Here is a 113,838-nt window from a genome sequence, read left to right as displayed (position 1 = left end):
TGGATCACCAGCGCTATGCTTTGCCTGGCAACGGTCAGGACATGCTGCCACCAGAGGCCTTGTGGCAAACGTTGGATACTGTGCTGTCGCCATTGGCAGGCGTGTACTGGCACGTGGTGGTGGTAGTGTCCAACCAGTATGCGCGTTGGCTGGTGCTGCCGTGGCAGGCGGAGCTCCGCTCACAGGCAGACAGGGAGGCTTATTATCTTCATGGCCTGCAGCAGGCCTTTGCCAGCGATATGCAGGACTGGCAGGTGCGCGCGCAGACAGGTGGTTATGGCCAGGCAACGCTGGTGAATGCTCTGCCAGCCGCCCTGAGCGAAAAGGTGCAGGCGGTACTGGCAGAACATCATTTATCGCCCGGCGTGATCGTCCCGGCCTGGGTGTTGTCGGTCAACCAGGCTTTGTATAGCCAACGCCAGCAGAGACGCTCGGCAGATGGCTGGATCGTTTGCCGGGAGTCTGGCCTGTTAACCATAGGCTGCCTGATGCAAGGGGCGTGGCAACAGGTTCGCCAGCTGCCTGTCGGGCAGCAGTGGCAGCAAAGTCTGGTGCAGTTACTGCAACGCGAACTGGTGGTACATCCTGAGCATGCAGGCTTGCCGGTGTACCTGCCCAAGCTCAATGGTTTGATGCAGGCTTCCCTGGCTCCTTTTGAGGTGCTGGATATCCTGCCTGCACACGGGCTCGGTGAAGCGTTCAATCAATCCATGCGCAGGAGAATGGCTGATGCAAGCCCTGCAGTTTAATTATGCACAGGGCCGCCTGCCAGGGCCTGTGCCCTTATTGCTGGGAGTCATGCTGGCAGTTGTACTGGCCTTGTTGGCTGCCACTTATCACCGCTTTGCGCTTGAGAATGCCGCCTTGCAGCAACAATGGCAGGCACGCCAGTCCACATTGGCTGCCAGGCAAACGGTCAAAAAACAGGTGGTGGATCCTGCACTGGCGGCTGAAATGGCTGAGGCGCAATTGCATATCCAAACGCCCTGGTTACCCTTGTTGCGCGATCTCGAACAGGCCCAGCAAAGCCAATTGTACTGGCTGCAACTGGCCCCGGATGCCAAACGCAAGCACCTGCGCATGACCGTGTTGGCACATCAGCGTCAACAGGGGTGGGCACTGGTGGAGCGCCTGAAAAAGCAGCCTGGTCTGGCTGATGTCAAGCTCAATGCCAGTGAAGCCAGCGAGGTGAACGGCTTGCACATGACGACCTTGCATCTGGAGGCCACATGGAAATATTAGCGTTAACCGCGTGGCAACGGCTGTGGTTTGCCAGCCAGCAACTTGTGTTGCGTCACCGCTGGCTGACAGGAATGGTATTGCTGGTGGTATTACTCACCGGCCTGGTGCTGCAAGCCTGGTGGCAACAGCAGTCATTGCAGCAGCGGTTGCAATCATTGCCTGCGCCAGTCTTGATGTCAGCCGATACAGCCAAGCCTGTGCAAACGTATCAGTCCAATTCAACCGTCATCTTGCCAGACTGGCCTGGCGAAGCCGAAGCTGAAAGCATCAGTGCCGACATCCTGAGCGAGGCAGATGCCATGGGCATGATCTTCGAACGGGCAGAGTTCCAGTCACTCCCGGTGGCGCATGCCCGTTTGCAGGTGCAACGCATTAAATTGCCGCTCAAGGGCGAGTATTTGCAGGTGCGGCAGTTTTTGCGCCAGGTGTTGCAACGCTATCCCAGCCTGGCACTCAGCCAGTTCAAATTGCAGCGCACAGATGTCATGCAGCCAGTCATAGAGGCGCACATAGAGTTCAGTTTGTATACCCGCAAGGGAGGCCAGCCATGACACAACGCTGGTGGATTTGGGCGGCGCTTGCAGGCACTTTGCTGGCCTGCTGGTGGGTGGAGCAGGCCGAGCAGCCTGAGCAGGTGGTGGCAACGGACAGTCCGGCGCATGCTGTGAAACGCCGTATGCCTTTGGCCCAGGTCATGCCTGCACTCAAGGTCGCAGAAGCCCCAGCGGTCAACCCTGACACGCGATTAGCGCTGGCAGAGGATCCTGGTGTGGATTTGTTTGCTGTGCTGGAGATGCCTCCGGACATCGCTGCGGAGTCAGTGGCGCCAGAAGCGGTGAATCCATACACCTATGCCGGCCGCTTGCAGGAAGAGGGGCGCTGGGTGGTTTTTTTGACCGATGGCCAACAACAATATGTCGTGCATGAGGGTGACCACTTTGCCGAAGGCTGGCGGGTGGCGGTGCTAGACCAACAGAAAGTCGTGCTGCAACATGCAGCCGAGCGCTTTGAAATCAGGCTGGATAATGGGGTGGTGTTTTGAATAAAAAAGTCAATCATAAACATTGGGTATGGGCCTGCGCACTGCCCTGGCTGGTCAGTTGCAGTAGCTTCAGCCCTGCCGGATTGGGGCCTGAAAACCCGGCTGGCGATGCCACCCTGGAACAGGCCAGGATTTATGCGGCACGCGGCCAGGATGAGGAAGCGATCAGGCTTTTGCAGCCTTTGGTAGAAGCCAACCCGCGGCAGCCGCAATATAAAAACTGGCTCAGCCTGTTGCAGGAGAAAAAACTGCAAAAGCAGCTGCAACAAGCCGATAGTTTGCTCGCCTCGCAACAATACGATGCGGCCAGCGCCATGTATCTGCAGGTGTTGCAAGAGGCGCCGAATAACCGTGCCGCCAGTGATGGCGTGCAAAAGGTGCAGTCAGCACGTCAGCATTCAGCACAGATTGAACAGGTGAAAATGGCGATTGCCGCTGAAGACTGGGCCGGTGCCGAGTTTGGCTTGCGCAGTATCCTGGCCGAGCAGTCTGCGCATGTCGAGGCGCGGCAATTGTTCGAGCAACTGGAACAAAAGAAGAACGAAAAAAGTAGCGTGGTACGGCCATTACAGTCTTCGCTCAAAAAGAAAGTGACGCTGGAACTGAAAAACACCCCGGTCAAACAGGCATTTGAATATATTGGTAAGGCGGGCAACCTGAATTTTTCGTTTGACCAGGAGCTCAATGAAGGCATACGCGTCAATGTATTGTTGCGCGATACACCGATAGAACAGGCGCTGGAGGTGATCCTGACCAGCCATCAACTCGGCAAGAAAATATTGAACAGCAACACGCTGCTGATTTACCCGCAAGCTCGTGCAGCCCAGTACGAGGAGTTGTTTGTGCGCAGTTTTTACCTGACGCATATGCATGCCAAGCGTGCGCTCAATATGATGAAAACCGTGTTGCGGGCTAGCGATGTCTATATTGATGAAAAGCTCAATACGCTGGTGATCCGTGACACCATGGACCGCATCAAAGTGGCGGAAAAGCTCATTGCCTCGCAGGACCTTAATGAACCTGAAGTCATGCTCGAAGTGGAGGTCATGGAGATTAACCGCCGTAACCTGGAAAACCTGGGCATCCAGTATCCAAGCCAGATCGGCGTAGGGGTACAGGGTAATGCGGCAGGTAGCAGTAACGGCACCCAACCTCAAGCCGGCAAGCTGACCCTGACCGAGTTACGTAACTTCAATGGCAACCTGGGCGTATTTACCATCAATGATCCCGCCCTGGTACTGAATTTGCTGCATCAGGATACCGATACCAACCTGCTGGCCAGCCCCAAAATCCGCGTCAAGAACCGTGACCGCGCCAAGATTCATGTCGGTGACAAAATTCCGGTCTTGACCAGTGTCGCCAGTGCGCAGGGCTTTGTCAGCCAGAACGTGAATTATATTGAGGTCGGCATCAAGCTGGATGTGGAACCGGTGATCCAGATGCAGGACCAGGTCAGCATCAAGGTGGGCATGGAGGTCAGCAATATCACTGACCAGGTCACCACCAGCTCGGGCGTGCTGGCTTACACCATAGGCAGTCGCAATGCCAATACCACCCTCCAGCTGCGCAATAATGAAACGCAGATACTGGCTGGCCTGTTCCGTGACGATGAGCAGAAAACCCGGCGTAAAGTGCCCGGTTTGGCCAACCTGCCCCTGATCGGCAGGTTGTTCAGCAACAACAACCAGGATAAGCGCAAGAACGAAATTGTGTTGCTGATCACGCCACGCATCATGCATAACCTGAGTCCGGCCAGTTCGGTCTACAGCCTGATTCCATCAGGGATTGCTGCCACGGCCAATCCGTTGGGTGCTGGTGGCGCACGGACGGTTCAGGCCAATGAACCTGTGCCTGCAGCGCCTGCAGTGACGCCGCAAACCACGCAAAGCAATAATTTGCGTAACGACAGCGGGTTTGCCGACCAGATGATGAATGGGACCGATCCCGGTGCGGTACAACCATAGCGTGGCAGGCAGGTATTGGTGATGGGGAAACGCTACACTCGAGGGTTCACTCTGGTCGAGTTATTGGTAACACTGGCCTTGCTCGCCTTGCTGGTGACCTCAGCCAGTCCAGTCGTGCAACTCAATACCAAGCGCGAAAAAGAGCGTGAGCTCAAGCGTGCCTTGTGGCAAATCCGCGATGCACTGGATGCCTATAAAGACGCGGCGGACCAGGGGTTGATCAAGAAAACAGCCGATGGCAGTGGTTATCCGCCTAGTCTGGTAATCCTGGTCAGCGGTGTTGAAAATGCCCAGGATCCCAAAAAGAAAAAACTGTTTTTTTTGCGGCGTATCCCGCGCGACCCGTTTGCGGCCGACGTGGGCCAAAGCAATGCCGAGACCTGGCGTATCCGTGCCTATGATGGTGCCATCGACGAGATGGCCAAAGATGTCTATGACGTGTCCTCGCGTTCGCCAGCCATCGGCATCAACCAGCAACCTTATAGTGAGTGGTAAGTTGATGAAACGCGGATTCACCCTGATTGAAATGCTGGTCGTACTAGCGATCCTGGCCATGCTGCTGACCATCGTCACGCCCAAGTTTATGCATATGCTGCAACGTTCCAAGGAAACCAGCCTGCGTCATGACCTGCTGACCATGCGCGATGCCATCGACAAGTTTTATAGCGATAAAAACCGTTACCCCGACACGCTGGATGAGCTGGTCGAACGGCAATACCTCAAAGCCATTCCGCCCGACCCCATCACCGAGCGCACAGACACCTGGGTGATTACACTGCCACCTAATATAGACGAGCAGGGCAGTGTGTTTGATGTGCACAGTGGCTCGGCATTACTGTCCGAGGACGGGACGCCGTATGCGTTGTGGTAAGCCTTTCTGCAGTGGCTTTGTATTGATCGGCATGTTTATGATGATCATGCTCAGTGGTCTGGTGATGGCGCAAGCCAGCATGCGCTGGCAAACCCAGGTGCTACGTGAACGTGAGCAAGAGCTGATTAAGGTTGGACTGGCTTATCGTGACGCTATTGGCCGCTACTACAACCAGACGCCTGGCGTAGTCAAAACCTACCCGCCTACGCTGGAAGCCCTGCACGAAGATACGCGCTTCCCCACGGCACGCCGTCATTTGCGCAAGATGTATCTGGACCCCATCACGCAACGCGAAGGTTGGGGCATTGTAGAAGCCCCCAGTGGCGGCATCATGGGCATTTACAGCTTGTCAGACAAGCCGCCTTTTAAAACCAAAGGCTATCGCGGCAACCTTGAGCATTTGAATAACAAGCGCTATTACGGCGAGTGGTATTTTGTCTATGTGCCACCACCCATCAGCAGTAACGCCGCAAGCATGTAGTTTCCTTTTTTATCGCTAATTCACTGCTTTTAGCTTCTTTTTTAGGCATATGTGTAAAGTTATGTTAATGACATCAGGCTTTTAGCTCTCCCAACGATTAAACAATTGAGAGGGAGTGAATAGGAAACTTTCCCTAATTTTTCGGGTTATTTTCCTTGTGTTTAAAAATGCCCGGGTTGAACGTGACTGACGGAGTGAATTGTGGATTTGGTACCGGATATTGTAGATGTTGTGTTGTATTTGCTGGGCGGGTTATCAGTCCTAGTATGGTCCATCATTCTGTTTAAGGGTTGGGCTTGGTACAGGTCAGGGGGCGAGTCTAATCAATTCCTCACCGAGTGGCAGCATGTTAAAACCATTTACGAGTTGCCCAAATTGATTGCGCACAGCAACAGCAGCTTTGCGCGGTTGTGTGATGCAGGTATGCGGGCCATGAACGAGGCGATGGCCAACTCTGTACTTCGCAGAAATGAGCGCCAGGAAGTGATTTTGCTCTCACTCAAGCAGCAAGCCTACCTGGAGCAAAAGCGCATGGATGGTGGCGTGGCCATCTTGGCCAGCATCGGTTCTACTGCGCCCTTTATCGGCTTGTTCGGTACTGTGTGGGGCATTATGAACGCGCTGCGTACCATTACAGCGACCGGTTCTGCTGGCCTGGATGTGGTGGCTGGGCCGATTGGGGAAGCTTTGATTGCTACAGCCATTGGCATTGCCACTGCAGTCCCCGCCGTGCTGGCGTACAACTACTTTATGCGCAAGCAGAAGGTGCTCAGGGCTGAGATGGAGCAGGTCGCCAGCCGTTTTCAATCGCTGCTGACACAATCTGGCGCGGAGGGTTAATACCATGGCCATGTTTAGTGAAAGTGAGAGTGAAGACTTAGTGAGCGAAATCAACGTGACGCCGCTGGTCGATGTGATGCTGGTATTGCTGACTGTGTTTATCGTCACAGCGCCGTTGCTGATGAATGCCGTCAAGGTCAAGCTGCCGCAGGCCAGTGCCGAGGTGGCGGTGACGGTGCCCAAAACCGCGCATATCAGTGTGACAGATACCGGGGATGTGTTCCTGGACCAGAAAAATATGCCGCTTGATAGCCTGACTACAGAGTTGGGGACGTTAAAGCAAAAGCATGATCCGGCGGTAGAAATTTATGCCGATGAACATGCGCAGTATGGCATGGTGGCAAAAGTGCTGGCAGCGATACAGCGAGCAGGCATCAGCAAGTTCAGTTTTGTCATGTCGCCAGAGTCCCGGAAATAAATTGGCATGACCACCCTGATTTATCCTCAAGCACACAATGACTCACTGCTTTGGCGAGCAGTGGCAGTGTCGCTGGGGTTGCATCTGCTGGTGGCGATGATTTATCCAAAATTGAGCCAGATTACATTGCCAGCTATCCCCGAGCGCATGGAAATCGAGTTTTTTTCGATCAAAGCCCCTGCGCCTGCAGTACAACAGGTTTCGCCGCCGGTGGAGACTCCCAAACCTGCGGAACCACCAAAAGCGGAACCCAAGTCCGTGGTAAAGCCAGTGACACCCGTGGAAACACCCAAGCCGGTGCTGGCGACGCCTAGTCACAATGACTCGGATTACCGTGTGCAGGAGCAGCCTGTGCAGCCGCCAGCCAAGGTTGAGCCTGCCCCGGCCCCTGCTACCAGCAATACAGCCGACACTGCGCCGCATACATCAGCGACAAGCAGTGAAAGCACTGCCAAAGAAGCCAAACCAACGGCGGCTCCGGTGGCCACTTCCACTGCAGAAACAGACGAACTCAGTGCGAGTGACAATGATGCCTGGGGTGACTATGGCGAGCAGTTGCGCTCGCTGGTGAATAAAAGCAAACAATATCCGCCGATCGCCATCCGCCGTCATCTCGAAGGTGAAGCGACTGTGGTCGCGCAGTTTGTAAAAGGTGAGTTGGTGAATGTGTCACTGGCAGATAGCAGCAAGCATGTGCCGCTGGATGAAGAAGCCATGCGCATGGTGAAAAAGGCGATTGCCCAACTTGGCGTGAAAGACAGTTTAAAAAAGAAAAGCTTCAAAATAACAATACCAGTCGCTTTCAAGCTGGAGTGATCCGTTCGCGGTTTCCCGAAGCCAGGCGTTATTTAGAAAGTATATCCCTCACTTTCGCTCAACGGTAACGTCTGTTCTCTACCCCCTGTGGTTTGCCATTCTTTCCTCCGGCAAAACATGGGGGATTTTTTTACATGCTGGATATGGTTGATATCAGCCATGTTGGTGGTTGATAAGCATCAATATCAGATGCAGGTTCGCGCATAGCAAGTAAAAGCGTGCATGATTTGGTGGCACACATTTTGCCAATAAGGAGCATGGATAAAACAATGGTTTGGTGTGGCATTAATCTGCAATGGGCGTATACCGATTTGCTCAGTTATATACGCTTTAAGGTTGCGTGTCCGCACCTGGCCAAAGATATCCTGCATGATGCCTTGATCCGCTATACCATTTCCGGCAGTGCCAACAAGGATGCCGAGCCGCATGCCTACATGCGTAGCATTGCCAAAAACCTGATTGTGGACAGCTATCATCACGCACAACGGTTTGTTTCCCTGGAAGCTGAAATAGGTCTTAACCGCGAATGGCTGGATACGCCAACCTTGTCCGTGGAGCAGCTCAGTGACATCAAGCAGCGGCTGGAGATGATCCAGCAGATTCTGGAACAACTACCACCACGTTGCCGCCAGGTGTTCTGGATGTACCGCGTAGAAGGGCATACTCAAACCGAGATTGCGGCGGCGCTGGGCATTAGCAAAAACATGGTCGAGCGTCACGTGATGCGTGCCATCATTGATTTAAGCAGTGCACGCGAGCTCATAGAGGCAAACGTGTGATGAGCCACAAGCACGAGGACATGATCAGGCAAGCGGCGGCGCGTTGGTATGTGCGTATGCGTGAAGTCGCGCCAGACTCCCCCGAGCGGACGACCTTTGAAGTCTGGTTGCTGTCAGACCGCAGGCATCAGGCGGCCTACCAGATGGTTGAAGCCACGATGGAAGACTTTAGCTCTACCGCCAGGCTCAAAGAGCTCTCTAATGCGCTCTCGCAAAAACTCTATTTTGAGCAAACAGCCCGCCGCAAAAAAATCTCCAAACTGGGCTCTGGCCTGGCCGTGATGCTTGTCTGTGCAGGCTTGGGCCTATTAGGCCGCACGCAATATATGCAGTGGCAGGCTGCGCCACTCTCCAGCGAGGTGCAAACCACCGCTGTCGCACAAATGCTTAAACGCACGCTTGATGATGGCTCGGTCGTCACGGCCAACGCCAATAGCGCCATGGAGATTGTGTTCTACCGCCATCAGCGCCTGGTGAAACTCAGCCGTGGTGAAGCCATTTTTGAGGTCACCAAAGACCCAGACCGCCCATTTGTGGTTGAAACTCCGCAAGCCAAAGTCACCGTATTGGGCACGCGTTTTGCCGTCAACCAGCTCAGTAAAAAAGTACGTATCAGTGTCGACCATGGCCGCGTACAGGTAGCCCGTGCAGATGGCAGCGAGCAAGCAGTCATCCTGCATAATGGTGAGGTGGCCGAGATTGAGCCAATGAGCGCACCGCACAAGGTCAACCGCAATGCGGCGGATAGCTTCAGCTTTACCAGTGGCCGCATCATTTTTGACCGTGCCGATATGTTTGAAGTCGCCGATACCTTGTCGCGTTACCGTAACCCAACCGTCAAGGCCATGTTCTTTGGCGATCAAACGCCTAAAGTCAATGCGGTCGTTAAAGTCGCTGAGGTTGAAAGCTTTATTCAAACCTTGCCGCAATCACTCCCGGTGAGCTTGAAGCGAAAAGACAATGCACTGCAGATCGAGCCTAAACGGTAGTACTTTACATTTCTTTTAAGTCACGTATATCAGGCATTTTGCCCGCCCGCCAGTTACATGTTTAACAAGACCTGTAATTGACGGACGACCCATGCAAAATAACACGCTTAAAACCACCGTACTGGCGGCACTCATTGGCCTGAATATGCCAGCAGTCCTGCATGCTGAACTCAATACTGCATTGCCCGGCGAGCAAGAAGAGAGCTTTGCCTTGCCTCTGAATATAGACCTGCCAGCACAGCCCTTAGCCGCTGCGCTTCGCCAGTTTGCTATCCAGAGCAATTTATCGCTCACGGTAGATAGCGCACTCATTGTCGACAAAAAATCCCCCGCTGTGAAAGGTCGTATGACTCGCAAAGAAGCCATTAAAAGGTTGCTCGATGGCACAGGCCTACAAGGGAAGGTTGAAGGCGAAAAAATATTGATCCAACGGGCTGTTAAATCCGGGATTGAAAACCGTGAAGCAAAGTCTAGCTTGGACCTCGACAAGGTTGAGGTGCGTGCCAAGAAGTTCTACGAGGTGGGCCCCATGCCTGGTTTGGCACTGACCAAAGAAGAAATCCCTGGCAACGTGCAATCTCTGACAGCCAAAGATATTAAAGAGGCGCATACCCTAACCATCACTGACTTGATGAACCAGAAGCTACAATCCGTCACGGTCAATGATTATCAAAGCAATCCATTCCAAATGGACTTGCAGTACCGTGGTTTCACAGCCTCACCGCAACTGGGCACGGCACAAGGTATCTCAGTATTTTTAGATGGCATTCGCGTCAACGAACCTTTTGGTGACGTGGTGAACTGGGACATGATTCCGATGAATGCCTTATCCAGTCTCGAAATTATTCCAGGTTCCAATCCAATTTATGGATTGGGCACACTGGGTGGTGCGCTCACCATGCGTACGAAGAGTGGTTTTGATGGCAAAACGCTGGATGCTGAAGTGCTGACAGGTTCATTTGGCCGTAAACAGCTGCAAATCTCCGCTGGTAACAACAATGGTGTGATCGCTGGTTTCTTATCTGGCAACTTTTTCCTTGAGGATGGTTGGCGAGAAAATTCGCCGAGTAAGGTCAACCAGATATTTGGTAAAGCTGAATGGCAAAACGAACGCGCCCGGCTTAGTTTTTCTGGCTTGTATGCTGGAAATAAATTGACTGGTAACGGTTTGTTACCACAGCAGATGGTCGATCAAAACCCGAAGCAAGTGTACACATCACCTGATGAGAGCAGAAACAACCTGTTCCAATTCCAGCTATCAGGTATATGGGATGTGACTGACACTTTCAACATCACGGCACAGGTCTATAACCGCAATAGCAAGCGCAAGTCGCATATGTCCGATGTCAATGAGAATTTCGGCGGTACGGCTGGACGTCCAAATAGCGCAACTGCTAATGATCCCAGTCGTCAATTGCTGTATGGTTTGCCTGACATTAATCGAGATGGGCTGCCAGATTATAACGATTATGCGTATAACGTAGCGGCAGATGCTTCTGGAAGAGCGCTAGACGTAAATGGGATTGCAGAAGGAGATCCTGGTTTTGATATCAATAACTTAGCTTATGGCACAAACTTTAATACGCAAGCTAACGCCAATCAGGCTCAAGTCCCTGCTGCTGACGGGTCGGGGAATACTGTATGGAATTGGACATTTGATCCAAGAAGGAATAATGACGATATCAATCAGCCATCAACAGTTCCCAATGCATTTAATGCCCCCGTCACCGCTGATTATGAACAGCGCGTAAGGTTTGCTTTTGCTAATTACGGCAAAATTTTGGCAGGCATAGGCAATAATTATGGTTTGGTAGCTAATACTCTGCACCCTGGCACTGGAAATAACAGCTTTTATTACGATATTGTTGGCACTCAAGGCACATCAGGGACTTTGGGTGGTTATACCGATAACAATGGGTTCTACCATGATTATTTTGAGTTATTAACCCCAATAAATGAAGCGAATGTGCCACCTTCTTTAGGTGGCGCAGGCGGTTTATCCCAAAATGCTACAAGAGCCCCGTTGGTATTGGATGCTAATGGCAATCCATTTTTCAGAGATGGCAAGTATGCAAGTGGGCCTTTGGCAACTACCGGCTACATTGAGGGTACGCCCACAGCATTATTCACCGATACTAAGGTAGATCAGTTAGGCAAAGGCGCGTCGTTACAATTGAACTGGAATTTAGAGAAGCATAAATTCATGATGGGTGCTTCTTTAGATAAGGCAGATACCACCTATGAGAGCAAACAGTATCTTGGATTGCTGGATGCTAATAGACGCGCATTTGTAGCCCCGGAATTATTGGGTTGGGAATATTATGCAAATGCGGCGGAAAGAGGTTACGGGTTAAATGACTTTAAGGGAAATAGCCTAACTAAAAGCTTTTATGCCAGTGAAACCTGGTCTCCTACAAAGACACTCAATTTTACTGTCTCAGCGCGCTATAACCGCAGTTATGTCGATAACCAACTCGCGGTGGCCCGGCTCTCATCATTCAGCGATGTCAACACGATATTAAATTACATAAACCTCCTCACACTATGTACTGATAATAATAACGACGGCACTATTGACGCTTCCGAATGCCCAACTGGATTGGGCTCTATCCTTCCATTCGACCCCAGCACTTTTCCACTCGACGCAAACGGGCAAAATATTGCAACTTTGCGACCTCCTGAAAAAGAAAAGTTCAAATACCGCTCCTTCAACCCCTCGATTGGTGTGACTTGGCAAGCTACAGAGGATTTGAATGTCTATGCCAATCTGGGACGCGGAGCCAGAACTCCCACCGTCATTGAGTTAGGTTGTGCCTATGATCCAACACCGGTTTTCCAAGGGAATGATGCCAACGGAAATCCATTGTATAGACCAAGATCTACAAGTGAGCAACGTGTATGTAATTTGCCTGGTGCACTATCGGGAGACCCTTACCTAAAACAAGTGCGCTCGACCAGCTATGAGGTTGGTGCACGTGGTCAACTCACAGACAATATTCAATGGAACGCGGCGCTGTACCAAACTGACCTCACAGACGACATTTACTTTGTAGCAATTAATGCTACCAGTAGCTATTTCCAGAACGTGGGAGACACTCGCAGACGGGGTCTTGAGATGGGTCTTAAAGGAACATGGGGTAAAGCGAGCTGGGGGATTAACTATGCACTTACAGATGCAACTTTTCAGTCCAAGTTTAAGCTTGCCAGTCCTAGTAACAGTACTGCCGGTAACGTCTACGATATTGTGACCCAAACGGGAGAAGGTAACTATCAACAAATCACAGTTAATCCTGGTGACCGTATACCAGGTGTTGCTTTGCATAATCTGAACGCAAATTTTACCTATGATATTACCAATTCTTGGCGTGTTGGCTTGAATGTAGTCGCACATTCTGACGCATTTATTCGAGGCAATGAAAACAACAAGCATCGAGCGGGCCCCGCTTCACCGATTACAGGTCCTTTTTGTAATGGAGGCACTACTACATGTACTGTGCAGCGAGCAGATTTTGGTGAAGGTAAAACAGATGGTTATGCCGTGGTTAACTTCAATACAACTTACAAACTTAACCCTGAGTGGACATTGGGTCTAAGGATTAACAACTTGTTTGATAAAGAATATGCCAGTGCAGGGCGTCTTGGTTTAAACGCATTTTCTCCATCTATTCGAGGCGTTATTGGCCAAAGCGGCTTTAACTATAACAGCGCCGATTGGCAAGGGAGCAGCTTCTTAGGAATCGGTGCGCCAAGGTCTGCTTTTGTAACTTTGAGCTATGAGTTTCAGCCTAAAAAGCTGGATGGGTTGGAGGAGTAAATAAGTTTTTTACAAATGTGATTGAATGATCTCGATCAGCCAATCCATAAAAATCCGCACACGCTTTGATAAGTTGCGACGGTTCGGAAACAAAAGTGAGACCGTCATGTTTGGGGCTGTAAATGTTGGCAGCACTTCAACTAATTGCCCACTAGTGAGCATCGCCATTGCCCCCAGCTTTGGCGCTTGCATAATCCCCAGTCCGGCAGCACAGGCGGCGCGATAAGTGTCGGTGTTATTGACGCAAATACGGCTGGGCATTTTAATGCTATGGAGTTTGCCCTCCTGCTGGTATTCAAACGCGTCAAAGCGGTTATTGCTGCTGGTTTGGTAGTGAATCAAATAATGTTGCTGCAAATCTGCAATGCTTTTAGGCGTGCCGTATTGGGCAAGATAGGCCGGGCTGACAAAGTTGCTTTGTTGCATTTCGCCTATCTTGCGCATGATCATGCCGGATTCTTCAACCTCACCGGTTCTGACCACACAGTCGTAACCCTCGCTGACCAGGTCCACTTTTCGGTCTTCGCTACTGATTTCAATATTGAGGCGCGGGTAGCGCTGCAAAAATGCGGGCAGGGCGGGAATCACCAAATGCCTGGCCATGGGTTGCGACATATTCACCCGGACCACACCGGAGATCTGGCTGTCATCGCTGATGAACAGGGTTTCCAGTTCTTCTATCTCACTTAACACGTCTTTGCTTTTTTCATAAAACAGTTGCCCGTCAGGTGTGAGTTGCACCTTGCGTGTAGTGCGATGAAACAGCTGCGTTTGTAGCCTGGTTTCCAGTTGCTGTATGGCTTGTGAAACGCTGGCTTTGGGCAGGTTTAAGCTATCCGCCGCTTTGGTAAAGCTGCCGAGTTCGGCCACGCGCATAAAGCGTTTCAGGCTTTCAGTGCTGTCTATCATGGTGAGTTAATTGTTCGTTGATAGTGAACAGTATAGTCACTATCGTCTAATTTATCTTTAATTTCAAGATCAATAAACTACGCACATCTTTCATCAACACAGGAGAACGAGCATGACTAGCAAAATTGCATTGATTACAGGTGGTAGCCGTGGTTTGGGTAAAAATACGGCATTGGCGATGGCCAAACAGGGGATAGACGTTGTATTGACCTATCAGAGCAAGCAGGCGGCTGCACAGGAAGTGGTAGAGGAAATTGCTGCGTTGGGACGCAAGGCGGTGGCCTTGCAACTGGATGTGGCGCAAGTGAGGACCTTTGATGCGTTTGCCAATAGCTTGAAACAAGCCTTGCAATCTCACTTTCAGGCAGAAAAATTTGATTTCTTGGTGAACAATGCAGGGACCGGCCTCACCGCCCCCTTTGTCGAAACGACTGAACAGATATTTGATGATATGGTGAATATTCACCTGAAATCCACCTTCTTCGTGACGCAGAAGTTGCTGCCACTCATCAATGATGGCGGCCGCATCATCAATATTTCCAGCGGCCTGGCACGGTTCACATTGCCAGGTTACAGCGCTTATGCGGCCATGAAGGGCGGCATTGAGGTATTGACGCGTTATATGGCCAAAGAGCTTGGCGCACGCCAGATTGCGGTGAACACGGTGGCCCCGGGGGCGATTGAAACTGACTTTGGTCAGGGTCTGGTGCGCGATAACAAAGAGGTGAATGCTTATATTGCTTCGCAAACAGCGCTTGGCCGTGTGGGTGTGCCGGATGATATTGGCCCCATGATTGCCAGCCTGTTGTCGGAGAATAACCGTTGGGTGAATGCGCAACGCATTGAAGCTTCTGGCGGTATGTTGATTTAATCCCCTGAGTGAAAACGAAACAGGCAGCTTGAAAGCTGCCTGTTTTTTTGACAGAGTTTGCTCGCCTGGAGTAGATGCTAGACTCAACTCTTAGCCATCATGACAGCTGTGTCAAACGCGTCAAGATCATTTGCTTTGCAACTGAGTGAATTGCGTTTTGTAATTCTCTACCCATCGTTGCGCATGCAAGCGTTGTTTGGTAGTAGTAGTGGCATGCAGGCTTGCGATGGTGTCACATGTGAGCTGAGTTACTTTATCGATATAAGCCTGGTAGGCCGAATTGGGGCTGGTTTGCATACGATCAAAACCTGCACGCACCAGTTGCCATTTTTGTTCATTTGACAAGCTAGGATCTCGTAATGCCTTGAGGATAGTTAGCGTATCTTCGTCGCGCCGCAAAATTTCAGAGTAGGTGATGGCCGGATCAATGTCACTCTTGGCAATGGCCTGTTTTAAAAGGTTTATTTGCTTTTCGTTTAAATCACCATAGACCTTTTCAGCAAAATCCGTGGATTTTTCCAACCTGACCTCCTGTTGCTCTTCGGCCGTTTCCTGCCACCATTCCTCTTTCCATTCCTGGTTGCGTTTTTCCAGCTTTTTCTGCAAATACTGCAGTTGCTTATCACTTAGTGTCTCGGCGACGTCAACAATAATAGGGATGATTTTTGTTTGAAGCGTTTGCACATTTAATTTGATGGATTCAATGCGCTGGCAGGCAGTTTGTGCGCTTATATCATGGTTGAGATCATCGTGTATTTCATCCAGCAACGACGCATAACGTGGTAACTCGTTTTTACGATGCCATGCATGCAAGTCCTGCAGTACGGGTTTCAGTTTGGCTTTTTGCGCTTCGCTGAAATTAAAATAATGATCCAACCGCCATGCGATCAGTGCAGGTGCGTTGTTGTAAGCGGTCTTAACCAGGCTACAACTCATGATTGAAAACGCGAGCAGGAGGATGAAAAAGGTTTTGATGGTTCGCATCTCTCTACGACCAGGATAGACATGTTAAGTTTGCGATAGCGACAATGTGCATTCACCGTTTTTAATGCCTATGCGGTCAAACTGATGACCCGCCTAACGCTGACTCGGACTGATGAATAGCTGGATAAATTCAGGCAGCACATGACTGCCTGATTGCTTGGCTAACGCTGATAGCCGGGTGGTGGCGGAGGCGGAGGATAATAGCTGGTGCCACCAGTCGGTGGTGCGGTGTTTGTCCCCTGCGAATAGGTTCTTGCCATGCTGGCGGGTACCGGGATTTTATGCCCGGCCGCATACATGCATTGATAGTAGGCATTGTCATATTTGTCCTGCGCGTTCATGCCGCTGACAGAGGCCGTATTGGCGCCGATGGCGCCGCCAGATAACGCCCCCACACCTGCGCCGATGGCTGCGCCTTCACCACCGCCTGCGGCGGCGCCGATGGCGGCACCGACGACGGTTCCGACGGCGGTGGTAGCCGCCAGGCTGGAATCATATTGCTGGTTGACGGTTTTGCCACCAATTTGCGTCAAGGCAAAATCGCGACAGGATAGGTCATCGTCTCGGAACACACTAAAGTCTTTGCCCGTGCCTGGTAGCGCCATATTGCTGGGGCCGGTCGGGTTTGTCGCGCAGGCAGATAGTATTAGCGGCACTGCTAAGATGCTCAACTTTGGGTAAATAGTCATGACGTTACCCTATTTGGCCGAGGTGGCGGGTGGGGGGGATGGCGTCACCTGTTTCCAGCCCGCCGGGCATTCTTTCACGTAGGGGTAATAACCATCAGACTGCTCGCAGTAATACCAGTAGCCTTGCCCATTACCGCTGCTGGCACTCGCTGGAGGATTGGTTTGTGCGGGTGCGGTACTACCGCTGCCTTGCTCAATATAGACCTGGGGTTGCGGTGGCTGCGTGATAATCACCGCCGGTGGGCTATACACATAGGGGTAAGGATAAGCCGCGTAAGGGTAAGGATAGAACGGGTAGGGTGAGCCGAAATACACGCCGACATTGCCACGCCAGCCACCATGGCCGGGCGGATGCGCATGAGAGACTTGGCTGACCAGTGCCAGGCTTGCGAGCAAGCTGGTAAGTAATAATTTTTTGTGTGAAATCATATCGCCTCCGTCGGAACTACTGCTGTTTTGTCAGACAAAAGCATACGCAAATTTATCCGGCAATAGCGTGGCGGTTTTGTATCGGAGTGTATCTTTGGCGGGCGTTATCGCGGATAGTATTAGGTAGCTGCTACCTGACTGCGGTATGCTATCCATGACCGTTTGCAAATCGTGTATCCCCATGCAACAGCAATCCATACAGCAGATCAATCTTTCTTATGACCGGCAGCAAGACCGCTTGCTGTTGAAAACCGCTGTCAGCCCGGAGCAGGAAGTCCAGTTATGGATTACCTACCGGGTGGCACGGGAAATCTTCAAGATGTTTAACCGCGAGGCACATTTACCAGTGGCTGCATCGGTGCCGGAAAGTGCGCAGTCCCTTGTTGACGCCACGCGCCAGTTTGAACAAGAAGCCGAAGCGGTCCAGCAACTGGATCATCTGGATTTTGAGACGGCTTACCAGCAAAGGCCCAGTATGGTCAGTGATCAGGTGCTGTTGGTGGTTGAGGCCCGGTTTGTTTCCATTAATGACCAGTTGAACAATATGCAATTGGTCTGTGCCAATGGCGTGAACGTGAACATGGACCTGAACCGGCAGTTGGTGCTGGCGATCAGCCGCATGCTCATGATTGCCAGTCAGGAGGCAGGCTGGACACTGCCTGCACAAAAGGAACCAGAAGCGGTTTCCAGCATCGTAATTCAAGTACCCACAGAAAAACAGGTGTTACATTGATTGATTTTACATATTTGGGTGACAGCGGCATTCATGTTTCAAAAGTGACGCTCGGCACCATGACCTTTGGTGACCAGAATACCCAGCAAGACGCTAACAGCCAGCTCGATTTTGCATTAGAGCAAGGTATTAATTTTATAGATACGGCTGAGATGTATCCGGTGCCGCCGCGGGCAGAGACGGTGACGCGGACTGAAACCATACTGGGTCACTGGATCAAGACTCAGCGCCGGGACCGTTTTGTGTTGGCCAGTAAAGTGGCTGGTCCACGGCGTGGCATGCACTGGATCCGTGGCGGCCCAACCGGCATGGATCGTGCCAATATCCGTCAGGCCGTGCATGACAGCCTGACGCGCTTGCAAACCGATTACCTGGATGTGCTTTACCTGCATTGGCCTGAACGCAATGTGCCCATGTTCGGCCAGTACCAGTTTGACCCCAGTGCAGAACTGGATGCCAATGGCCAGCAACAGGCCTGGGTGCCAATCCAGACCCAGCTTGAAGTCCTGGATGAATTGATTCGCGAAGGCAAGATACGGGCGATAGGCTTGAGTAATGAGCAGCCCTGGGGCGTAATGGAGTTTTTGCGCGTTGCCCGCGAGCAGGGCTTGCCGCGGATTGCAGTGCTGCAAAACTGCTACAACCTGATGAACCGTGGCATGGAGTTTGGCATGACCGAGGTGCTTTACCGTGAGCGCATCAGCCTGGCAGCCTATTCGCCGCTGGCTTTTGGTCACCTGACTGGCAAGTATGTGGTTGATCCTGCCACCCCTGGCCGGGTCACCTTGTTCCTGGGCTATGCCCAGCGATATAAAAAGCCGGGTGTGCCCGCCGCAGCTAAAGCCTATGCCGAGCTTGCGCGTGCCCATGGCCTGACACCGGCACAACTGGCGCTCAGTTTTGTGTATCACCGCTGGTTTGTCGGCACGACGATTATCGGCGCGACCAGTATGACCCAGCTGCAGGAAAACATTGCCGCTTACCAGGTACGCCTGAGCGATGATGTATTAAATGCGATCGAACAACAGCATCTGACCATGATGAATCCGGCGCCTTGATCAGGTCTGAAAAGAAGGGGAATCCTATGTTAAACCTTAGCAACCTGCGCATTGTTTTCCTGCGCAGCTTCATTTTTTTTGCCTGCTGCGTGGTATTGCAGGCTAAGGCTGCTACCACGAGCGAAATGCAAAACGCACTGCGCACCTGCCAAACAGAATTTAGTGATGATGCCAGTCGCCGTTTGGTATGTTTTGATGAAGTGGCACAACAATATGCATCGGGGCCCGCTGTGGCTGCCATTCACTCATCAAAACAGGCAGCGCTGGTGAAAACGGTAGATGCCAAAACAGGGTATCTCGCGCGCAAATGGCATCTGAATGCGCAGGATGAATTGCATTTTACTGACTTGGAGAGCCACCAGCTGAATTACATTGTGGCGGCTTATTCCAATAACCCGAATGATGTGCCGACCTCACCTTCCAGGCCGAATACGCAGGACCGGGATTTAAATAACAATGACCTGCACTTCCAGATCAGCCTGAAAACCCAGCTCCTGAATTTGTCAGACTGGCTACCTGAAAATCAATGGGTGCATAGCGCCCGTTTATGGGGTGCCTATACGCAGCAATCCTTTTGGCAGGTCTACAGCGCGAGCCAGTCACGCCCCATGCGTGATCACAATTACTCCCCGGAGCTTATCCTGTCATTAGGCTTAAACAAGCCTGGAGAACCTAAACAGTGGACCGTCATGCCGGATATGCTGAATCTGGGCGTGGTACATGAATCCAATGGCCGCTCAGAGCCGCTCTCCCGTAGCTGGAGCCGGGTCTACCTGCAGGGGGGCTGGCAATTGAATGACCGTTACAGCCTGTTGTTCAGGCCATGGTGGCGTATCCCGGAAAGCAAGTCCAATGACGATAACCCTGATATCAGCAAATACATGGGGTATGGTGACGCCGTTTTGCGTTGGGATAACGAGGCCAATACGACGGCTGCCAGCGTCACTTTACGCAATAACTTGCGCAGTGATAACAAGGGATATGTGAAGTTTGATGTGCAGTACAAACCGCTCAAAAGTGAAAGTGTGCGCTTTTATGCCATGCTGGCAAGTGGCTATGGCGTCTCCCTGCTCGATTACAACCAGGCACAAACTATGTTCGGGATTGGTTTCGCGATTGGCGAATAGGGGCGCCTGAAGCTAAGTAAAATCATGAGTGATTTTTAAGGAGGCTGCGCAAGCATTAAATTAGCACTATGCGTATAGTGATTCCTAACGAGATGCACTCTATTGATCAAAAACTTATTTAAGGAGAATGACCATGTGGACTAAACCAGCTGCGACAGAAATGCGTTTTGGCTTTGAAGTGACTATGTACGTCATGAACAAATAATCCAGGCGTTAACTTGCATTACAAACAACCCGGCACTTGCCGGGTTGTTGGTTTTGAACCCGGATTTTCAAGTAGATTGCAAGTCGCCTACTGGAGAATCCGGGTTTAAGCAGGTAAATGCATTTACAAATGATTCAGGCGGGCGTGCTCACCCAACCCAATCGGCTTTGATGCCGCCATCGAGGCCACCATAGCAAACAGCCTGACCACCTTGCTGTGAGGTGCATCCCAATATTCTGCCAAATGAGGGACAAATTTGAGCAGGCACAGCGACGGGGAATCAGGCCCTTCAGGAAACCAGGGCCTCACATAAGGTGACCACAAAGCCTGTTGGCGGGCAGGGTTGACCTCTATTTCACCATGACCGGACAATGAAACATACATGCCATCAGGCTCGCCGCTGAATGAGAGGTTAAGGGTTTCCAGATGATCCACCTTTTCTGACCTGCGGTCGGTGAAGAACCAGATCACACCGTCATCATCCATTTCAATCGGCCCCATCGGCTGGCTGATCAACAGGCCCTGGTGGTTCATGAAAGTGAGCATCGCGATATCAAAATCTGCAATCAGCTCACCCAGTTTGTGGCGTTCTTCTGTTAATTGTCTGTGAATTTTCATGGGATACTCCTCCAAAAGATTTAAACGCTGATGGATTTTTCCACACTGTCGCCATCGGCGACGATGGTGTAATCCTCCAACTTCAATTCGGGGTTTTCAACGCCAAAACGCGTTTTGCCTATCCTGTAGCCTTCTTCTACATCCGGCGCCAGCACATTGGCTTGCCAGACTGGACTGCCTTCATGGGGTTTTCCTTGCCAAACGGTGATGTTGAATATCGCCATGGAGTGCCTTTCAAAGCATGATCTTGAAGTATTTTTAATGTTAAGGGATGTCGCCGGGAAAACACCGTCAGGCGCAAACTGACTTGTTTGTCAGATAATCAAGACGGCGAAGTCTTCTCAGGATTCTTACAAGCAATTCAGTCAGAATGGTCTAGGCGTGAAAAAGCGGGCACGGCAAAGTAGAGGCTCATTAGTTTAAAAGGAATTTTTGTCATGATTGATGCCGCAGAAATTAAAGCTGATATGCCTGTCACCACCGCCCAGGCGGAACATGTGGCCGTGGTGGACCATTTGGTCAGCGATGATGTGATCAAACTGAAAAAAGATGACTCAGGTCAGCACCATTACATCCCGGTCAGCTGGGTGATCTCTACCGAAGGCGGGATAGTGAAAACCAATCGCACACTGGAACAGATCACCCATGACTGGGCAGATGTAGAGCCTTGATACAGGGTTAATCTGTAGGGAGATAGTTTAACAGGACGTCCTGGATAAAGCGGTTAGTCTTGTTCCGGGCTTGAACATGTTGTTCCCATAACTGCTCTACCATTTTTAGTTCTTCATCAGTAGGCAGGCATCCATTCCCTTTGAGGAAGGAATGCATTTTATCGTCTATGATGGCTTGCCGTACTTTTGCTTTTTTGAGGGAGTTTGCCCATTCGCTGGTCAATTGCTCCCATTTTTCTGTACTGTGGCTCACGTCATTCTCCTGAAAATATCACGGCCGGAATCTCAAGGATGTTTTAATCTTTTTGGCGTAAACGAAGCCCCGTCGTAGACGAGGCTTCGTTATATTTCAACCATGATCCATCCACTTGCTGTTAATGGGCAGCAGCTTCTGCTCGGGCAGCATCCCGCAAGCGTTTGACTTCATCATGGTTGCGTTTGGCGCCTTCAAGCTGTCGCACCACGACAAAGCGCACATGGGTAGGCAAGTCTTTTTCAGCTGCCCTGCGGTAAGTGGCCAGCGCCACATCTTCACCGCGCTCTGTTTCATTCAAGACTGCCAACGTGTCGTTACTGGTGAGTGCCGTTTTGATATCTATCCAGCGTCGGTGCAATGTGCCGCTCAAACTGGTAGATGAAGCGGGTTCACCGCCCAGTGAGCGCACGAGTTCCTGCAACTCCTGCACACTGGCAGCCACTTCCTGTGAGCGACGCAGGAAAAAGGCTTTTAATTGTGGATCATCGACATTTTCAGCCGAAGAACGGAAACCTTCTTCCCCATCTTTGGATACTTCGATCAAGTCATTGAGGGTGGAAATAATCTCTTCATTGTCCATCTTGCGTCTCCAAAAGTATTCATAGTGATGATGAAGTTTTAGTATGCCTACGGCGCTGCTAGGCATGCATCGGATGAATACGTAAATGGGTGTAGGAATTGCTTTATGCGCCTCACCGGTTTAGTGTTTGGCTGACTCGCTTTTCTGCCTTGATGGCGATGGTCGTGCTGGATTGTTTTCAGCACTGTCCCTGGTCAGCTCAGGCAGGTTGAGGGTCATGGTTGGGAAGGCAAAGTCAACCCCGTGTGCCTGGAATTCTTTCATCAGGTAAAGGTTAATGCTCTGCTGGACATCCATATACACATTAAAGTCTGTGGAGGTGATGAAGTAGACAATTTCAAAGTCTAGCGAGCTGGCGCCGAATGCCTTGAAGTGGGCCCGGTCAAAACGCGTATTGCTGGAAGCCTCTACCGCTTTACGGACGATGCCGGGGATGTCGGCAATCGTCTCCGGCGGCGTGGCGTAATTGATGCCAAAGGTAAATACAACGCGCCGTTCCTCCATGCGCTTATAGTTGTGGATGGTATTTTTCAAGAGCTCCGTATTGCCGCAGATGACCTGCTCACCACTGATGCTCCTGATGCGGGTTGTTTTCAGGCCCACGCGTTCAATCACCCCGGCAATATCCCCAAACACCACAAAGTCACCGACTTCAAAAGGTTTGTCCAGGCCAATTGATAAGGAAGCAAACAGGTCACTCAGGATATTTTGCACGGCGAGGGCAACCGCCACCCCGCCCACACCAAGGCTGGCAACAAATGCCGTGATATTGACGCCGACATTGTCTAGCACAGTTAACAATGCCACTGACCAGATGAAGACGCGTAGTATCCATGACAATACCGTCGTCATCACCGGATTAGCCCCTGGCGCGGGGCCGTCAATAGACGACAGGTGTTCACGCGCCCAGATGCCGACGCCTCTGTTGAGCCAGATGGCTGCCTGGATACCGATGGTGATGAATAGCACATGGTCCAGTCGCGCTGCCCATTTGTCTGGCAACTCCAGCACGTGCAGCCCCATCAATGTGGCCAGCAGTAATAATGTCAATTGCTGTGTGCCTTGCAGAACCTCTATGGCGATGTCATCCAGCCTGGTGGAGGTGCGTTGCGCCATTTTTGACAACCTGCTGATGGCTATTTTCCATCCCTGGTAGAAAACCAGGTAGAGCAGGGAAGAAATCAGTGCGGCATATAACCATTCATAAAGGGGGATGCCTAACCAGGCATGTGCGTGTAACCATTGTTCCATGAAATTTCCTTAGTTAAATCAATCGTCAAATCAGTTCATTGGACAGTCAATTCATCACATTTTAAGTAACGGGACGGTGGCAGGCCGTAGGAATAGGCTGATTTGGTTATCAGACCTTTCCTAGCTCACTGTTGCGCTTTCCTACAGCCAAATCAGTCATTGCCTTGTAGTGCCTGATGCTGGCCTCTCTGCATAATGGGATGTGTTGTGGCCGCTTGGTTCGCCACAATTGCATTGATGACCATATTTTTGAGTTGATGAGAAGGAGCACAACATGAATCCTATCCGCCTGTTTTACTTTGTTTCCCCCAAAAGCCATGACGCGAAGCTGCTGACTGCCAACAAACCGGATGTTTCGCAATTAATGCTGCTATATGTATTGCCGCTGTCATTAATTCCTTGCCTGATGATGTATTTGCGTCTTTACAATAGCTATCCGCAGTTGTTCTTTGACAACTTGCCGGGTAACCGCTTGATGGTGGTCAGCCTGGAATTATTGGTGTTGCAACTGGTGGTGGTGCTGACCATGGCTTGGATTACGCAAAACCTGGCCGAAATGGTCAATGTCAAGCCCAGTTTCCGCGATGCCTTGTTGGTCATGGCGCTAGCAACTACACCATTGTGGCTGACCTCCTTGTTTTTTTTGGTGCCCAGTTTAAGCTTTAACGTGGTGGTGCATGCGGTCGCCGTACTAATCTCTATCCTGCTAGTCTATCGCGGCGTACGGTATATCTTTGGTATCCGCGAGCGGGGTGCTCTTTTTAGCTTAAGCCTGGCTATTGTGTGTACTGCCGGCTTGGGGTTTGCAGTGATTCTGATCGGTTCCCTGATCTCCTGGGAAGCCATTGAGCAGCTACAGTTTGCTATCAAGAAGATGTAAAACCTGCCTCAGGCAGTCAGCATCATGGATTTGCTGACTGCCCCCATGGGCGGAATCAGCTGGTGAGCCAAGGCATAATGGATGAGTGCAGCATTATTGGGCACCTCCATTTTTTTGAGTATTTTCGAGCGGAAGACACTCACCGAGCCTGGGGCAATTGCCAATTCTAACGCAATAGCGTTGACGGCCTGGCCCTTAATCAGTTTGAAGAACACCTGCAGTTCGCGTAAAGACAACCGCTCATGCACCATGGGATGCCTGCTGCTTAAGGTTTCCTGCTCGGGTAACAGGTAAGGACGGCCATGGGCAATGGTTTTAATGGCTGCCTGGACTTGATGGCTGCTTGCCGTGTAGGGCAGGTAGCCCGCACAGCCCAGGCGGATAAAGTGTGCCATCCGATCCATGTGGTCACTGCCGTTGATGACCAGAATGGCAAGTTCGGGAGCACGTTGCTTGAGATCGCAAAACGTTTCCAGCCCATTTTTTTCCGGGGCTGACACATCCAGGATCACCAGGTCATAGCGTTGTTTGCGTATATTCGCAATGGCTTCACCGACGCTGCCCACTTCATGGGCTAGGTGCAGGCTGGGATCGGCATTCACCAGTTCCCGTAACGCACAATGGCTAAGTGCATGGCCGTAAACCAACAATATGTTTTTCATGGCATTCTCATTTTCCAGTGATGTACTTCATCAGAAATTATCTTTGTTGTAATAATCGCAGCATGCTTTGCTCTGCGGTACTCAATGCAGGCCAGCCATCCTCGGTGTGTTGTCCCGGCATATTCCATTCGCGGCCAGCCAGATAGCTGTCAATAATGTAAGGATGCACATAACTGTTGCGACAAATGGCCGGTGTGTTGCCCAGTTTGGAGGCTGCTAGCCGGATAGCCTCCACCACGTTCTTTTTGCCTTCGGTCTCATTGCTGCAAGGTGGGCATTCACTCAACGCCTGTAACACATGCAGACTGCCAAACCAGGTGCGGAAATCCTTGGCCGTGATGTCCTCGCCTGTCACCTGTCGCAAATACTCGTTCACATCTGTAGAGCCTATTGCATGCTGCTCACCATGCTCATCCACATATTGGAATAATGCCTGGCCGGGTAGCTCACGCAGGTGGCGAAGCATGCGTGCCAGGCGCCGGTCATGCAAGCGTATGCGATGCATCACCCCGCTCTTGCCACGGAAATGAAACCGTACCTCACTGGACTCGATCACCACGTGACGGTGACGCAAGGTGGTCAGGCCAAACGACTGGTTGCTCTTTGCATAGGCGTCATTGCCTACACGGATCAAGGTGTTTTCCAGCAAGTACACCATCATGGCCAGGACCTTTTGCCTGCCCAGGCCAGGGGCTTTCAAATCTTTATCCACCTGCTGGCGGATGAGGGGCAGTTGTGCGCCAAAAGCGAGCATGTGCTCGTATTTTCTGGCCTCGCGTAATACCCGCCATTCGGCATGGTAAAGATACTGTTTGCGGCCTTTGGCATCGCGACCGGTGGCCTGGATATGCCCATGCGGATGCGGGCATATCCAGACCGATTGCCAGGCCGGTGGTATCTTCAGGCCAGCAATCCTTGCCAGATGCTGTTCACACTGAATGCATTGGCCATCTTCGTCCAGGTACCTGAACTTGCCCCTCACCCGCTTGCGACTGAATCCGGGTGTGACGTTTTCCTGGATGTAGTGCAGCTTTTGCGGATGAATGGTAGCTACTCGCTCAGTTTTCTGTGATGTCGATGTCAGTGTGTTCGGCTTCGCTAAGGGTTTGCCGTTCAAGCGCTTTTTGCGCTGTCTTGCGGCTATTACTGTTGCCTTTGACATTCCAGATGACATTGCCCACATCATCTGCCACTAACAAATGGCCTTTTTTATCCACCAGTACGCCGACCGGACGTCCTTGTGCCTGACCATCCACATTGAGGAACTCGGTCAGAACGTCAATCGGCTGGCCCGCCGGTTTACCCTCTTCAAACGGCACAAAAATCACCTTGTAGCCACTATAGGGACGACGGTTCCAGGAGCCATGCTGGCCGACAAACATGCCATTCTTGAATTGTTCCGGCAACTGGTTGCCCTTGGCTGGTGTCAGGCCCAGGGAAGCCGTGTGCGACCCCAGAGCATAATCCGGTTTGACGGCCTTGGCGACCAGGTCAGGTTTCTGCGGCTGGATACGGTCATCCACATGCCGGCCGTAATAGCTGTAAGGCCAGCCGTAGAAGGCCCCTTGCGTCACAGAGGTCATATAATCAGGCACCAGGTCGCTACCCAGTTCATCGCGTTCATTGACCACCACCCACAATGCCCCACTGTCTGGCTCCCAGGCCATGCCATTAGGATTGCGTAGTCCTGAAGCATAAATGTTGTGCTGGCCGGAGTTGGGGTCCACTTCCCAGATGGCAGCCCGTTCTTTTTCAATCTCCATGCCGTTTTCGCCCACATTGCTGTTGGAGCCGACCGTGACGTAAATTTTGCTGCCATCCTGCTTGGGCAGGATATTCTTAGTCCAGTGATGATTGCGCTCAGCAGGCAGATCTGTCACTTTGATCGGTGCAGCCTTGATTTCTGTTTGCCCTTCCTGGTAAGGAAACTTCACCAGCGAATCGGCATTAGCGACATAGAAGGCATCGCCAACCAGTGCCATTCCAAAAGGGGAATGCAGGTTCTCGATAAAGATATGACGCTCATCTGCGACACCGTCGCCATCGTTATCACGCAACAGGAGTATACGGTTCATGCTCTCTGCCTTGGCACCGCCGTCTTTCATAAACTTGCTGGCAATCCAACTTTTGAGGTCGAATCCATCACTTTTTTCATGATGGTTGGTTTCCGCGACCAAGATGTCGCCATTTGGTAATTCATATAGCCAGCGTGGATGTTGGAGGTTACTGGCAAAGGCAACGACGTTGGTGCCTGGCGGAGAGGTGGGTTTCTTGCCTTCCGGCCAACCTACTGCCTCAGCTACGTGTATCGTCGGGAACCAGCTTTTATTGTAGGCAGATAAATCGGGGTCTGGTCCATAGCCGGCGCTTTCAGGTAATTTGGCCGGTTGCGAACAACCAGTCAAGACGATGATGCACGCAGAAGCAATCAAAGAAAGGGTTGGGTGAGAAGGTGATTTCAATGGCATCATTCGCTCCTTGTCGTTTTTATCGGCGTGTCGCCACAATTTGGTGGATGCCTGTCACACCCTGTTCAAACTGAATGGCACTGGCTGTCATATACAGGCGCCAGAGTCGGTAGGTCCTTTCACCGACGATGCTGGCGATGGTTTCGTGATTCGCCTCCAGTCCGGCCAGCCATTGGTGCAGGGTCATCACATAATGCCGACGTAGTCCCTCGACATTGAATACATCAAATTTGGCTGCATCCATCTGCTGTAACAGATGGGGGAAAGTGGTCAGTGCTCCCTGCGGATACAGCTGGCGGTTGATAAATTCGCTGGAAGCATCCTGGGTCGATTCATTGGTAATGCCATGTGTCAGGAACAACCCGCCTGGTTTAAGGGCTGCATGCACTTTGGCCAGGTAATCGGGCAAATATTGCTCGCCAATATGGTCGGCAATGCCAATGCAGGCGGCTTTGTCGTAACTGCCCGTGGCTGGCAGGTCGTGGTAGCTAGCGAGTTCTATCTTGACCAAGTGTTCCAGGCCTTGACTTTGCACTTGCTTGACCGCGTAGGCATATTGGCTGGCGTTTTGAGTGATGCCATGGACGAACACGCCATAATGTTTGGCTGCCCAGCAGGCGAGCCCACTCCAGCCGCAACCAATATCCAGCAGCGAGTCACCGTGCTGTAAATGCAGCTTCAGGCAAATCAGGTCTAGCTGATTGCGTTGCGCCTGCGCCAGTTCATGCGTGTTGCCTGAAAAATAAGCACATGCATGCAACATGTGCTCGCCGAGCCAGCACTGGTAAAAATCTTCGGGGACTTCGTCATAGCTGAGCGCGATGGATAAAGCGTCTTGTGCGGCAGGCTTGACGCCGTGGTATGGGGTACCACTGTGGGGAAGACTTTGTCTGGGCGCATTAGAGAAATCCGCATCAGTCGCCAAGGTTAATGCCCTAAAGACCAGGCCTAATTTTTCATGCAGCGGCAAGGAGAGGGATTCAAAGTGTTCCCGTAATTGCATGGCAGCATGAAAGTCACCCAGAATCTGGACCTGACCGGCAAGGTAAGCTTCTGCCAGATGTTTGGGATCAGTAAACCAGACCATATTACGCAATACCGAAGCTTGCTCCAGACAAACGGTAAATGCTGGAGTGCCTTCGCCAATATGGAGCATGTTGCCGTTCCACAATCTCACGGCAAATGCGCCACTGTAATCCTGAAATAAACGGTCGAGAATAAAGCGGGCTTGTGTGGTATCACTTTCAGTCTGTTGTGAGGCAGTGTGTTGTGAGGCTGAGTCCTCCCATCTCCAGAATGAGTCCCCTTGACTCTGGTTCAGCAAGGCCTGATCAAGAATCGTTTGATCCAACTGCAAGGGATTCACGGGATATTGACTCATGGTGCACTCCTACTCAATAAAACAAAAGACGCAATTTTTAAAGTGGCCAGCGACATTCAGAAAGGTGTTCGCCAGCTTCAGAAATATATAGTCATCAATGGACTGTCTGGGACTGAAGTGTAAAAAATGACCCAGTTGTCAAACATCGGGGAGTGGCTGATTGTGTTGTCAGACCTGTCTGACAGGAGAATGGAAGCGACGCATTGAAGCGGGCAGTGTTAAGCAGGCAGCGCCTTTATTGCATTTCTGACGCTTTGTTTGAAACATGTCCTACAGTCAAATCAGTGCATTGCCTACGGCCTCTCCGCCAGGCCTGCCATACAATGAATTCATCAACTTGCGTCACTCAGCGTGGATTGAGCCACGCAGGGATTCAGTGTCATGTTTAACCATATGACCAAGAATAATCTCTTATATTGAAAGGAGTAGAAGGTATGCAAAAGCCGATATCTCTCTTATTAGTGATCAGTGCGTGTTATGGCATGAGTTTGAATGCCGTGGCAGCGCCACCGGTCAACAATGCAGTGCCTCCCTGTGATGAGGCGGCACGTTCCACCAAACCATCCTGCAACATAGACTCGAATAGTGTTAACCAGCCGCCACAAATGCCACACGAACGCGGGGTGATTGTGCCGCCAGAAGTCCCGGCAGAGGGGCTGCCCAATCAGCAGCAGCGGCGCCAGCAACAGCGGACATTGCCGGGTGATCCAGCCCCAGTGGATCCAGCCACACCGGGAAACAATTTGAGAAACTAACCATTTTGCAAAAGGCATGAACATGCCTGCAGTGCATCGTGCAAAAGGAGTGAATATGGAAGCCGTTGAAGAAAAAATTAATCCGCCCCAGCATCAATACGTCCAGCCTGGGCGGGAATCTGATATGGAACCGCAACCGAAATATATCGAAGACGAATATGTCGGGAGCGACAAACTAAAAGGCAAGGTGGCCATTATCACCGGCGGCGATAGTGGAATTGGCCGATCGGTCGCTGTGCACTTTGCGGCCGAAGGGGCGGATGTGGCCATTGTTTACCTCGATGAACATGAGGATGCCGCAAAAACCAAGCAATTAGTTGAGTCGTATGGCACCCATTGCCTGCTGATTCCTGGTGATGTGGCTGATGAAGGTTTTTGTGAGCAGGCAGTGCATGACACGCTGCAACAATTTGGCAAGCTGGATATTGTCATTAACAATGCGGCACAGCAGTTTCCGCAGACCAGTATTGTCGAAATCAGTCAGCGCCAGCTGGAACACACCTTCAGGACTAATATTTTCTCTATGTTTTATATGGTCAAGGCGGCGTTGCCTCACTTGCCCAACAAAAGTCATATTATTAATACCGCCTCGGTCACTGCTTACCGGGGCAGCCCGGAATTGCTTGATTATTCCGCCACCAAAGGCGCAGTGGTTTCTTTTACCCGGTCCTTGTCAAAGCAGTTGGTGCATAAGGATATCTACGTCAATGCCGTGGCCCCCGGCCCGGTGTGGACGCCCTTGATTCCTGCCAGTTTTGATGAGAACAAGGTGAGCGAATTTGGTAACCAGGTGCCCTTAAAGCGGCCTGCCCAACCATGTGAGATCGCCCCGGCCTATGTGTTCCTGGCCAGCCAGGCCTCTTCTTATATGACCGGCCAGGTGATTCATCCCAACGGCGGCGAAATTATTAATGGTTGAGCCTTCCAGCTTTTAAAAGCTGAGTAAAGTCACAAGGAGAATACCCATGGTAAATTTACACAAGCATCACCCCTCCAATGAGGGCGAAGCCGTGCAGATTCTGCAGGATCAGCTGGATCATCAAGCACTGGCAGCGAATCAAAACCAGATCATGCCTGACCAGTCCCACCAGAACCCGTTGCGCAGCCAAGCCCGCCAGCAGGCGCAAGATCTGGAAGAACAACATCAGTCACGGCTCTGCCGATTAAAAGAGGACACTTTGGACGAAGGCGGCTTGGACCAAGAAGGATTGCATGAAGCCGAGCTGGATAAAGACGGACTGGATGAAGGGGATTTAAGGCATGTGAAGCTGGACGAAAGCAAACTGGACCCGCAGGAAAGGCAAGTAAGCAATACCCAGCGCAATGCCCCTGGGCCTGACCATGCCAGCCCTGAACAGCAGAATCAGGATCAGCTTAACTTGGAAAAACATACGGCTAACGAACAGGTGGAGGAAGCCAATAAAATGGAACAGGCTGAGAAGAATCCTCAGGTGCCGGGTAATCAGCAACATCAATCGCCGGGCAGTGCACCGCTCAATGATGTCAAGCAACAGCAGGGTATTGATACCTTGATCGATAACACCTAGGGATAAAATTGCTAGCAGAAAAAGTCTGGTTTTTGGCCAGACTTTTTTATTGCTTACTGTCCGAATAATCCTACAGCAGATTCCGCCATTGTTACATGGGCGCAAGTTTTCCTTTTATTCATAATGGGTCGCACTCAAGAACACTCAACCATTAAGGAGAATATGATGAACCATACTTTAGGATGTAGCCTGCTTTTGCTGGCATTCGGACTGACTGCGTGTGACAAACAAGCAGATACCAACGGCCCGGCTCCGGATACTGCTGCCAGTGGCGAAGCGATCCAATTTGTCAAAACCCAAGATGGCTCACCGCTTGAAATCAAGCATGAGTTGTTTGATACCCCTGCCGCTAAAGAATTTTTAGCCACGGGTAAAAACCCTTATATCGGAAAAGAAGATGCCATCGCTGAAGGGAAAAAGATTTTTCAGCTCTATTCATGTACCCAATGCCACGGCCCGGACGCAGGTGGTCAGGTAGGGCCTGCATTGACCGGGCCGAACTATAACTATGCCAAGGATGCGACCAATAAAGGCATGTTTGAAACCGTCTGGAACGGGACTAACGGCGGCATGGGCGCCAAAGGCAAAGGTCTCATGGATCCTTCAGATCCTAACAACGGCATTAGCCCGGACGAGTTACTCAAAGTGATCGCCTGGATCCGCAGCCACAACAGTAGCCTGACAGGCAATGAGGATGCTTCGTGATTATCCTACAGTTAATTTGTAGGACGGCCGACATACAGGGGTAGTAGAGACCAGTAGCATAAAGTTAATCCTGCGATATAAGCAGGTCATTCAAATGACGATTGAGGAGACTTTATGATGAAGAAACTACTACCTATGTTGTTAGCCAGTACGCTGGTGTGTTCTGTCAATATTGCCACGGCGGCGCCACAAGATAATGCGCCACCGGCACACCAGCAAAAAAATCAGGTGCCAGACACCACCCAGAACGGTAACTACCTGGAGCAGCAGCAAGATAACAATAACGATACCAAAGGCTCTGCCAATACCCAGCAACAGAACTCCACCAATAAGCCATCCAAAGCTGGCAACATGGAGAAAAGCAAACGCTTTCATCAAAAACCGGATGAGGGTGGTACAGGTGTGAAACAGCCATAGCCATCCTTAAACACTCCCCAGCCGGGGAGTGTTTGTTTCTGCTGGTAAATGAATAGATGAGGAGAATGGAAATGACTGATCACGATTTGAATATGTGTATGGAACTCTGTAAAAAATGTGCAGATGCTTGCGAAGCTTGTGCGATTGCCTGTGAAAAGGAAGCCAATCCTATGCTCAGGACTTGTATTGAACTCGATATGGACTGCGCGGATTTTTGCCGATTAACCGCTTCATTTATTGCGCGCCGTAGCGACTTTACGGAGTTGGTCTGCCAGGATTGCGCAGAAATTTGTACCGCTTGTGCCGTGGAGTGTGAACAACATGGATATGGACATTGCCGCACCTGTGCCGAGGCTTGCCGTCGTTGCGCCGAAGAGTGCCTCAAAGTGGGCGCAGCTGCCTTTGCTTAATGAAAGAGGCTCTCGAATCAGGCAGCGGATTGTTTCTGCTTTATTTTCAATACAATAAATTCGGCTGGCCGTACCACGGCCAGGCCGATCTCAATCAGTAGCAAGCCTTGCGCAATATCATTTGCCGTCATGGTTTTTCCCAAGCCGACATGAACAAAAAAAGCGTGCTCGGGTTTGCTGCCTTGCAAGGCACCTTGCCGCCAAAGCAAGTTTAAAAAGTTTTCTATCATGGCTTGTGCTCGCATCCAGGTATTGGCGTCATTAGGTTCAAATACCAGTGCCTGCAAGCCCTTGCAGGCTGAGGCTTCTATCCAGCGGCAAAATCGCCGTACACTGATATAGCGCCACTCGTTATCATTGCCTGCTAGCGTCCTTGCTCCCCATACTCGCGTGCCTTTGCCCTGAAATGTGCGGATCAGATTAATGGATTTGTCGCTGTTAACATCCACATTGTACTCAGCCTGTTGCTGGTCATTGAAGTTAAACACAGGATGACTCACCTGGTGTAGCGATTCATTGGCAGGCGCTTTCCAAATTCCGCGCGCCTGGTCAGTGGTAGCATACACTCCGACCACAGCCCCACAGGCTGGGAGGGTGTTTAAGGCGGTATTGGCTGCATCTATCCATTGCCTGGCCTGTGCGTGCAAGGCATACAGTTGCTCATTTAACAGCGCGCATTGGGCGCTTGTCTCTAGAAAGTTTTCTGCCTCACGAATTTGCGCAATCAAGGACCGCATGTTTTCATCCTGGGCCAGGCTTTCAGCCGTGACAATGGTGCTTTCCAGTTTAAACATCAAGCGACTCAGAGGGGTGGTTCTTGGCAAGCTTGCGATCAGCCAGGGTCCGTATGCGGCCCCGTTGTTGAGGTGGTCGTTGCCCACGCGTTGTTTAAAGCGGGTGGCTTCTTGCGCGAAGTCAACTGTATTCTGGCAGTGACCCAGGTCAAAGATGGCAAAACGATTGGGCGATTGTGCACACTGCGCGAGCGCGTTTGCCTCCAGCGTATGAGGCTCAGGGCAAAGTGTCAGGTCAGGCATGGCGATGAGCGTGGGCCCGGGATGGGGGGCGATGACATTCAAACCATATGCCAAGTTTTCGCTAGAGACCGCAGTGCTGTAGTCGCCAACCGAAACAATCATGCATTGAGAACCCCCATTGGCAAAAAACAGCCGCACGCTGTCGTAAAGATAAAAGGGCCGGTCTATCGTGGTGTTGGAGATGTGTTGTTCCGCATTGAGCCATAGCGTGACTGTGCTGGCAGGCCCGGCGCCAAACAAGGCTTCATACTCAAGCAAAGACGTCACTGTGGTAGGGATGAGCGCTAACGGTGTGTCTTGCGTGCCGGCTTTTTCCGTGTAGCCGATGAACGCGGGCAGGGTGGTTTCTAGCGCTGGCACACTCGGTGGTAACCTGCTGATCTCTTCAATATACACCCCAGGCGTTTTGTAATCAGGCATTGTGCTCTCCCCAGTGACCAGCAAGCGCTGAAATATAGGATTAATACCAATGCATTATAGGCGGATTCACATCCGGTGAGGGAAGTAGGATGGAGGAATAGGGGGGCTGAAAATGAAACTGCCCATAGGAATCGCGACGATTCCTATGGGCAAGATACACTGGCGGCAAACTTATTGCGCAACCACAATATCGTCTTTCACGGCAGTCACACCTTTAACTTGTTTGGTCAACTGCACCGCTTTATCTGCTTCAGCACGTGACTTGGCATGGCCTGTCAATTGCACCAGGCCATTGCTGTCGGTTTCCACTGAAATGTCTGTTGCGCTCACTGCTTTGTCTTTGGCAAATGCAGCTTTTACTTTGGCAGTGATCACGGAATCTTCCACTTTAGTCCCAATGGAGTCGCCATCAGCGGCAAAGCCTGCCATTGGCATTAACAAAGCACTAACAAGCAACATAGATTTGAGTGTGTTTTTCATGATTCTTTCCTTGTTTGAATTTAACGAGACCTCATTATCAAAAAATCAAAAAAATCGGGGTATACATCAAACTCTGATACTGTCGTAGGAATGGGCTGACTTCAAAAAGTGAGCGTTGATTACAAACCGTTCTGCCTGTATTCTTCACTAGGGTATTCCGCCTATACTGGTCATTGAAACGTACAACATGCAGCTTCATTTTTTGTCAGCCCTTGCCATTTTTATTAGTGGATATGCCCCACTCGGCTTGATTCTGGTGGTCAAGGATCTCAATGAAAATACGGCCTGGTTTGAACATCCAGCCAGGGCTGCTGCGATTGCGGTATTGTTTGTCGTCTGCGCGCTAATCACATTAAGTGCGGCGAGAAATATCAAGCAGGGTGTGCCGGTCAAAATCAATCGGGTGTCCAATAAATCTGCCGATATGTTTACCTACACCATTCCTTACATGATGTCTTTTTATAAATTTGACCTCGGCGACTGGAAGTTGCTGGTTTGCCTGTTTATTTTCCTGGCACTGTTGTTCGTTTTGTCTTACCGCACGCAAAATGTATTTGTAAACCCGGTGCTGGCGCTGGCAGGGTACGGATTATATGATTGCCAGTTCAAAGAAGGGACGCAGGAAAAGCAGGGCCTGTTATTGTCCAAAGATCATTTCCAGGTGGGCGACTATTGCGCGATCAAACGGCTTTCAAACTTGATGTATTTTGTCACGCAGGTAGAAAAGAAAGGAAATGACAGTGACGACTAGTGCCAATCAAAGCTTGCAGACACTACGCGGCACTGATTTCAAACATTGGCTGACCACGTTTTGGCTGGTGAAAAGAAAATTGAGCCAGCAACAGGCCAAATACTCGGTATTAAAAGTCGATACGGATGCCAGGCTGGAGCAGAAACTCAAGCATGCCGTCATCGCCAAAATAAGCGATCAAGGCTATCAGCTAGATGCCTATGACTTTCTCACCACTGACCAGGATAATGGCTTATTGACCATAGAGTCCGCTGCCACCGATGTCACCTTGATTGAGGCCGAGATCGATAAAGGCACCGCCAATCCTAAAGTGGAGAAATATGAAGATTTGCTCGATTCATGGGCCTTGGTTATCAAGCTGGAGCACCAGGATAAAACCTTGTATGCCTACCGTAAAATCCATAAATTCACCAACCCTGCCAAACTGGCGCATGTTTCTTTCCTGCAGTTTAAGGACCAGGAACTCAAGGACCTGGATCAGCAGGAGATTTTTACGATTGATACGCAGGTCGATTTTTTCAGCTATGAAGGCACTACTTTTATTGCCAACAAGAAAGAATTCGAGAGCACGCTCAATTTCCGGGCCGGGATGGAAAAAAACCGCGATGTGGTACTGCAGGAATTTGTGGACCTGAACATATTCAGCGATGCCAGTTTGCTCAAAGAGCACATAGGCGCGAATTTAAATTACCTGCGTAAAGTCTCTTCTATCCAGAAAAGCGGTTACTACAAAGACGCCCAGTTTCTACAAGAGCTGGTCAAAGTAAATGAGCAAAAAGGCTGGGGCTTGGTGATAGAAAACGGCGCCATCGTTATCAACGAAGCGTCTATTGACCTAGTCCTCACCTTATTAAATAACGGCCGCCTGGAGTCACCCATCAACCATGAAATGTTTGATGCAGCAGTCAAGAAAAAAGTCACCTAGTCATCAATTCCTGGTTTTAAAACATGCAATTACATTACCAAACACTGGGCCAAGGCCAGCCACTCGTCCTGTTGCACGGCTTATTTGGCTCCGCTGATAACTGGGGTAGTATCGCCAAACACTTTGCGCAGCACTACCAGGTGATCAGTGTTGATTTGCGCAACCATGGCCGTTCGCCGCACAATGACTCGCAAACACTCACCGACATGGCGGAGGATTTGCGGCAATTATGTGATGACTTAGGGTTGGCGCAACTTCATTTGCTAGGGCACTCCCTGGGCGGTAGAGTCGCCATGCTGTTTGCTGCGCAGTATCCAGAACATGTGAACAAGCTGGTTGTGGTGGATATGGGTATACGCGCTTATGCCGATGCACACACCCATTTGATAGACGCCATGCTAGCGCTGGATTTGAGTCAGGTTCAATCTCGAAGTGAAGCCGATAAAGCCTTGAGCGCTTCCATCAGTAACCTCATGGTGCGCCAGTTTTTGCTCACCAATCTGGTCAAGGTGGACGACCAGTTGCAGTGGCGCATCAACCTGCCAGCCCTTAAAGCCAACTACGCATACTTTCAGGCCGCCTTGGCTGTGCACTATGAAAAACCATGCCTGTTCATACGCGGCGAGCAAAGTGATTATGTGCGCGATCAAGACGTTGCCGTGATTCAGCAGCATTTTCCGCAATCGGAGTTTGCCAGCCTGCCTACAGGGCATTGGGTGCATGCAGAGCAACCGCAATTGTTTATAGAAACGGTAGAGAAGTATTTACTCTAAGCTGCTTAACGGGGGGAGTAAGATATTTCTCTTTATCTGTACCACTAATTCCAAGCCTAAGACATCCAGTACATCCAACAATTTTTGCAGTTGCACTGTAGGCTTGCCATTTTCAAGTTCGACAATAAACCGATTACCTGTATTGGCTAAGCCAAGCAAGTGGCTTAGGCGAGGTCATTTCTTTTGATTAGTTCATATAGCCGCCATGCTGCACAATCTGTCTTTAAAAAAGGTATTTCAGCATTCATACAATATTTCCATGCCTGAAACGTTTATACAGTATGGACATACATTTAGAAAACAATTTACTCATGACGCAGCAAGATTCTGTGATCACAGACACCTTCAATCAGGAAAAAGCCCGGCTTCGTAATTTCATCAGGAAGCGTGTGCCCAATGCTGGGGATGCTGAGGATATTTTGCAGGATGTGTTTTATGAGTTTGTCTCTGCTTACCGCCTGCCAGAGCCACTGGAGCAAGTCGGGGCGTGGTTATACCAGGTCGCCAGAAACCGCATTATTGACCGTTTCAGAAAGCAAAAGCAGGAAGTCGCCCTAGACCCCGACGAGGATGAGGATTCCCTCTGGCTGGAATCTATCCTTTCAATCGAACATGAAACCCCAGCCACGCTTTACGAGAAAAAACAGCTGGTTGAGCAGGTGGTGGCAGCGCTTAATCAATTGCCGGCCGAACAGCGGCAAGTGTTTATCGCCCACGAGCTGGACGGCAAAAGCTTCAAGCAAATTGCCGCAGAAACGGATGTTTCTATCAACACCTTATTAGCCAGGAAACGGTATGCAGTTTCGTTTTTAAGAGAACAATTGCAATCCCCTTACTAAAATCAATCAATTGGAGAAATAAATGAAAAGATGTAGAAGTAAATGTGCTGCCATCGCAGCGTTGGTGGTCGTCGCAATCGCCGCTTTATCTTATGTCGTCATGCTGTTGTGGAATCATGTGGCTGTTTCATTGGCCGATGGTATTAATGCGATTAATTACGGCCAGGCAGTGGGGCTGTTAATCCTCAGCAGGATACTTTTTGGCGGGTTTAGAGGTCGTCACGGGCACCACCACAAGCATTGCTGCGATGGCGCCATGACCGCAGAAGAGACAGAAAAAGTACGTTGTGGCTTGTTCAGCCGTTTTAAATCCAAACAAGATGACGCGTAACGCCCACGGCAGCACTTTTGATTTTAGTCGTGATCGTCACCTCGATTGATAGATTCATGGCCGTTAACTCACTCGACACGGTCTGCGTCATGCATGGATGCGTTTTATTTCTCTAAACTGCATCCAATTAAAGCAGTTTGTCGTACTTAACATCGGGTGCAATTAAAATATCAAAAGAAAATTTGGAATGAATTGTGAGAGATGACATCGAGGATTTGATAGCTCGAATAATAGATAGGGATGAGGATGCTTTTAACGAGTTGTATGAAGCTACTTTTAGCAAAATCTATAGTTTGGCTTTGAAAATTACCAAAGATCCGAGTACTTCTGAAGAAGTGGTTGAAGATACTTATTACCAGGTATGGCAGGAAATTTATCGCTACGATTTCAACAAATGCCCACTGTATAACTGGATGTTAATCATTTGCCGTTCTCGTGCAATTGATGCGGTAAGAAAGCGTAATGCAGTGCCTGAAATGGTCGTTAATTTCGATTGGGAAATAGAGTCAACAGACTTGTCAGCAGACGATAGGCTACAGGGTAAACAGGCGTCGCTGGCAGTCGTGAAAGCTTTGTCAGAAATTAAACCCTTGCAAAGGCAGTTGTTGCATCATGTTTTTTATTATGGATTATCACATCAAGAAATATCTCAGGTGATGAATATGCCGCTCGGATCCGTGAAATCAACCATTAACCGAGCACAAAAATCATTAAGAGAGAAACTCAAAGGTGAACAGTTTTGAATAAAGAGATGACAACCAATAAACCTGAATCATTGGATTTTGATTTATTTCTTGAGCTGTTTGAGGCGACGCCAGATTTGGCACCTAAGCACGAGACGAAAAACCATATCAAAAAGAAATTGATGCAACGGGTTTCACATAGCCGTAACGCACAATTTTTTGTATTTTCAGAGCAGGGTCAGTGGAAATCTATCAAGCATGGCATTCAAATCAAAGTATTGAAAAGCGATGACGAGGCCAAGTCATTTCTGCTCAAACTCGAACAAAATACGAGTATTCCTTATCACGATCATCAAAAAAATGAAGAAACGTTTGTGATTGATGGCGAGGTATGGCTGGACGGGATTCATTGTAAAAACGGTGATTATCATTTTGCGGGAGCTGGGACCTATCACAAAGAAATCCGCACTGAAAACGGCTGCACATTGCTTATCAAGACTTATTGATGCGCCAGCCAGTTAAACTAATGAGGGTAATTTATTTAATCCTGACCATGGCAGCATGTATATTTTCTGCTTCAACCTGCTTGGCAGCCAATGAATTTAAGGCGCCGATATGGCAAGTCGGAGGGCATCTGCAAACCATCGTTCCCTCACTGTTCCCGCAGGTTGCAAAGCAGACGTATGTCAGGGAGCGCTGGGAATTGCCGGATGGAGACTTTGTGGATGTTGATTGGACCGAACCGCCCGAGCAGTTGGATCACACGCAGAATAAACCAGTATTGGTGTTATTTCATGGCCTGGAAGGGAGCTCGCAAAGTCATTATGCGCGGGTGATCATGTCCTCTGCCAAACAACGCGGATGGATTGGCCTGGTTGTACATTTTCGCGGTTGCTCTGGCGAGCCCAATCGGCTGCCCCGCGTGTACTATGCCGGGGATGCTGAAGAGATCAATACCTTCATTTCAATCATTCATCAAAAACTCCCCGAAAAGACTCTTTATGCGGCAGGCGTGTCACTGGGAGGCAATGCGCTCTTAAAGTGGCTGGGTCAATATCCGAATGAGGCGAGCCAATTAGTCAAAGCGGCAGCTGCCATTTCAGCGCCTATCGATTTGAAACAAACAGCTCACAGCCTTGATAAAGGCGTTAATTATTTGTTATACAGCAAACACTTTGTCGCGACGATGAAGCCAAAAGCGTTGCAAATGGCCGAGCGCTTTCCGGACTATTTGGATGCCAGACGTATACAGGCAGTGAGTACCGTTCAAGGCATGGATAACGCGGTGACCTCAGTGTTGTTTGGTACAAAGAGTGCCGACGAATACTATGACGTGAATGCCTCCAAGCCCTGGTTGCATGCCATACAAACGCAGACGCTCATTTTAAATGCCAAAAATGATCCTTTTGTCCCCTTTGAAAGCTTACCCTCAGAAGCAGAGGTATCAAGCACGGTTCACCTGGATTATCAAGCTGAGGGTGGGCATGCAGGCTTTTACGGGCGTGGCGATAAAGAATCGCCATGGCTTGCAGAGCGCATCTTCAATTTTTTTGATGCCTCCGACCATGCGCAATTAGACGCTGTGGTCGATCCACTAATGTATTTTCATCCTGCCTCGCTTTATCAGTAATCTCTCAAAATCAACAATCTCGCTCACCGGTTCGCGAGGTCATCTCTTCGATCTCATTTTCTAATGATTAATCAACACTAGGCTAAATAATGTAGTGCTGAGTGCATCCATTTTCAGATGCATTGCGTATATCAGGTACGATAAAAGTTTTTCACTTTCGAAGTAAGCATTGAGTGAATTAGCGCATTTAAGCGCACGATTACTGCCAAATTGTTAATGCGATAATTTGTTACATGGAAATATTTATTGAAGGTGGTTGCTCTAAGCCGTTCATCAATTGATATAAAAACGGTTTTTTATAGTGATTGTTGGGAGCGTAAGTGGTGTGTGTCTTAGCTTGGTGGGTTCGGATGAAGCTAGTCCTGGTTTAGGTCACACGGTTTTGTAAGTCATTTTAATAACTGAAAATATATTTTGAGAGGTTAGTATGAAGAAAAGTGTAATTTATAAGGCAATATTGGGCACGTGTTTGCTAGTGGCGGCTTCCCAGGTAAATGCGAATACATTGTATGGCGTGAATAGCAGCAGTATTGCTGTGATTGATACCTTGAATTTAGGTGCAGTTTCCTACATCAATATTTCAGGGTTGGCAGCGAATGAAAGATTGCTGGGCGTTGACCTCAGACCAACAGATGGCTTGGTTTACGGGCTCACCAACCAGAACAGGTTGTATACCCTCAACACAACCACTGGTACAGCAACCTTCAAGAGCAACCTCACAGAAGCTTCCCTGGCCGGGCAATCTATCGGTATCGACTTTAACCCGGTTGCAGATTTTGCTGGTAATCCTTCGCTACGTGTAGTCACTGGCACAGGCAACAACTATGCGGTCAATGCCAATACTGGCGTAGTAGGCAATACCGCCGGTGCAAACATTGGCAGTGGTTATACCGCCGTTGCTTACACTAATTCAAATCCTGGCGTTAACCCTGCCAGCACTGGGCTGTATTACGTGAATTCGACCACAGACTCGTTAAACTTTCTCGCGAGTGGTTTTAATAATCCAGCCGGTGCGGGTGGCATTCAGACAGTCGGCACTTTGGGCGTAGATGTGTTGTCTGCGAACGGCTTTGACATTCTTGGCAACGGTAAGGCCTATGCCTTGTTTAACCTGGATAATGGTACCCTGGATTCCCAGTTGTTTTCGATTAACCTGATGACTGGCGCTGCGACATACATCACCACTTTAAACGGCACTTTCAATGGTTTGACCGGCGTAGCCGCCGCTGTGCCTGAACCGACAAACTTTGCATTCCTGCTGGCAGGTCTGGGTCTGATGGCTGGCGTGGCCACACGTCGCGCTCGTCAACGCGCATAATACACAGCTAAATCACTAAGCCTTAACAGGCCGATGCTTACTGGCATCGGCCTTTTTTATGTGAATGTGAAAAATCTGCAGCAGCACAGATGCTTGGTATCTGCATCTTTAGAAGGCAGCAGAGGTTAGGCTGGCTTAAAAAGTAAGGGTCGGTTTAATGTTACTAAGGCCCTAATCATCCGCCCCGGCCCGATCAAAACCCCAGGCTTGGTCGAGCTGGCAGGTGAAAATTCTGCCCAGCAGCAAGGCTTGCTGGATTATTAGGCTCTCAAGTGCCTATTGGCAGGGTAAGTAACCCTGATGAAGTCGCGAAGGCCGTGGCGTTTCTTGCATCACCAGAGGCCACCTTCATTAATGGGATTGAGTTTTTGTGGATGGTGGCCAGACGCAGATTAAACATTGCCTTTGCACGAGTGCTAAAATTAAATAGCACTCTTCATGACTACAACATACCTAAGCATATACCATTTGATTTAGCAGTTTATAAACCTTCAATAATCCAAAATTTCGGCTACTAGAAAATAAAAAAGGGTTGCTATTTTCGTAACCCTTTGTTTTTATAGGTGTAAATTCTGTGGTCGAACACAGCACCAACTTATTATGAGACCTATGTTCTTACTCGCTCAGGAAGCTGTAGTTATCATGTTAACTAAGTCCGCCAAGGATGCTTAGGTACATCACAAACACCAGCGACATTCACTCCAGCCTGAGCAACTAAGTGATCGTTCTCAACCGTGTCTCCACTTACCCCGATTGCACCGATCAACATACCTTCTTCATCCACAATAGGTAACCCACCTGGGAAAGTAATCAAGCCATCGTTGGAGTGTTCGATGCCGTATAAAGGCGAGCCTGGTACTGAAAGCTTGCCGATTTCGCCAGAGGGCATGGCGAAGTAACAAGCGGTTTTTGCTTTTTTAATAGCAATGTCGATACTGCCAACCCAAGCATCATCCATTCGAGTGAAGCTTTTCAAGTTGCCACCAGAATCCAATACGGCGATACACATCTTGACGCCAATTTGTTTGGATTTCTCAACGGCTTTGTCAATGATTTCTTGTGCGACTTCAAAACTTACGTGCATGTGTTTTCCTTATTGTCTAATTGATTGGTATCAATGTGACTATGCCCACAGGTTTAAATTCATTTAACTTTGCATGCGCTTGAAATAGGGTGCTTTGCAGAAGGTTGCGATAAATAAAAACGGCTCCCATTGCTGGAAGCCGTTTTTGTATTTGGTGGTGAAAGAGGGACTTGAACCCTCGACCCCAGGATTATGAAGGGCTCCCGGGCCAGTTTTATTCTCTTGGAAAAAACTTGAAATTGTTTTATAAGTTATTGATTTTAAATAATTAATATTGCCTTCAAGTTTTAACTGCTTATACTGCGTTTTATACAATTTTTCGCATTTCTGGCTACTACGTGGCTACTAATTTTTAACGAAAAATTGAGTAGAACGGAGTAAAACATGCAACAAAAACTCACCAAGGCATTTGTCGAAAAAATTGGCTTTGAACAATCTGGCCAGATTTTTTATCGAGATTCCGAATTAAAAGGATTTGGCCTGCGGGTCGGTCGTACCGCAAAAGTCTATTTTGCCGAAGCCAAACTGGATGGCAAAACAGTCCGCAAAAGTATCGCTCGCCATAACGTCATGACCATAGACGAGGCCAGAAACGAAGCCCGCAAAATTCTCACTGAAATTTCTACAGGCAAAAACCCCTTTGATGTTGAGCGGGCACGTAAAGCGATTAAGGTCACCGTGCAAGAAGTCCTCAATGAATATATCTCCAGTCGCGTCAATTTAAAAACCAGCACGATTCAAGATTATCGCAATACCTTTAAAACCTATCTGGGCGATTGGCTGAATAAAACGCTGCGCGATATTTCAAAAGATATGGTCGAAATGCGTTTTCGTAAGATTGGCGAAAACTCCCCAGCACAAGCCAATAAAGTCATGCGCAATTTTCGGGCGGTCTATAACTACGCCATGATTAAGTATGAAGACAGCAACGGCGACAGCATTTTTAAAACCAATCCCGTCAATCGCATTTCACAGTTGCGCATGTGGTATCGGGTCAATCGGCGCGTGACCTATATCAAGCCCTACAATCTCGCGCCTTGGTATGAGGCGGTCATGAATCTGTCTAATGACCTGATTGCGCCTAACCGTGAAACTATCCGCGATTATTTGCTGTTTGTCCTGTTCACTGGATTAAGACGACGTGAAGCAACTGCACTCACCTGGAACCGCGTGGATTTTAAAGACCGCACCTTTACCGTGATTGAGACCAAGAACCACACCGACCACACTTTGCCACTGACTGACTTTTTGTATGACATGCTGGCAGTTAGAAAAGCCAACGCCGTCAATCAGTATGTATTTCCAAACGAGTTTGGCACTGGCATGCTTAACGAGCCGAAAAAGCAGATTCAGCGTGTTGTGCAAGAAAGTGGCGTCAGCTTTAGTTTGCATGATCTGCGGCGTACTTTTATCACCATTGCCGAAAGTCTGGATATTTCAGCCTATGCCTTAAAACGACTACTCAATCATAAGATGACCAATGACGTTACGGCGGGTTATATCATCACTGATGTTGAGCGGCTGCGAACCCCAATGCAAAAAATTACTGACTTTATTTTGATACAGGTCGGGCAAAAACAGTCTGCATCTGTCACGCCATTACAGCGTATTGCATAGAAACTAAAAAATGCTTTTACTGTTTACAATTATCATCGGATGATATATAAATGGAGCCAGATTACACACTCAATACGCTATTGGATTTAAACGGGCAAATCATTCACCGTGACGATGGCTACTGGATGAAGTTTGAAGCGTGGCAGGTGAAGGCGAGTGATGAAGTACCGCATGGCGTACGTTACTCGCTGACACTGCATGATAAGTACGGCAAACGCATCATGGGCTATGACAACAGCCACGCCGTGAAACTGCCTAAAAAATTCAAATACGCTGGTCAACGAGTAACTTATGACCACAAACACCGACATGCAAGCGATCAGGGTGTGCCTTATGAATTTAAAGATGCTGCACAATTGCTTTCTGACTTTTTTAATGAAGTCGATAAAGTGCTGATGGAGATAACGAAATGACGAAACGCATCAATATTGGCATCATGCCTGAAGACAAAATACGTGAGCGTATGTTGGCGATTGCGCGCGGCGAATACAAACCCAAGCCCAGCGACCCTAAAATCTGGTTCACCTCCATGCGATCATTGGCAGAAGTGTTGAGCGATGAAAACAGGGCACTTTTAAAAATCATTCAAAAGTCACAGCCTGAGTCTATCTCTGGATTGGCAGAACTCACAGGCCGCAAGCAAAGCAATTTGTCACGGACATTAAAAACCATGTCGCAATATGGTTTGGTGGAAATGGTGCGGGAAAATCGGCAAGTAAAACCGATTGTTAAAGCAACCGAGTTTCAAATATTGGCAGCATGATAATAAAGGGGAGGCAATGGAAAACATCAGAGGATTAACACCAGACCAAGAGCGTTTCTTTTCACTCGAGGACAGCTCAAAACAATTAACACCGTTTTCAGTATTCTACTCAGTGCTTGCCGCAATCATGGTGGCGTGGTTACTAATTTCTTTGATCACCTATATTGCGGTGAGTATTTTTTTAAATAGTTACAGGGCTGAAATGTTGAGCCAAATAGATGAGCTTCGTCAAAATAGTCGCTTACTGCTCGATAATCCAACTGTGAATCGTCAGATTAGTAGAAGTCCGTCAGCTCCTCCCGATAAACACAAGGGTCCGCGAATCATTCATATTGATCGAGAGTGAGGAAAAATGTATTTCGAAACTCGGTCAGAATCGGACAGGTCGGGATGGTGCTGATTACACGTCCGATTCTTTGCCAGAGTATTTGCATGAAAAGTAAGTAGCATCAGATTAAGGGAGGGTAAATTGTTTCTAAAGGGAAAAGATTATCTTAGTATTTGGGAAGTTGCTCATCGCTGGGCAGGTGTAGCCCCAGACTCTACGAGCGAGAATAGTTTACCCGAGGAGGTTCAATACTATATTCAGAAAATTGTTGAAGGATATTGGAACTCTACCCTTAGGGTTCGTCGTTCCAATGGAGGGAGAATACCCAGAGAAAGTGCGCCTCTGTTTTTTTTCAATTTAAACATCTGGCAAAAACATCTTGAAAAGTGCTTTTTTGATAACGTTTACGATAAGTCAAAGTTAAATAATTACTATATTAACCGTTCAGAGCTTTTTAGAATGTGTGAAAGTGAAGACCTTGACCCTCCTGATTTTTGGAAGCGTCCCAAGTCACAGTCTGATCAGGAGGTTAAGGCAAACTCAACACATAGACCTCAAAACGAAGTTCATGATCGTTTAGTTTGTCAGGCAATTGCAAAAACCTATTGGGATATAGACCCTAAAATTCATCCTGCGCATATGGCTAAATCAAGAGCTATCAATTTATATGCCAATGGAAAACATTACAAAGATGAAAGTACGATAAAAAATTGGATTACTGAAGTAGACCCCTTAAAAGGTCAAAGAAAAGCTGGACGGCCTAAAGACGTAGATTACTTAATTGACCTAGAAAATGGTGTTCTGTCTCCTAAAATCATTCAAAACGAGTAGCCAGCTAAAAAGTTAAATTAAGATTTATGTTAGGCCATCATTGGGTTAAAACATACTTTCAGATCTAAGGAGTAGTTTTTAATTTTTTAGTTGACCTGAACCTTTTTTAATCAGTTTTTTCTTGTTTCATTATTTTGTCTCCACCAATTACTGGAGACAAAAAAAATGCAGTTTCAATCTCAACTCCTTAGCACCCCACAGGCGGCTAAGTTTCTCAATGTCAGTATCGCGTTTTTAGAACGTGATCGCTGGGCAGGCGCAAAAATCCCCTTTGTAAAAGTCGGTTCGCGTGCGGTGCGTTATCGGCTGCAAGACCTGCAAAACTATATTGATCAGCACGTGCAATCAGGTAGTGAGGTGCGCCATGATTAATCTGGATAAGTTTTTGCAGATCGATGGTGTACAGCATGCAGTGTTACCGCCTGATCATCCGCTTATGTGGGGGCAGCCAATTAACACGCCAGTCTATGAGCAGGATTATCAATGGCGTTTAAAGATTCAACCATTTTCCCAGGGTGGGTTTGAAGCGAAGGCGGTGCTGGTCAATCGCAATCATCTCAACCGTTTGATTAATGCCAACCGTGAGCGGGGGAGACGTGCAAAGCCAAAAGAAAAAGATGAGGCAGACGCCAAACGTGATCTGGAAAAATGCGCCTACCGAGCGGCAAGACGTGTTCGCCATCTTTGCCTTGAAATTCGCGCTGACAGATTACTAACACTCACCACGCGCAGCCTGCTCACTGAATACGATCAAGTGATTACCACATGGAAACGCTTTATGCGGATACTTGAAAACGCAGGTCAAAAGTTTGAATATGTTGCCGTGCCAGAGCTGCACAAAAGTGGCGAGCATTACCATGTCCATGCAGCAATCAACGGCTTTGTGCGGGCTGATATGTTGCGGCGATGCTGGCAGATTGCCCTTGGTGGAAAAGGCGATGAGCGAGGCGAAAATGCCCTTGGCAACGTTGATATTAAACGTAGCAAGCGTAACCATTACGACAGCGCCAAACACGCTTTAGGTATTGCCAAATACATTTCTAAATACATTACCAAAAGCTACTTGGAGCACCACCAATTCAACCGCAAACGCTATTGGGCGCCACGCTCAATCAAATTGCCCGAAACAATGGCTGAATGGATGCAAGCTGAAAAAGTGGCTGACGCTGTGCAAGAGCTGCACACCCGATTTGATACCGCCATTATGGTGGAAGCTGTCAGAGACCGCAGTTTGTATATCACTGAGGCTAATGCGCCAATGATATTTTTTAGATACTTGCCTAGCGATCAAACGCCATTACAAGCACCGTTCTAGGCTTCGCACAAACGCACTGCGCGCCGCGCGCAAGCGCGTCGCACAGCGCGGATTGGGCGATGCCCTAGACTAGATATAAAGGACACTTAATTACTTAAGAGTCCAAACTTGAACCGCAATATCAGCCATTGCACTTTGCCTTAATTCAATTTCTTTTTTTGTCCATTGGATGTTCTCTGATATGGATTTGGTAAGTTTAAATTCTGATTTTTTATACTCACTAGACTTTTCCTCGAATGATTCGTTTTCAAATGAACTGTTTGTTTTTGAGGACATTAATGTTAAGTTTCCGAGCCTATTAAAAGCTGCTTTGTGTTCTTCAGTTGTGAATTTGTTGCTCCAATATTCATTTAGTGTTTGAGGTAAAATGTGTTCAAGGTTAACCTTGCCTGTATCTAGAGATGATTGTAATTGACCGTTACTTAGATGTGTTTCGATGCAACGTAAATAGAATCTAGCCAGCTTTTGTTTTGAAAATGAGGCAATGCTGAATGCATCCTTGAAGGCAGAGTCCGTTGGAACAGATGTGAACGTGGCAACTAAGTCCTTAATTGTTGAAAGATTTCCATCTGAGACAGCCTTTGCTGTGTCTGCATAATATCTTTCTAAAAGACCACCTCCTACACCACCTACAACCTGAAATCGGACGGCAACCGAAACTAATTTTTGTAGTGCACCAGAAATATTCTTGTTATCAAATTTATCAATAATTGCAAGAATTAAGGGCCTAATCTGAATCATACCCAATGTATTTAGCGATGCTATTGACTCTTTGACTGAGGGCTCGTATTTGCTCCACAATTCATGGTCTGTGTTAAGTAAAGCCGAGTAAGTTTTTGCTCGTTCTGCAAGTTCAGTCGAGAAGGATAACGCTGATTTTTTGCTGGTAATTTTCTTTTTAATTACTCCGTAGAGGTCTTTTTCTCGAATTAGTCCATATTTAGACATTGCAAAATGTCTGAGGTACTGAACAATAAGGGGGTCGTCAGATGCACTCTCCAATATAGCAACCATACTAAGCCATCTGTTTTTTGTTTCCTCAATTTTTTCGCCTGATTTTAGGAATAGATAGTTTTTAAGTAAATCTGATATTGCGAGTTCAAGTCCTCTATCGTTGAGTGTTTCGAAAATGACGAATGCATTACTATCATCAGGAGCCGTAACTAAAATTACTTTTAAGTTACTTTCTAGATAGTCTAGCCAACTGTGCAATTCCTCCTCAGAATCTTTGGATTTTGTACATAAGTCCTCAAGGTACTTGTAGATTGTTTCAGCAGCATCAATAAGCCTTTTATGAGATTGTCTTGTATATTTTTCTTTCTGAATGTTTGGAATGCTTTCAATTAGATCTTGGTAAAGTTCATTATCAATTTCATTCAGAACTAGCTTAGGCTCTTTCTCCCTAGACTTTCTGTCAGTGCTTGCTAAAAATTCAGTTTTTACACTTGTTACTACATCCTCGTCACCTTCGCGTTTAAATATATCTTTAATTGCAGCAATTAATAGGCTGACTGTCGTCAGCCTTTGTTGACCATCAACAACTTCATATCTTTTTTCTGATTGTCCAGTAACAACTAGTGAGCCCAGGAAATATTCATGTTCTTTACTTTTAATAGACTCATGCACATCGTTCAGCAATGCTTCTACATGTTCAATCTCCCAAGCATATGATCTTTGATAAGCTGGTACTTTGAATCTTTTAGTTTTTAGAATGTTACTTATTCCATCAAGAACAATCTGAATATCCTGAATTTGAGACATGATTTTCTCTTTTGTTGATATTGAACCCGCTAAAAAGTCTATAGAATGAGAGGGCTTATATCAATAAAAAAGCTACTACGTGGCTACTAATGTAAAGAAGTGTATAAAAGAAAACGGCTTCCATCTCTGGAAGCCGCTTAGGTATTGGTGGTGAAAGAGGGACTTGAACCCTCGACCCCAGGATTATGAATCCTGTGCTCTAACCAGCTGAGCTACATCACCAGATTTGAAAGACCGCGATTATAGCAGTTGTATCAGGGCACGACAACATTCCTTTGAGCCCTTTTTTACTAAGCATTTTCTTGAATCGTGGGTGCCTGGGTTTTCACGGGTTTGATTTTGGGAGTATGCTAGGCTGGGTAATCAATTAAAACTCGGGGATGCGATGAACGAGGCTGTCAGTAATCACGGTGGGGTTTTGCATTTGGGTAAGGTATTTGCCGATGCATTGCGGATGCGCGATGCGTACACTCGTTTGCATAGTGATCGTGTGATGGCGCTTTCTAACGGGGTTGGGCTGGAGATTGGTTTAACCCGTCAGGAGCTGGATGCCTTGGAGTTGGGGGCTTGTTTGCATGACATTGGCAAGATTGTGGTGCCGGATGCCGTGTTAATGAAGCCGAGCAAGCTGACTGAGGCAGAGTTTGCCGTCATGCAGACGCACCCGGCAGTGGGGGCAAATTTGATTGAGGTTTATGAGCATGAGGATGCTAAGCGGATTGCAGGCATCGTGCGCTATCATCATGAGTGGTTTGATGGCAGTGGCTATCCGGGTCACCTGGTCGGTGAAGCGATTCCGTTGTTGTCACGCATTGTGACGGTGGTGGATAACTATGATGCGATGGCGGTGCGGCGGGTATATCAAGGCGCCCGTCCACATGCCGAGATCATGCAGATTATGGATTCCGAATCAGGAACCAAGCTGGATCCTGAAATTTTTGGCCACTTCAAGCGGGTGATTGAGAAACCCGAGTACCAGTCGTTTATCGCCACTGGTGAGTAGTTTGTAAAGAAAAAGGCTGGGAGACCCAGCCTTTTGCACGTGTATATTCAGGCTTAGACGTTAAACCGGAAGTGCATGACGTCGCCATCCTGCACAATATACTCTTTGCCTTCCAGGCGCATTTTGCCGGCTTCCTGCGCGCCTTTTTCACCTTTGTATTGTATGTAGTCGTTGTAGGCGATGACTTCGGCACGGATAAAACCGCGTTCAAAGTCAGTATGAATGACGCCTGCGGCCTGGGGTGCAGTGGCGCCTTTTTTTACGGTCCAGGCACGGACTTCCTGCACACCTGCAGTGAAATAGGTTTGCAGGCCCAGCAAATCATATGCAGCACGGATCACGCGGTTGAGGCCGGGTTCCTCTTGTCCAAGTTCTCGTAAGAATTCGAGTTTATCGGCGTCGTCCAGCTCAGCAATTTCCCCTTCAATTTTTGCGCAGATAGTGACGACAGGCGCTTTTTCGGTTTTGGCTAAGGCAAGCACTTTGTCTAAATGTGGGTTGTTTTCGAAGCCGTCTTCGGTCACGTTGGTGATATACATCACGGGTTTGACGGTAATCAGACATAGCGGTTTGAGCAAATTGAGTTCTTCGACATCCAAATTGAGAGTGCGCACGGCTTTGGCTTCGTTGAGGCAGGGCAGCACTTTATCCAGCACTTTGATCAGGGCAATGGCTTCCTTGTCGCCGCTTTTGGCTTTTTTGCCTTCGCGCTGCATGGTTTTTTCAACGGTTTCCATGTCGGCCAGCGCCAGCTCGGTGTTGATGACTTCAATGTCGGCCAGGGGATCTACCTTGCCAGCGACGTGAATCACATTGCCGTCTTCAAAACAGCGCACCACGTGTGCAATGGCATCCGTCTCGCGGATATTGGCGAGGAACTTGTTTCCCAGGCCTTCACCTTTGGAAGCGCCAGCCACCAGCCCGGCAATGTCTACAAACTCAACAATCGCCGGCTGGGTTTTTTGCGGTTTGACAATATCGATCAGCGGTTGCATACGCTGGTCGGGCACTTCAACAATGCCGACGTTAGGCTCGATGGTGCAGAAAGGATAGTTTTCTGCCGCAATGCCGGCTTTGGTGATGGCGTTAAACAGGGTGGATTTGCCTACATTGGGCAGGCCGACGATACCGCATTTCATAGTGGATGAACCCTAGCGTGAGTGTTGCCGCAGTGTAATTTGCGGCAAAGATTGAATAAAACCAATATTTTACCGTTAGTAAGGAGATAGAGCCAGAATGAATGTTGATCTGTATTAAATTGTATGAAAGATTTAAGTTTTATTATAAATTAGAAAACGCATGATAGCGGGGGCATAATTGTTGTCGTCATGCGCCTTCCTGCAAAGGATGAGAAATGTTAGGTTTCAATATGGCATCATTACAACCGTTGTTGTCGTCACGATGGATTGCCGCGCTGATATTGTTTTGCGCATTGCAAGCCTCATTTTTGCTATGGCTGAGCGAACGCCATCACGCTGAAGCATTACAGGCTGTTAAATTCAAGCAGTACGCATTGTCTGCTTCCGAAAGTGTGCAGCAACGCCTGAATGCCTACAGGCAAATTCTCAAGGGTGTAGAGCAGCTCTATATTTCCTCCCAGTTTGTATCGGCTGAAGAGTTCAGGCTGTATGTTGAAGACTTTACCCAGAGTACTGAATACAACAGCCTGAATGCCCTCGGTTTTATCAAGTATATCCACTTGCAACACCCAGAAACGTTTAATGATCTGGAGGTGCCCGTCCAAAAATTGCTCAAGCAACTGGAGTTTGTCAAAGGTGAGAATGAGGTCGCCCCTGTGCTGTATGTGGAGCCTAGGAACGATGCCAATCGCGAGGTCTTGCTAAAAAACGCTTTTCTGGATGCGCAGTTGCGTGCTGATTTGCTGGAGGCAGGCGATGGCGACCGCTTGGTTATGTCGCGGCATTCAGCGGATAGTCGCGATATTCAACCCTATAAGAATTATATTTTTAATGCCCCTGTGTATCGTGGCAAGGCTGAAGCAAACACGGTGGATAGGCGTAGCCGCCTGAATGGCTGGGTCTTCTTGCGTTTTGACGTGAATACCATGCTCGCAGAGGCTTTGCATCCCGTCGAGCAAAGGTTGATACATTTTGATGTATTCGACATGGGAGAAAAAGAGGGGCAGGTTCCTTTATATCACAGTGGCGGGGATGATGGTGCAAATGTCCACGACAGTGCGGCGGCATGGTCCAGCGTATATACCTTGAATGTGAATGGCCAGGTGTGGCGGTTGCAGGCTCGTTCGACCGCAGCATTTGAGTCGGCCACTGATTATCAGGATGCCAATGATAGGGGTATTTTAGGTGTGGTGGTGAGCCTGTTGCTGGCTGGAGTGGTTCAATTTGCTGTCATGCGTCATCGCACACGCCATACGCTTGAACAATATAGCCAGGCCCTTAGCAGCAGTGAGCAGCGCTGGAAACTGGCCATGGAAAGTACAGGAGATGGTGTGTGGGACTGGAATGTCTCCGAGTCCAAGGTGGTATTTTCAGAGCGCTGGCAAAAGTTACTCGGTTTTTCGTCACAGGAGCTTGCGCACAAACCGGCTGCCTGGCATCAACGTATTCATGCGGATGATGCTGCCGCGGTCACCGAGTTGCAACAGCAGGTGCTTGAGGGCGCGCGTGAACAATACGCGGTGGAATACCGGCTGCTATGCCAGGACGGCAGCTGGAAATGGGTATTTGATCGCGGCAGGGTATTGATGCATGACGAGCACGGTAAGCCAACACGCATCCTGGGCACGCTGGCGGATATTTCAAAGATCAAGCAATCGGAGGAAGTGGTTTGGCAGTATGCCAACGTGGATACTTTGACTGGTCTGCCTAATCGACGCCTGTTTTTTGACCGCCTGGATCAGGCGTTGCAAGCGATTAAAGTGACTAACCAGAAACTGGCGATTGTATTTCTTGACCTGGATCGTTTTAAAGAGGTCAACGATGCCCAAGGACATGACCAGGGTGACAAGTTGCTATTACAGGCCGGTAAACGCTTGGCAGGGTGTGTGGGTAACAAGGATCTGGTCGCTAGGTTGGGTGGTGACGAATTTGTGCTCATGCTCAGTGAGGCGACGGCGAGTTATGTTGAGGCACTGGCACAGCGGGTGATTGACGCCTTGTCCCAGCCTTTCCAGTTGGATGAAACACATGCCTATGTCTCTGCCAGCCTGGGGATTGCGATCTTCCCGGACGATGCCGCAAACAAGGAAGACCTGATGAAGCGCGTAGACCAGGCCATGTATGCTTCCAAGCAAAAAGGCGGCAATTGTTTTACCTATTTTACCCCGCGTATGCAACAGAATGCAGAGCAGCGTATGCGCCTGTCGCATGATTTGCGCCAGGCCATCAGCAACGAGGAGTTTTTCCTTGAATACCAGCCGGTGGTGAATTTACAGACTAACCTGGTGGTGAAGGCAGAAGCATTGCTTCGCTGGCAGCATCCGGTCAAAGGCCTGATTCCACCGATGGACTTTGTTAGCATTGCTGAAGATAATTTATTAATCGTCCCCATTGGTGAGTGGGTGTTCCAAACGGCCATTGAGCAATGCCGGCAGTGGCGCCAGTCATTGCATCCCATGTTCCAGATGGCAATCAATAAATCACCGGTGCAATTTGCCCCCGAGCATAGAAAGCAGGATGACTGGTTATCCAAGGTATCTAATGGCTACTATGAAGGCAATATGGTGGTGGTAGAAATCACCGAGCGCTTATTGCTGGATGGACATACTCAAATTAGTGAACGCTTGAGCCAATATCGGCAGGCGGGGGTGCAGGTCGCACTAGACGATTTTGGCACGGGTTATTCTGCCTTGTCTTACCTCAAAAAATTCCCGATTGATTACGTCAAGATTGATCGCTCATTTGTGCGCGAGCTGGGGGTCTCTGGTGAAGATGAGGCATTGTGTCGCGCCATTATTGTCATGGCGCATAGTCTTGGCATGCAGGTGATTGCCGAGGGGATAGAGAACCAGCGCCAGTTAAGCCTGTTGCAGGAGATGGGCTGTGATTTTGGCCAGGGATATTATTTCTCGCCACCGTTGCGGCCGGACGCCTTTATCCGCTGGCATCAGGAGTGGCACCAAAAATCGGGGGTATTGTCACGCAGACGCTAACTCAAGCCAAAGGGCGCAATCGCGCCCTTTTTATTTGCTGTGCAGTTGCAGCATGGCTTTTTCAAACTGGCCCTGAGCCAGTAGCTCACTGACAGTGGTCGCCTTGATGATGCTGTCGTCTATCGCTTGTTGCTCATCCTTGCCTGCGGCTTTCAAGACAAAGTTTGCGACTTCTGCCTTGTTGCCAGGATGGCCGATGCCAAGGCGCAAGCGCCAGTAATCTGCGGTGCCCAATGCGGCATGGATATCGCGCAGGCCATTATGGCCGCCATGGCCGCCACCGAATTTAAGTTTGGCCTGGCCGGCAGGTAAATCCAGTTCGTCATGGACCACTAGGATTTCGGCAGGCTGGATTTTGTAGTAATTGGCGATCGCCGCCACTGACTTGCCGCTGGCATTCATAAATGTGGTGGGTTTGAGTAGCCATTTGTCACTATGGGGCTGCCACTTGCCAGCGATGCCAAACAACTTGGCTTCGGCGGCCAGACGACTGCCGGATTGTTGCGCCAGTAGATCCACAAACCAGAAGCCTGCGTTATGGCGCGTCATGGTGTATTTGTCGCCGGGATTGCCCAGCCCTACAATCAATTTGATACCGGTCATGGTGTATTTATCATTCAGACAAAGAAAAAACGCGCACCCAAGAGTGCGCGTTTATTGTAGCGGTTTTCGCTGAGTCAGCCGATTATTCAGCCGCTGGTGTTTCTTCAGCTGCTTCGTCACTGCCACCACGTGGTTTCAGGATGGTCGCGACAGCCGCGTCATCGTTGTGAGCCAACTGTACGAACTCAACGCCTTTTGGCAGTTTGATTTCAGACAGGTGGATAGAGTGGCCAGCTTCCAGTTTGCCCAGGTCTACTTCGATGAATTCTGGCAGGTCTTTCGCCAGGCAGCTGATGTCCGCTTCAGTCTGGATGTGGGAGATGCTACCACCGCCTGTTTTCACGCCAGGTGCCACATCTTCATTTGTGAAGTGGAAAGGCACTTTTACGTGGATTTTCTCAGTCGCGGAAACGCGCTGGAAATCGATGTGCTGAATCGTGTTGCGCACTGGGTGCAGCTGATAGTCACGCAACAGAACGCTTTCTGCCTTGCCATCCAGCACCAGGCTCAGGATAGAGGCGTGGAATGCTTCATGGCGGAATTCCATGAACAGTTCTTTGTGGTTAAGCTCGATAGACACAGCGGCTTGGTCACCACCGTATACAACACCTGGCACGCTACCGGCGCGACGCAGGCGGCGGCTCGCACCCGTACCTTTTACGTCACGTTTGACGGCTTTAATTTCGATACTCATGTTGAGGCTCCTAAAAACGCCATAAATGGCGGTACTGCACTAAAAACTGCAAGCCGCGACCAGCTTGCAGCACAAAAAATCACAAATCCATTAATCCATAAATAAGGAAGACACTGATTCTTCCTGGCTGATACGCTTGATGGTCTCTGCCAGCAATGGTGCCGCACTCAGTTGGCGGATTTTGCTGCAGGCCTTGGCGCCAGCGTTCAATGCAATGGTGTTGGTGACCACTAGCTCATCCAGCGCGGAGGCGGTAATCCGCTCACCAGCGCCGCCGGATAATACCGGGTGTGTGGCATAGGCGACGACTTTGGTCGCGCCACGGTCTTTCAAGGCGGCAGCCGCTTCACACAAGGTGTTGGCAGTATCAACCATGTCATCCATGATGACGCAGGTACGGCCTTCAACCTCACCAATAATATTCATCACCTTGGCCACGTTCGCTTTCGGGCGCCGTTTGTCGATAATGGCCAGGTCGGCATTCAATTGCTTGGCAGCGGCACGCGCACGTACTACACCGCCAACATCTGGTGAAACCACCACCAGGTTTTCGTGACCTTGCTTTGCCAGGTCATCCAGCAAGATTGGCGTTGCATAAATGTTGTCGACCGGGATGTCAAAGAAACCCTGAATCTGGTCAGAGTGCAAGTCCATGGTCAGCAAGCGGTTCACGCCCACGCTGGTCAGCATGTTGGCCACCACTTTAGCGGTAATTGCCACCCGGGCTGAACGCGGACGTCTGTCCTGGCGCGAGTAACCCAGGTAGGGGATCGCTGCGGTGATACGACCTGCCGAGGAGCGACGCAGCGCATCCACCATGACCATGACTTCCATCAGGCTGTCATTGGTGGGGTAGCTGGTGGACTGCAACACAAACACGTCGCGGCCACGCACATTTTCCAGTAGTTCCAGCATGATTTCACCGTCAGAAAAACGGCCAACATCCGCACGCCCTAGTTCAATGCCCAAATGCTTGGCAACTTCTTGTGCCAGTACCGGATTGGCATTGCCGGTAAATACCATCATGTTGGCGTTACTCAACGTTGTACCCTTTTTAGCGATGACGATGTCTTGAAACCTGAAACCATGCCTGTGGCTGGAATCTATAAAAAATTTAAGCGTGTAAATCGTCAAATCTACACGCTTATGTTTGGCTGAGGAGGAAGGATTCGAACCTTCGCATGCCGGAATCAAAATCCGGTGCCTTAACCAGCTTGGCGACTCCCCAAAAACTTGTCTTTATCACACTTGTTGTGTGGCTTGGTCACCATCAGCAACCGAAGCAAAAAGCGGATGGTATTCTAACCCTTTTGCCCAAAAACCAGAAGTGTTTTCTGGTCGATTTGCAATCAATTCATCCGCTTTTGCTGCACTATCCACGGCAACAAACACAGAAGCACCGGAACCACTCATACGGGCATCGCCGTATTGTTTTAACCAGGCCAACGTTTTGCCGACTTGAGGATAAAGCATACAAACAACCGCTTCCATATCGTTCCTGGCTTGTTGCCAGAACGCGCCGGAATTAGCGCCGTTTGAAAAGTCCGCTATTCTCAATGGTTTCGAGTCTCTTGTCAATGCTTGGTGCGCAAAAATTTGTGCTGTCGGCACTTCTACTTGCGGCGTGATGACAACATAGTATTTTTCAAGCATGGAAGAGGGCAGGGCAACCGCCGCCAATTGCTCTCCTACACCTTCTGCCCAGGCAGGCTGGCCAAAAATAAACACGGGCACATCTGCCCCCAGGCTTAGGCCAATAGTCATTAGTTGTTGTCTGGAGTAGCCCAGTTGCCATTGCTGGTTGAGCGCCATCAGTACCGTGGCAGCGTCTGAGCTGCCACCCCCGAGACCCCCGCCCATGGGGACCCGCTTGTCGCAATAGATGTCGGCACCCAGCGTACAGCCGCTGGCTTGTTGCAATGCGCGGGCGGCGCGGATGGTGAGATCTTTTTCTGGCGGCACACCGGCTAACGGGTTCCTATGCACGAGTTGCCCATCTTCGCGCACGCGTATGCGCACTTCGTCACCGTGGTCCAACAACAGAAAAAGGCTTTGCAGGGTGTGGTAGCCGTCAGGGCGCTGACCGGTAATATGCAGGAACAGGTTGATTTTACAGGGCGCAGGGTAGGTAATGAATGCCATGGCCGCTATTGTAAAGCATGCCTGAATATTTCAGGCATGCTTGTTCGAGTGAAGATTTACTCCAGGATCATGCGGCCCTGGCCATCTTGCAACGGGCGCTGGTTAGGCTCGCTTATGGCTTGCTGCAAACTGCCCAGCTGGAACTTGGAAATTTTGAGCGGTTCTTTCATGATCACCCACTGTACACCTTCTGTACAAGGAGGGGCTGTCAATGAGCCGCTGTAACGGTAATAGGCAGGTTTGGTCGGCATTAGGTCACCCGGTGTAACACGTATCGCCAGCGGTTTGCTCTGCTCTTTTTCCTTGGGCACGCTGCCAAGCAGTTTCTCAAAGGCTGGGTTTGCATTGCCTTCTTCCAGCATGACCGCAATGATCACGCGATGGCCGGTTTTATCTTCATGCACCATATGCAACTCTGCAGCATAGGACTTTTGCTTGATTTGATGTTCGCTGGGCACGTGCACGCTGATATATTTAAGTTGGTAGGGTTTCTGGTCCAGCACCATCATGTTGCCAGTCCCGGCATCCAGGATCAGGCTATGATCCTTCAGGGCTATATTTTTCAGCGGGAACTTTTGTAAGCGCTTGAGCGGTTTGAGCGCAGCCGTAATCGTGTTGTCGATATTGATCGGAGATTGCTGGCTGCCTGCATTACATACCGCAAAGTCAGGATTCAGGCTGCCCCATTTGTCCGGTCCGTGCGGGCCGCTATAGGCCCAGGATGGATCATTAGTCTTATCTTTTTTAGACTGTTTGTCTTTTTCCTTATCCGCAGCGCCCTTGTCTGTTTTGCTGGCGGAGTCTGGCTTGCCTGTAGTGGTTTTATCTGAGGCCGGTTTTGTTGCAGGCGGTTTAGCCTCGGCTGTTTTTGTCTCTGCAGGTTTGTTTTCTGCGGCAGGTTTTTCCTGCGGCTTTGCATTGTCAGTGGCAGCAGGAGCAGGTTCGGCAACGCTATCAGGGGCTGCGGGTTTGTCTTTGCTGCTGGCCACAGCGGGGACGACAGGATTAGCGGCGCGTCTCGCGGCAGCTTCCTGGCGCTGTTTTTCTTTGGCTTGCCATTTGCACACGTATTGCTGGGCAACCTCTACTTCGGACTCAGGCAAGGGCTCAATAAAGTCTGCCTGCTTGGCCGTGGTGCCGGCTGAGTAGACGAGCTCATCATCTTCGTACTGGAACACCTGAATGGTGGCTGCCTTGCGTTTGTCGCAATCAAAATACCATAAGGCTTTGGCGTGGTTATAGACGCGGTCAACGGATTCCACATTTTTCTGCGGCGTGCTGTAATCTACCTTGACCCAGGCTTTGATATAAGGTTTTTCCTCCAGCAGGGATTGCTTGTCTATCATAAGCTGGTTGTGGTCTGTTTTCTTGATCGACAACCACTGGGATGCCTGGCTGTGACCAGGCGCAAGGCATAGCACCAGCCATAAGCTGCAGGCCAGCCAGATGCGATAGTAAGTAGGGGTAAACAGATAACAGCTCATACAGCCATTATCGACGTCATGCGCTGAATCTTTAATCAGCGCATGACGGAAAACACGGCAGTCTAAGGCTTGTTTACCAGTGTTGAATCACCAGTTTGAGGCGCACATCCTGCTGCTGCAGGCGCGTAGTGTAAGGCAGCTGCTCCAATGCCCCATTCAGTGCTGTCTGCTGGTAATCGCCGTAATTAATTTGCCATTGATCCTGCAACAGGCTGGCGGGCGTGCCGTTTTCCAGATAATTTGCCTCAAAGGGGCTGGCCGGGTGTGGAATGCCCAGTATCCACTGGCTGAGGCCTGCCAATGGCAGACGCCAGCCCAGCAGGCGTTCAGTCAGGCTGGCCACATCAGCCGCTTCATGTTCCTTGCCGCTCTGGTCGGTCAGCGTGACGGCATGCGGTGTGCGGTGAATCAGGGCCACTTGCTGTCCAAGTGGGCTGAAAATCCGCATGGTGTCTTCTTGGGCCTTATGCTGCCATTCCATGCGCGCCGTATAGCCCTTGCCTGCATATTGCACGGCCATTTTGGCTTCCAGGCTAAAGTCCTTGACCTCCTGCAGCCGCTGGGTACGCTGCTGCGATGCCTTACTGGCCGTGGTTTGGGTGGTGGGAGCGGGCAGAGAAGCACAGCTAGCCAGAATGAACCCTAGCATCCCGGCAATGACCTGGCCGCCGGAAGGCAGCCTCCACTGTATCGGTATCGACGGCATTAAAGCTCAGACTTCAGTTTCTTTGCGGTAGCCATCAATACTTCGTTATCCGGATTGCTGGACAATGCCTGGTCCAGGATTTTCTGTGCTTCGTCGCGCTGGCCCTGTTTCCATAATACTTCTGCCAGATGGGCAGCAATCTCAGGGTCCTGCTGTATCGCATAGGCATGGCGCAGCTCTTCTGTCGCGCGTGACAGGTCTCCCAGGCGGTAATAGACCCAGCCCAGGCTATCCATGATGTAATGATCTTCCGGTGAAAGTTTGGTGGCGGTTTCAATCAGGCTCTTGGCTTCCATGAGCTTGATGTTGCGGTCAGCATAAGAATAGCCCAGGGCGTTGTAGGCGGCCGCCATATCTGGTTTCATTTTGATCACCTTGTGCAAGGTGTCTTCCATGATGTCAAATTTTCCCTGTCGCTCGGCATTCAATGCATAGTCATACAGCAGTTCAGGGCTGTCGGGAAAGCTTTGCACAGCCTTGCCCAGCAAGGCATAGGCTTCATCGTTGCGTTTGGCCTGGTTCAGCATTAATGCCTGGTTCTGGATGACCAGCGCCTGCTGTTCTGGTGTCAGGCCGTCTACATTGTCCAGCATGGTGATGGCTGCATCTATGCCATCACGGCGCGCTATAATGCTGGCCGCCGCGAGGCGGCCAGCCAGGAATTGTTCGCCTTCACCTATCTTGTCGAACCATTGCAAGGCGCGGGTATCATCCTTTTGCTCTGCCGCAGAACGGCCCAGGTTGAAATATACTTTGTTCGGCTCCTTGAAGCCGACCTGCAGTGCATGCTCCAGACGCTGGTCAGCAAAGCTGTATTCTCTGGCATCCAGAGCCAGCAGGCCGACAATCACATTCATTTCAGGATTGTTTTGATGACGCTCCAGCAATTTGGTGAATTCTACTTTGGCATCGGTGGTGTTTTTTTGTACCAGTAAGGCACGTGCCAGTGCCAAGCGAATCTGGTCAGCCTCAGGGTTTGTCTTTAAAAAATCATGATAGAAGGCTATCCCTTTTTGCGGATCTTTCTCGCTGAGCATTTGTCCGCGAATTTGTGCAGGGGCTTCCCAGCCTGGGCGTAATTTTGAAGCTTCTTTTAATTCCGCCTCCATCAGCTTTTCGTTATGGGCAAAATAAGCAGCTTGTGAAATGGCAAAGTGAGCTTCCGGTAGCTTGGGGTAAGGTTTTGCCAATTGCTGGACCGCTTCCAGAACCGATGTTTTGTCGGTGACGCGCATCATGAGGCTGTTGAGTTCCATAAAGGCGTTGGGGCGGATGCTGTCATTGGCCAGCACCTTCTGGATTTGTGGCACGGCTTTTTTAAGATTGCCATTGGCAATCAGCAGTTGGCTGGCGGCTTGGGCTGCCGGGATAGAGTCTGGTGCCAGTTCTGCCCACAGCTCTGCCGAGGGCAGGGCGAGTTGCGGTGTGCGCGCAATGGTGGCTGCCTGTGTGGCGCGTTCTGCCAGCAACGGGTCGCGCGTTTGTTTGGCCAAGTCCAGGAACAGCTGCCCTGCCAGTACGAATTCCCCACGTTGCGCAGCCACCTCTCCGAGCAGGTATTTGTAAACAAATTCAGCCGTGGGGGCGGTCATGGTGGGGGAGCTGCTGGCCGACCAGGCCGGGGTTGCCAGTAATGCCAGCCAGAACGCTATCGTCGTACGGCGCTTTGCGGTGGGTTTGAGCGTAAATCGGCTGGTGTGAGACATACGGGATTCCTGTTTAATTGGTCTGTTGATGAACAGTGTCATGACTGTGGTGTGAGGGTTGATATGCAATACTGAATTTTTGTTTAGTCCGTGACAGTTGCTGCAAGTTCATCCATAATGTGCGATTTGTAACTGAATTGTAATTGGCGGTTTGGCACGCGCTAAAACGTCATGAAGCAAGAATGTTTTAGCACTATAACTTTTTGATGAAATCTTTGTCTAGGGATTTGCTGGTTAGCGCTTGCTTTGCCAGTGGTAAACAGTCATCTTTAGTGAGTAGGTGTGTGAAAGAATCATGGCAAATTTAACAGTAGAAGCAATCGAATTGACGCGTATGTATGGCGGCCGGGCCGCAGTCAGTGATGTAACGTTTAGTTTGCAGCAAGGGCAGGTGCTGGGTTTTCTCGGCCCGAACGGGGCTGGTAAGTCAACGACAATGAAAATGCTGACAGGAAACCTGGCCCCCAGTGCCGGTAGTGTCAGAATTTGTGGCATTGATATGATTGAAAACCCCAAGGAAGCCAAAGCTTTGATCGGCTACTTGCCGGAAATGAGACCTTTATATAAGGAGTTCACGGTTGATGAATACCTGACCATTGCGGCCAGGTTGCACAACGTTTCTGGCAAACACCTCAAAAAAGCCGTAGAGCATGCCAAAGAGCGTTGTGGCCTGACCCATATGAGCAAGCGCCTGATTGAAAACCTGTCCAACGGTTACCAGCAGCGTGTGGGCATCGCCCAGGCGATCATTCACAATCCTATGGTGGTGATCCTCGATGAACCTACCGTGGGTCTGGACCCAATCCAGATTCGCGATATCCGCGCGCTGATCAAGGAGATCGGTCAGGCGCACAGCGTGATAGTCTCTACCCACATTTTGCCGGAAGTGGAAATGGTCTGTGACCATGTGCAGATTATCGATAAAGGCAAGCTGGTGTTTAATGGCGGGATCGACGTGCTCAAGCAGCAACGGGTAGGGAACAAACTGCTGGTTGGTTTTCGTCATCCGCCAGAGGCAGCACAATTGGCCGCGATTACCGGCGTGGCTGAAGTCGAACCTGCGGATGGCATGTGGCGCATCCGTTTCCAGGAGGGGACGCAACCGCATGAAGCGATTGTGCAGGCGGCTGTGCAAAATGGCTGGGGCTTGTATCATATTGCGCCTGACCAGACCAGCCTGGAAGATGTGTTTGTACAGTTGACTTATCAGGAGCCTGAGACTGCGGCAGACCTTGCCAAGGCTGCTTAAGCGGATAGAAAGATCAAGTATGTTGAATATTGCAAGAAAAGAACTCAAGAGTATGTTTGCCTCGCCTATGGGGTGGATTATTCTGGCGCTGTTGACCTTCTCGTTTGGCACGTATTACCTGAATGGCGTAAACAATTACTTTGAAGTCATGTCCGGCTCCATCCGCCCGGCTGAGCGTATAGGTGTGACCCAGTTTGTGGGGCAAACCGTATATGGACTGGCCTCGTTTATTATGCTCTTTGCGGTGCCATTGTTATCCATGCGCCTGATTTCGGAAGAGCGCCGTAGCCAGACCATGCCCTTTTTGTTTAGTGCACCGCTCTCAATTACTGAAATTGTTGTCGGCAAATTTTTAGGTTTGGTTGTATTCTTGAGTTTCCTGGTCGTCTATATTGCGGCCATGTTATCCACCTTGAATATATGGGCAGATATTGATTTTGGCTACATTTTTGCCAACTCTCTGGGCTTGCTGTTACTGGTCTCCAGTTTTGCGGCACTTGGTCTCTATTTTTCTAGCTTAACCGCGCAGCCCATCATCGCCGGTATCCTGAGTTTCATTGCCCTGTTTGTGTTGATGATCCTCGACCGCTTTTTTGCCGGTGACCCCACCAGTACCATGCTCAAGTTTTCCCTGATGCGCCATTTCCAGTCTTTTGCCGGTGGCCTGATTGATACGGCTGACCTGGCTTATTTTGGCCTGTTTATCCTCACTTTTATTACCCTGACGATACGTCGTCTGGATGCAGATCGTTTACGCGGCTAACCCCGCATTGTTGTCGAGTTTGAAAGCATTATGAAAATTAACCGTAAGTTTAGATGGCAACTGCTCGCACAAAACTGGATGTTCGTGCTGGTGTTTCTGGCGCTGGTGGTGATGCTGGGTTATTTATCCAGCCAGTATCGCTGGGCCAAGGATATTACCCAGGCGAATCGCAACATCCTGACCCAGGGCAGTGTCAATGTGCTCAAGCAGATGGACGGTGATATCAACATTACCGTCTATGCCACCAATGATGATGCCAATAACGGCGATACTTTCCGCAAGGGCATGCTGGATTTTGTTGCCCGCTACCAGCGCGAAAAGAAAAATGTATTTATCAAGTTCATTAATCCCTCTGAAGAGCCAAAACTGGCGCAAGAGGCTGGTGTGAAAGTCGATGGCGAGACGATTGTCGAATACAACAAGCGTTCCGAACACATTACGCCACCGTTTGCAGAGCAGGAAATGACCAATCTGCTGGTGCGTTTGTCACGCACTAACAACCAGCCGGTCATGTATCTGGATGGCCACGGTGAACGTTTACTGCAAGGCCTTAAAAACCATGACCTGGGCGAGTTTGGCAAACAGCTGGAAAGCAAGGGTTTCAAGTTTGCCAACCCGGATCTCACCATTGCCCAGGCGGTGCCTGCCAATGGTGCGATGCTGGTAATTGCCGCACCGCAGGTGGATATCACCGACGTAGAAGCTAAGAAAATCAAGGCTTATATCGAGGGCGGTGGCAATGTGTTGTGGCTGCTGGATGATGATAATTTGCATGGCTTGCAGGAAGTGGCCGACTACCTGGGCATTAAAGTGTCACCAGGGATTGTGGTGGATCGTGCGGCCGAGCAATATGGCGCGGATCCGAAAATGGCGTTTGCCAGTCTGTATGGCGATCACCCGATCACGCGTAATTTCATGCTGCGTACCGTGTTCCCTGAGGCGCATCAGGTGGATGGCCAGGCGTCTGACGACCTGGGCTGGAAAGTCGGCCGGCTGATTGATGTGGCGCCTAATGGTTGGCTTGAATCAGACAAGATTCCTGCTGGCGCGCAAAACCTCAAGGTGCGTTTTGACCAGGGCAAGGATAAAGCGGGACCGATTAATATTGGTGTTGCGCTGGAGCGAACTTATGGCAAAAAAGGCCAGCGTGTGGTGGTGATAGGCAATGCCAATTTTCTGGCGAATACCTTTATTACCAATGGCGGCAATCTTGATCTGGGGATCAATATCATTAACTGGCTGGCGGGAGATGACCGCCTGATCACGATACAGCCAATGCCACTCAAGGATATCAATGTGACGATTCCGGCGACAGATCAGGGTCGACTGGTGGCCTGGAGTGTATTCCATGCGTTTCAATACTTTATCCCTTTAGGTTTGTTTGTGGCTGGCCTGTTGCTGTGGTGGAAGCGCCGCAAGGCTTAACTGCCAGGCTGGCCGGAGTCGTATTATGAAAAAAAGATGGATTCTGAATCTATTGTTGCTGGTCATTGTGGTTGGCATTGCTGCGTTTTTGCACTTAAAACCACAAGAGCAGGCAGCATCAGCCAGGTTTGAGGTATCCAGCCTGAAGATGGCGGATTTTGAGGCGGTGAAAGCCGAGTTTCCCGCCAAAGCACCAACGGTGTTTGAGAAACAGGATGGGTACTGGATGATGCGGAAACCATATGCCGCACGTGCAGACCAGCCTTCAGTACAACGTATCATCTCTATTATTGCTGCCACGACTGCGACCAGGCTGCCATTGCAGGATGCGGCAAAATATGGACTGGACCAGCCTGTGCTAAAACTCACCTTGTCAGGTGCAAAAGGCGACCAGGTATTTACGTTTGGTACGTTCAATCCCGTCACTGAAGAGCAATATGTGGGTTTTGCCGGACAGGTGTATTTATTGCCTGGCCAATATGGAGAGGCTGCTTCTACACAGCCCATTGAAATGGTGGATAAAACCCCATTGTCCCCGACAGAGCGCAAGCAACTGGCTGGTTTTGACCTGGCTCACCTCGAGCAATGGGAAGAAAATGCCCTCAAGGTAGAGTTATCCAATGAAGGAAAGTGGTCTGCAAATGACCCCAAAGCAAAACCTACCCAGAACGATATGAACGAGTGGAGTGATTTCAGCTGGGTACAGGCACAAGCGGTTTCAGTAGAGTTTTACACACCGGATCGCAAGCAGTCCTATCCTTCCTTTGAAGTATTGTTGCGCAATGGTAAAAAAGTACATTTTGATAAATTGCAGGAGTCACCGGAGTACCTGTTGGCACGCCCGGATGAAGGTATTATTTATCACTTCAGCAATGACACCGGCTTTACCATGGTCAATCCACCGGTCAATATCCAGACTCCAGACAGCAAATAATTGCCATGCCTGAATTGCCTGAGGTTGAGGTTACGCGCCGAGGGTTGTTACCTGTTGAAGGTGCCCTGATTGAGCAGGCTACCATTCGCCATCATGGCTTGCGCTGGCCCATTCCGGCCGATTTGCCCCAGCATTTACAAGGCCGCAGGGTACTCAAGCTTAGGCGCCGTGCCAAATATATTCTTGCAGAAATAGGGTCCACTGACGTGGAAGGTGTATTGCTGTTGCATCTAGGGATGTCTGGCCGTTTGTGCCTGCTGGAGCGCGATTTCCCCGCTGAAAAACATGACCATTTTGATATCCGCTTTGTTGATGGTCGCGTGATCCGATTGCGTGACCCAAGGCGTTTTGGTGCAGTGTTGTGGCTGGACCAGGACCCCATGCAGCATGTCTTGCTCAATCGCCTCGGGCCAGAGCCATTAGAGCCTGCCTTCAACGCGGATTATTTGTACCGGCAATTGCGTACCCGCAATGCAGCGATCAAAATTAACATCATGGATGCGCACCTGGTGGTGGGTGTGGGGAATATTTATGCCAGCGAGTCTCTGTTTCGTGCAGGTATTCATCCAGAAACACCTGCCAAGTCATTAAGCCTGGCACAATGTGAGTTGCTGGTGCAGGAGATCAAGGCCACGCTGAATGCAGCATTGGAGGCCGGTGGCAGCAGCCTGCGGGACTTTTTTGGGGCGGATGGTAATCCTGGCTATTTCCAGCAGACTTATTTCGTCTATGGCCGCACCGGGGAGCCTTGCCGTGTTTGCCAGCAAGCCATTTTCACCATACGGCTAGGACAGCGTTCAACCTTCTATTGCCAGGTTTGCCAGCCACGTGACACACGTGCTGCAGGACGTGCCGCTAACAAGTAAAAGGCTTATTCTTCTTCATCCACCTCTGGCCTGATGCAATTGCGCCCCGCACGTTTGGCGGCATACAAATGATGGTCTGCCCGCTCTACCACCTGGCCCAGCAATTCATCCGTGTGCATTTCTGCCATGCCAGCACTGACCGTGATGTGCACAATCTCGTTATTGAAATGAAATTGCATGCTAGCAACCGCCGAACGGATGAGTTCGGTAATGTCCCTGGCATGTTGTATATTGCAGCCAGAAAGTAGCAATAAAAACTCTTCTCCACCCCAGCGGCAGACCACATCCTCTTCTCGAATGTGGGATTTGATCAGATTTGCCACCCGGGTCAATACCAGGTCGCCCGCCTGGTGGCCATAAGAGTCATTGATTTGCTTGAACAGGTCAATATCCAGCAAAACAAGTGATACCGATTCATCACGGCGTTTGCTGCGCGCGACCGCTTGCTTGAAATAGAATTCAAATACCTGACGGCTGGCGACGCCTGTCAGTTTGTCCTGAGTCGCCATCATCTCCAGCTTGTCGTGGTAACCACGCACGGCAAAGTGCGCCAGTGCCAGCACGATCATGCTGATGATGACAGCGACCGCCAGGTTGATAAAGAAGGCAGTTTCTATGCGCTCAGAGCTTGGGTCATTGACCTGTTCTACAATCAGGTACCAGTCAAATTCGGGCACCAGGCGGCTATTGAGGTATAACGTGTTACCACTGCTGGTTTTGAATGAAAATGAAGCACTGGGAGAGGTCAATACTTTAAGAAACGCTTTGTCCAGCCCGGCTTTGTCCTGTAAATGCAACTCTGAACGATAGTGACTGCTTTGTAGCATGACTTCGCCCTGACGGTTCACGAAGTAAATTTCTCGCCCATAGCGCTTCTGGTAATTTTCTATAAGTTCAGCAACCGTTTGCAGGGATAAACCGACTCCTATCACGCCAATAAACTTGCCGGATTTATCTTCAATGCGGTAGTTAACAAAAATGCTGAGCCGACGCTTGTCTGCGGTATCCCGATCTATATTGATGACGTAGGGGCCGGCAGAGTTCTTCGCGTCAAAGTACCAGCGATCATCAGGGTTTTTGCTGGAAACGCGTTTCAATACACCACTTGGGTGATAATAGTTGCCAGAGCTTTCTGACACAAAAAAAGCGGTGATGGTGTTATATTTTTTCTGGATCTGCGCCAGGTAGCTGGTCATTTTGCGGGCATCTTGTTCGCCATCATTGACCCAGTCGAACACAAACACATCGTTAGCCATCAGGGACGAGATCAGTAAGGGCTGCAGCAAGTCGCGCTGAATTTCGGAGTAAATGTTATCACTGGTGAGCGGTAGCATTTCCTCCTGCAAACGCTCAGTCATGGAGTCCTTGGCGACAAAGTAACCGATGAGGCTGGTCGCAACAAAGCCAATGAGTACAATAGCGCTTAGAAGTAGGGTGTAGTGACGCTTGTTAACGACCATAAATATTTAATTTTCTCAAAACAGATGATCCCAGAAAAGCATTATCATCAATATAAAATGACTTTATTTATTTGAAAAGTTGCCATTTTGGAGATGTATTCCACTGATTGTCAGGTGAATGGGGGCTGATTTAATGTGGATGACTGCGTGCTGCGTGTTCGTGCAAATAACCGGAAGGGCTATGAGGCGTTCCGCCAATCTTTTGTGGCAGCAATGAGCCGATGACCATGGCTGCTGCACTGATCACCAAGCCTGCCAGTTGTGCGGGTACCAGGCTGTCTTCGCCTACCAGAATTTCAATCAGCACCCAGCTGGCAATGCCGAAAATGATGGCCGCCATTGCGCCCTGGCTGGTCGCTCGCTTCCAGAATGCGCCAAATAACAAGGGGATAAATGCGCCCGCCAGCGTGACTTTGTAAGCACTTTCCACCATGCCAAAAATAGACAGTTCCGAGTTTAGCGCGTACAGCAATACCATGCCTGCAAAGCCTATCAGGCACAGACGCATGACGCGCAGGAAGGCATGGTCATTCATCTGTGGCATAAACCCTTTCACCACGTTTTCGGCAAAGGTGACCGAAGGCGCCAGTAAAGTGGCTGACGAGCAGCTCATGATGGCAGAGAGTACCGCACCAAAAAAGATGGCTTGGGCTAGTAATGGCGTATGTGTCAGTACTAGGGTTGGTAACACGCGTTGGGAGTCTGTGTTGACTAATGTGCCAAAAGTGGCCGGATCGATCAGGGTGGCCGGATCGATCAGGGTGGCCGCATAGGCAATAAACATGGGCACAAAGGTAAAACAGAAATAAATGCTTGCGCCAAAAATAGAGCCCCACAAGGCAATTCTGGCAGTTTTGGCCGAGGTGATGCGCTGGAACACATCCTGTTGCGGGATAGAACCCAGCATCATTGTCAGCCAACCACCGAGAAAGGTCAGCCAGACGCTCCAGTTTGTGGATTGCGGGAAAAAGTGCAGTTTGCCAGCATGACGTGCATGCTCGATCACAGGGGCGATACCGCCTGTCTGGTCAGAGACAATACTCGCGATATACAACAAGCCACCGATGACCACGATCATTTGTACAAAGTCCAGAATCGCTACGGACAGCATGCCGCCTAATGTCGTGTAAGTCAGCACAATGGCTGTACCAACAATCATGCCTGTCTGCTCGGAAATAGCCCCATGACTGATCAGGTTGAAAATCAGCCCCAGTGCCTTGATTTGGGCGGCGACCCAGCCCATGTAGGAGATCACCATGGCAATGGTGGTGAGGACTTCTACCGAACGGTTATAACGCATGCGGTAGAAATCGCCCAGGGTCAGGATGTTGAGTTTGTACAGGCGGCTGGAAAAGAAAATGCCGGCCAGTATCAGGCACATACTGGATCCAAAAGGGTCAGCCGCCACCCCGGTCAGGCCTTCACGCACAAAGGTGGCAGAGACACCAAAAACCGCTTCTGCGCCAAACCAGGTGGCAAAAACCGTGGCCATGACCACAGGCAGTGGCAAATGGCGGCCTGCGACGGCATAATCTTTAGTGTTGTGCACGTTTATGGCGGCAATCAGGCCTATGCCTATTGAGACCAGTAAATACGCCACAACAAACCAGATCAGCACAGCCAGTTTCCTTTGATTGCAAAAGGCCGATTTTAAAACAAAACCATGCCTAAGCATGGTTTTCTTGCAGGAATGGAGACTAAAAAGGCCTGAAAATCAGGCCTTTTTACAATTATGCACAATTTACTCAATCCGCTTCCAGGTCTGAGAGCGTCCCAGCAATGAAAAGCCGATAAAGCCGCGCACTTCCAGCTCGTTTCCGTTGGGGCTCAGGGTCATTTTGCATTTGTAGGTTTTGCCATTTTCAGGGTCCAGGATTTCACCGCCCTCATATACATTACTTTTGCTTGATGATTTCAAGTGTTTGGCTATCGTCATGCCCACAATTTTCTGGCCTTTACGTTCGTCAGTACACTTGTCGCAGACTGCATCGCCAGTGTCAGTCGCGAGTAAACCTTTTTCAACAACAGCATTGTATTCACCGGCATTCTCTGTCATACGTATCAGTGATCGCGGTTTGCCGGTACGGTCATCCGTGGTTTGCCAAAGGCCGACCAGGTCTGCCGCATGTACGGAATAAGAGAGCAAGAAGGAAACGATTGCCAGCAGTGGTTTGATGTGGCGCATGGTTGATCTCCCTTAGTGGTTAAACAGCAGGAACAAACTTGCAAATTGTAGTAATACCAGCACGATGATGGCGGTGGTGGCCCATTTTTGCCAGGTCGCCTGTCGGTGCTGTGACACGAGCAGGGCGTCAATGCGGTTTTGTTGTTTGCCAAGCTCGGTTTGGTTGCGCAAATATTGTTCAAACAAGCGCGGCATTTCGGCTGCATGGGCCAGCATATAAGGAAGTTCGCGTTTGGCAGACTTGAGCAGGCTGCGCCAGCCGATCTGTTCGCTCATCCATCGTTTGAGGAAAGGCTTCGCACTTTGCCAAAGGTCAATGTTCGGGTCAAGTTCACGGCCTAGCCCTTCAATGTTGAGCAGGGTTTTTTGCAACATGATGAGCTGTGGCTGGATATTGACACCAAAGCGGCGTGACATCTGGAACAAGCTCAGCAGCGTACGGCCAAAAGAAATATCCTTAAGCGGTTTTTCAAAGATCGGTTCACAAATAGCACGTACGGCGGTTTCGAGGGCTTCCACATTGGTGTCTGCCGGAACCCAGCCAGATTCAATGTGGGCCACGGCCACATCACGGTAATCGCGGTTGAAGAAGGCCAAGAAATTACGCGCCAGGTAATACTGGTCCGTAGGCGTCAGGCTGCCCATGATGCCAAAGTCCAGCGCAATGAATTTGCCTTTATCCGGTCCTTCGGTGACCACCTGGATGTTGCCGGGATGCATGTCGGCATGGAAGAAGCCGTCGCGGAACACCTGTGTGAAAAAGATTTCTACGCCTTCGTGTGCCAGTTGGGTCAGATTAATGCCGTAAGCCGCCAGCGAGGCCGTATCCCGCACTGGCGTACCATGCATGCGCTGCATGGTCATGACTTGCTTGTGCGAGTAATCCCAATACACTGCGGGAACCAGCAGGCGGCGGTCACTGAAGTTGCGGCCTAATTGGGCGCAGTGTGCAGCTTCCAGCGTCAAATCGAGTTCATGCTCGGTATGGCGGGCAAATTCATCCACCATTTCTTCGGGCTTGAGGCGACGGCCTTCGCTGGAAACCTTTTTAACCCACCAGGCCAAGGTACGTAACAGGGCAATATCGCGGTGAATAATGGCCGCAATGCCGGGACGCAGTACTTTAACAGCGACCTGCTCGCCACTGTGCAGCCTGGCAAAATGCACTTGTGCGACTGAGGCGCTGGCGACAGGCGTCGTATTAAACTCGGCATAGACGGTTGCCAGAGGTGCACCAAATGCCTGATTGATGATAGCTTCAACCTGTGTATAGCTAAACGGGGGGACCTGGTCCTGCAGCTTGGTGAGTTCGTCAGCGACATCTGGCGGCAGCAGGTCACGGCGCGTGGAGAGCATCTGGCCGAACTTGACGAAAATGGGTCCTAATTTTTCCAGTGCCAGCCGCAGGCGTACTGCGCGCTTTTCTGGCGCATGCCGCCAGAAAAGGAGTAAATTGAGCAGACGGGAGACGATTCCCGGCTGTTCATCACGGATAAAGAAAACATCAAGGCGGTACCAGATCAGTACACCGATAATATGAAAAAAACGTAACCAATGCATGCTTACTGACTTTCAGGAGGCGTGGCGGCAGCAAGCAGTTTCTCAACGCGCTGTTCCAGTCTGTCAGTGTCTTCACGCAGTCGGTCAACAGAGCGGTTAAATTGCTCGATATGGATTTTTTTGGCAATGATCGGGCGTTCTTCCTGCCAGTATTCCACCAGCATTTCACCCAGGTTTTTGGCTTGGCCGTGCCAGTGTTGTAGTTTTTCCTGTCCTAATTGCACGACCTGATAAGCTGCAATGTCACCTACGATTTTGCTCAGGTCGTCTTCAACGTCCCAGCGGATAGCAGAGAGTATCTTGCCAACTTCCATGCCGAGAGTGGCATCGCCTTCAATTTTAATCAGGCTGTATGCCAGCGGGTCTTGCCGCAATAGGCGCATCGCCAAACTAGGTGGCAGATGTATGGTAGCGTCAGCGGTGGCCGAGTCGGCTGCAATAGCCAGTTCGCCGCTATTGAGAATTGTCAGCATCACCTGGGCGACCTTGAAGTCAATGCGCAGGGTTTTGTATGCGTACGGCTGTAACAATGGCGCCGTCCAGCTGTTTTGCTGCATCAGGTGTTGCAGCACAAATTGAATCAATGGTTTAAACATGGCTTAGTGCTTGATGCCTTTGTGCAGGGCAACAACGCCGGCAGTCAGATTGTAATAATCCACTTTGCCAAAGCCAGCTTCATGCATCATGTGTTTGAGCGTTTCCTGGTCAGGGTGCATGCGTATGCTTTCCGCCAGGTAGCGGTAGCTGGGCTCATCGTTGGCGATCCATTTACCAAATTTTGGCAGTAACTTGAATGAATAGGTGTCGTACAGTTTTTCCAATGGCTGCCAGACCTTTGAGAACTCAAGCACGAGCAAACGACCACCAGGCTTTAGCACACGTTGCATTTCACGTAACGCAACGTCTTTATGGGTCATATTACGCAGGCCAAAGGCGACGATCACGCAATGAAAAGTCTCATCTGCAAATGGCAGGATTTCGGCATTACACTGTGCGGCCGGGATATTGAGCCCGGCATCTATCATGCGGTCGCGGCCCACGCCCAGCATGGAGGCATTGATGTCAGTCAGGATCACGGTCCCTGGATTGGCCGCTGATTGCGTGCCTACCTTTTTTGCAAACAGGCGGGATAGGTCGCCGCTACCGCCGGCGATATCCAGCACCTTGTCGCCGGGCCCGACACCGCTGATATCGACCGCAAATCGCTTCCACAAACGGTGCATGCCAGCGGACATGACATCATTCATGATGTCGTATTTTTGCGCGACCGAATGAAACACCTCACCGACTTTTTTCTGTTTGTCTGACTCCGCTACCGTGTCAAAGCCAAAATGGGTGGTTTTTTCCTGATCAGTGTTTTGCTGCATGTATCGGTTCCTTACGGGTATGGCCAGCGATGGTCAGTTTAGTCACGTAGTCTTGCCACAAACTTTCATAATGTTGTGCCAGGTAGTACAAATAATCCCATGAATACAGGCCAGTATCATGACCGTCATCAAAGATCAGTTTGATAGCATAGCGGCCAACGGGTTCAATCCCGGTGATGTTCACATTTTCTTTATCCAGTTGTAGTACTTCCTGGCCTGCGCCATGCCCGCGGACTTCGGCTGACGGAGAGTAAACACGCAAAAACTCGCAAGACAACATGCACTCGGTATGGTTGTCGAAGTGTATTTCCAGCAGGTGTGATCCCTGATGCAATTGGATCAGGGTAGGGGTAGGACAATCGGGGTGAAGACCGCTCATAGCATTGAAGAAAGTCGTGGGTTGAGTCGATAACTTTGATTATGCGCATGATAGCAGATGCAGGCATGCAACGCATGAGGCTAGGTTGTTGTATCTTATGGTTGATAATTCATTTTATTTGTGAATTAATAGCTATACCTACATGATTTATTTGAACTTTTATTATTTCGTGATAGATTACTGGAAAACAGACAATCATGAATAGGTTACCTTATAACAATTAAGCAGGTCCTATGGAAAACAACAGACTGGCACAACAATTTGATTTGTACACACGCTGGCGTCAATCGATTGCTGATGTCTTAGGGGAGTATCGGCGCTGGTTGGCCGATAAACAGCTCAGCGATGTGCAGATAGAAGAGCGCATACAGCAGCAACTAAACCGCCTGCGTGAGGATAAGCTGAACGTGGCATTTGTCGCCGAATTCTCGCGCGGCAAATCCGAGCTTATTAACGCGATTTTCTTTTCCGGTTACGGCCACCGTTTGCTGCCATCCGGCGCCGGGCGCACCACCATGTGTCCCACCGAATTACGCTATGACAATGGCAAACCGGTGAGTTTGTCATTACTGCCAATTGAAACCAGCACCCACCAGATTTCCATCACTGAATACCGTCGTACGCCACAAGCATGGTCTGTGGTTGAATTTGATGCGCACTCACGTGAAAGCATGGTGGAGGCCTTTAAAGAGGTGAGCCGCACACGCCGTGTCACCGTAGAAGAGGCCCAGTCTTTAGGTTTATACCATCCGGAACAGCCGGATGATGCCATGCTCATCGGTCAAGATGGCTTGCTGGAAATCCCTTGCTGGCGCTACGCCGTGATTAATTTTCCACATCCTTTGCTCAAACAGGGTCTGGTGATTCTCGATACGCCAGGCTTGAATGCGATTGGCGCAGAACCTGAGTTGACCATGAGCATGTTGCCCAATGCGCATGCCGTATTGTTTATCCTGGGCGCCGACACCGGCGTCACCAAATCTGAAATGGAAGTCTGGCGCCGTTATATCAGTGGCGCACGCTGGAAGCAAAAAGGCCGCATGGCGGTGCTCAATAAAATCGATGGTTTATGGGACCCATTGAAAACTGACGATGAAGTCGAAACCGAACTCTATCGCCAGTTGCAAAATACAGCCGAATTACTCGGCTTGCCACGCGACCAGATTTTGCCGACCTCTGCCCAGAAAGGCCTGCTGGCCAAGGTGAAAGGTGATCAGGTACTGCTGCAAAAGAGCCGCTTGCTGCAACTGGAGCGAAACCTGTCTGACGAGCTGATCCCTGCCAAGCAGGAAATCGTGCGTGAAAGCATACAGGGCGAAATTGAAGACATGATGCAGCAAACGCATATTACGCTGGAAACGCGTTTGCAAAGTGTGCTTGACCAAACGGACGAGCTGCGCTGCCTGCAAGGCAAAAACGAAGATGTGATTGCGCAAATGATGCGCAAGGTCAAGCAGGATAAGGTGAATTTTGAAGTGGGTTTGCAGCGCTACCAGGCTTTGCGTAGTGTATTTTCTGTGCAGTCCAACCAGTTATTCCACCATCTGGGGATGCCGGCCCTCAAAACCAAGGTCCGTGAAACCCGCGATACCATGATGAAAGCGGCGTTTACCAAAACCATGCGTCAGGCCATGGATGACTTTTTCAGTGATCTCAAGCGCCGCATGATGGATGCCGATGTGCATGTGCTTGAAATCAAGAAAATGATGGAGGCCATGTATGAAAAATTCTCCAAAGAACATGGTTTGCTGCAAAAGACGCCACCACCATTCTCTACTTCACGCTATTTGAAAGCCCTCAATAAACTGGAAACGATTTACCGTGACCAGTTTAATACTACCTTCAATATGATTGCCCACGAAAAACTGACGTTGACCAGCAAGTTTTTTGAAACGCTGGCGAGTCATGTGATCCTGGAATATGAGGCGGCAAACCGCGATACTGAGAGCTGGCTTAAGGCAGTGATTGCGCCTATGGAAAGCCAGATGCGTGAACATCATGTGCAGCTTAAGCGGCGTGTAGAAAGTATCAAGCGTATTTACCAGGCGACGGATACGCTAGAGGAACGGATTGCCGATCTAGAGCAAGTGGAGCTATCGATTCGCCAGCAACTGGCTGAACTGGATCAGCTCAATGGCAAAGCCATGTTTGCGTTAGCGCATGAAGAAGTGATCATACAAGCGGCCTAAGGGCACTTGTATCAATTCAACTTCCGTCGCCAATAAAAATAAAGCCATGAAACAAAAACGGGTGCCTAAGCACCCGTTTTTGTTATTTGCTTTCCAGCATATAGGTTTTAATTTTTTGCATCGCTTTTTGCTCAATCTGGCGGATACGCTCAGCCGACACATTGAATTCTGCAGCCAGCTCATGCAAGGTGGCTGAATCACCTTCGGTCAGCCAGCGTGCCTGCAATACGCGGCGGCTACGCTCATCAAGTTGCTGCAATGCGTTGCTTAAGCCTTCAGTCTGCATGTGCTCATTCTGCAGATTTTCCAGCAGCGTAGAAGGCTCAGGGCCTTCATCCTCCAGGAAGGAAATAGGGCTATATACTTCTTCGCCATCTTCATCTACCTGCGCATCCAGTGAAATCTCCTGACCATTGAGGCGATATTCCATTTCAGTCACTTCTTCCGGTTTCACATTGAGCTCGGTCGCGATGCGATGCACATCATCCTGGCTCAAGGTTTCAAACCCTTGCTTCATGCTACGCAGGTTGAAGAACAGTTTGCGCTGTGCCTTGGTCGTGGCTGTTTTCACCAGGCGCCAGTTGCGCACAATGTATTCGTGAATCTCGGCTTTGATCCAGTGCATGGCAAATGAAACCAGGCGCACGCCACGATCCGGGTCAAAGCGTTTAACCGCTTTCATCAGGCCAATATTGCCTTCCTGAATCAGGTCGGACTGTGGCAAGCCATAACCGCTGTAACCACGCGCAATACTGGCGACCAGACGCAAATGCGACACAATCAGTGCGCGCGCAGATTCCAGGTCACCGCTTTCTTTCAGGCGGGTAGCGTAACCATACTCTTCCTCTGCCGTGAGCACTGGAAACTGCTTGATGGTCTGCAGGTATTTATCCAGGCTGTCAGCCGATGAAACAACAGGTAATGTCAAAGCGTTAATAATAAACTCCTTAAAAAAGAAGATGGTTTAAAATGATTTTAGCACTCAAAGCATGAGAGTGCTAGCCCATTTGAAAGTTCCAGGGAATTTCGATAAGAAGACTTAATTTTCCTGTCAGTTTGGAAGTGGAAGCGGTTGCGGAAAAATAGGCGGATACTCGTAAGGCGGACAGGAGACTGCACTTTGAGCAGAGGTGAGTAAGGAATGTAATAAAAAAGAGTGCAAAATCCTTGCCCTGATAAAACAACGTTCTGAACAAGGGGCATTCCAGGCGCATCATTTATAAGACGCGTGATGAAAGCAATCGCTTATCAATCGGTTGTTACGGTTAAAACTAATGAAGCCAGCAAAGCATACGATAGCAATCTTGGCTGACTTCTTCCTTACAAAGGGCATTAATCTTTACCATGGCCGTGACCACGACCATTGCCAGGGCCGCCACCTTTTTTACCCGGCCCGCCTCCGTGTCTGTGATCGTCATGATGATCCCATCTGTCAGGACCGCCACCAGGTCTACCTGCATGCGCATTGTAGCGAGGGACGTAGACATTTTGGTACCAGCTGTCTTGCACAAAATATACTTGTCTACCGCATGCGCCATAGTTTCCACAATAACGGCCCCATTTTTTCATATGGCCGGGTGGTACATGTAAATACAAAGGCGGTTGTACGACGGCGACGGGTGGCGGTTGGATGATCACTGGCTGGGGATAAATGACTTGAGGGGTGGGGTAGGCATCCCCGAGAACGATTTGCCCATAAAAGCCAGGCTGGCCGACTGTCACGGCCACGCCTGCACTGGCAGTCATTGAGCCAGCCATCAGTAATGCACCCACCAATAATTTTTTCATGATTTGTTCGTCCTTATTTAAATGAACACGTTTTAAAACGCATAAAAGTTTTACGCGTTGACATTCTAAAAAGCGGGTTGTGTAGAGGGCAGTCTCATCATTCTGATAGCGATGTCAGAATTTTCTGACGCAAGTGAGAGACTTTTTCCGGTAGATTTTGGCATGAATTTCAACCACTAAGATACAAATCTAAGTCCATTTTAGAAGCGTTCTGCTTTCCGGTTTCTAATGAATTTCTGACAAGGCAATCAGCCATGAGCGGATAATTTTACGACTTATGGAGTTTTAACATGGCCTCACACATTGCTTAATTCACTTTAAATTTCTGGATATCGGTGCAATGTGACGATCATCCGGAAGCGAAAAGGAGATAGTTATGGCTTCAAATCAAAACAGTACCCGTGGAGGCTCTAGTGAACAACATGCAAAAGCTGGTAGCCAAAGCCACAAGAACCAGGGCAGTAACCAAGGGTCTTCCACCCGCGGTGGTTCCAGTCAACAGCACGCCAAGGCTGGAAGCCAAAGTCATAAAAATAATTAATTGATGACGATGCCCGGCGAAGTAACCTTCGCCGGGTTATTTTTTGTGCCTCATGGCATTTTATTTATTGATCGCCACAGATGTTTGTGAGCATCAAAATGCGTTGTATCGCAGAACACGGTGATTTTTCATGACTAGACGGTTCCCCATTGGTGCAGAATGTCAACCAGAAGGTGGGGCCCACTTTCGCATCTGGGCGCCTAATGCCCGACAACTTTCACTCATACTTAACCATCATTCGGGTTCAGCCATTCCGCTACAACCTGAAGCAAACGGATACTGGTCGCTATTCCATCCAGCTGCGCAGGCGGGTGACCGGTACCAGTTCCAAATCAACGACGATACACGGTTGTATCCAGATCCCGCGTCGCATTACCAGCCCGAAGGGCCCCATGCCGCTTCCTGTATTGTGAAGCCTGATTTGTTTGCATGGACAGACAGTGCTTGGTCTGGCATTCCTTCAGGGCGTCACGTGTTGTATGAAATGCATATCGGCACTTTTACCCAGGCAGGCACTTATGAGGCGGCAGCTTGTGAGTTAAAAGAATTGGCGAGATTAGGCGTCACTACAATAGAACTGATGCCCGTGGCAGAGTTTGATGGTGCATTTGGCTGGGGTTATGACGTGGTGGGCTTTTTTGCGCCATATCATGGCTATGGCACACCGGATGATTTCCGTGCTTTTGTCAATGAAGCACATGCCCAGGGCATCGCTGTAATCCTGGATGTGATTTACAACCATGTTGGCCCAAGTGGGGCTTATTTCAGTGTATTCAGTGATCACTATTACTCGGAGCGCTATAGCAGTGACTGGGGGGCGGCGATCAATTTTGATGGACCAGAATCTGTTGCAGTGAGGGAGTATTTCATTGCCAATGTCTGTAATTGGATTGAAACGTTCCACCTGGATGGTTTGCGTTTTGATGCGACACATTTTATCTACGACGATTCCCCCATGCATATTATTGCCGAGATGATCAGCGCTGCCAGAAAAGTGGCGGCACACAGGACCCTTTACTTTATAGGTGAAAATGAATCACAACAAGCCTATGCGACAGCGCCTGTTGACCAAGGAGGTTATGGCCTGGATGCCGTGTGGAATGATGACTTTCACCACTCGACGAACGTGGCCATACGTGGCAAGCGTGAAGCTTATTTTCACGATTACAAGGGGACTGTCCAGGAACTCATTTCTTTAACCAAATGGGGTTACCTGTATCAGGGGCAATATTACGCCTGGCAGGAGAAAGTGCGTGGCACCCCGGTGTTAGGGAAAGCCGCCAGCTGTTTTATCAGCTTTTTGCAGAATCATGACCAAGTGGCTAATTCAGGCTTTGGCAAACGTCTTCACCAGCATGTCCATCCGGGCGACATGCGTGCCATGACGGCGCTGTTGTTGTTAGCACCACAAACACCGTTACTGTTTCAAGGACAGGAATTTGGAGCTTCTGCCCCTTTTTTATTTTTTGCTGATCATGAACCAACATTGGCTGCCAGTGTGGAGATCGGTCGGACAGAGTTCCTCTCGCAGTTTCCAAGTTTGCAAAGCCCGCTCAGTCTTGCCTATATTCACAGGCCAGAAACGCGCAAAACCTTTGAGCGCTGTAAACTCGATTTCTCGGAGCGCGAACACCATGCGGCCATTTACCAGTTGCATCACGAATTGCTGGCATTGCGCCGTGAAGATCCGGTGTTTTCTGATCCATACAATGTGGATGGCGCAATCATTTCCGAGTGTGCTTTTTTGCTGCGCTTTTTTGCCACGAGTGCCGAGATGGACCGCTTGTTCATCATTAATCTTGGCGTTGATCTATGGTGCGAGTCACTCGCTGAACCTTTGCTGGCTCCCCCGGCTGGCTGTCAGTGGCAACTTATTTGGTCTAGCGAGCATCCCAAATATGGCGGGGAGGGGATTCATGGCATTGATTTGAGCCAGTCTTTTGTGATTTCGGGGCACTCGGCGCAGGTGTTTATCGCTGTCACGAGTGCTATGGAGGGTTGAGCATGTCGTCTTTACAAATAAACCGAGTGTTGCAAATCCAGGATGATCCTTACGCATTGCTGAGCCAGGAGTGGCTGGTGACCAATGGCTTGGGTGGGTACGCTTCAGGAACTATTTCTGGGGCCGTCACCCGGCGCTACCATGGGTTTTTGACTGCATCTTTACCCGCACCGCTTGGCCGCATTGTCATGCTTAATCATCTTTCCGAGCAGGTGATCCGTTCGGATGGCATGCGCATAGACCTCACCGCAGAAGAATATAGCGGCCGTCGGCTACATATGCCCGGCTCTCAATATTTAAAGGAGTTCCGCCTTGAAATGGGCTTGCCCATCTGGCGCTACGATATTGATGGCGTGATTCTCGAGAAACGGGTACTAATGCCATACGGCCAGAATACTGCCCACATTACATATGAACTGATTGAAGGTGATTTACTGCAACTCGAATTGCGGCCTTCCATCCACTTCCGTCCTCAGGAGGCCACGGTAGAGCGTGAGTTTGCCAAGGATTACACGCTGGTCGTCAAAGACGACCTGTTTGAAATTCATGGTGGCGACCCTTATCCTCCGCTCCGGCTCTGTATTTGTGGCGAGCATGCCATTTTTATCATGGACAGGCGCAAGCATTCGGATATTCATTTCCGTGTTGAAGAGGCGCGTGGCTATCCGCATACTGGTCATCACTGGAGTCCAGGCGCGTTTGCGTTGACCATGGTCAAGGGCAAGCCATCTACCCTAATCGCTTCTACTGAGTCACTGGAAGTGATTCGTTCAAAACTGCCGCAAGAAGCCAAGGAGGTGGAAATCCGGCGCAGACAGGTGTTATTGCAATCTGCTTCGCCAGTGTTGCAAAACGGCATGGGGGCGGAACTAGTCTTGGCCGCAGACCAGTTTATTATCACGCCTGCTGGCAGGCCAGATGAGTCTGTGAGCGCGAAAGCCTCCGGCAGTGACGCCAGGACCATTATCGCCGGCTATCACTGGTTTACCGATTGGGGACGCGACACAATGATCAGCCTGGAGGGCTTGACCCTGGCCACAGGCCGCCAGCAAGAGGCAGGGTATATTTTGCGCACGTTTGCCAATCATGTGCGTGATGGCCTTATCCCCAATATGTTTCCCGAACACGATAAAACCGGCGTGTATCATACGGCTGATGCCACGTTGTGGTTTTTTCATGCCTTGCATCGCTATGTTTCCGCCACGCAAGATAGAGACACTTTGCGTGCCATCTTGCCGAAATTGATTGATATCGTGGAACACCATTTACGCGGCACGCAATTTAATATTGGCATTGATCCTGCCGATGGATTATTAAAGCAGGGTGCCGAAGGATATCAATTGACCTGGATGGACGCCAAGGTCAATGGATGGGTGGTGACGCCGCGTCGTGGCAAGGCGGTTGAGCTCAATGCATTGTGGTATAACGCGGTGCGCCTGCTGGCCACATGGATCCGCCAGGAAGATGGCGAACATTCCACCACTTGGCTGCAGGAAATCGCCGAGCAGGCCTATGACTCATTCAATACACGGTTCTGGTATGCCAAAGGCGGTTATTTATACGATGTGGTAGATGGCGAAACTGGAGACGATACGGCTTGCCGCCCCAACCAACTGTTAGCGATCTCGCTAGATCACGAAGTGCTGCACAAAGATAAATGGCAGCCGGTGTTTGAAACCGCGAAAAGAGAATTGCTGACGCCTTATGGTTTGCGTTCCTTGTCCAAGGACCATCCAGACTATAAATTAGCTTATGTGGGCGACCTTATGGCCAGGGATGCCGCTTACCATCAAGGTACCGTCTGGGGCTGGCTCATCGGCATTTACATTGACTCCTGGCTCAAAGTACAACCTGATGCCGGGCCACAAGCGCAGCAATTACTCATGGGGTTTGACCAGCACCTGAATGAAGCCGGCATAGGCACCATCAGTGAAGTGTTTGATGCTGAGTCCCCTTACACACCTGGCGGCTGCATTGCGCAAGCCTGGAGTGTGGGCGAGGTATTGCGCTGCCTGGCCAAAACCGCCTCCCCACCCACTCTCATCCAGTAATGAAAAGTGTGCCCACTTGCTTTACTTATTGATATTCCTGATCGCCATCCAACCTGATTCATGCATACAGGCCACGAAGGTGCGTTTATAGGTTTGTGTCTTGTAATCTGGCAAATATGCCTGCCCCAGTTTCTTCTCGCAGGTGACCTGATCCCGTTTTAACTGGTCAGGAAACGCCCCCATTTTCCACCACGAATTAATTGAATACTCCACATCGGGGCCGTCATTAATCGTGCTATGTGGCGCTGCCACTGTCGCAGGCTCTTTTGCCGGGATTGCTTGTACTGACGTTGGCGCAGTCGCAGCGGCAGTAGCTTGTGGTTTTTTTGCAACGGCCGCTGACTCTCCTTTTGCGGTTGAGTCTTTTGATAATTCAATAAAAGGGCTAGGTTTAGTCTGCGTCGCTTCGCGATTATCAGTAGCTTCTATGGTCGCAAACAAGGGGTCAAACGCATCTACCTTTGGTTTTTTCCAGCCATGCTCAGCAAGGCAAGCTGAAAGCTGGTCCCCACTGCCGCGGCAAGCTTGGTGCGCGCGGTCTATCTCTTGCTGGCTACCGCCTTGCTTGTAAGAAAGCTCTCCACAACCAGTTAATAAAGCGATTAAACCTACGTAAGTTAAAAGACGCATTGCGAGTCCTGTTCATGATTTGTTATGCGCAGTCTAGCGGGCTTTGACTGACATCGCCACTACGCAAATTGACGTATTTGTCCTACACACCCCTCTCGTTAAGCTGAGCGCAAGTTTTGATCAACTGTGATTGTTTGAATTTAACGAGAAAGGGAGTTTTAGATGATGAACTTGAAAAAATGTGCCTTGCATACTGCAGTAGCAATGGCTTGTGGCTTGGGTGCCCAATTGGCAAATGCGGGGGCCACGATCAGCTTTGGCGAAGATAAGTATATCAGTGCCGGCTTCGGTTTTATCACGAGTTATAACTCTGTTGAAGATGCTGCTGCCAATGGCAGTGACCGCTCAAACGATTTTACACTCGACAGTGCACGTTTGTATTTGTCAGGCTCATTTAACAAATACATCAAGGGGATGTTGAACACGGAAAAATCTGGCGGCGGTTCTGCCAACAGTAACTTTGAAGTGATCGATGCCAATGTGCAGTTTCAGCTGACCCCTGAAGTGGCAATCTGGGCAGGTCGTTTCCTCTCTCCAAGTGACCGCGCCAATATGGCAGGCCCTTACTACTCCATGGGTGGTGGTTATTGGGCAAACATCGCTTCCCGCTACGGCTGGAACGGCGGCGTGATTGGTCGTGACGATGGTGTGGCAGTAGTGACCAGTTTTATGGAGGACCACGTGGCGGTTTCTTTTGGCGCGTTCGAAGGCGACAATATTTTCCGCTTCAGCGGCGTAGGTGCGCAATCTGAAGCTAACGGTACTAAAGACAAATTGATGTATGCCGGTCGCGTACAAATTGATTTCTGGGATGCAGAGCCAGGCTACTACGGTACTGGTAATTATTTCGGCGCCAAAGATATTCTGGCCATCGGTATTGCCGGGCGCATGAAGAAAGATGGTGTGGTAAGTACTATTCCTGGCGTTGTAGGTGACTACAAATCATACAGTGTGGATTTCCTTTTGGAGAAAAAAGACGTGGGTCCAGGTACGTTCTCTGCTGAAGCGGCGTACTACTACTACGACACTGATGATGTCTTCCTCGGAGAACAAGGTAAAGCTTACTCCGCTGGTTTAGGTTATCTGTTCAATGATCCCGTGGGCTGGGGCAAGATCATGCCTATCGTCCGCTACCAGAAGTTTGACGCCGACGGCCTGACCACAGCTGCCAGCGTCAACACTCGTACCAGTGCTGATACCAAGCGTTTCGAAATAGGTGCCAACTACGTGATCGCCCCATACAACTCTGTGATCACCGCCACTTACGGCAAAACAGATACGCCTGCTGCCTCAAGTGATAACTTTTTCAGACTTGCCTTGCAGATGCAATTTTAATCAACACCTTATAACCCTTTCCCACAAAGGAGATGAGCGTAATGAAAACAATAGTGAAGTTGGATTTGGATAAAAAACCATGGGAGCAGGACGGCCAGATTCATAACCGCTGGCACCCCGACCTGCCCATGATTGCCATGGTGAAGCCAGGGGACGAGTTCCGTGTCGAGTGCATGGACTGGACAGGTGGTCAGATCGGTAACAACGATAGCGCCAATGACGTGCGTGACGTAGACCTGACCCAGGTGCACTACCTGAGTGGCCCTATTGGCGTGGAAGGTGCCGAGCCGGGTGACTTGATGGTCGTGGACATTCTGGATGTGGGCACATTTGATGACTCACAATGGGGGTTCAATGGCTTGTTTGCCAAGGAAAATGGGGGCGGCTTCCTGACCGACCATTTCCCTGAAGCTAGCAAAACCATCTGGGATTTCCATGGCGTGTACACCACCTCCCGTCATGTGCCTAAGGTGCGTTATGCCGGCATCATGCACCCAGGCCTGATTGGCTGTCTGCCATCCAAAGAGCTGCTCGATACCTGGAACAAGCGTGAAGGTGACTTGATTGCGACGGATCCTGACCGCGTACCGCCACTGGCTTGCCCACCGACTTCACAATCTGCCGTCATGGGCCGCTTGAGCGGGGATGCTGCCAAAAAAGCAGCCGCAGAGGGGGCGCGTACCGTGCCACCACGCGATCACGGTGGTAACTGCGATATCAAAAACCTGACCAAAGGCTCACGTGTGTACTTCCCGGTCTACGTCAAAGATGGCGGTCTCTCCATGGGTGACCTGCACTTCTCACAAGGCGACGGTGAAATCACATTCTGTGGCGCGATTGAAATGGCCGGTTACCTGGATATCAAAGTGGGCCTGATCAAGGATGGCGTGAAGAAATACGGGATTAAAAACCCAGTATTCCAACCCAGTCCAATCACTCCGACCTACCGTGATTACATGATTTTTGAAGGGATTTCGGTAGACGAAGCAGGCAAGCAACATTACCTGGATGTGCATATTGCTTACCGCCAGGCTTGCTTGAACGCCATCGAGTACCTGAAGAAATTTGGTTACAGCGGCGAGCAGGCTGTCTCGATTCTCGGGACTGCACCGGTAGAAGGGCATATCAGCGGTATCGTCGATATCCCTAACGCTTGCGCCACCTTGTGGATTCCGACCGAGATTTTTGAGTTTGATATCCGTCCGAATGCAGATGGTCCGAAGATCATGGTGCCGCCGGGTGTAGATGTTTCATTTACCTCATAAGGAGTTGCGCAGATGCCTTTGTATGAATATGAGTGTGACAGTTGTGGCGTGTTTACTGCGCTACGCAAAATGAGTGAGTCCAGCTTGCCTGCCGAATGTGACTGCTGTGGTGCCGTGAGCCCACGCATCCTGTCGGTGCCCAAGCTGGCCATCATGGACAAACTGCAACGGTCCGCGCATGAACGTAACGAGAAATCTGCGAACGAGCCGCGTACAGCCAGACGTTCCAGCTGTGGCTGTACCGGATCACATACTTGTAAAACCAAGCCGCCGGTGAACCAGGATACAGGGAAACCAGGCTTGCAAATGCAGACCAAGAAAACGGCCAGGCCGTGGATGGTCGGGCATTAATCAGCGACATCAATCCCTTAATTATTGATTTTATTGATTTATCCATAAAGGAGAAGAAGTAATGAGTACCTCAAACAGACGCGGTTTTATGAAAGGCGCACTGGTCGGTGCCATGATGGCCGCAGGCCTTATCAGCGGTCATGCTTTTGCAGCGGATTATCCGACAGCAAAAGTGAATACGACTGGCTTGGCAGTGACTGATTCCACAGTAAAAGTAGGTATTCTGCACTCAGCCACTGGCACCATGGCGATCAGTGAAACTGGTTCCATCCAGGCTGAAAAACTGGCGATTGAGCAGATCAATGCCATGGGCGGCATTTTGGGCCGCAAGATCGAAATCATCCAGGAAGACGGTGCGTCTGACTGGCCGACTTTCGCAGAAAAAGCGAAGAAATTGCTTGAGAAAGACAAAGTGGCTGCAGTGATGGGTTGCTGGACTTCTGCTTCACGTAAAGCGGCTTTGCCAGTGTTTGAAAAAGACAATGGCTTGCTGTTCTACCCAACCTTCTATGAAGGCCTGGAACAATCTAAAAACGTGTTTTATACAGGTCAGGAAGCGACACAGCAAATTCTGGCAGGTCTGGACTGGATCGCTAAAGAGAAAAAAGCGAAAACTTTCTACCTGATTGGTTCTGACTACATCTGGCCACGTACTTCCATGAAGATTGCCCGTAAACACATCGAGCAACACTTGCATGGCACTGTGGTGGGTGAAGAGTACATCGCTTTGGGCGACACTCAGTTCGGTTCCGTGATCAACAAAATCAAACTGAAAAAACCTGACGTGATCTACGCAGCGGTGGTAGGCGGCAGTAACGTGGCATGGTTCAAACAATTGAACGCGGCTGGCCTCAACTCCAGCAAACAAACCATGTTGACCATCTCCGTGACTGAAGATGAAGTATTGGGTATCGGTGGTGAAAACCTGGCAGGTTTCTACTCAGCCATGAAATATTTCCAATCCCAGGACAATCCTGAGAACAAGAAATTTGTAGAGGCTTTCAAAAAACGCTGGGGTAAAGATGCTGTGATTGGCGACGTGACCCAAGCGGCTTACCTGGGCCCCTGGTTGTACAAAGCTGCAGTTGAACGTGCAGGTAGCTTCGACGTAGATAAAGTACAAGCGGCATTGCCAGGTTACACCTTCAAGGATGCACCAGAAGGTCCTGTGACTGTAGAAGCTAACCACCACCTGACCACCAAGCTGCGTATTGGTCAATGGGGTAAAGATGGTCAAGCTAAAGTGGTTTACACCTCTGACTACATCAAACCTGATCCATTTCCAAAAGGCTATCAATAAGATCGTAGTGTCTTGAAATGCTAGAGCGGTAGCCGGTTTAACCGGCTACCGTTTGGCGCAAGCAGTAAAGGTTCTTTGTACTAAAGATTCCCTGTAGTAAAAATTTCATAGAGAAGTGATGTTTTAAGGAGACCGATATGTTTGGTTATTCGATGGCAGATATAGGCAATATTGTGGTGATGCAGGGCTTTTCCGGCCTGAGCATGTTTACAGTGTTGCTGCTGATGGCACTTGGTCTCGCGATTATTTTCGGGCAGATGGGTGTGATTAACATGGCACATGGCGAGTTTATGACCATAGGCGCCTACACCACCGTACTCATTTCAAAAGTAGCAGCCAGTTACGGCTTCACGGATTACTACTTCGTGTTTGCCATTGCGATTGCCTTCTTGCTGGCCTTCGCGGTCGGTTACTTTGTTGAATTCATTATGATCAGGCACTTGTATAAGCGGCCGCTGGATACGCTACTGGCCACCTGGGGCTTGAGTCTGGTCATGCAACAAATTTTCCGCTCTTCATTCGGCGCCAAAGAAGTGAGTGCCGAACTGCCTGAGTGGATGCTGGGCTCTTTCAAGCCAACCCCTGATATTGATATCCCGATTAACGGGGTATTCGTGATGGTGCTGGCGGCGCTAGTGACTTTCGGTGTCTACATGTTTATGTACAAATCCCGCTGGGGCTTGCGTGTACGTGCCACGGTGCAGAACCGTACCATGGCTGGCGCAGTAGGGATTAATACAGCCAAAGTTGACCGCGTCACTTTTGCCCTGGGCTGCGGCATTGCCGGGATTGCCGGTGCTGCATTTACCACCATTGCCTCTACTGGCCCGACCACAGGGACCTTGTATATCGTGGACAGCTTTATGGTCGTGGTATTTGGTGGCGCAGCCAGCATTGTCGGGACGATTGCTTCCGCCTTCGGGATTGCCCAGGCGCAATCGATACTGCAATTCTTTATGACCAGCTCTATGGGTAAGGTCTCCACCTTGCTCGTCATCGTCACCATCCTGATGATGAAACCGGAAGGTCTGTTTGCCTCCAAACTGCGTAAATAACAGATGCGGCAACGTGTGAGCAGGTTTCTCGCACGTTGCCATAAGTAAATAGACGTATTAGTACTTTATATCTGTCGCAATAGAATTAACGCATCAACAGAGGAGAAATCTTGATGACTTTATGGGAAAAAATGAAAGCCAGTCCTGTACTGGGTGGTAAGGAAGGAGTGATCGGCCTGGCAGTGCTTGCCGCGGTGATCTTCGTGATCTTGCCGTTAAGTGTAGATATTTTCCGCCTGAACCTGATCGGTAAATACCTGACCTATGCGTTCGTCGCAGTCGGCCTGGTCATGTTGTGGGGACACGGCGGTATTCTAAGTTTAGGGCAGGGCATTTTCTTCGGTCTGGGTGGGTACGCCATGGCCATGTTCCTCAAACTGGAAGCCTCTGATCCGGAAAGTACTAAAATCCAGTCTACGCCAGGCATCCCTGACTTTATGGACTGGAACCAGCTGACCGCCTTGCCATGGTTCTGGGAGCCGTTCAAGAGCTTGCCGTTTACGCTGATTGCGGTTCTGACGATTCCAGCCCTGTTTGCCTATATCATCGGCTACGCCATGTTTAAACGTCGTGTCGGTGGGGTGTATTTCTCCATCATTACCCAGGCGATTGCGCTGATTCTGAGTATCCTGATTGTCGGGCAGCAAGGCTACACTGGTGGTGTGAACGGTATGACAGATTTGCGCACCATGCTGGGTTGGGATATTCGCAGTGATTCTGCCAAATATATTCTATACTTTGTGAACGGCTTGTTGTTGTTTGGCGCGATTTTCTTGTCAAAATACATCATGAGCAGCAAGTTCGGCATGCTGTTGCTGGCGATGCGCGATAAAGAAGAGCGTGTGCGTTTCTCTGGTTACGATGTATCCAACTTCAAGATCTTTATCTTCTGCCTTGCTGCCATGATGTCTGCCGTGGGCGGCGCCATGTTCACCTTGCAGGTTGGTTTTATGTCGCCTTCTTTTGTCGGTATCGTCCCGTCGATTGAAATGGTGATCTTCTGTGCCGTGGGTGGCAGAGCCTCACTGATCGGCGCTGTCTATGGCACCTTGCTGGTCAACTACGGCAAAACCGTGTTCTCAGAAACCTATCCAGAATTGTGGCTGTTCCTGATGGGCGGGTTGTTTATCTCTGTGGTGATGTTCTTCCCTAACGGTCTGGCCGGTATCTGGGACAAACTGGCAACCAAATACGGCTGGTTCAAAGACAAAGCCGAGGTTGCAAAAAAGCCTGAGGTAAGTACTTCCGGGGTAGAAGCACAAGTTGTACTTACCGAAACCACAGAAACCATGTTGGCTGCTGACTCTACCAATACAGCCACCAAAGCACCACGCAAGAGAGCCAGTAAAAAAGACACTGGGCTCGAAAGTAGCAAAATGAGAGGAGCAGAAGCATGAGTAATACCGACTTCGTCTTGGCTGTAGAAGATTTGACCGTCTCCTTCGATGGCTTTAAAGCGGTGGATAGCCTCACCATGTATATCGACAAAAACGAACTGCGTGTGCTGGTGGGCCCCAACGGGGCTGGCAAGACCACGGTGCTGGACCTGATTTGCGGCAAAACCAAATCCACGGCCGGGTCCATCAAGTTTAATAACACGGAATTGACCAAGCTGTCTGAGCACGAGATTGTGCGTTCAGGCGTGGGCCGTAAATTTCAGAACCCCTCGATTTATGAAAACCTGACTGTGTACCAAAACCTGGAGGTGTCTTATCCAAAAGGTCGCGGTGTGTTTGGCAGTCTGACCTTCAAACGCACGCAAGAGGTGGAAGACCGTGTACGCAAAGTGGCGGCAGACATCATGTTGACCGAGTTTCTCGATATGGAATCTGCCTTGCTGAGCCACGGCCAGAAGCAATGGCTGGAAATCGGCATGTTACTGATGCAGGAGCCTGAGCTGCTGATGTTAGACGAACCCGTTGCCGGCATGAGTGCGAAAGAGCGCGACCAGACGGCCGATCTGCTGAACCGTATCTGCCAGAACCGCTCGGTGATTGTGATTGAACACGACATGGAATTTGTGAAGAAAATTGCGCACAAAGTCACCGTGCTGCATCAGGGCAAGATCCTGGCCGAAGGGCCGATGGAAAAAGTGCAGGCAGACGAAAAAGTGATTGAAGTCTATTTGGGCCATTAACTTAAGCGCCATTACTTGAGGAGTATCGCATGTTTGAAATTGAGAATTTGCAGGTAAGTTATGGCCAGAGCCAGGTGATTCATGGCCTGAATTTCAAAGCCAACAAGAACGAAACACTGGCCATTATGGGCCGTAACGGCATGGGTAAGACCACTCTGTTTAAATCCCTGATGGGCATTTTGCCCAGCAAGGCCACTAAAGCCACTGTGGATGGCGTAGACCTGCAAGGGTCGGCTACGCATGATCGTGTGATGAAGGGGTTGGCCTATGTGCCGCAAGGCCGCTGGATTTTTCCTAACATGACCGTGCAAGAAAACATTGAAACCGGTTTGGAAAAATCTGCGAGCCGTGAAATCCCGGATGATATTTTTGCCTTGTTCCCGGTGTTGCATGAGATGCGCAAACGCAAGGGCGGTAACCTTTCAGGTGGTCAGCAGCAGCAGTTGGCGATTGCCCGTGCGCTGGTGACGAACCCAAAAGTGTTGTTGCTGGATGAGCCGACTGAAGGGATTCAGCCGTCCATCATCAAAGATATTGCCAAAGTGCTCAATGAAATCCGCAAAATGCGCGAAATCACCATCATCGTCTCCGAGCAGGTGTTGAGTTTCACCATGGAAGTGGCAGACCGCATTATCGTCATTGATAAAGGCCGCTTTATCCATGAGGATACCCGCGACAACGTGGATGCCGCCAAGGTGAAAAGTTATCTGTCTGTGTAATGGTCTGCTGCCCATCAGGGCAGCGCTTGTGGCATGATGCCGGTATGGATGATTTAAAGCCTGCGATTTCATCGCCACCTCAATGTATGACGGTCAAACACTGGCAAGCCAAACTTGAGCTTGGTTTTGCCAGACGTGATGATCGCTCTTATCTGGCGCACCGGTTACACAAGGGGCCATTGGTCGTACAAAAAAGCCTGCACCCTGAAGGGGGCGATGTTTGCCATGCTGTCGTCGTACATCCCCCGGGAGGTGTCGCTGGTGGAGATGACCTGCATTTGCAGGTCACCGTGGATGAGGGTGCTAAAGCCTTATTGACCACGCCGGGCGCGGGTAAGTGGTATAAAGCCAATGGCACCATTGCCACGCAAAAGCTGTCATTTCAGCTGGCATCCGGGAGCGGCCTGGAATGGTTGCCGCAGGAAAATATCTTGTTCGATGCGGCTGAGGTAGGTTTTAGTGCCGAGATTGATTTGGCCGCTGATGCCACACTGGCCGCATGGGATATCGTCTGCCTGGGTCGCCAGGCGCAGCAGGAGGTCTGGGAGCGCGGTGTGTACAAGTTAAATCAACGCATCTCACGCAATGGTCGCCTGATCTGGAATGAACGTGCCCACATGCAGGCAGAAGACTTGGTCAAAATAAGTCGCGTAGGCTTGGGTGGTGCGGTTGTATTCGGGACCTTTGTTGTATGTGCCGGAACCGTGCCAGCAGAAATCTTGCAAGCCTGCCGCGATATTCCAGTGTCGGATGCTAAAACGGGTATCACAGCATTGCCCGAAGTATTGTGTATTCGTTATGTCGGCCATGCCTCGCAGCAAGCCAGGCAGTATTTTGAACAGTGCTGGCAGATTCTGCGGCCATGGTATTATCAAAAAGACGCTGTCAGGCCGCGGATTTGGAATACCTGATTTGAGCAAACAAAAAGATCAACAGAGAATTCATCTATGGAACTCACCCCAAGAGAAAAAGACAAGTTACTCATATTTACTGCGGCATTGTTAGCTGAAAGGCGCAAAGCGCGTGGTTTAAAACTGAATTACCCTGAAGCTGTGGCATTTATTTCCGCAGCCATTATGGAGGGGGCACGTGACGGTAAAACCGTGGCCGAACTCATGAGCTACGGTACCACGCTACTGAACCGCGATGAGGTGATGGAAGGCGTGCCGGAAATGATTCCGGATATACAAATCGAAGCGACTTTTCCGGATGGGACGAAGTTAGTTACCGTCCATCACCCAATCCCATAAGAGCATACTGATGCAGACGCAGATGGCGGTGTTGCACAACCTTGCCGTACTCATTGTACTGTCTTCGGTTCTGCGCCTTGCCCTCCACGCCTGCGTCAATATGCTTGAGAGTGTCGGTTTGAACCGATTTAATAAACACAATCATATTCACTGGAGATGTCAATGATTCCCGGCGAAATGCAGGTCGCAGCAGGCGACATCGAACTCAATACAGGTCGTGAGACGGTCACTTTGGATGTCGCAAACAAAGGCGACCGTCCGATTCAGGTGGGGTCGCATTACCATTTTTACGAAACCAATGATGCCTTGTCGTTTGACCGGGCATTAGCGTATGGCTGTCGATTGAATATTGCGGCCGGCACGGCAGTGCGTTTTGAACCAGGGCAGACGCGTACTGTACAGCTGGTCAAGCTGGCAGGGGAGCGCAAAGTGTATGGCTTTGCCGGCCGAGTGATGGGAGCCCTCAAGTAGGGGAGATGCAATGACGATTAAAATGGATAAACGCGCTTACGCGGAAATGTTTGGCCCGACGGTGGGTGACAAAGTACGGCTGGCCGATACCGATTTATGGGTAGAGGTCGAAAAAGACTTCACCATCTACGGTGAAGAAGTGAAATTTGGTGGCGGCAAGGTCATCCGTGATGGCATGGGGCAGGGGCAGGGCCTGGCAGCTGAAGTCGCAGATACCGTCATTACCAATGCATTGATCATAGACCACTGGGGCATTGTTAAAGCCGATATCGGCATCAAGGGCGGTTATATTTCTGCCATCGGCAAAGCCGGTAACCCGGATATCCAGCCCGGTGTGACCATTGCCATTGGTGCGGGTACCGAAGTGATTGCCGGTGAAGGCATGATCATCACTGCGGGCGGCATTGATACGCATATCCATTTTATTTGTCCGCAACAAATTGAAGAGGCGCTGATGTCTGGCGTGACCACCATGGTCGGTGGCGGCACGGGGCCAGCCACGGGGACATTCGCAACAACCTGTACGCCGGGGCCATGGCATATCCATCGCATGTTGCAATCTGCCGATGCATTCCCCATGAACCTGGGCTTTTTGGGTAAAGGCAACGCCAGCTTGCCAGAGCCGCTACGTGAGCAGGTCAAAGCAGGGGTGATCGGCCTCAAACTGCACGAAGACTGGGGCACGACGCCCGCGGCGATAGATAATTGCCTGAGCGTCGCCGACGAAATGGATATCCAGGTCGCCATCCACTCCGATACGCTGAACGAATCCGGCTTTGTCGAGACGACGATAGGCGCATTCAAGGGCCGCACCATTCACACTTTCCATACCGAAGGCGCGGGAGGCGGTCACGCACCAGATATTATCAAGGCGGCTAGCCACCCGAATGTATTACCTTCATCGACCAACCCGACGCGGCCATTCACCGTCAATACCATAGATGAGCATCTCGATATGCTGATGGTGTGCCATCACCTGGATCCGGCGATTGCCGAGGATATTGCCTTTGCCGAAAGCCGCATTCGTCGTGAGACCATCGCCGCTGAAGATATTTTCCATGACCTTGGCGCGTTTTCCATGATGTCTTCCGACTCACAAGCCATGGGTCGTGTAGGTGAAGTGATTATCCGTACCTGGCAAACTGCGCACAAAATGAAAATCCAGCGCGGGCCATTGGCTGAAGATGCTGCGGGTAACGATAACTTCCGCGTCAAACGCTATATCGCCAAATACACCATTAATCCGGCCCTGACACATGGTATTTCACATGTGGTAGGTTCGGTTGAAGTTGGCAAGCTGGCGGATTTGGTGGTGTGGAAACCCGCATTCTTTGGCGTCAAGCCATTCACCATTATCAAAGGCGGCATGATTGCTGCAGCTGCGATGGGTGACCCAAATGCGTCTATTCCGACGCCGCAACCGGTACATTACCGCCCCATGTTTGGTGCTTATGGCGGTGGACTTAAGACTGCAGTTACTTTTGTCTCGCAAGCCGCATTGGAAAACCCTGAAATCAAGGCATTAGGTCTGCAAAAACCATTAGTAGCCGTGAAAGGCACACGTGATGTACAGAAGTCAGATATGGTACACAATACCTGGATGCCAAAGATCGATGTAGATCCGGAAACCTACGAAGTGCTGGCAGATGGCATGCCTTTAGTTTGCGAGCCAGCTGAAGTACTGCCGATGGCGCAACGTTACTTCTTATTTTAATCAATGGCTATGCGGGCAAATTGCAGCGTTGCGCGGTACTCAAAATCCTCATGTACTACATGTACATTCCGGTTTCTGCGTTCCGCTCGCCTTGCACTTTATCCCGCTCGCTCATTGATGGCGATTGAAATTTAACCATGATCCATTTAACCGAACGTATCACTGTCAGCGGCCATATCGACGATCAATTGGAGCTGCCTTTTGATCAGCGCCAGAAAAGCCGTTTGCGCGTCACGCTGGCTTCTGGAAAAGAGGCTGCATTATTCTTAAGCCGCGGCATTATTTTGCGTGGCGGCGATTTGATACAGTCTGAGGATGGCAGTGTGGTGGTGCAGATCGTGGCCGCGCAGGAACCTGTTTATAACGTGATTGCGCCTACCCCGCGTGACTTGATGCGTGCAGCGTACCATTTGGGCAATCGTCATGTACCTTTGCAGATTGGTGATGGCTGGTTACGCCTGGAGCAGGACTATGTGCTGCGTGACATGTTGCTTGGCTTGGGCATGCAGGTCAGTGAAGTGCAAGCCCCGTTTGAGCCCGAGGCCGGCGCTTATGGCGGCGGTCACCGGCATGGGCATGATGACGATGCTTTGCAGACCTTACGGCCACGGCTGAAAGGGCAGGGTCGTTAATGACAACCACACTCGCACTCAGCCGCTTGTTGCAGCTGGCCAGCCCATTGCTGCCCGTGGGGGCTTATTGCTATTCACAAGGGTTGGAATGGGCGATTGAGTCTGGTGAGGTCAAAGACGTGACCTCCGCACAAGCCTGGATAGGTGATAGTTTGCAGGTGTACCAGGCGCGCTTTGAGTTGCCAGTGCTATACAAGTTATATCAGGCCTGGCAGGTGGGTGATTTGGTCCAGGTTCAGGAATGGGACAGCTTTTACCAGGCCGGGCGCGATACAGCTGAAGGCTGGGCTGAAACGCGGCAAATGGGGTATTCTCTGCGTCGGTTATTAAACGACTTAAAGCCGATTTCAGAAACATTAGTAGCACAGATCAACACCTTGCAATCACCGGCTTTTCCAACCTTGTTTGCGGCCATTGCACAGCATTGGCAGATTCCACCAGAGCAGGCACTTCAGGGCTATGTCTGGGGTTGGCTGGAAAATCAGGCCAGCGCTGCCATGAAAGCGGTCCCGCTCGGCCAAGTGGCCGGGCAAACCATTTTGCTTGCCTTGGGCGAGCGATTGCCGCAAGTCGTTGCGAGCGCCATGACGCTTCCGGAAGAACACATGAGCAACTTTAACCCGTTACTCAGTATCGCCGGATGCCAACATGAAACACAATACAGCAGGTTATTCAGATCATGAAAATACATACCCAATTTGCATCACCCACCCCAGAAGTCACTGACTATAAAGAGCCATTGCGTGTTGGCATCGGTGGCCCAGTCGGTTCAGGCAAAACCGCACTTACGTTAGCGTTGTGCCAGCGTTTGCGCGAGGTCTACAACATTGCCGTGGTGACCAACGATATTTACACCAAAGAAGATGCGGAGTTTTTAACCCGTAACGAAGCACTGGTGCCTGAGCGCATTATTGGTGTGGAAACCGGTGGTTGTCCGCATACGGCCATCCGTGAAGATGCCTCGATGAACCTGGAAGCCGTGGATCAGCTCAGCAAGCGCTTCCAGACGCTAGATATTGTGTTTGTGGAAAGTGGTGGCGATAACCTCGCGGCAACCTTCAGTCCGGAGTTGTCTGATTTAACCATTTATGTGATTGACGTCGCTGCCGGTGAAAAAATCCCGCGTAAAGGTGGTCCTGGTATTACCAAGTCTGATTTGCTTGTGATCAACAAGATAGACCTTGCGCCCATGGTGGGTGCCTCGCTGGAAGTGATGGACCAGGATGCCAAGCGCATGCGCGGCGAGAAGCCTTTTATTTTCAGCAACCTGAAGAGTGGCCAGGGGTTGGAGGAGATTGTCAGATTCATCGAAAAACAAGGCCTCATGCTTTAATCAAGCAAATGCTATGCGTCCGTGGCGGTGTTGCGCGGGCTTGCCGTACTGGTTTGTACTGTCTGCGCCCGCACGCCTTGCCACAAACGCATATCATTCGCTTGATCATTTGGAGGTATTTCATCTTGAATAGGGATGAAATACCAAATACAGACTAGGTTAAGACCACAAGTATCCCGAAATTAAAACGGAGAAGATTCAATGAAAAAAAGTATTCTATTATTTTTAGGTGCGCTCGCAGCTTCGACCAGCGCGGTTGCTCACCCCGGCCATGGCCTGGAGTCTGGCTTTGCCGCCGGCTTCATGCATCCATTCAGTGGCTGGGATCATCTGCTGGTGATGTTCGCGCTGGGAATCTGGGCAGCACGTCGGCCAGCTGCGCAAGGCTGGCAGTTGCCTGTGCTGTTTGTGACTGTGATGGCCGTCTCAGCGTCATTCGCCAAGGCTTGGGTGCCGGTCTCCTTGGCTGAAACCCTGGTGACAGCCAGTGTGCTGGTCATGGGCTTATTGCTGGTGAGCAATTTAACAGTGAACCGCGCCTTACAAATCGGCGTCGTCAGCATCGCTGCTGCGGCCCATGGTTATTTGCATGGCATGGAAATCGGCAACCAATGGTCTGGCTTGGCAGGCATGGTGCTGGCAACGGCTCTGCTGCATGGTTTGGGCTGGGTGTTGGGTCGCCAAAGCCATCCGCAATTGCAAAAAGCTACGCAATTGCTGGGCGGTGTGATGCTGGGGTTGGGTGCTGTGTGGATGTTGGCTTGAGTGAAGTGCCGATAAATGTGCTGCAAATATTCAGCGTTTTTCGTGTCTCACGTCGCTCCTCAAGAGATTAAAAGCGGTGGAAATAAGGTTTTTTTCTTGGCATGGTTCTTGTTTTTAATTTACTACACTTAATTAACATTTTATTTCTTAAGGTGTAGAAAATGATTATTCAGGATATTGGAAGTGCTACTTCAGTGTATAACTTTCTCAGCAAATCAAGTGTTCAGCGGCAACAAGCGTTGCTAAACTCAACGGAAACATCTGCCGATACAGTTAAGATTTCTGATGCAGCCAAGGCGCTCTCCACTCCCGACAATGGTACTACACAATCCAGAACAGGAATTCAAAATGGCGTTTTGAAGTCTGCGAGCGAAGATCCTCAGTTTGCTGAAAAGTACGCCTATGAAATGGCAACCATCCCTAGCGCCATTGCTTATGATATTTCGGACTCCCTTAAGTCTCAAAATTATGACGATATAAAACTATCGTCAACAGGTAGAAAAATTGATGATGCTTTCAAAGAAAAGTTTTATAAAGAAGCCGCAGACATTGATGCTAAACGTTTAGAAATATACAACACTGAAAAAGCCAAAGGCACCGACCCAGTGACAATCATTGCCAAGATGATTGACTTCACGAATTCTCAATCCAGGGAATATCTTGAAGGTACTGGTTGGCTTGATCACAACCAACAAGGATAGCCAGCTGCGCGATAGGATTGGTTTCGATAGAATTTTCAATTTTTCGCGATAATCCTAAAATTTAAAAACAAATTATTGTGAAAGTAACAACACTCCCATCCTAATATTTTCAACGCCCTTACTGAACAGCTTCCATTAGTTGCTGGCTTTTTATTTTGTTTTAGAGGATATATTGACCTTTTGCTCTATGAAATTTCATCCTCAACTGCGCGAATAAAATCATCGTCAAATTGATTTAGCGCTTCCATGAGCATATCCCCGCAGTTAAGTTTGATCGGATGGATTACCAGATCACCATTGTCTGCACGACTTATTTCAACTTGTTGAATATCCAGTTGGAAAGCTTGTGGAATCCACACCGCTTGGCTATTCCCATTATTAAAACACGTGCTTTTAAGGGTTGTATAAACTTTCCCTTCGTTAATTTAACTGGGTGCAAGAGATTGTATGCATTTTAGGCTCGGGTGGTGATAATGGAATCTCTAGTTGTGAGAGGCTTGCCAAGTTTTGTGCATCAGCCGAATCTCCTGCCCGAGATGAAAATCTGCAGAGTAATTCAAGTAACATAGCGCATCCATAAAATACATGCATTGTGATGACACTTACCCCAGCGCCAGACGATAGACTCGCCCAACTCAAGGCAGGCAAACTTCAAGGGGCCAAACAGCTCAAATTAAGTGCGCAGTTAACACAGTTCCCCGCTGAGATTTTTGACTTAGCCGATAGCCTCGAAATTCTGGACTTATCCGGCAATGCACTGACTGAGTTGCCTGCTGATTTATATCGCCTGAAAAAACTGCGCATTCTGTTTTGCTCAAACAACCAGTTTACCCACCTGCCAGAAGTGCTGGGCCAATGCGAAAACTTAAGCATGATTGGCTTTAAAGCCAACCAGATCAAACACATCGCTGAAAACGCCATCCCCACCCAAACCTTACGCTGGTTTATCGTCACCGATAATGCGCTGAGTAAAGTGCCGCATGCCTTAGGTGAGTGCAGCAAACTACAAAAACTCATGCTGGCAGGTAACCAGCTCAGCAGCTTGCCCGCCAGCCTGGCAAATTGCCACGCCTTAGAGTTATTGCGGATTTCTGCCAACCAGTTTGAGACCTTGCCCGATTTTTTATTCGACTTACCCCAACTTACCTGGCTGGCCTATGCCGGCAACCCGTTTTGCAACGCTATTGAGCAAGCGTTAATCAGCCAACATCCCATGCAGCACATCGACTGGCAAACCCTCACGCTGCAACAGGTCTTAGGCGAGGGTGCCTCTGGTGTCACCTACCAGGCATTGATGCGAGACAAAAACATGCAAGAGTCTGTGGCAGTAAAACTCTTCAAGAGTGGCCTCACCAGCGATGGCCTGCCTCGGTGTGAAATGCATGCCAATATGCTGGCGGGCGTGAACCCTAATCTGGTCGGAGTTAAAGGCGTGATAGACAATCACCCGCAAGGCGTTGACGGCTTGGTCATGCCCCTGCTGGACGCCGATTTAAAAGTGCTGGCCAAGCCACCCAGCTATGAAAGCTGCACGCGCGATGTCTATGCGGATGACTTAAGACTTACACCACAACAAGCCGAATTTATTTTAAACGGCATCACCCAGGCTGCAGAACACCTGCATGCTCATGGCCTCATGCACGGCGATTTATATGCGCATAATATTTTGTGGGGCGCTGAAAAAGTGGTGCTAAGCGATTTGGGCGGTGCCTCATTTTTACCTGTAGATAACCCAGCACTTATGCAAAAAATACTTAAACTGGAGGCTAGGGCATTAGAGGTGTTGGCTGAAGAGTTGGCAGCGGTTGTGAGTGAGCGGTGATGAGGGAATACAGGGATAGCGTTGTGTCGAATTTTAATCATTGTGGCGCTGTGCTTTTGTGGCACATCCCCTACGTCAATTAACGTAGTGATTGCATGAGCGAACTCTCCTAGTATATGCTGGGGAAAAAGCTGGCCTTGTTCCCAACCTGGCTATTGATACTTAAGGATTGTTGATTGTCTACCCCGTCCACTTCTGGATTATCCACCGAAATACGTGCTGAGCCGATACAGCGTATCGTCAAGATTCGTCGCGACTATAACAATTGGGTAGCGAATGAAACGATAGAGGATTATGCCTTGCGCTACACGCCACGGGCGTTCCGCAAGTGGTCTATTTTGCGCGTTTCTAATACAGCGCTGGGGGCGATTTCGTTTTTGGTGCTGGAGGCGATTGGCGGCACGATCACCATCAATTATGGTTTTCCGAATGCCATGTGGGCGATTCTGGCCGTTGGCCTGATGATTTTCTTAACGGGCTTACCCATTAGTTATTACGCAGCCAAGTATGGCCTGGATATGGACCTGCTGACGCGAGGGGCCGGGTTTGGCTATATAGGCTCGACCATTTCCTCGTTTGTGTATGCCTCGTTTACCTTTATTTTGCTTTCGCTTGAAGCGGCGATTATGGGGTATGCGCTTGAGCTGTATTTCCATTTACCGCTTTACCTGGGTTACCTGGTCAGTGCGCTGATTGTGATTCCGCTGGTCACGCATGGGGTGACGCTGATTAGCCGGATACAGATGATTACGCAACCGATCTGGATTGCCTTGATGTTTTTGCCTTTTCTGGCGATTCTCAAGATGGACCCCGGAATCTTCGACAGACTGAGTCATTTTGCCGGTATTTCTGCCAATGGCGGAGATTTCAATTGGATGTTGTTTGGCGCGGCGACGGCGGTGGGTGTAGCCCTGATTCCACAAATTGGTGAGCAGGTCGATTTTCTGCGTTTTATGCCGGAGCGCAACAAGGAAAATTACTGGCGCTGGAACCTGGGGGTATTGATGGCGGGGCCAGGATGGGTGATTCTGGGCATGCTCAAAATGTTTGCCGGGGCATTGCTGGCTTATATGGTATTTAATCGCGATATGCCGCTCTCTTCTGCGATCAATCCGACGCATATGTATTGGGTTGGATTTGGGCATGTGTTCAGTAACCCCGAAGTGGCTTTGGCCGTGACTGCGCTATTTGTGTGCGTATCGCAAATCAAGGTGAATATGACCAATGCCTATGCCGGTTCTCTGGCTTGGTCTAACTTTTTTGCTCGCCTCACGCATAGCCATCCAGGCCGGATTGTCTGGGTGGCGTTCAACGTGATGATTGCAATTGTGCTCATGGAGCTCAATGTTTTTCAGGCGCTGGAAGAAATACTAGGCTTATATGCCAATATTGCCATTGCCTGGATTGCGGCAGTCGTCGCTGACCTGGTGATCAATAAGCCTTTGGGCTTGAGCCCCAAAGGGATTGAGTTCCGGCGTGCTTATTTGTATGACATCAACCCGGTGGGAGTAGGCGCCATGTTTATGGCCTCGGCCGTGTCAATTGTGGCTTATACCGGAGCCATGGGTCCGTTGGCACAGTCTTTTTCAACCTTTATTTCCCTGTTTACGGCCTTGCTGCTGTCACCGTTGATTGCATGGGCTACCAAGGGTAAGTATTACCTGGCCAGGCATCGCCCCAAGTACTTGCAGCCCAATGCAACCAAGCAGTGCGTCATTTGCGAGCGTGAATATGAGGTCAGCGACATGGCGCATTGTCCGGCCTATGGCGGCGAGATTTGTTCGCTATGCTGCTGCCTGGACGCCCGCTGCCATGATGCCTGCAAGCCACATGGCCGCCTGAGCGCGCAATGGGAGGCATTAAACAAAAGGATTTTACCCAAACAACTATGGCCGCATCTCAATGGCGGGGTGGCGCACTTTTTGTTATTGATGGTGATTGCGGTACTTTTATTTGGGGCCACGATCAGCCTGATTTACCTGCATGATGCCTTGACCATAGGCCGAGAATACCCAGACCTGATGCATCATTTCAGGCTGGGTTACCTGAAGGTATTTGTAGCCATGCTGTTTTTGGGCGGAATTGTCGCCTGGTGGCTGGTCTTAACCTCAGCCAGCCGGCGTGTGGCCCAGGAAGAATCTAACCGGCAGACGGGTTTGTTGCTTGAGGAAATTGAGTCACACAAGAAAACCGATGCGCAGTTACAAAAGGCGCGCCGCTTGGCAGAGGAGGCCAACCAGGCCAAGAGCCGTTACATTACCGGCATCAGCCACGAGTTGCGGACACCGTTGAATAGTATTCTGGGCTATGCGCAATTGCTGACCAATGATGACAGCATCCCGGAGCATCGCAGGCAGGCGATCAGGACCATCAGCCGCGGCGGCGAACATTTGCTGTCATTGATTGAAAGTACGCTGGATATTGCCCGCATTGAAAGTGGCAAGATGGCGTTTGATGTCAAGCCGTTGCATTTCCCTGAATTTATTGGCCAGATCGTCAGCATGTTTGAAATTCAGGCGCAAAACAAGGGGCTGGCGTTCTATTTTGAGCAGCAAGGTCATTTGCCTGAATATGTACGGGCAGATCATAAACGGTTGATGCAGATTCTGGTGAATATCCTGGGTAATGCCGTCAAATTTACAACCAAGGGTAGTGTGACTTTCCGCGTGAGCTATGCACGCGAGATTGCACAAATTGATATTGAAGATACCGGCCCAGGCATTGCGCCTAATGAGGTGGAAAAGATTTTTGAACCGTTTGAGCGTGGCAGTGCTGCGGATGTGGTTGGCATTGGTGGTACTGGTCTTGGGTTGACGATCAGTAAACTACTGACCCAGCTCATGGGTGGTGAAATGCATTTTGACAGCGTACTGGGCCGCGGCACCCGCTTTGAAATTCGCCTGTTCTTGCCGCAAATCCGGGAGACAGCGCATCTATCCAAAAAAGCGGTGCGTCAGCGTATTGGTTATGGAGGTCCGATACGCACCATATTGGTGGTGGATAATGAAGAGGTTGACCGTGAGTTGTTACGCAATACCTTGCAGCCGCTCGGCTTTATTGTGCATGAAGCCGGTAACGGTCAGGCATGCGTCAACCAGTACCAGATGATCCATGCCGACCTGATCCTCATGGATCTGGCCATGCCGGTCATGGATGGCTGGGAGGCGGCCTATATTATCCGCCAGGTACATCACGCCAAATTGCCGATAGCGATTATTTCGGCCAATGCCTATGACCGCAGCCTGGATAATCAGGCCAAAATTCCGGCGCAGGACTTTTTTGTCAAACCAGTTAACTTGGAAGAAGTCCTGGACTGGATAGGCAATCAATTGGGTCTGACCTGGCGTTATGCCGATAGTGCAGACAATAAACTGCCGCCAGCGTCCAACGCAGCTGAATCTTCAGCCGATGGGGTATCATTGCCGCCGATTCCTGATGTGTTGTTGGAGAACCTGGCACAGTTTGCCCGCATGGGGTATGTGAAGGGTGTCCGTGAGGTGCTGGCTACCCTCAACCGTGAACATTCACAGCATCAAACCTTGATTAATGCATTACAACAGGCCATGGAACGTTTCGATTTTGCTAAACTGCAAAGCTTGCTTGAGGAGCACGCCAAATGACTACCAGTCCAAACCATACCGTGTTAATTGTGGATGATGTGCCGGAAAACCTGGCTTATCTGCATGATGCACTGGATGAGTCCGGCTATCAGGTCTATGTGGCGAATTCGGGCGAGATGGCATTGCAGGTCGCGCACCTCATGCAGCCGCACGTGATTTTAATGGATGCCATGATGCCTGGGCTGGATGGTTTTGCCACCTGCAGGCGTATCAAGGCGGCAGCAGAAACCCAGCATATCCCGGTGATTTTCATGACCGGCCTGACAGAGGTGGAGCACGTGACCATGGCCTTTGATGCGGGTGGTGTGGACTACGTGACCAAACCTGTACGTCCGGCAGAAGTCCTGGCCCGCCTCAAAGTCCACGTCCAGAACGCGACGAAAATGCACCAGGCGACTTCAGCGCTGGATGCATTCGGCCAGGCAACAATTGCAATTCTGCCTACCGACAAACGCCTGGTGTGGCAAACCCCGCTGGCAAAACAATACCTGGAACAGTATTTTGCCGAATGGGCCGCCAAGGAGGCTTATAGCGCGGTACAAACCTTGCCGCCCATGATTTACCTGTGGCTGGAAAGCTGCATCCAGCAGTTTTCCAGTGGCCAGTCCATGCAAACGCTTAACGTCAATCAGGGCAATGCACGCCTCAGCCTGACCGTGGCCAATACCAGCGAGGAGCAATGGGTGGTGGTCTTGCGTGAATACTCTGACGAGGCGCAGATTGAGTCGCTGGGGAAATTGTTCCAGCTGACCAAGCGTGAGTCAGAGGTGTTGTACTGGACTGTCAAAGGCAAAACCAACAAGGACGTGGGCGAAATTCTGGGCACCAGCCCTCGGACCATCAACAAGCACCTGGAGCATGTGTTCCAGAAGCTGGGCGTAGAAACCAGAACCGCTGCCGCCTCGCTAGTGGCGTCTAAAATCAAGTTTTAGCGGCATTCCTGAATAAATGATTTGATATGAGGAATTCATCCAATATCCAGTGTGGGTACTTGGAATCCTCATCGGGAATCAGGATATGCCGCAAACTGACTTTCATTTATTTCAACTTGCTTTGAGCCAGTTTTAACCCTTCTTCTGCTTCCTGTTTACGTCCGGCATCTGCATCTTCACGGCCTGGTCGTGCGGGTGCCTGCAACGCTTTCTGGTAGTAGGTCACGGCCTGGCTGTAATCCCCCTGTGCGCGCAAAAAGTCGGCATAGAAGTAATTGCTGTCTATGCCGGTCGGGTTCAGTTGTAGCGCTTTCTCAAGATATTCTCGGCCTTTTTTCTTGTCGCCAAAGCCTATGGGCCAACCAGGCACGCGGAAATAGAGCGAGCCCAGTGTGGTATAAGCCGACCCATTTAATGCTTGCGGATTGGTTTTTATACTTGCTAGCAACAAGTCGCGCGCTTGTTCTGCGGCTTTAAGGGCATTCATCGGGTGTAATGGCCCCATGCTTTTTGCATATCCACTCAGTACAATCGCCTCCCAAATCATGGCCTCATTGGCTTCGGGATTTTTTGCTGACAGCTGATGGGCTTGCTCGGTGAGTGCTTTAAAGGCAGGTTCCTGCTGGTCTTTAGGGGTTTGGTAGGTGGCTTTTGCCCAGGCATGTTGCAGGCTGGCCAGTTCATTATCCAGAGCCTCATCTGCCAATGCACCTTGAGTCAGCAAAGTCAGGCAGGTATATAACATCCAACGTTTCACATTCGCTCCTCTTTTAAATAAATGACTTTCTGCAATAACAATGCCAGTTTTCAAAGCCAGATGCACATGGAAGATTGTTTATAAAAATCAATTGGTTGAGATTGGATGTTTGTTCTGTTTTAATTGTCAGGCAAAAATGATTGGACTAGAACCCTGCTTTTTTTGCGGGGTCTCAGCTAGTGACCCTGCAAAAGATGCAGGCCCTAGTCTCCTGATATAAAAACTTTTTGAATATATGCTCCTGCGAACACAAGCACTCACTTTTGAAGTCCTGAATCAGCGTTATGGCGAACGCTATAAATGGATGGTGTTGCTGATTGTCGGTTTGGGAACGATTGCGGGGGTGCTTTGTACGTCTTGCTTTAATGTGGCCGTACCTGCGTTGACACATGCTTTTCATCTGGGACAAGACCATGTGCAATGGGCGATGACGGCCTTTTTGGCAGCGATGACCATAGGCATGTTGCCAGCCGCGTGGTGGCTTGAGCGCTTTGGCTTGCGTCGCATATTTATGGCAGCGCTGTGGTTGTTGATTGCCGCCAGCGTGGCCGGATTTTATGCGCAGACTTTTGTACAGGTAGTGATTGCGAGATTGTTGCAGGGCGTGGCTGCAGGGGTGTTACAGCCATTGGGTATCATGGCCTTGATGCGTTTATTTCCGCCTCATATCCAGGGGCGCGCCTCCGGCATCCTGATTGTTGGTATTGCGTTTACGCCTGCCATCGCACCTTCCATCAGTGGTTGGTTGCTTGACCAGTTTGGCTGGCATGCGATTTTTTTACTGGGTGTGCCATTTGCCTTGCTGGCGCTGGTCAGTGCGCAGGTCTGGTTGCCAGCCCCACGTCCCAAACAGGTGCCGCTGTTTGACTGGCCTGGATTAGGCTGGTTGTCTGCGGCAACGATAGGGCTGATCGAATTCGTTTCCAGCTTGCATCATAGTGGCGTGGTCGCCATCTGGACTTGGGGTTACGGCATCCTCACGATTGTTTCGCTGATCTGTTATATCCGTCATGCGCATCGGTTGCCGCATGCGATTATTCAATTGCACCTGTTTTCCAGGCCCACGTTCAGCCGGGGCACGTTTGTCGCTTTTGCCTATGGGTTTGGCCTGTTTGCCTCCACATACCTGATCCCTGTATTTTTACAAAATGCCATGGCTTTTAGCGCGACCGATGCCGGTTTGCTGCTGTTGCCTTCTGGTATCGCGTTGGTGCTGACCATTCCGCTGGCAGGCCGCATGGCAGACAAATTCTCTCCCCGACGCATTACCCTGGCGGGCCTGGCCATATTCGGTGCCTCGTTTTTAGTCTTTGTCGTGGTGGCAACGCGAGTGCAGTACTGGGAAATTGTTGCGGCGACAGTGGTTGGCCGCATTGGGTTGGGCCTCATCTTGCCTGCGTTGAACCTTGCGACCTTGCACGAAATGGAACCACAACACCTTGGGCAGTCATCCGTGGTGGTCAGCTATGCGCGGCAATTGGGTGGTGTCGTCGGCGTAACCTTGATGGCCGTGTTTATGGAATGGCGTGAGCAGGTATGGGGTGCGGTTGCCCCAGGAGTATTCCAGGCCTATGCACAAGGCTTTTTATTGCTGTCGGTGGTGTTTGTGCTGGCGATACTGGTGGCCATCGGTATGAAGGATGCCAAACGTTAAACTAGATCAATAACCGCCACGCTTGCATACTTGATGGTTGGTAAAGCAGGCGCGGCATGATTTTCTGTGAATCGTATTCCTGAGAAATAATGCAGCAAGTAGAACGGCTAAGGCAGGCAAATCAGGTAGGTTTGCCGTTGGAAGGTGAGTTGGGCGATGGCTGTCACGGCGATAGTTTCATCATGACAGCCAGCGAAAGAGGTGATGAATTAATTATTTCTCGACAAACGCTTTTTCAATCACATAGTCACCCAGTTCGCCAATGCGTGGTGAAACTTTGAAACCACGTTTGTCCAGCATGGCGGCTGTATCGACCAACATAGCCGGGCTGCCGCAAATCATCGCGCGGTCTGTTTCCGGATTCAGTGGTGGCAGGCCGATATCGGTAAACAGTTTGCCACTTTCTACCAGGTCAGTCAGGCGGCCCATGTTTTTGAAGGGTTCGCGTGTGACGGTGGGGTAGTAAATGAGTTTATTGCGTACTTCTTCGCCAAAAAATTCGTTATTCGGTAATTCTTTGGTGATGAAGTCTTCGTAGGCCAGTTCATTGACATAACGCACGCCGTGAATCAGGATGACTTTTTCAAAGCGGTCATACACTTCGATGTCCTGGATCAGGCTCATGAACGGCGCCAGGCCAGTGCCGGTAGAGAAGAAGTACAGGTTTTTGCCTGGCTTGAGGTCAGAGGTAATCAGTGTGCCAGTCGGCTTACGGCTGACCAGTAGAGGGTCGCCCACTTTCAGGTGTTGCAGGCGGGAAGTCAGCGGGCCGTTAGGCACCTTAATGCTGAAAAACTCCAGGTGTTCCTCATAGTTTGGGCTGGCAATACTGTAAGCACGGGTCAATGGCAGGCCGTCCACTTCGAGGCCTATCATCACAAACTGGCCGTTTTCAAAGCGCAAGCCTGGGTCGCGTGTGGTTTTGAAGCTGAACAGCGTGTCATTCCAGTGATGAACGCTCAACACCGTTTCGGTAGAATATTTTTTACTCATGAGATGAAGTAGGTTTCTGAAAGGTTTAATTTAAAGGGTTGATTATAGCGCAGCGGTCAATTGCGGCACGGCTTCAAACAAGTCAGCCACCAGCCCGTAGTCTGCAATCTTGAAAATCTGTGCTTCAGGATCCTGGTTGATCGCCACCACCACCTTGCTGTCCTTCATGCCATACGCATGCTGGATCGCGCCAGAAATGCCGACAGCGATATACAGTTCGGGGGCCACCACGACACCGGTCTGGCCAACCTGCAGGTCATTCGGTGCATAACCGGCATCCACCGCGGCACGGCTGGCGCCAATCGCGGCATGCAGTTTGTCGGCCAATGGCGCCAAGACTTCGGCAAACGCTTCGGCGCTCCCCAGGGCACGGCCACCGGAAACCACTACCTTGGCGGCAGCCAAGGGTGGGCGCTTAGATTTGTTAAAGGCTTCGGTCACCCAGCGGCTACCGGCTGGCGCAGCAGGCGTTGCAACCGATTTAATTTCGGCGGCTGCGCCGTCTTTGGCTGCCGCCGCAAATTTGCTGCCACGGACGGTCAGTACCTGTTTGCTGTCGCTGCTTTGTACAGTCGCCAGCACGTTGCCCGCATAGATGCCACGGACATAGGTGTTGGCGCTAACGATCTGCAACACGTCAGAAATCATGTTGACATCCAGCAGGGCAGCCACGCGTGGCAATACGTTTTTGCTGAAAGCGCTATGCGCGGCCAGTACGACTGTGTAGTTCGCAGCCAGCGGCACAATGATTTCGGCCAGGTGCTCTGCGGTTGGGTGTTGCAAGGCGGCATCGCTGGCGACCAGTACGTTGCTTACCCCCTGAATAGCTGCGGCTTGTGCGGCTAATGTGTCTGGCTGTGCGGCTGCCACCAGGATATCCACAGGCTGTTGCCATTGCTGCGCAGCCGTGACGGCGCGCGCGACCTGTTCGTTCAAGTGTTGGCCGTCGTGTTCGGCAATAATCAGTGTTCTCATGCAATGATCCCCTCGTGCGTACGCAATTTGCTCAATAACTCATTCACATCTTTCACCATGACGCCGGCAGGGCGGGCGGGCGGGGTGGCGACGTTGAGCTGTTGCACATTGTGTGTCAGGGAGACATTCAGCGAGTCCAGTGGCACGTTTTCCAGTGGTTTCTTTCTCGCCATCATGAGGTTGGGCAGTTTGACATAACGTGGCTCGTTCAAGCGCAAATCGGCAGTAATCACGGCGGGCAGGCTGATTGCCAGTGTTTCTGTCCCGCCATCAATTTCGCGGACCACGGTGGCCTGGCTGCCTTCAATGGTGATTTGGGAAGCGTAAGTCGCTTGTGGCAGTTTCAGCAAGGCTGCCAGCATCTGGCCAGTTTGGCCGGCATCATCATCAATGGCCTGCTTGCCCAGCAAAATCAGGGTGGGTTGCTCGCGCTCGACCACGGCTTTGAGTACCTTGGCCACGCCCAGGGAGTGCAAGGTTTCCTGGGTTTCTACCAGCATGGCGCGGTCTGCACCCATGGCCAGTGCATGACGCAGGATATCCTGGTTGGCTGCACTGCCTATAGTGACAGCCACAATTTCACTGACAATGCCTTTTTCCTTGAGGCGGATTGCTTCTTCAATCGCGTTTTCGTCAAATGGATTCACGCCCATTTTCACGCCCTCAATATCCACATCTGAACCATCCGCTTTCACGCGGACTTGAATGTTATAATCAACGACCCGTTTGATCGCTACCAGTGCTTTCATAAAACGTTTTGCCTTTGTTAGGGGTTTTATTCGTAACCGAGCATTTTAAGCCAGTTTGTAATATTTATTAAATTGATTATTATAATAATATATATCTATTTTTTAGATTGATTTTGATGCGGCTCAAATGCCGTGCAATCACACTACCTTCCATGAAATACACGCTCAGGCAGCTGGAAATTTTTGTTGCAATCAGTCGCACGGGCAGTGTATCCCGGGCCTGTGACCAGCTAGCCTTGTCACAATCCGCTGCCAGTACCGCGCTTATCGAGCTTGAAAAGCAATTCGATATCCAGTTGTTTGACCGCGTCGGCAAGTCTTTGCGTATTAATGAAAGCGGTCAGCAACTGCTACCCAAAGCGGTGGAATTATTGGACCGCGCCCGTGAAATTGAGCGTATGTTGCAAGGCCAGCAAGGCTACGGCAACCTAAAAATCGGCGCGACACTCACCGTGGGTAATTACCTGGTGACCTTGCTGGTGGCCAAATTTTTGCAGCAGTATCCGCAAAGCCATATCCAGCTACAGGTACAAAACACGCGGACCATCGTCGAGCAAATTGCGAACCATACGCTGGATTTGGGTATGATAGAGGGCGAGTGTAACCATCCAGAGATCGCTGTTGCGCCCTGGATTGCAGACGAGCTGGTGATTTTTGCCGCGCCCACGCATCCGCTGGCGCTGCTGGCAAACACCGGTAAAACCATCCATAAGTCAGATTTATTACTGCAACCCTGGATCGTCCGCGAGAAAGGTTCAGGCACACGCGAGACATTTGACCGTGCGTTTAAGCAGGATTATTCGCGACTCAATATTACGCTGGAACTGGAGCATACCGAGGCAATCAAGCGGGCGGTAGAGTCCGGACTCGGCATCGGTTGTATTTCACGGCTGGCGCTTAAGGATGCGTTCAGGCGCGGCAGCCTGGTGCCGATTGAAAACCACAGTTTGCAGTTTCACCGCAATTTTTATTTTTTATGGCACAGGCAAAAATATCAGACCGGTGGCATTCGGCAGTTCCTGGCGTTTTGCCAGGCGTTCACCCAAGGGGCGACGCGTAGTGACCTGATCGATATCCCGGCAATTGCCTGACGAAGGAGCAAGTATGGACAGAGATGTCATGGAATATGATGTGTTGGTAGTAGGAGCGGGCCCGGCGGGCTTGTCCGCAGCCATCCGTTTGAAACAACTGGCGCAGACGCAAGGACAGGAGCTCAATGTCTGCGTCCTGGAAAAAGGCGCCGAAGTCGGCAGCCATATTTTTTCGGGAGCAGTGCTGGATCCCAAAGCCTTGCAGGAGCTGTTTCCTGACTGGCAGGCCTTGGGTGCACCACTGAATACCCCCGTCAACAAAGATACGTTTGTGGTGTTGGGCGAAGAAAAAAACTGGACCATGCCGGAATGGTCATTGCCCCCGCTCATGCGCAACCATGGCAATTACATCATCAGCCTGGGCGAGGTCTGCCGCTGGCTGGCTGGCAAGGCTGAAGAGCTGGGCGTAGAGATCTATACCGGCTTTGCCGCGCAATCCCCCAGTTATGATGAGCAGGGCCGCATGATAGGGGTGATCACCGGCGACATGGGCCTGGATAAACAGGGCAACCCCACCGCCAATTTCACGCCAGGCATTGAAATCCGTGCCAAGTATACGCTGGTGGCCGAGGGTACCCGCGGTTCGTTGACCAAACAGCTGGAGGCCAGGTATGGCCTGCGTGCCACTTCGAGCCCTGCCAAGTATGGCTTGGGCTTCAAGGAAATCTGGCGCATCAAACCGGAAAATCACCAGAAAGGCTTGATTGAGCATACCCTTGGCTGGCCACTGGATGCCAATACTGGTGGCGGTGGCTTTATTTATCACCACGGCGAAAACCTGGTCTCTGTCGGCTATGTCGTGCACCTGGATTACAGCAATCCTTATCTTTCCCTGTTTGATACCTTCCAGACCTATAAAACACACCCTAAACTAAAAGCCTTGCTGGAAGGCGGCCAGCGCATCAGTTACGGCGCGCGCGCGATTTCCGAAGGCGGCATACAGTCCCTGCCTGAAATGGCTTTCCCTGGAGGCGCATTACTTGGCTGCAGTGCAGGCCTGGTGAATGTGCCTAAAATCAAGGGCACCCATTACGCTATGAAGTCCGGCATGCTGGCCGCAGAATCTGTGTTCGAGACGATCCAGCAGGGCGCGCCCGAACTGTTGACCAGTTATCCGCAAAAACTGCGTGCTTCCTGGATCTGGCAAGAGTTATCTGCCGTACGCAATGTAAAACCCTATTTGTCACGCTGGGGCACTTGGGTGGGCACTGTCTTCGGTGGCATTGAAATGTGGTTGTCCAGTTGGGGACTGAACCTGCCGTGGACATTGAAGCATACCAGCGCTGACCATGCGACGCTGACAGAAGCCAAGCAAAGCCGCCAGCCCAGCTATGCCAAGCCGGATGGCGTGCTCACGTTTGATAAACTCAGTTCGGTCAGCCTGTGCAATATTGGTCATGATGACCAGCAGCCCTGCCACTTGAAACTGGCTGTGGCTGATATCCCGGAGCGCGTGAACTTGCCGAAATATGCCGGGCCTGAGCAGCGGTATTGCCCGGCAGGGGTGTATGAGTTTGTTGACCAGGCGGGCAAGGAAGTGTTGCAAATCAATGCTCAAAACTGCATTCACTGCAAAACCTGTGATATTAAAGATCCTACTCAGAATATTACCTGGGTGCCACCAGAGGGGGGCAGTGGGCCGAATTATGTTTCGCAGTGATGAAGTGAAATTGGCTAATTGTTTCCAATGAGGGTTAGAAGTATCCGACACACGAACTGGGTGCCTGCGGAGTGGCTTGCTTTTGCAAAATTAAGCGCTCTACAACAAGTCGTCATTCCGGCGAAGGTGGAATCCAGGCGAGGTTGATAGTCAACTTGGTTACAATCAAAGAGCGAATATTGAACCTAATGCAAGTCTTCGTAGATATTTCTTTGAACTCTGGCTTTCTATTTCGCCCCTAGGCGAGTTACTTTTCTTTGCTTGCCCAAAGATAAAGTAACCAAAAGAAAGTGCACCCTAGCTTCCGCTTGATTCATGCGTTGCTCGCCAAAATAAGCGCTCGCGAAACTCATCCTAGCGAACTGCACAATTCGCAGTCCGCTGCGGGATTCGGACAGCCGCTCGCTTGATCTTATTTTGCCTGCGCTACTCGGCGCGGCAGATAGGGGCCCGGTTAAACCATCACGATGAAACGTTCGTTGGGTATGTTAAATTCAGGGCGCTAGATAACTTTTTCCTTCAAAAGTACTTCAAACCTGAAAACTAAAAACTATTTTCTTTTTTCACGGTGATCGAGCGGGACGCAATGCAAAAAAATCTAACCAAAGGGAAAGCGTGTGGTTTTATGGGCCCCTATCTGCCGCGCCGAATAGCGCAATCAGCGTGGGAGATGTCGGGCAGCGGCTGTCCGAGTTCCACGGTGGCTTTCGTAGTGTGCAAGCCGCTAGGGCGAGTTTCGCTGGACGCCCACGATGATGAGCAACGCAGGAAACAAGCGGAAGCTAGGGTGTCTTGTTCTTTGCCTTCTTTCTTATGGACAAGCATAAGAAAGAACGGTCGCCTAAAGGCGAAAAGATACGTTGTTCACATCGCAATAGAAGAGAGTGAGATTGCTATCGCTTCTGCGTCAATGCAATAAACGCCGCAATCCACCCGATGGCAGTGGTTGC

Annotated in this window: 118 protein-coding genes and 2 tRNA genes (2 of these 120 only partly in view); 78 read left to right on the top strand and 42 right to left on the bottom strand. The window is 50.1% G+C overall.

Translation table 11 applies throughout. The features are described from left to right. The 14 genes from F463_RS0105340 to F463_RS0105270 all read left to right on the top strand — a co-directional run. Positions 1 to 749, top strand: partial view of a hypothetical protein gene (locus F463_RS0105340; RefSeq protein ID WP_018986025.1) — the 3' portion only. It extends 166 nt beyond the left edge of the window; only the last 749 of its 915 coding nucleotides appear in the window; its start codon lies off the left edge, out of view; its stop codon occupies positions 747 to 749. Further along, complete coding sequence (locus tag F463_RS0105335) at positions 730 to 1,242, top strand: hypothetical protein (protein ID WP_018986024.1); 513 nt, start codon at positions 730 to 732, stop codon at positions 1,240 to 1,242. Before F463_RS0105340 ends, F463_RS0105335 begins: the two co-directional genes overlap by 20 nt. After that, a complete protein-coding gene (locus F463_RS0105330) occupies positions 1,230 to 1,793 on the top strand; it encodes a hypothetical protein (protein WP_018986023.1) in 564 nt (187 codons plus the stop codon). The genes F463_RS0105335 and F463_RS0105330 overlap by 13 nt, the downstream gene beginning before the upstream one ends. Next, positions 1,790 to 2,284 (top strand): hypothetical protein, encoded by a 495-nt coding sequence (locus F463_RS0105325; RefSeq protein WP_018986022.1) that lies wholly within the window; start codon positions 1,790 to 1,792, stop codon positions 2,282 to 2,284. The genes F463_RS0105330 and F463_RS0105325 overlap by 4 nt, the downstream gene beginning before the upstream one ends. Then, positions 2,281 to 4,248, top strand: a complete 1,968-nt coding sequence (locus F463_RS0105320; RefSeq protein WP_018986021.1) for a hypothetical protein — start codon at positions 2,281 to 2,283, stop codon at positions 4,246 to 4,248. The genes F463_RS0105325 and F463_RS0105320 overlap by 4 nt, the downstream gene beginning before the upstream one ends. A gap of 21 nt (positions 4,249 to 4,269) precedes the next feature. Continuing rightward, positions 4,270 to 4,743, top strand: a complete 474-nt coding sequence (locus F463_RS0105315) for a prepilin-type N-terminal cleavage/methylation domain-containing protein (protein ID WP_018986020.1) — start codon at positions 4,270 to 4,272, stop codon at positions 4,741 to 4,743. After that, the gene (locus F463_RS0105310; protein WP_018986019.1) at positions 4,733 to 5,119 is read left to right on the top strand and encodes a type II secretion system protein; all 387 of its coding nucleotides are present in this window, start codon (positions 4,733 to 4,735) and stop codon (positions 5,117 to 5,119) included. The genes F463_RS0105315 and F463_RS0105310 overlap by 11 nt, the downstream gene beginning before the upstream one ends. After that, the gene (locus F463_RS0105305; protein ID WP_018986018.1) at positions 5,106 to 5,600 is read left to right on the top strand and encodes a type II secretion system protein; all 495 of its coding nucleotides are present in this window, start codon (positions 5,106 to 5,108) and stop codon (positions 5,598 to 5,600) included. The genes F463_RS0105310 and F463_RS0105305 overlap by 14 nt, the downstream gene beginning before the upstream one ends. 201 nt (positions 5,601 to 5,801) lie before the next feature. After that, a complete protein-coding gene (locus tag F463_RS0105300) occupies positions 5,802 to 6,440 on the top strand; it encodes a MotA/TolQ/ExbB proton channel family protein (protein ID WP_018986017.1) in 639 nt (212 codons plus the stop codon). Between the two features lie 4 nt (positions 6,441 to 6,444). After that, the gene (locus F463_RS0105295) at positions 6,445 to 6,858 is read left to right on the top strand and encodes an ExbD/TolR family protein (RefSeq protein ID WP_018986016.1); all 414 of its coding nucleotides are present in this window, start codon (positions 6,445 to 6,447) and stop codon (positions 6,856 to 6,858) included. Positions 6,859 to 6,864: 6 nt separating this feature from the next. Continuing rightward, on the top strand, positions 6,865 to 7,674 hold the full coding sequence (locus F463_RS0105290) for an energy transducer TonB (RefSeq protein ID WP_018986015.1): 810 nt from the start codon (positions 6,865 to 6,867) through the stop codon (positions 7,672 to 7,674). A gap of 257 nt (positions 7,675 to 7,931) precedes the next feature. Beyond that, the gene (locus F463_RS0105280; protein ID WP_018986013.1) at positions 7,932 to 8,453 is read left to right on the top strand and encodes an RNA polymerase sigma factor; all 522 of its coding nucleotides are present in this window, start codon (positions 7,932 to 7,934) and stop codon (positions 8,451 to 8,453) included. Beyond that, positions 8,453 to 9,442, top strand: coding sequence for a FecR family protein (locus F463_RS0105275; protein WP_018986012.1), 990 nt, complete (start codon positions 8,453 to 8,455; stop codon positions 9,440 to 9,442). The genes F463_RS0105280 and F463_RS0105275 overlap by 1 nt, the downstream gene beginning before the upstream one ends. 91 nt (positions 9,443 to 9,533) lie before the next feature. Further along, positions 9,534 to 13,256, top strand: a complete 3,723-nt coding sequence (locus F463_RS0105270; RefSeq protein ID WP_018986011.1) for a TonB-dependent receptor — start codon at positions 9,534 to 9,536, stop codon at positions 13,254 to 13,256. A gap of 9 nt (positions 13,257 to 13,265) precedes the next feature. Here F463_RS0105270 and F463_RS0105265 read toward each other — a convergent pair whose 3' ends face one another. Then, a complete protein-coding gene (locus F463_RS0105265; RefSeq protein ID WP_018986010.1) occupies positions 13,266 to 14,165 on the bottom strand; it encodes a LysR family transcriptional regulator in 900 nt (299 codons plus the stop codon). A 112-nt stretch (positions 14,166 to 14,277) separates the two neighbouring features. Between F463_RS0105265 and F463_RS0105260 the strand changes: the two genes are divergently transcribed. Then, positions 14,278 to 15,036 (top strand): SDR family NAD(P)-dependent oxidoreductase, encoded by a 759-nt coding sequence (locus F463_RS0105260; RefSeq protein ID WP_018986009.1) that lies wholly within the window; start codon positions 14,278 to 14,280, stop codon positions 15,034 to 15,036. Positions 15,037 to 15,162: 126 nt separating this feature from the next. Here F463_RS0105260 and F463_RS0105255 read toward each other — a convergent pair whose 3' ends face one another. The 3 genes from F463_RS0105255 to F463_RS0105245 form a co-directional block, all read right to left on the bottom strand. Further along, complete coding sequence (locus F463_RS0105255) at positions 15,163 to 16,020, bottom strand: DUF6279 family lipoprotein (protein WP_018986008.1); 858 nt, start codon at positions 16,018 to 16,020, stop codon at positions 15,163 to 15,165. A gap of 161 nt (positions 16,021 to 16,181) precedes the next feature. After that, positions 16,182 to 16,709: a YMGG-like glycine zipper-containing protein gene (locus tag F463_RS0105250; RefSeq protein WP_018986007.1), complete on the bottom strand. Its 528-nt coding sequence runs from the start codon at positions 16,707 to 16,709 to the stop codon at positions 16,182 to 16,184. 9 nt (positions 16,710 to 16,718) lie between these two features. Next, positions 16,719 to 17,138, bottom strand: a complete 420-nt coding sequence (locus tag F463_RS0105245) for a hypothetical protein (protein WP_018986006.1) — start codon at positions 17,136 to 17,138, stop codon at positions 16,719 to 16,721. 181 nt (positions 17,139 to 17,319) lie between these two features. Here F463_RS0105245 and F463_RS0105235 point away from each other — a divergent pair, with 181 nt between their 5' ends. The 4 genes from F463_RS0105235 (at position 17,320) to pqqA (ending at position 20,261) form a co-directional block, all read left to right on the top strand. After that, the gene (locus tag F463_RS0105235; RefSeq protein ID WP_018986004.1) at positions 17,320 to 17,871 is read left to right on the top strand and encodes a hypothetical protein; all 552 of its coding nucleotides are present in this window, start codon (positions 17,320 to 17,322) and stop codon (positions 17,869 to 17,871) included. Beyond that, on the top strand, positions 17,871 to 18,929 hold the full coding sequence (locus F463_RS0105230; protein WP_026295324.1) for an aldo/keto reductase: 1,059 nt from the start codon (positions 17,871 to 17,873) through the stop codon (positions 18,927 to 18,929). Before F463_RS0105235 ends, F463_RS0105230 begins: the two co-directional genes overlap by 1 nt. 26 nt (positions 18,930 to 18,955) lie before the next feature. Beyond that, the gene (locus tag F463_RS0105225) at positions 18,956 to 20,056 is read left to right on the top strand and encodes a phospholipase A (protein WP_018986002.1); all 1,101 of its coding nucleotides are present in this window, start codon (positions 18,956 to 18,958) and stop codon (positions 20,054 to 20,056) included. Positions 20,057 to 20,189: 133 nt separating this feature from the next. Further along, on the top strand, positions 20,190 to 20,261 hold the full coding sequence (gene pqqA, locus F463_RS15230) for a pyrroloquinoline quinone precursor peptide PqqA (RefSeq protein ID WP_081624291.1): 72 nt from the start codon (positions 20,190 to 20,192) through the stop codon (positions 20,259 to 20,261). 123 nt (positions 20,262 to 20,384) lie between these two features. Here the strand turns inward: pqqA and F463_RS14110 are convergent, their stop codons facing one another. Both F463_RS14110 and F463_RS0105215 read right to left on the bottom strand, forming a co-directional pair. After that, positions 20,385 to 20,879 carry a pyridoxamine 5'-phosphate oxidase family protein gene (locus tag F463_RS14110; RefSeq protein WP_018986001.1) on the bottom strand — a complete coding sequence of 165 codons (495 nt, stop codon included), beginning with the start codon at positions 20,877 to 20,879 and terminating at the stop codon, positions 20,385 to 20,387. 20 nt (positions 20,880 to 20,899) lie between these two features. Continuing rightward, positions 20,900 to 21,103, bottom strand: coding sequence for a hypothetical protein (locus F463_RS0105215; RefSeq protein WP_018986000.1), 204 nt, complete (start codon positions 21,101 to 21,103; stop codon positions 20,900 to 20,902). 213 nt (positions 21,104 to 21,316) lie between these two features. Between F463_RS0105215 and F463_RS0105210 the strand changes: the two genes are divergently transcribed. Further along, positions 21,317 to 21,550 carry a DUF2171 domain-containing protein gene (locus F463_RS0105210; RefSeq protein ID WP_018985999.1) on the top strand — a complete coding sequence of 78 codons (234 nt, stop codon included), beginning with the start codon at positions 21,317 to 21,319 and terminating at the stop codon, positions 21,548 to 21,550. A gap of 7 nt (positions 21,551 to 21,557) precedes the next feature. On the opposite strand, the gene F463_RS0105205 is transcribed toward F463_RS0105210, so the two are convergent. From F463_RS0105205 to F463_RS0105195, 3 genes are all read right to left on the bottom strand, one after another. Continuing rightward, complete coding sequence (locus F463_RS0105205; RefSeq protein WP_018985998.1) at positions 21,558 to 21,803, bottom strand: hypothetical protein; 246 nt, start codon at positions 21,801 to 21,803, stop codon at positions 21,558 to 21,560. Between the two features lie 121 nt (positions 21,804 to 21,924). Next, a complete protein-coding gene (locus F463_RS0105200) occupies positions 21,925 to 22,386 on the bottom strand; it encodes a PA2169 family four-helix-bundle protein (protein ID WP_018985997.1) in 462 nt (153 codons plus the stop codon). A gap of 120 nt (positions 22,387 to 22,506) precedes the next feature. Further along, a complete protein-coding gene (locus F463_RS0105195) occupies positions 22,507 to 23,637 on the bottom strand; it encodes a mechanosensitive ion channel family protein (RefSeq protein ID WP_018985996.1) in 1,131 nt (376 codons plus the stop codon). A 274-nt stretch (positions 23,638 to 23,911) separates the two neighbouring features. Here F463_RS0105195 and F463_RS0105185 point away from each other — a divergent pair, with 274 nt between their 5' ends. Further along, positions 23,912 to 24,517: a YIP1 family protein gene (locus F463_RS0105185; protein ID WP_018985994.1), complete on the top strand. Its 606-nt coding sequence runs from the start codon at positions 23,912 to 23,914 to the stop codon at positions 24,515 to 24,517. Between the two features lie 8 nt (positions 24,518 to 24,525). On the opposite strand, the gene F463_RS0105180 is transcribed toward F463_RS0105185, so the two are convergent. The 4 genes from F463_RS0105180 to F463_RS0105165 are packed head-to-tail and all read right to left on the bottom strand — an operon-like array spanning position 24,526 to position 29,028. Continuing rightward, positions 24,526 to 25,179, bottom strand: coding sequence for a response regulator transcription factor (locus tag F463_RS0105180; protein ID WP_018985993.1), 654 nt, complete (start codon positions 25,177 to 25,179; stop codon positions 24,526 to 24,528). Positions 25,180 to 25,216: 37 nt separating this feature from the next. Further along, on the bottom strand, positions 25,217 to 26,296 hold the full coding sequence (locus tag F463_RS0105175) for a DNA topoisomerase IB (protein WP_245545132.1): 1,080 nt from the start codon (positions 26,294 to 26,296) through the stop codon (positions 25,217 to 25,219). Further along, complete coding sequence (locus F463_RS0105170) at positions 26,238 to 27,647, bottom strand: PQQ-dependent sugar dehydrogenase (protein WP_018985991.1); 1,410 nt, start codon at positions 27,645 to 27,647, stop codon at positions 26,238 to 26,240. The genes F463_RS0105175 and F463_RS0105170 overlap by 59 nt, the downstream gene beginning before the upstream one ends. Positions 27,648 to 27,666: 19 nt before the next feature. After that, a complete protein-coding gene (locus tag F463_RS0105165; protein ID WP_018985990.1) occupies positions 27,667 to 29,028 on the bottom strand; it encodes an SAM-dependent methyltransferase in 1,362 nt (453 codons plus the stop codon). 434 nt (positions 29,029 to 29,462) lie between these two features. On the opposite strand from F463_RS0105165, the gene F463_RS0105160 reads away from it, so the two are divergent. From F463_RS0105160 to F463_RS0105135, 6 genes are all read left to right on the top strand, one after another. After that, positions 29,463 to 29,783: a hypothetical protein gene (locus F463_RS0105160; protein ID WP_018985989.1), complete on the top strand. Its 321-nt coding sequence runs from the start codon at positions 29,463 to 29,465 to the stop codon at positions 29,781 to 29,783. Positions 29,784 to 29,805: 22 nt separating this feature from the next. Beyond that, positions 29,806 to 30,702: an SDR family oxidoreductase gene (locus tag F463_RS0105155; protein ID WP_018985988.1), complete on the top strand. Its 897-nt coding sequence runs from the start codon at positions 29,806 to 29,808 to the stop codon at positions 30,700 to 30,702. A 46-nt stretch (positions 30,703 to 30,748) separates the two neighbouring features. Next, positions 30,749 to 31,330, top strand: a complete 582-nt coding sequence (locus F463_RS0105150; RefSeq protein ID WP_018985987.1) for a hypothetical protein — start codon at positions 30,749 to 30,751, stop codon at positions 31,328 to 31,330. A gap of 165 nt (positions 31,331 to 31,495) precedes the next feature. Further along, positions 31,496 to 32,035, top strand: coding sequence for a c-type cytochrome (locus F463_RS0105145; protein ID WP_018985986.1), 540 nt, complete (start codon positions 31,496 to 31,498; stop codon positions 32,033 to 32,035). Between the two features lie 114 nt (positions 32,036 to 32,149). Next, complete coding sequence (locus tag F463_RS0105140; protein WP_231587251.1) at positions 32,150 to 32,452, top strand: hypothetical protein; 303 nt, start codon at positions 32,150 to 32,152, stop codon at positions 32,450 to 32,452. A 71-nt stretch (positions 32,453 to 32,523) separates the two neighbouring features. After that, positions 32,524 to 32,862 carry a four-helix bundle copper-binding protein gene (locus F463_RS0105135; RefSeq protein ID WP_026295322.1) on the top strand — a complete coding sequence of 113 codons (339 nt, stop codon included), beginning with the start codon at positions 32,524 to 32,526 and terminating at the stop codon, positions 32,860 to 32,862. Positions 32,863 to 32,879: 17 nt separating this feature from the next. On the opposite strand, the gene F463_RS0105130 is transcribed toward F463_RS0105135, so the two are convergent. Beyond that, positions 32,880 to 34,319 (bottom strand): phage tail sheath family protein, encoded by a 1,440-nt coding sequence (locus tag F463_RS0105130; RefSeq protein WP_018985983.1) that lies wholly within the window; start codon positions 34,317 to 34,319, stop codon positions 32,880 to 32,882. A gap of 171 nt (positions 34,320 to 34,490) precedes the next feature. Further along, positions 34,491 to 34,799, bottom strand: coding sequence for a BON domain-containing protein (locus F463_RS0105125; RefSeq protein ID WP_018985982.1), 309 nt, complete (start codon positions 34,797 to 34,799; stop codon positions 34,491 to 34,493). 187 nt (positions 34,800 to 34,986) lie between these two features. On the opposite strand from F463_RS0105125, the gene F463_RS14600 reads away from it, so the two are divergent. The 10 genes from F463_RS14600 to F463_RS15075 all read left to right on the top strand — a co-directional run bounded on the left by F463_RS14600 (position 34,987) and on the right by F463_RS15075 (position 42,567). Next, complete coding sequence (locus F463_RS14600; RefSeq protein WP_018985981.1) at positions 34,987 to 35,550, top strand: hypothetical protein; 564 nt, start codon at positions 34,987 to 34,989, stop codon at positions 35,548 to 35,550. Then, positions 35,534 to 36,475, top strand: coding sequence for a Kiwa anti-phage protein KwaB-like domain-containing protein (locus tag F463_RS0105115; protein ID WP_018985980.1), 942 nt, complete (start codon positions 35,534 to 35,536; stop codon positions 36,473 to 36,475). The genes F463_RS14600 and F463_RS0105115 overlap by 17 nt, the downstream gene beginning before the upstream one ends. Positions 36,476 to 36,498: 23 nt before the next feature. Further along, positions 36,499 to 37,248, top strand: coding sequence for an alpha/beta fold hydrolase (locus F463_RS0105110; RefSeq protein ID WP_018985979.1), 750 nt, complete (start codon positions 36,499 to 36,501; stop codon positions 37,246 to 37,248). Positions 37,249 to 37,559: 311 nt separating this feature from the next. After that, positions 37,560 to 38,087 carry an RNA polymerase sigma factor gene (locus F463_RS0105100; protein ID WP_018985977.1) on the top strand — a complete coding sequence of 176 codons (528 nt, stop codon included), beginning with the start codon at positions 37,560 to 37,562 and terminating at the stop codon, positions 38,085 to 38,087. Between the two features lie 22 nt (positions 38,088 to 38,109). Further along, positions 38,110 to 38,418, top strand: a complete 309-nt coding sequence (locus F463_RS0105095; protein ID WP_018985976.1) for a hypothetical protein — start codon at positions 38,110 to 38,112, stop codon at positions 38,416 to 38,418. Positions 38,419 to 38,612: 194 nt separating this feature from the next. Next, positions 38,613 to 39,161, top strand: coding sequence for an RNA polymerase sigma factor (locus F463_RS14100; RefSeq protein WP_169623157.1), 549 nt, complete (start codon positions 38,613 to 38,615; stop codon positions 39,159 to 39,161). Further along, positions 39,158 to 39,607, top strand: a complete 450-nt coding sequence (locus tag F463_RS14595; protein ID WP_154650014.1) for a cupin domain-containing protein — start codon at positions 39,158 to 39,160, stop codon at positions 39,605 to 39,607. The genes F463_RS14100 and F463_RS14595 overlap by 4 nt, the downstream gene beginning before the upstream one ends. 47 nt (positions 39,608 to 39,654) lie before the next feature. Then, positions 39,655 to 40,731, top strand: coding sequence for a YheT family hydrolase (locus F463_RS14090; RefSeq protein WP_018985973.1), 1,077 nt, complete (start codon positions 39,655 to 39,657; stop codon positions 40,729 to 40,731). A gap of 427 nt (positions 40,732 to 41,158) precedes the next feature. Then, positions 41,159 to 42,049, top strand: a complete 891-nt coding sequence (locus F463_RS0105075; protein ID WP_018985972.1) for a PEP-CTERM domain protein — start codon at positions 41,159 to 41,161, stop codon at positions 42,047 to 42,049. Between the two features lie 272 nt (positions 42,050 to 42,321). After that, positions 42,322 to 42,567: a hypothetical protein gene (locus F463_RS15075; RefSeq protein ID WP_211209179.1), complete on the top strand. Its 246-nt coding sequence runs from the start codon at positions 42,322 to 42,324 to the stop codon at positions 42,565 to 42,567. Positions 42,568 to 42,698: 131 nt separating this feature from the next. On the opposite strand, the gene F463_RS0105070 is transcribed toward F463_RS15075, so the two are convergent. Beyond that, positions 42,699 to 43,133, bottom strand: a complete 435-nt coding sequence (locus tag F463_RS0105070) for a GlcG/HbpS family heme-binding protein (protein ID WP_018985971.1) — start codon at positions 43,131 to 43,133, stop codon at positions 42,699 to 42,701. A gap of 384 nt (positions 43,134 to 43,517) precedes the next feature. On the opposite strand from F463_RS0105070, the gene F463_RS0105060 reads away from it, so the two are divergent. The 7 genes from F463_RS0105060 (at position 43,518) to F463_RS0105030 (ending at position 47,987) form a co-directional block, all read left to right on the top strand. Continuing rightward, a complete protein-coding gene (locus F463_RS0105060; protein ID WP_018985969.1) occupies positions 43,518 to 44,750 on the top strand; it encodes a tyrosine-type recombinase/integrase in 1,233 nt (410 codons plus the stop codon). Between the two features lie 50 nt (positions 44,751 to 44,800). Continuing rightward, entirely contained in the window at positions 44,801 to 45,163 is a 363-nt protein-coding gene (locus tag F463_RS0105055; protein WP_018985968.1) for a toxin-antitoxin system TumE family protein, read from the top strand. Next, positions 45,160 to 45,513, top strand: a complete 354-nt coding sequence (locus F463_RS0105050; RefSeq protein WP_018985967.1) for an HVO_A0114 family putative DNA-binding protein — start codon at positions 45,160 to 45,162, stop codon at positions 45,511 to 45,513. Before F463_RS0105055 ends, F463_RS0105050 begins: the two co-directional genes overlap by 4 nt. A 16-nt stretch (positions 45,514 to 45,529) precedes the next feature. Then, positions 45,530 to 45,859 carry a hypothetical protein gene (locus F463_RS0105045; protein ID WP_018985966.1) on the top strand — a complete coding sequence of 110 codons (330 nt, stop codon included), beginning with the start codon at positions 45,530 to 45,532 and terminating at the stop codon, positions 45,857 to 45,859. 123 nt (positions 45,860 to 45,982) lie between these two features. Beyond that, positions 45,983 to 46,672: a hypothetical protein gene (locus tag F463_RS0105040; RefSeq protein WP_018985965.1), complete on the top strand. Its 690-nt coding sequence runs from the start codon at positions 45,983 to 45,985 to the stop codon at positions 46,670 to 46,672. A gap of 165 nt (positions 46,673 to 46,837) precedes the next feature. Continuing rightward, a complete protein-coding gene (locus F463_RS0105035; RefSeq protein ID WP_018985964.1) occupies positions 46,838 to 47,044 on the top strand; it encodes a helix-turn-helix transcriptional regulator in 207 nt (68 codons plus the stop codon). Then, a complete protein-coding gene (locus F463_RS0105030; protein ID WP_018985963.1) occupies positions 47,037 to 47,987 on the top strand; it encodes a rolling circle replication-associated protein in 951 nt (316 codons plus the stop codon). The genes F463_RS0105035 and F463_RS0105030 overlap by 8 nt, the downstream gene beginning before the upstream one ends. A 90-nt stretch (positions 47,988 to 48,077) precedes the next feature. Here the strand turns inward: F463_RS0105030 and F463_RS0105025 are convergent, their stop codons facing one another. Further along, positions 48,078 to 49,748: a DUF262 domain-containing protein gene (locus tag F463_RS0105025; protein WP_018985962.1), complete on the bottom strand. Its 1,671-nt coding sequence runs from the start codon at positions 49,746 to 49,748 to the stop codon at positions 48,078 to 48,080. A gap of 145 nt (positions 49,749 to 49,893) precedes the next feature. Next, a tRNA-Met gene (locus F463_RS0105020) sits at positions 49,894 to 49,970 on the bottom strand. A 163-nt stretch (positions 49,971 to 50,133) separates the two neighbouring features. Between F463_RS0105020 and F463_RS0105015 the strand changes: the two genes are divergently transcribed. Continuing rightward, positions 50,134 to 50,751, top strand: coding sequence for an HD-GYP domain-containing protein (locus F463_RS0105015; RefSeq protein ID WP_018985961.1), 618 nt, complete (start codon positions 50,134 to 50,136; stop codon positions 50,749 to 50,751). A gap of 53 nt (positions 50,752 to 50,804) precedes the next feature. On the opposite strand, the gene ychF is transcribed toward F463_RS0105015, so the two are convergent. After that, a complete protein-coding gene (ychF, locus tag F463_RS0105010; RefSeq protein ID WP_018985960.1) occupies positions 50,805 to 51,890 on the bottom strand; it encodes a redox-regulated ATPase YchF in 1,086 nt (361 codons plus the stop codon). 230 nt (positions 51,891 to 52,120) lie between these two features. Between ychF and F463_RS0105005 the strand changes: the two genes are divergently transcribed. Beyond that, positions 52,121 to 54,883 carry a bifunctional diguanylate cyclase/phosphodiesterase gene (locus F463_RS0105005; protein WP_245545130.1) on the top strand — a complete coding sequence of 921 codons (2,763 nt, stop codon included), beginning with the start codon at positions 52,121 to 52,123 and terminating at the stop codon, positions 54,881 to 54,883. A 30-nt stretch (positions 54,884 to 54,913) separates the two neighbouring features. On the opposite strand, the gene pth is transcribed toward F463_RS0105005, so the two are convergent. The 8 genes from pth to F463_RS0104965 form a co-directional block, all read right to left on the bottom strand. Continuing rightward, on the bottom strand, positions 54,914 to 55,486 hold the full coding sequence (gene pth, locus F463_RS0105000) for an aminoacyl-tRNA hydrolase (protein WP_018985958.1): 573 nt from the start codon (positions 55,484 to 55,486) through the stop codon (positions 54,914 to 54,916). 82 nt (positions 55,487 to 55,568) lie between these two features. Beyond that, positions 55,569 to 56,180 (bottom strand): 50S ribosomal protein L25/general stress protein Ctc, encoded by a 612-nt coding sequence (locus F463_RS0104995; RefSeq protein WP_018985957.1) that lies wholly within the window; start codon positions 56,178 to 56,180, stop codon positions 55,569 to 55,571. A 90-nt stretch (positions 56,181 to 56,270) separates the two neighbouring features. Continuing rightward, positions 56,271 to 57,206, bottom strand: a complete 936-nt coding sequence (locus F463_RS0104990; RefSeq protein ID WP_033413166.1) for a ribose-phosphate pyrophosphokinase — start codon at positions 57,204 to 57,206, stop codon at positions 56,271 to 56,273. A gap of 125 nt (positions 57,207 to 57,331) precedes the next feature. Continuing rightward, positions 57,332 to 57,408, bottom strand: a tRNA-Gln gene (locus tag F463_RS0104985). A 14-nt stretch (positions 57,409 to 57,422) separates the two neighbouring features. Then, the gene (gene ispE / locus F463_RS0104980; RefSeq protein ID WP_018985956.1) at positions 57,423 to 58,322 is read right to left on the bottom strand and encodes a 4-(cytidine 5'-diphospho)-2-C-methyl-D-erythritol kinase; all 900 of its coding nucleotides are present in this window, start codon (positions 58,320 to 58,322) and stop codon (positions 57,423 to 57,425) included. A 56-nt stretch (positions 58,323 to 58,378) separates the two neighbouring features. Beyond that, positions 58,379 to 59,806, bottom strand: a complete 1,428-nt coding sequence (locus F463_RS0104975; RefSeq protein ID WP_018985955.1) for a carbonic anhydrase — start codon at positions 59,804 to 59,806, stop codon at positions 58,379 to 58,381. A gap of 73 nt (positions 59,807 to 59,879) precedes the next feature. After that, entirely contained in the window at positions 59,880 to 60,512 is a 633-nt protein-coding gene (lolB, locus tag F463_RS0104970; protein ID WP_018985954.1) for a lipoprotein insertase outer membrane protein LolB, read from the bottom strand. Beyond that, the gene (locus F463_RS0104965; protein ID WP_018985953.1) at positions 60,512 to 62,218 is read right to left on the bottom strand and encodes a tetratricopeptide repeat protein; all 1,707 of its coding nucleotides are present in this window, start codon (positions 62,216 to 62,218) and stop codon (positions 60,512 to 60,514) included. Before F463_RS0104965 ends, lolB begins: the two co-directional genes overlap by 1 nt. Before the next feature lie 295 nt (positions 62,219 to 62,513). On the opposite strand from F463_RS0104965, the gene F463_RS0104960 reads away from it, so the two are divergent. From F463_RS0104960 to mutM, 5 genes are read left to right on the top strand one after another with little or no spacing between them, the layout of a single operon-like run. Further along, complete coding sequence (locus tag F463_RS0104960; RefSeq protein ID WP_018985952.1) at positions 62,514 to 63,467, top strand: ATP-binding cassette domain-containing protein; 954 nt, start codon at positions 62,514 to 62,516, stop codon at positions 63,465 to 63,467. A gap of 19 nt (positions 63,468 to 63,486) precedes the next feature. Then, positions 63,487 to 64,230 (top strand): ABC transporter permease, encoded by a 744-nt coding sequence (locus F463_RS0104955; RefSeq protein ID WP_018985951.1) that lies wholly within the window; start codon positions 63,487 to 63,489, stop codon positions 64,228 to 64,230. Positions 64,231 to 64,260: 30 nt separating this feature from the next. After that, complete coding sequence (locus F463_RS0104950; RefSeq protein WP_018985950.1) at positions 64,261 to 65,655, top strand: GldG family protein; 1,395 nt, start codon at positions 64,261 to 64,263, stop codon at positions 65,653 to 65,655. Between the two features lie 25 nt (positions 65,656 to 65,680). Beyond that, complete coding sequence (locus F463_RS0104945) at positions 65,681 to 66,589, top strand: DUF4340 domain-containing protein (protein WP_018985949.1); 909 nt, start codon at positions 65,681 to 65,683, stop codon at positions 66,587 to 66,589. Positions 66,590 to 66,594: 5 nt separating this feature from the next. Continuing rightward, positions 66,595 to 67,455, top strand: coding sequence for a bifunctional DNA-formamidopyrimidine glycosylase/DNA-(apurinic or apyrimidinic site) lyase (mutM, locus tag F463_RS0104940; protein WP_018985948.1), 861 nt, complete (start codon positions 66,595 to 66,597; stop codon positions 67,453 to 67,455). Between the two features lie 5 nt (positions 67,456 to 67,460). Here mutM and F463_RS0104935 read toward each other — a convergent pair whose 3' ends face one another. The 7 genes from F463_RS0104935 to F463_RS0104905 form a co-directional block, all read right to left on the bottom strand. Then, positions 67,461 to 68,915: a sensor domain-containing diguanylate cyclase gene (locus tag F463_RS0104935; RefSeq protein WP_018985947.1), complete on the bottom strand. Its 1,455-nt coding sequence runs from the start codon at positions 68,913 to 68,915 to the stop codon at positions 67,461 to 67,463. A 130-nt stretch (positions 68,916 to 69,045) separates the two neighbouring features. Further along, entirely contained in the window at positions 69,046 to 70,533 is a 1,488-nt protein-coding gene (locus tag F463_RS0104930; protein ID WP_026295313.1) for a high affinity choline transporter 1, read from the bottom strand. A gap of 123 nt (positions 70,534 to 70,656) precedes the next feature. After that, the gene (locus tag F463_RS0104925; RefSeq protein WP_018985945.1) at positions 70,657 to 71,100 is read right to left on the bottom strand and encodes a DUF2147 domain-containing protein; all 444 of its coding nucleotides are present in this window, start codon (positions 71,098 to 71,100) and stop codon (positions 70,657 to 70,659) included. Positions 71,101 to 71,112: 12 nt separating this feature from the next. Next, positions 71,113 to 72,660: a ubiquinone biosynthesis regulatory protein kinase UbiB gene (gene ubiB, locus F463_RS0104920; RefSeq protein WP_018985944.1), complete on the bottom strand. Its 1,548-nt coding sequence runs from the start codon at positions 72,658 to 72,660 to the stop codon at positions 71,113 to 71,115. A gap of 2 nt (positions 72,661 to 72,662) precedes the next feature. Continuing rightward, positions 72,663 to 73,256, bottom strand: a complete 594-nt coding sequence (locus F463_RS0104915) for a ubiquinone biosynthesis accessory factor UbiJ (protein ID WP_018985943.1) — start codon at positions 73,254 to 73,256, stop codon at positions 72,663 to 72,665. 3 nt (positions 73,257 to 73,259) lie between these two features. Further along, positions 73,260 to 74,027 (bottom strand): bifunctional demethylmenaquinone methyltransferase/2-methoxy-6-polyprenyl-1,4-benzoquinol methylase UbiE, encoded by a 768-nt coding sequence (ubiE, locus tag F463_RS0104910; protein ID WP_018985942.1) that lies wholly within the window; start codon positions 74,025 to 74,027, stop codon positions 73,260 to 73,262. Beyond that, positions 74,011 to 74,406: a gamma-butyrobetaine hydroxylase family protein gene (locus tag F463_RS0104905; protein ID WP_026295312.1), complete on the bottom strand. Its 396-nt coding sequence runs from the start codon at positions 74,404 to 74,406 to the stop codon at positions 74,011 to 74,013. The genes ubiE and F463_RS0104905 overlap by 17 nt, the downstream gene beginning before the upstream one ends. A gap of 233 nt (positions 74,407 to 74,639) precedes the next feature. On the opposite strand from F463_RS0104905, the gene F463_RS0104900 reads away from it, so the two are divergent. Continuing rightward, positions 74,640 to 76,595, top strand: coding sequence for a dynamin family protein (locus F463_RS0104900; protein ID WP_018985940.1), 1,956 nt, complete (start codon positions 74,640 to 74,642; stop codon positions 76,593 to 76,595). Between the two features lie 82 nt (positions 76,596 to 76,677). Here F463_RS0104900 and rpoH read toward each other — a convergent pair whose 3' ends face one another. After that, on the bottom strand, positions 76,678 to 77,523 hold the full coding sequence (rpoH, locus tag F463_RS0104895; RefSeq protein ID WP_018985939.1) for an RNA polymerase sigma factor RpoH: 846 nt from the start codon (positions 77,521 to 77,523) through the stop codon (positions 76,678 to 76,680). Between the two features lie 404 nt (positions 77,524 to 77,927). Next, positions 77,928 to 78,383 (bottom strand): hypothetical protein, encoded by a 456-nt coding sequence (locus tag F463_RS0104890; protein ID WP_018985938.1) that lies wholly within the window; start codon positions 78,381 to 78,383, stop codon positions 77,928 to 77,930. Positions 78,384 to 78,759: 376 nt separating this feature from the next. On the opposite strand from F463_RS0104890, the gene F463_RS15020 reads away from it, so the two are divergent. The 3 genes from F463_RS15020 (at position 78,760) to F463_RS0104875 (ending at position 82,977) form a co-directional block, all read left to right on the top strand. Continuing rightward, positions 78,760 to 78,924 carry a hypothetical protein gene (locus tag F463_RS15020; protein WP_018985937.1) on the top strand — a complete coding sequence of 55 codons (165 nt, stop codon included), beginning with the start codon at positions 78,760 to 78,762 and terminating at the stop codon, positions 78,922 to 78,924. 130 nt (positions 78,925 to 79,054) lie between these two features. Continuing rightward, a complete protein-coding gene (treZ, locus tag F463_RS0104880) occupies positions 79,055 to 80,926 on the top strand; it encodes a malto-oligosyltrehalose trehalohydrolase (protein ID WP_018985936.1) in 1,872 nt (623 codons plus the stop codon). Positions 80,927 to 80,928: 2 nt separating this feature from the next. Continuing rightward, positions 80,929 to 82,977, top strand: coding sequence for an amylo-alpha-1,6-glucosidase (locus tag F463_RS0104875; protein ID WP_018985935.1), 2,049 nt, complete (start codon positions 80,929 to 80,931; stop codon positions 82,975 to 82,977). Between the two features lie 21 nt (positions 82,978 to 82,998). Here the strand turns inward: F463_RS0104875 and F463_RS0104870 are convergent, their stop codons facing one another. Next, the gene (locus F463_RS0104870; protein WP_018985934.1) at positions 82,999 to 83,607 is read right to left on the bottom strand and encodes a hypothetical protein; all 609 of its coding nucleotides are present in this window, start codon (positions 83,605 to 83,607) and stop codon (positions 82,999 to 83,001) included. 162 nt (positions 83,608 to 83,769) lie between these two features. On the opposite strand from F463_RS0104870, the gene F463_RS0104865 reads away from it, so the two are divergent. From F463_RS0104865 to F463_RS0104765, 20 genes are all read left to right on the top strand, one after another. Next, complete coding sequence (locus F463_RS0104865) at positions 83,770 to 84,942, top strand: hypothetical protein (RefSeq protein ID WP_018985933.1); 1,173 nt, start codon at positions 83,770 to 83,772, stop codon at positions 84,940 to 84,942. A 41-nt stretch (positions 84,943 to 84,983) separates the two neighbouring features. Continuing rightward, positions 84,984 to 86,207: a formamidase gene (gene fmdA / locus F463_RS0104860; RefSeq protein ID WP_018985932.1), complete on the top strand. Its 1,224-nt coding sequence runs from the start codon at positions 84,984 to 84,986 to the stop codon at positions 86,205 to 86,207. A gap of 12 nt (positions 86,208 to 86,219) precedes the next feature. Then, on the top strand, positions 86,220 to 86,558 hold the full coding sequence (locus F463_RS0104855; RefSeq protein ID WP_018985931.1) for an FmdB family zinc ribbon protein: 339 nt from the start codon (positions 86,220 to 86,222) through the stop codon (positions 86,556 to 86,558). Positions 86,559 to 86,619: 61 nt separating this feature from the next. Further along, positions 86,620 to 87,858 (top strand): urea ABC transporter substrate-binding protein, encoded by a 1,239-nt coding sequence (gene urtA, locus F463_RS0104850; RefSeq protein ID WP_018985930.1) that lies wholly within the window; start codon positions 86,620 to 86,622, stop codon positions 87,856 to 87,858. Between the two features lie 137 nt (positions 87,859 to 87,995). Beyond that, positions 87,996 to 88,913, top strand: coding sequence for an urea ABC transporter permease subunit UrtB (gene urtB / locus F463_RS0104845; protein ID WP_018985929.1), 918 nt, complete (start codon positions 87,996 to 87,998; stop codon positions 88,911 to 88,913). 113 nt (positions 88,914 to 89,026) lie between these two features. Continuing rightward, a complete protein-coding gene (gene urtC / locus F463_RS0104840) occupies positions 89,027 to 90,310 on the top strand; it encodes an urea ABC transporter permease subunit UrtC (protein WP_018985928.1) in 1,284 nt (427 codons plus the stop codon). Further along, on the top strand, positions 90,307 to 91,050 hold the full coding sequence (gene urtD, locus F463_RS0104835) for an urea ABC transporter ATP-binding protein UrtD (RefSeq protein ID WP_018985927.1): 744 nt from the start codon (positions 90,307 to 90,309) through the stop codon (positions 91,048 to 91,050). Before urtC ends, urtD begins: the two co-directional genes overlap by 4 nt. A 29-nt stretch (positions 91,051 to 91,079) precedes the next feature. Continuing rightward, positions 91,080 to 91,769, top strand: coding sequence for an urea ABC transporter ATP-binding subunit UrtE (urtE, locus tag F463_RS0104830; RefSeq protein WP_018985926.1), 690 nt, complete (start codon positions 91,080 to 91,082; stop codon positions 91,767 to 91,769). A 44-nt stretch (positions 91,770 to 91,813) separates the two neighbouring features. Next, on the top strand, positions 91,814 to 92,680 hold the full coding sequence (locus F463_RS0104825; RefSeq protein WP_026295309.1) for an urease accessory protein UreD: 867 nt from the start codon (positions 91,814 to 91,816) through the stop codon (positions 92,678 to 92,680). Positions 92,681 to 92,716: 36 nt separating this feature from the next. Then, complete coding sequence (gene ureA, locus F463_RS0104820) at positions 92,717 to 93,019, top strand: urease subunit gamma (RefSeq protein ID WP_018985924.1); 303 nt, start codon at positions 92,717 to 92,719, stop codon at positions 93,017 to 93,019. A 162-nt stretch (positions 93,020 to 93,181) separates the two neighbouring features. Next, positions 93,182 to 93,490: an urease subunit beta gene (locus F463_RS0104815; RefSeq protein WP_018985923.1), complete on the top strand. Its 309-nt coding sequence runs from the start codon at positions 93,182 to 93,184 to the stop codon at positions 93,488 to 93,490. A gap of 10 nt (positions 93,491 to 93,500) precedes the next feature. After that, positions 93,501 to 95,204, top strand: coding sequence for an urease subunit alpha (gene ureC, locus F463_RS0104810; RefSeq protein ID WP_018985922.1), 1,704 nt, complete (start codon positions 93,501 to 93,503; stop codon positions 95,202 to 95,204). A gap of 137 nt (positions 95,205 to 95,341) precedes the next feature. Beyond that, positions 95,342 to 95,836, top strand: a complete 495-nt coding sequence (ureE, locus tag F463_RS0104805; protein WP_018985921.1) for an urease accessory protein UreE — start codon at positions 95,342 to 95,344, stop codon at positions 95,834 to 95,836. After that, positions 95,836 to 96,519, top strand: a complete 684-nt coding sequence (locus F463_RS0104800) for an urease accessory protein UreF (RefSeq protein ID WP_018985920.1) — start codon at positions 95,836 to 95,838, stop codon at positions 96,517 to 96,519. The genes ureE and F463_RS0104800 overlap by 1 nt, the downstream gene beginning before the upstream one ends. Continuing rightward, complete coding sequence (gene ureG, locus F463_RS0104795; RefSeq protein WP_018985919.1) at positions 96,516 to 97,169, top strand: urease accessory protein UreG; 654 nt, start codon at positions 96,516 to 96,518, stop codon at positions 97,167 to 97,169. Before F463_RS0104800 ends, ureG begins: the two co-directional genes overlap by 4 nt. Before the next feature lie 201 nt (positions 97,170 to 97,370). Next, positions 97,371 to 97,934 (top strand): HupE/UreJ family protein, encoded by a 564-nt coding sequence (locus F463_RS0104790; RefSeq protein ID WP_018985918.1) that lies wholly within the window; start codon positions 97,371 to 97,373, stop codon positions 97,932 to 97,934. Positions 97,935 to 98,095: 161 nt separating this feature from the next. Beyond that, positions 98,096 to 98,635 (top strand): hypothetical protein, encoded by a 540-nt coding sequence (locus tag F463_RS0104785; RefSeq protein ID WP_018985917.1) that lies wholly within the window; start codon positions 98,096 to 98,098, stop codon positions 98,633 to 98,635. A 595-nt stretch (positions 98,636 to 99,230) separates the two neighbouring features. Then, positions 99,231 to 100,457 (top strand): leucine-rich repeat-containing protein kinase family protein, encoded by a 1,227-nt coding sequence (locus tag F463_RS0104775; protein WP_018985915.1) that lies wholly within the window; start codon positions 99,231 to 99,233, stop codon positions 100,455 to 100,457. A gap of 176 nt (positions 100,458 to 100,633) precedes the next feature. Next, positions 100,634 to 104,077, top strand: coding sequence for a hybrid sensor histidine kinase/response regulator (locus F463_RS0104770; RefSeq protein ID WP_018985914.1), 3,444 nt, complete (start codon positions 100,634 to 100,636; stop codon positions 104,075 to 104,077). Then, a complete protein-coding gene (locus F463_RS0104765) occupies positions 104,074 to 105,009 on the top strand; it encodes a response regulator transcription factor (protein ID WP_018985913.1) in 936 nt (311 codons plus the stop codon). The genes F463_RS0104770 and F463_RS0104765 overlap by 4 nt, the downstream gene beginning before the upstream one ends. Positions 105,010 to 105,115: 106 nt before the next feature. On the opposite strand, the gene F463_RS0104760 is transcribed toward F463_RS0104765, so the two are convergent. Beyond that, complete coding sequence (locus tag F463_RS0104760; RefSeq protein WP_026295306.1) at positions 105,116 to 105,766, bottom strand: tetratricopeptide repeat protein; 651 nt, start codon at positions 105,764 to 105,766, stop codon at positions 105,116 to 105,118. A 235-nt stretch (positions 105,767 to 106,001) separates the two neighbouring features. Between F463_RS0104760 and F463_RS0104755 the strand changes: the two genes are divergently transcribed. Next, the gene (locus F463_RS0104755; protein ID WP_018985911.1) at positions 106,002 to 107,420 is read left to right on the top strand and encodes an MFS transporter; all 1,419 of its coding nucleotides are present in this window, start codon (positions 106,002 to 106,004) and stop codon (positions 107,418 to 107,420) included. Positions 107,421 to 107,633: 213 nt separating this feature from the next. Here the strand turns inward: F463_RS0104755 and F463_RS0104750 are convergent, their stop codons facing one another. The 3 genes from F463_RS0104750 to F463_RS0104740 are packed head-to-tail and all read right to left on the bottom strand — an operon-like array spanning position 107,634 to position 110,137. Further along, entirely contained in the window at positions 107,634 to 108,413 is a 780-nt protein-coding gene (locus tag F463_RS0104750) for a ferredoxin--NADP reductase (RefSeq protein ID WP_018985910.1), read from the bottom strand. Between the two features lie 42 nt (positions 108,414 to 108,455). Further along, positions 108,456 to 109,388, bottom strand: a complete 933-nt coding sequence (locus F463_RS0104745) for an electron transfer flavoprotein subunit alpha/FixB family protein (protein ID WP_018985909.1) — start codon at positions 109,386 to 109,388, stop codon at positions 108,456 to 108,458. Then, on the bottom strand, positions 109,385 to 110,137 hold the full coding sequence (locus F463_RS0104740) for an electron transfer flavoprotein subunit beta/FixA family protein (RefSeq protein ID WP_018985908.1): 753 nt from the start codon (positions 110,135 to 110,137) through the stop codon (positions 109,385 to 109,387). The genes F463_RS0104745 and F463_RS0104740 overlap by 4 nt, the downstream gene beginning before the upstream one ends. A gap of 152 nt (positions 110,138 to 110,289) precedes the next feature. On the opposite strand from F463_RS0104740, the gene F463_RS0104735 reads away from it, so the two are divergent. Next, positions 110,290 to 111,228: a LysR family transcriptional regulator gene (locus F463_RS0104735; protein WP_018985907.1), complete on the top strand. Its 939-nt coding sequence runs from the start codon at positions 110,290 to 110,292 to the stop codon at positions 111,226 to 111,228. A gap of 13 nt (positions 111,229 to 111,241) precedes the next feature. Next, the gene (locus F463_RS0104730) at positions 111,242 to 112,888 is read left to right on the top strand and encodes an electron transfer flavoprotein-ubiquinone oxidoreductase (protein WP_018985906.1); all 1,647 of its coding nucleotides are present in this window, start codon (positions 111,242 to 111,244) and stop codon (positions 112,886 to 112,888) included. Positions 112,889 to 113,781: 893 nt separating this feature from the next. Here F463_RS0104730 and ftsX read toward each other — a convergent pair. After that, positions 113,782 to 113,838, bottom strand: the final stretch of a protein-coding gene (ftsX, locus tag F463_RS0104725) for a permease-like cell division protein FtsX (RefSeq protein ID WP_018985905.1). 834 nt of this gene lie beyond the right edge of the window; the window shows 57 of its 891 coding nt (coding positions 835-891); the start codon falls outside the window, past its right edge; it ends in the stop codon at positions 113,782 to 113,784.

This window comes from Methylophilus methylotrophus DSM 46235 = ATCC 53528 (assembly GCF_000378225.1).
GTDB classification, from domain to species: Bacteria; Pseudomonadota; Gammaproteobacteria; order Burkholderiales; family Methylophilaceae; genus Methylophilus; species Methylophilus methylotrophus.
The sequence above is the reverse complement of the archived record's forward strand: the minus strand, read 5'-3'. Positions and strand labels throughout refer to the sequence as shown.

Coding starts and splice junctions, on each gene's coding strand:
- F463_RS0105140 (WP_231587251.1), top strand. CDS start 32,150: ATGATGAAGAAACTACTACCTATGTTGTTAGCCAGTACGCTGGTGTGT.
- F463_RS0105305 (WP_018986018.1), top strand. CDS start 5,106: ATGCGTTGTGGTAAGCCTTTCTGCAGTGGCTTTGTATTGATCGGCATG.
- F463_RS0105055 (WP_018985968.1), top strand. CDS start 44,801: ATGGAGCCAGATTACACACTCAATACGCTATTGGATTTAAACGGGCAA.
- F463_RS0104755 (WP_018985911.1), top strand. CDS start 106,002: ATGCTCCTGCGAACACAAGCACTCACTTTTGAAGTCCTGAATCAGCGT.
- F463_RS0105245 (WP_018986006.1), bottom strand. CDS start 17,138: ATGATTTCACACAAAAAATTATTACTTACCAGCTTGCTCGCAAGCCTG.
- fmdA (WP_018985932.1), top strand. CDS start 84,984: ATGAAAACAATAGTGAAGTTGGATTTGGATAAAAAACCATGGGAGCAG.
- F463_RS0105115 (WP_018985980.1), top strand. CDS start 35,534: ATGACAGTGACGACTAGTGCCAATCAAAGCTTGCAGACACTACGCGGC.
- ubiE (WP_018985942.1), bottom strand. CDS start 74,027: ATGCAGCAAAACACTGATCAGGAAAAAACCACCCATTTTGGCTTTGAC.
- F463_RS0105035 (WP_018985964.1), top strand. CDS start 46,838: ATGCAGTTTCAATCTCAACTCCTTAGCACCCCACAGGCGGCTAAGTTT.
- F463_RS0105025 (WP_018985962.1), bottom strand. CDS start 49,748: ATGTCTCAAATTCAGGATATTCAGATTGTTCTTGATGGAATAAGTAAC.
- F463_RS0104875 (WP_018985935.1), top strand. CDS start 80,929: ATGTCGTCTTTACAAATAAACCGAGTGTTGCAAATCCAGGATGATCCT.
- F463_RS0104735 (WP_018985907.1), top strand. CDS start 110,290: ATGAAATACACGCTCAGGCAGCTGGAAATTTTTGTTGCAATCAGTCGC.
- F463_RS0104995 (WP_018985957.1), bottom strand. CDS start 56,180: ATGAGTATCGAAATTAAAGCCGTCAAACGTGACGTAAAAGGTACGGGT.
- F463_RS0105260 (WP_018986009.1), top strand. CDS start 14,278: ATGACTAGCAAAATTGCATTGATTACAGGTGGTAGCCGTGGTTTGGGT.
- F463_RS0104785 (WP_018985917.1), top strand. CDS start 98,096: ATGATTATTCAGGATATTGGAAGTGCTACTTCAGTGTATAACTTTCTC.
- F463_RS0105050 (WP_018985967.1), top strand. CDS start 45,160: ATGACGAAACGCATCAATATTGGCATCATGCCTGAAGACAAAATACGT.
- mutM (WP_018985948.1), top strand. CDS start 66,595: ATGCCTGAATTGCCTGAGGTTGAGGTTACGCGCCGAGGGTTGTTACCT.
- urtA (WP_018985930.1), top strand. CDS start 86,620: ATGAGTACCTCAAACAGACGCGGTTTTATGAAAGGCGCACTGGTCGGT.
- treZ (WP_018985936.1), top strand. CDS start 79,055: ATGACTAGACGGTTCCCCATTGGTGCAGAATGTCAACCAGAAGGTGGG.
- F463_RS0105165 (WP_018985990.1), bottom strand. CDS start 29,028: ATGAGTCAATATCCCGTGAATCCCTTGCAGTTGGATCAAACGATTCTT.
- F463_RS0105200 (WP_018985997.1), bottom strand. CDS start 22,386: ATGGACAATGAAGAGATTATTTCCACCCTCAATGACTTGATCGAAGTA.
- pth (WP_018985958.1), bottom strand. CDS start 55,486: ATGACCGGTATCAAATTGATTGTAGGGCTGGGCAATCCCGGCGACAAA.
- F463_RS0105180 (WP_018985993.1), bottom strand. CDS start 25,179: ATGAAAAACATATTGTTGGTTTACGGCCATGCACTTAGCCATTGTGCG.
- F463_RS0105315 (WP_018986020.1), top strand. CDS start 4,270: ATGGGGAAACGCTACACTCGAGGGTTCACTCTGGTCGAGTTATTGGTA.
- F463_RS0105335 (WP_018986024.1), top strand. CDS start 730: ATGCAAGCCCTGCAGTTTAATTATGCACAGGGCCGCCTGCCAGGGCCT.
- ureG (WP_018985919.1), top strand. CDS start 96,516: ATGAAAATACATACCCAATTTGCATCACCCACCCCAGAAGTCACTGAC.
- F463_RS0105060 (WP_018985969.1), top strand. CDS start 43,518: ATGCAACAAAAACTCACCAAGGCATTTGTCGAAAAAATTGGCTTTGAA.
- F463_RS0104890 (WP_018985938.1), bottom strand. CDS start 78,383: ATGAAAAAATTATTGGTGGGTGCATTACTGATGGCTGGCTCAATGACT.
- F463_RS0105185 (WP_018985994.1), top strand. CDS start 23,912: ATGAATCCTATCCGCCTGTTTTACTTTGTTTCCCCCAAAAGCCATGAC.
- F463_RS0105070 (WP_018985971.1), bottom strand. CDS start 43,133: ATGCACGTAAGTTTTGAAGTCGCACAAGAAATCATTGACAAAGCCGTT.
- F463_RS0104975 (WP_018985955.1), bottom strand. CDS start 59,806: ATGAGCTGTTATCTGTTTACCCCTACTTACTATCGCATCTGGCTGGCC.
- F463_RS0104865 (WP_018985933.1), top strand. CDS start 83,770: ATGATGAACTTGAAAAAATGTGCCTTGCATACTGCAGTAGCAATGGCT.
- F463_RS0105235 (WP_018986004.1), top strand. CDS start 17,320: ATGCAACAGCAATCCATACAGCAGATCAATCTTTCTTATGACCGGCAG.
- F463_RS0105215 (WP_018986000.1), bottom strand. CDS start 21,103: ATGGCGATATTCAACATCACCGTTTGGCAAGGAAAACCCCATGAAGGC.
- F463_RS0105280 (WP_018986013.1), top strand. CDS start 7,932: ATGGATAAAACAATGGTTTGGTGTGGCATTAATCTGCAATGGGCGTAT.
- F463_RS0104730 (WP_018985906.1), top strand. CDS start 111,242: ATGGACAGAGATGTCATGGAATATGATGTGTTGGTAGTAGGAGCGGGC.
- F463_RS0104800 (WP_018985920.1), top strand. CDS start 95,836: ATGACAACCACACTCGCACTCAGCCGCTTGTTGCAGCTGGCCAGCCCA.
- F463_RS0104990 (WP_033413166.1), bottom strand. CDS start 57,206: ATGATGGTATTTACCGGCAATGCCAATCCGGTACTGGCACAAGAAGTT.
- F463_RS0105015 (WP_018985961.1), top strand. CDS start 50,134: ATGAACGAGGCTGTCAGTAATCACGGTGGGGTTTTGCATTTGGGTAAG.
- F463_RS0105325 (WP_018986022.1), top strand. CDS start 1,790: ATGACACAACGCTGGTGGATTTGGGCGGCGCTTGCAGGCACTTTGCTG.
- urtC (WP_018985928.1), top strand. CDS start 89,027: ATGACTTTATGGGAAAAAATGAAAGCCAGTCCTGTACTGGGTGGTAAG.
- F463_RS0105290 (WP_018986015.1), top strand. CDS start 6,865: ATGACCACCCTGATTTATCCTCAAGCACACAATGACTCACTGCTTTGG.
- ispE (WP_018985956.1), bottom strand. CDS start 58,322: ATGGCATTCATTACCTACCCTGCGCCCTGTAAAATCAACCTGTTCCTG.
- ychF (WP_018985960.1), bottom strand. CDS start 51,890: ATGAAATGCGGTATCGTCGGCCTGCCCAATGTAGGCAAATCCACCCTG.
- F463_RS0104935 (WP_018985947.1), bottom strand. CDS start 68,915: ATGGTCGTTAACAAGCGTCACTACACCCTACTTCTAAGCGCTATTGTA.
- F463_RS0105330 (WP_018986023.1), top strand. CDS start 1,230: ATGGAAATATTAGCGTTAACCGCGTGGCAACGGCTGTGGTTTGCCAGC.
- F463_RS0105150 (WP_018985987.1), top strand. CDS start 30,749: ATGGTAAATTTACACAAGCATCACCCCTCCAATGAGGGCGAAGCCGTG.
- F463_RS0104900 (WP_018985940.1), top strand. CDS start 74,640: ATGGAAAACAACAGACTGGCACAACAATTTGATTTGTACACACGCTGG.
- F463_RS0104740 (WP_018985908.1), bottom strand. CDS start 110,137: ATGAAAGCACTGGTAGCGATCAAACGGGTCGTTGATTATAACATTCAA.
- F463_RS0104915 (WP_018985943.1), bottom strand. CDS start 73,256: ATGTTTAAACCATTGATTCAATTTGTGCTGCAACACCTGATGCAGCAA.
- F463_RS0105295 (WP_018986016.1), top strand. CDS start 6,445: ATGGCCATGTTTAGTGAAAGTGAGAGTGAAGACTTAGTGAGCGAAATC.
- F463_RS0104960 (WP_018985952.1), top strand. CDS start 62,514: ATGGCAAATTTAACAGTAGAAGCAATCGAATTGACGCGTATGTATGGC.
- F463_RS0105030 (WP_018985963.1), top strand. CDS start 47,037: ATGATTAATCTGGATAAGTTTTTGCAGATCGATGGTGTACAGCATGCA.
- ureA (WP_018985924.1), top strand. CDS start 92,717: ATGGAACTCACCCCAAGAGAAAAAGACAAGTTACTCATATTTACTGCG.
- ureE (WP_018985921.1), top strand. CDS start 95,342: ATGATCCATTTAACCGAACGTATCACTGTCAGCGGCCATATCGACGAT.
- F463_RS0104750 (WP_018985910.1), bottom strand. CDS start 108,413: ATGAGTAAAAAATATTCTACCGAAACGGTGTTGAGCGTTCATCACTGG.
- F463_RS14110 (WP_018986001.1), bottom strand. CDS start 20,879: ATGAAAATTCACAGACAATTAACAGAAGAACGCCACAAACTGGGTGAG.
- F463_RS0104765 (WP_018985913.1), top strand. CDS start 104,074: ATGACTACCAGTCCAAACCATACCGTGTTAATTGTGGATGATGTGCCG.
- F463_RS0104965 (WP_018985953.1), bottom strand. CDS start 62,218: ATGTCTCACACCAGCCGATTTACGCTCAAACCCACCGCAAAGCGCCGT.
- F463_RS0105145 (WP_018985986.1), top strand. CDS start 31,496: ATGAACCATACTTTAGGATGTAGCCTGCTTTTGCTGGCATTCGGACTG.
- F463_RS0105095 (WP_018985976.1), top strand. CDS start 38,110: ATGAAAAGATGTAGAAGTAAATGTGCTGCCATCGCAGCGTTGGTGGTC.
- F463_RS0104955 (WP_018985951.1), top strand. CDS start 63,487: ATGTTGAATATTGCAAGAAAAGAACTCAAGAGTATGTTTGCCTCGCCT.
- F463_RS0104870 (WP_018985934.1), bottom strand. CDS start 83,607: ATGCGTCTTTTAACTTACGTAGGTTTAATCGCTTTATTAACTGGTTGT.
- F463_RS0105045 (WP_018985966.1), top strand. CDS start 45,530: ATGGAAAACATCAGAGGATTAACACCAGACCAAGAGCGTTTCTTTTCA.
- F463_RS0104905 (WP_026295312.1), bottom strand. CDS start 74,406: ATGAGCGGTCTTCACCCCGATTGTCCTACCCCTACCCTGATCCAATTG.
- F463_RS0104815 (WP_018985923.1), top strand. CDS start 93,182: ATGATTCCCGGCGAAATGCAGGTCGCAGCAGGCGACATCGAACTCAAT.
- F463_RS0105110 (WP_018985979.1), top strand. CDS start 36,499: ATGCAATTACATTACCAAACACTGGGCCAAGGCCAGCCACTCGTCCTG.
- F463_RS0104825 (WP_026295309.1), top strand. CDS start 91,814: ATGGATGATTTAAAGCCTGCGATTTCATCGCCACCTCAATGTATGACG.
- urtB (WP_018985929.1), top strand. CDS start 87,996: ATGTTTGGTTATTCGATGGCAGATATAGGCAATATTGTGGTGATGCAG.
- F463_RS0105195 (WP_018985996.1), bottom strand. CDS start 23,637: ATGGAACAATGGTTACACGCACATGCCTGGTTAGGCATCCCCCTTTAT.
- F463_RS0105130 (WP_018985983.1), bottom strand. CDS start 34,319: ATGCCTGATTACAAAACGCCTGGGGTGTATATTGAAGAGATCAGCAGG.
- F463_RS0105275 (WP_018986012.1), top strand. CDS start 8,453: ATGAGCCACAAGCACGAGGACATGATCAGGCAAGCGGCGGCGCGTTGG.
- F463_RS14090 (WP_018985973.1), top strand. CDS start 39,655: ATGGCAGCATGTATATTTTCTGCTTCAACCTGCTTGGCAGCCAATGAA.
- F463_RS0105125 (WP_018985982.1), bottom strand. CDS start 34,799: ATGAAAAACACACTCAAATCTATGTTGCTTGTTAGTGCTTTGTTAATG.
- F463_RS0104775 (WP_018985915.1), top strand. CDS start 99,231: ATGACACTTACCCCAGCGCCAGACGATAGACTCGCCCAACTCAAGGCA.
- F463_RS0105250 (WP_018986007.1), bottom strand. CDS start 16,709: ATGACTATTTACCCAAAGTTGAGCATCTTAGCAGTGCCGCTAATACTA.
- F463_RS0105160 (WP_018985989.1), top strand. CDS start 29,463: ATGCAAAAGCCGATATCTCTCTTATTAGTGATCAGTGCGTGTTATGGC.
- F463_RS0105075 (WP_018985972.1), top strand. CDS start 41,159: ATGAAGAAAAGTGTAATTTATAAGGCAATATTGGGCACGTGTTTGCTA.
- F463_RS14600 (WP_018985981.1), top strand. CDS start 34,987: ATGCAGCTTCATTTTTTGTCAGCCCTTGCCATTTTTATTAGTGGATAT.
- F463_RS0105005 (WP_245545130.1), top strand. CDS start 52,121: ATGGCATCATTACAACCGTTGTTGTCGTCACGATGGATTGCCGCGCTG.
- F463_RS0105135 (WP_026295322.1), top strand. CDS start 32,524: ATGACTGATCACGATTTGAATATGTGTATGGAACTCTGTAAAAAATGT.
- lolB (WP_018985954.1), bottom strand. CDS start 60,512: ATGCCGTCGATACCGATACAGTGGAGGCTGCCTTCCGGCGGCCAGGTC.
- F463_RS0104745 (WP_018985909.1), bottom strand. CDS start 109,388: ATGAGAACACTGATTATTGCCGAACACGACGGCCAACACTTGAACGAA.
- F463_RS15020 (WP_018985937.1), top strand. CDS start 78,760: ATGGCTTCAAATCAAAACAGTACCCGTGGAGGCTCTAGTGAACAACAT.
- urtE (WP_018985926.1), top strand. CDS start 91,080: ATGTTTGAAATTGAGAATTTGCAGGTAAGTTATGGCCAGAGCCAGGTG.
- F463_RS0105170 (WP_018985991.1), bottom strand. CDS start 27,647: ATGCCATTGAAATCACCTTCTCACCCAACCCTTTCTTTGATTGCTTCT.
- F463_RS0104925 (WP_018985945.1), bottom strand. CDS start 71,100: ATGCGCCACATCAAACCACTGCTGGCAATCGTTTCCTTCTTGCTCTCT.
- F463_RS0104950 (WP_018985950.1), top strand. CDS start 64,261: ATGAAAATTAACCGTAAGTTTAGATGGCAACTGCTCGCACAAAACTGG.
- F463_RS0105210 (WP_018985999.1), top strand. CDS start 21,317: ATGATTGATGCCGCAGAAATTAAAGCTGATATGCCTGTCACCACCGCC.
- F463_RS0105255 (WP_018986008.1), bottom strand. CDS start 16,020: ATGCGAACCATCAAAACCTTTTTCATCCTCCTGCTCGCGTTTTCAATC.
- F463_RS0104790 (WP_018985918.1), top strand. CDS start 97,371: ATGAAAAAAAGTATTCTATTATTTTTAGGTGCGCTCGCAGCTTCGACC.
- F463_RS0105155 (WP_018985988.1), top strand. CDS start 29,806: ATGCCTGCAGTGCATCGTGCAAAAGGAGTGAATATGGAAGCCGTTGAA.
- urtD (WP_018985927.1), top strand. CDS start 90,307: ATGAGTAATACCGACTTCGTCTTGGCTGTAGAAGATTTGACCGTCTCC.
- F463_RS0104945 (WP_018985949.1), top strand. CDS start 65,681: ATGAAAAAAAGATGGATTCTGAATCTATTGTTGCTGGTCATTGTGGTT.
- F463_RS0105225 (WP_018986002.1), top strand. CDS start 18,956: ATGTTAAACCTTAGCAACCTGCGCATTGTTTTCCTGCGCAGCTTCATT.
- F463_RS0104855 (WP_018985931.1), top strand. CDS start 86,220: ATGCCTTTGTATGAATATGAGTGTGACAGTTGTGGCGTGTTTACTGCG.
- ureC (WP_018985922.1), top strand. CDS start 93,501: ATGACGATTAAAATGGATAAACGCGCTTACGCGGAAATGTTTGGCCCG.
- F463_RS0105100 (WP_018985977.1), top strand. CDS start 37,560: ATGACGCAGCAAGATTCTGTGATCACAGACACCTTCAATCAGGAAAAA.
- ubiB (WP_018985944.1), bottom strand. CDS start 72,660: ATGCATTGGTTACGTTTTTTTCATATTATCGGTGTACTGATCTGGTAC.
- F463_RS0105265 (WP_018986010.1), bottom strand. CDS start 14,165: ATGATAGACAGCACTGAAAGCCTGAAACGCTTTATGCGCGTGGCCGAA.
- F463_RS0105270 (WP_018986011.1), top strand. CDS start 9,534: ATGCAAAATAACACGCTTAAAACCACCGTACTGGCGGCACTCATTGGC.